General features: G+C 65.0%; 93 protein-coding genes and 1 riboswitch (2 of these 94 only partly in view). Of the genes, 36 read left to right on the plus strand and 57 right to left on the minus strand.

Going from position 1 to position 115,343, the window contains the following annotated elements; translation table 11 throughout:
* The 6 genes from MRBLMU1_RS01345 to cyoA all read right to left on the minus strand — a co-directional run.
* On the minus strand, window positions 1-924 hold the 5' portion of the coding sequence (locus tag MRBLMU1_RS01345) for an ATP-binding protein (protein WP_363496443.1). 333 nt of this gene lie to the left of the window's left edge; only the first 924 of its 1,257 coding nucleotides appear in the window; it begins with the start codon at window positions 922-924; the stop codon falls past the left edge of the window.
* Window positions 925-1,082: 158 nt separating this feature from the next.
* Window positions 1,083-1,871, minus strand: a complete 789-nt coding sequence (locus tag MRBLMU1_RS01350) for an SURF1 family protein (protein WP_363495867.1) — start codon at window positions 1,869-1,871, stop codon at window positions 1,083-1,085.
* Window positions 1,868-2,284 carry a cytochrome o ubiquinol oxidase subunit IV gene (gene cyoD / locus MRBLMU1_RS01355; protein ID WP_363495870.1) on the minus strand — a complete coding sequence of 139 codons (417 nt, stop codon included), beginning with the start codon at window positions 2,282-2,284 and terminating at the stop codon, window positions 1,868-1,870. The genes MRBLMU1_RS01350 and cyoD overlap by 4 nt, the downstream gene beginning before the upstream one ends.
* Window positions 2,281-2,910: a cytochrome o ubiquinol oxidase subunit III gene (gene cyoC, locus MRBLMU1_RS01360; protein ID WP_363495873.1), complete on the minus strand. Its 630-nt coding sequence runs from the start codon at window positions 2,908-2,910 to the stop codon at window positions 2,281-2,283. The genes cyoD and cyoC overlap by 4 nt, the downstream gene beginning before the upstream one ends.
* Window positions 2,903-4,915: a cytochrome o ubiquinol oxidase subunit I gene (gene cyoB, locus MRBLMU1_RS01365; protein WP_414646016.1), complete on the minus strand. Its 2,013-nt coding sequence runs from the start codon at window positions 4,913-4,915 to the stop codon at window positions 2,903-2,905. The genes cyoC and cyoB overlap by 8 nt, the downstream gene beginning before the upstream one ends.
* On the minus strand, window positions 4,912-5,904 hold the full coding sequence (gene cyoA, locus MRBLMU1_RS01370) for a ubiquinol oxidase subunit II (RefSeq protein WP_363495879.1): 993 nt from the start codon (window positions 5,902-5,904) through the stop codon (window positions 4,912-4,914). Before cyoA ends, cyoB begins: the two co-directional genes overlap by 4 nt.
* 148 nt (window positions 5,905-6,052) lie before the next feature.
* On the opposite strand from cyoA, the gene MRBLMU1_RS01375 reads away from it, so the two are divergent.
* Complete coding sequence (locus MRBLMU1_RS01375) at window positions 6,053-7,390, plus strand: MFS transporter (protein ID WP_363495882.1); 1,338 nt, start codon at window positions 6,053-6,055, stop codon at window positions 7,388-7,390.
* Window positions 7,391-7,488: 98 nt separating this feature from the next.
* Window positions 7,489-8,469, plus strand: a complete 981-nt coding sequence (locus MRBLMU1_RS01380; protein WP_363495885.1) for a 2-dehydropantoate 2-reductase — start codon at window positions 7,489-7,491, stop codon at window positions 8,467-8,469.
* Window positions 8,470-8,575: 106 nt separating this feature from the next.
* Here the strand turns inward: MRBLMU1_RS01380 and MRBLMU1_RS01385 are convergent, their stop codons facing one another.
* A complete protein-coding gene (locus MRBLMU1_RS01385; RefSeq protein WP_363495888.1) occupies window positions 8,576-8,995 on the minus strand; it encodes a hypothetical protein in 420 nt (139 codons plus the stop codon).
* A 256-nt stretch (window positions 8,996-9,251) separates the two neighbouring features.
* Here MRBLMU1_RS01385 and ppk2 point away from each other — a divergent pair, with 256 nt between their 5' ends.
* Window positions 9,252-10,097 (plus strand): polyphosphate kinase 2, encoded by an 846-nt coding sequence (ppk2, locus tag MRBLMU1_RS01390; protein WP_414646019.1) that lies wholly within the window; start codon window positions 9,252-9,254, stop codon window positions 10,095-10,097.
* An 84-nt stretch (window positions 10,098-10,181) separates the two neighbouring features.
* Here ppk2 and MRBLMU1_RS01395 read toward each other — a convergent pair whose 3' ends face one another.
* Together MRBLMU1_RS01395 and MRBLMU1_RS01400 are read right to left on the minus strand one after the other, a co-directional pair.
* On the minus strand, window positions 10,182-10,664 hold the full coding sequence (locus tag MRBLMU1_RS01395) for a hypothetical protein (protein WP_363495891.1): 483 nt from the start codon (window positions 10,662-10,664) through the stop codon (window positions 10,182-10,184).
* 55 nt (window positions 10,665-10,719) lie between these two features.
* On the minus strand, window positions 10,720-11,175 hold the full coding sequence (locus MRBLMU1_RS01400) for a hypothetical protein (RefSeq protein WP_363495894.1): 456 nt from the start codon (window positions 11,173-11,175) through the stop codon (window positions 10,720-10,722).
* 274 nt (window positions 11,176-11,449) lie between these two features.
* On the opposite strand from MRBLMU1_RS01400, the gene MRBLMU1_RS01405 reads away from it, so the two are divergent.
* Complete coding sequence (locus MRBLMU1_RS01405; RefSeq protein WP_363495897.1) at window positions 11,450-12,154, plus strand: PEP-CTERM sorting domain-containing protein; 705 nt, start codon at window positions 11,450-11,452, stop codon at window positions 12,152-12,154.
* Window positions 12,155-12,225: 71 nt separating this feature from the next.
* On the opposite strand, the gene MRBLMU1_RS01410 is transcribed toward MRBLMU1_RS01405, so the two are convergent.
* The 3 genes from MRBLMU1_RS01410 to MRBLMU1_RS01420 form a co-directional block, all read right to left on the minus strand.
* The gene (locus MRBLMU1_RS01410; protein WP_363495900.1) at window positions 12,226-12,648 is read right to left on the minus strand and encodes a hypothetical protein; all 423 of its coding nucleotides are present in this window, start codon (window positions 12,646-12,648) and stop codon (window positions 12,226-12,228) included.
* A 117-nt stretch (window positions 12,649-12,765) separates the two neighbouring features.
* Window positions 12,766-15,111: a GH92 family glycosyl hydrolase gene (locus MRBLMU1_RS01415; protein WP_363495903.1), complete on the minus strand. Its 2,346-nt coding sequence runs from the start codon at window positions 15,109-15,111 to the stop codon at window positions 12,766-12,768.
* A gap of 136 nt (window positions 15,112-15,247) precedes the next feature.
* On the minus strand, window positions 15,248-16,480 hold the full coding sequence (locus MRBLMU1_RS01420; RefSeq protein ID WP_363495906.1) for a cyanophycinase: 1,233 nt from the start codon (window positions 16,478-16,480) through the stop codon (window positions 15,248-15,250).
* A 171-nt stretch (window positions 16,481-16,651) separates the two neighbouring features.
* Here MRBLMU1_RS01420 and MRBLMU1_RS01425 point away from each other — a divergent pair, with 171 nt between their 5' ends.
* Window positions 16,652-18,007 (plus strand): amino acid permease, encoded by a 1,356-nt coding sequence (locus MRBLMU1_RS01425; protein ID WP_363495909.1) that lies wholly within the window; start codon window positions 16,652-16,654, stop codon window positions 18,005-18,007.
* A gap of 45 nt (window positions 18,008-18,052) precedes the next feature.
* Here MRBLMU1_RS01425 and MRBLMU1_RS01430 read toward each other — a convergent pair whose 3' ends face one another.
* On the minus strand, window positions 18,053-18,949 hold the full coding sequence (locus MRBLMU1_RS01430; protein WP_363495911.1) for an AraC family transcriptional regulator: 897 nt from the start codon (window positions 18,947-18,949) through the stop codon (window positions 18,053-18,055).
* Between the two features lie 98 nt (window positions 18,950-19,047).
* Here MRBLMU1_RS01430 and MRBLMU1_RS01435 point away from each other — a divergent pair, with 98 nt between their 5' ends.
* On the plus strand, window positions 19,048-19,791 hold the full coding sequence (locus tag MRBLMU1_RS01435; RefSeq protein WP_363495914.1) for an SDR family oxidoreductase: 744 nt from the start codon (window positions 19,048-19,050) through the stop codon (window positions 19,789-19,791).
* Between the two features lie 40 nt (window positions 19,792-19,831).
* Here the strand turns inward: MRBLMU1_RS01435 and MRBLMU1_RS01440 are convergent, their stop codons facing one another.
* From MRBLMU1_RS01440 to MRBLMU1_RS01450, 3 genes are all read right to left on the minus strand, one after another.
* Window positions 19,832-20,101 (minus strand): GlsB/YeaQ/YmgE family stress response membrane protein, encoded by a 270-nt coding sequence (locus MRBLMU1_RS01440; protein WP_090318113.1) that lies wholly within the window; start codon window positions 20,099-20,101, stop codon window positions 19,832-19,834.
* A gap of 109 nt (window positions 20,102-20,210) precedes the next feature.
* Window positions 20,211-21,410 carry a sensor histidine kinase gene (locus tag MRBLMU1_RS01445; protein ID WP_363495918.1) on the minus strand — a complete coding sequence of 400 codons (1,200 nt, stop codon included), beginning with the start codon at window positions 21,408-21,410 and terminating at the stop codon, window positions 20,211-20,213.
* Window positions 21,411-23,204, minus strand: a complete 1,794-nt coding sequence (locus MRBLMU1_RS01450) for a glycoside hydrolase family 2 protein (RefSeq protein ID WP_363495921.1) — start codon at window positions 23,202-23,204, stop codon at window positions 21,411-21,413. It abuts the gene before it with no gap.
* Between the two features lie 285 nt (window positions 23,205-23,489).
* Between MRBLMU1_RS01450 and MRBLMU1_RS01455 the strand changes: the two genes are divergently transcribed.
* The 4 genes from MRBLMU1_RS01455 (at window position 23,490) to MRBLMU1_RS01470 (ending at window position 27,298) form a co-directional block, all read left to right on the plus strand.
* On the plus strand, window positions 23,490-25,169 hold the full coding sequence (locus tag MRBLMU1_RS01455; protein WP_363495924.1) for a hypothetical protein: 1,680 nt from the start codon (window positions 23,490-23,492) through the stop codon (window positions 25,167-25,169).
* 47 nt (window positions 25,170-25,216) lie between these two features.
* The gene (locus tag MRBLMU1_RS01460) at window positions 25,217-25,726 is read left to right on the plus strand and encodes a TspO/MBR family protein (protein WP_363495927.1); all 510 of its coding nucleotides are present in this window, start codon (window positions 25,217-25,219) and stop codon (window positions 25,724-25,726) included.
* Between the two features lie 183 nt (window positions 25,727-25,909).
* Window positions 25,910-26,404 carry an REP-associated tyrosine transposase gene (locus MRBLMU1_RS01465; RefSeq protein ID WP_363495930.1) on the plus strand — a complete coding sequence of 165 codons (495 nt, stop codon included), beginning with the start codon at window positions 25,910-25,912 and terminating at the stop codon, window positions 26,402-26,404.
* Between the two features lie 84 nt (window positions 26,405-26,488).
* On the plus strand, window positions 26,489-27,298 hold the full coding sequence (locus tag MRBLMU1_RS01470) for a hypothetical protein (protein WP_363495933.1): 810 nt from the start codon (window positions 26,489-26,491) through the stop codon (window positions 27,296-27,298).
* Window positions 27,299-27,302: 4 nt separating this feature from the next.
* Here the strand turns inward: MRBLMU1_RS01470 and MRBLMU1_RS01475 are convergent, their stop codons facing one another.
* The 7 genes from MRBLMU1_RS01475 to MRBLMU1_RS01505 all read right to left on the minus strand — a co-directional run bounded on the left by MRBLMU1_RS01475 (window position 27,303) and on the right by MRBLMU1_RS01505 (window position 40,097).
* Entirely contained in the window at window positions 27,303-30,680 is a 3,378-nt protein-coding gene (locus tag MRBLMU1_RS01475) for a DUF6250 domain-containing protein (RefSeq protein WP_363495936.1), read from the minus strand.
* Between the two features lie 17 nt (window positions 30,681-30,697).
* Complete coding sequence (locus MRBLMU1_RS01480) at window positions 30,698-33,286, minus strand: TonB-dependent receptor (protein ID WP_363495938.1); 2,589 nt, start codon at window positions 33,284-33,286, stop codon at window positions 30,698-30,700.
* A gap of 115 nt (window positions 33,287-33,401) precedes the next feature.
* Window positions 33,402-34,295: a DUF4880 domain-containing protein gene (locus MRBLMU1_RS01485; protein WP_363496446.1), complete on the minus strand. Its 894-nt coding sequence runs from the start codon at window positions 34,293-34,295 to the stop codon at window positions 33,402-33,404.
* A 35-nt stretch (window positions 34,296-34,330) separates the two neighbouring features.
* Window positions 34,331-34,843: a sigma-70 family RNA polymerase sigma factor gene (locus MRBLMU1_RS01490; protein WP_363495941.1), complete on the minus strand. Its 513-nt coding sequence runs from the start codon at window positions 34,841-34,843 to the stop codon at window positions 34,331-34,333.
* 55 nt (window positions 34,844-34,898) lie between these two features.
* Window positions 34,899-37,574 carry a hybrid sensor histidine kinase/response regulator gene (locus tag MRBLMU1_RS01495; protein ID WP_363495944.1) on the minus strand — a complete coding sequence of 892 codons (2,676 nt, stop codon included), beginning with the start codon at window positions 37,572-37,574 and terminating at the stop codon, window positions 34,899-34,901.
* A gap of 43 nt (window positions 37,575-37,617) precedes the next feature.
* Complete coding sequence (locus tag MRBLMU1_RS01500; RefSeq protein ID WP_363495947.1) at window positions 37,618-38,763, minus strand: glycerate kinase; 1,146 nt, start codon at window positions 38,761-38,763, stop codon at window positions 37,618-37,620.
* 11 nt (window positions 38,764-38,774) lie between these two features.
* Window positions 38,775-40,097, minus strand: coding sequence for an MFS transporter (locus tag MRBLMU1_RS01505; protein ID WP_363495949.1), 1,323 nt, complete (start codon window positions 40,095-40,097; stop codon window positions 38,775-38,777).
* Window positions 40,098-40,280: 183 nt separating this feature from the next.
* Here MRBLMU1_RS01505 and MRBLMU1_RS01510 point away from each other — a divergent pair, with 183 nt between their 5' ends.
* Both MRBLMU1_RS01510 and MRBLMU1_RS01515 read left to right on the plus strand, forming a co-directional pair.
* Window positions 40,281-41,456 carry a sugar diacid recognition domain-containing protein gene (locus MRBLMU1_RS01510; protein WP_363495952.1) on the plus strand — a complete coding sequence of 392 codons (1,176 nt, stop codon included), beginning with the start codon at window positions 40,281-40,283 and terminating at the stop codon, window positions 41,454-41,456.
* Window positions 41,457-41,688: 232 nt separating this feature from the next.
* On the plus strand, window positions 41,689-43,077 hold the full coding sequence (locus MRBLMU1_RS01515; protein WP_363495955.1) for an amino acid permease: 1,389 nt from the start codon (window positions 41,689-41,691) through the stop codon (window positions 43,075-43,077).
* A 152-nt stretch (window positions 43,078-43,229) separates the two neighbouring features.
* Here MRBLMU1_RS01515 and MRBLMU1_RS01520 read toward each other — a convergent pair whose 3' ends face one another.
* The 3 genes from MRBLMU1_RS01520 to MRBLMU1_RS01530 form a co-directional block, all read right to left on the minus strand.
* Window positions 43,230-44,699 carry a pectate lyase family protein gene (locus MRBLMU1_RS01520; protein WP_363495958.1) on the minus strand — a complete coding sequence of 490 codons (1,470 nt, stop codon included), beginning with the start codon at window positions 44,697-44,699 and terminating at the stop codon, window positions 43,230-43,232.
* Between the two features lie 168 nt (window positions 44,700-44,867).
* Complete coding sequence (locus MRBLMU1_RS01525; RefSeq protein WP_363495961.1) at window positions 44,868-46,034, minus strand: pectate lyase family protein; 1,167 nt, start codon at window positions 46,032-46,034, stop codon at window positions 44,868-44,870.
* 463 nt (window positions 46,035-46,497) lie between these two features.
* Window positions 46,498-47,181 (minus strand): pentapeptide repeat-containing protein, encoded by a 684-nt coding sequence (locus MRBLMU1_RS01530; RefSeq protein ID WP_363496449.1) that lies wholly within the window; start codon window positions 47,179-47,181, stop codon window positions 46,498-46,500.
* A gap of 28 nt (window positions 47,182-47,209) precedes the next feature.
* Here MRBLMU1_RS01530 and MRBLMU1_RS01535 point away from each other — a divergent pair, with 28 nt between their 5' ends.
* The 10 genes from MRBLMU1_RS01535 (at window position 47,210) to MRBLMU1_RS01580 (ending at window position 56,364) form a co-directional block, all read left to right on the plus strand.
* Entirely contained in the window at window positions 47,210-48,490 is a 1,281-nt protein-coding gene (locus MRBLMU1_RS01535) for a DUF445 domain-containing protein (protein WP_363495964.1), read from the plus strand.
* 64 nt (window positions 48,491-48,554) lie between these two features.
* On the plus strand, window positions 48,555-49,478 hold the full coding sequence (locus MRBLMU1_RS01540; RefSeq protein ID WP_363495967.1) for an ROK family protein: 924 nt from the start codon (window positions 48,555-48,557) through the stop codon (window positions 49,476-49,478).
* Entirely contained in the window at window positions 49,471-50,211 is a 741-nt protein-coding gene (locus tag MRBLMU1_RS01545; RefSeq protein WP_363495970.1) for a copper homeostasis protein CutC, read from the plus strand. The genes MRBLMU1_RS01540 and MRBLMU1_RS01545 overlap by 8 nt, the downstream gene beginning before the upstream one ends.
* Before the next feature lie 106 nt (window positions 50,212-50,317).
* Window positions 50,318-50,989 carry an amino acid ABC transporter permease gene (locus MRBLMU1_RS01550; RefSeq protein WP_363495973.1) on the plus strand — a complete coding sequence of 224 codons (672 nt, stop codon included), beginning with the start codon at window positions 50,318-50,320 and terminating at the stop codon, window positions 50,987-50,989.
* Window positions 50,989-51,660 (plus strand): amino acid ABC transporter permease, encoded by a 672-nt coding sequence (locus MRBLMU1_RS01555; RefSeq protein WP_363495976.1) that lies wholly within the window; start codon window positions 50,989-50,991, stop codon window positions 51,658-51,660. Before MRBLMU1_RS01550 ends, MRBLMU1_RS01555 begins: the two co-directional genes overlap by 1 nt.
* 1 nt (window position 51,661) lies before the next feature.
* A complete protein-coding gene (locus MRBLMU1_RS01560) occupies window positions 51,662-52,399 on the plus strand; it encodes an amino acid ABC transporter ATP-binding protein (RefSeq protein ID WP_363495979.1) in 738 nt (245 codons plus the stop codon).
* Window positions 52,399-53,319 (plus strand): isoaspartyl peptidase/L-asparaginase, encoded by a 921-nt coding sequence (locus MRBLMU1_RS01565; RefSeq protein ID WP_363495982.1) that lies wholly within the window; start codon window positions 52,399-52,401, stop codon window positions 53,317-53,319. Before MRBLMU1_RS01560 ends, MRBLMU1_RS01565 begins: the two co-directional genes overlap by 1 nt.
* Window positions 53,320-53,346: 27 nt before the next feature.
* Window positions 53,347-54,123: a transporter substrate-binding domain-containing protein gene (locus MRBLMU1_RS01570; RefSeq protein ID WP_363495985.1), complete on the plus strand. Its 777-nt coding sequence runs from the start codon at window positions 53,347-53,349 to the stop codon at window positions 54,121-54,123.
* Window positions 54,124-54,464: 341 nt separating this feature from the next.
* Window positions 54,465-55,022: a flavin reductase family protein gene (locus MRBLMU1_RS01575; RefSeq protein WP_363495988.1), complete on the plus strand. Its 558-nt coding sequence runs from the start codon at window positions 54,465-54,467 to the stop codon at window positions 55,020-55,022.
* A 37-nt stretch (window positions 55,023-55,059) separates the two neighbouring features.
* Window positions 55,060-56,364: a cation:proton antiporter gene (locus MRBLMU1_RS01580; RefSeq protein WP_363495991.1), complete on the plus strand. Its 1,305-nt coding sequence runs from the start codon at window positions 55,060-55,062 to the stop codon at window positions 56,362-56,364.
* 9 nt (window positions 56,365-56,373) lie between these two features.
* Here MRBLMU1_RS01580 and MRBLMU1_RS01585 read toward each other — a convergent pair whose 3' ends face one another.
* Window positions 56,374-56,829, minus strand: a complete 456-nt coding sequence (locus tag MRBLMU1_RS01585; protein ID WP_315216468.1) for a MarR family winged helix-turn-helix transcriptional regulator — start codon at window positions 56,827-56,829, stop codon at window positions 56,374-56,376.
* A 116-nt stretch (window positions 56,830-56,945) separates the two neighbouring features.
* Here MRBLMU1_RS01585 and MRBLMU1_RS01590 point away from each other — a divergent pair, with 116 nt between their 5' ends.
* The 6 genes from MRBLMU1_RS01590 to MRBLMU1_RS01615 all read left to right on the plus strand — a co-directional run bounded on the left by MRBLMU1_RS01590 (window position 56,946) and on the right by MRBLMU1_RS01615 (window position 65,600).
* On the plus strand, window positions 56,946-57,779 hold the full coding sequence (locus MRBLMU1_RS01590; RefSeq protein ID WP_315216465.1) for a p-hydroxycinnamoyl CoA hydratase/lyase: 834 nt from the start codon (window positions 56,946-56,948) through the stop codon (window positions 57,777-57,779).
* A 30-nt stretch (window positions 57,780-57,809) separates the two neighbouring features.
* Entirely contained in the window at window positions 57,810-59,255 is a 1,446-nt protein-coding gene (locus MRBLMU1_RS01595) for an aldehyde dehydrogenase (protein ID WP_363495996.1), read from the plus strand.
* 12 nt (window positions 59,256-59,267) lie between these two features.
* Entirely contained in the window at window positions 59,268-61,139 is a 1,872-nt protein-coding gene (locus MRBLMU1_RS01600) for a feruloyl-CoA synthase (RefSeq protein WP_414646017.1), read from the plus strand.
* A gap of 23 nt (window positions 61,140-61,162) precedes the next feature.
* A complete protein-coding gene (locus MRBLMU1_RS01605) occupies window positions 61,163-62,335 on the plus strand; it encodes an ABC transporter substrate-binding protein (RefSeq protein ID WP_363495999.1) in 1,173 nt (390 codons plus the stop codon).
* Between the two features lie 154 nt (window positions 62,336-62,489).
* On the plus strand, window positions 62,490-64,178 hold the full coding sequence (locus MRBLMU1_RS01610; protein ID WP_363496455.1) for a tannase/feruloyl esterase family alpha/beta hydrolase: 1,689 nt from the start codon (window positions 62,490-62,492) through the stop codon (window positions 64,176-64,178).
* 195 nt (window positions 64,179-64,373) lie between these two features.
* Window positions 64,374-65,600, plus strand: a complete 1,227-nt coding sequence (locus MRBLMU1_RS01615; RefSeq protein WP_363496002.1) for a hypothetical protein — start codon at window positions 64,374-64,376, stop codon at window positions 65,598-65,600.
* Here the strand turns inward: MRBLMU1_RS01615 and MRBLMU1_RS01620 are convergent.
* Window positions 65,566-68,181, minus strand: coding sequence for an excinuclease ABC subunit UvrA (locus MRBLMU1_RS01620; protein ID WP_363496005.1), 2,616 nt, complete (start codon window positions 68,179-68,181; stop codon window positions 65,566-65,568). The two genes, MRBLMU1_RS01615 and MRBLMU1_RS01620, sit on opposite strands and share 35 nt — an antisense overlap.
* 198 nt (window positions 68,182-68,379) lie before the next feature.
* Between MRBLMU1_RS01620 and MRBLMU1_RS01625 the strand changes: the two genes are divergently transcribed.
* A complete protein-coding gene (locus MRBLMU1_RS01625; RefSeq protein WP_363496008.1) occupies window positions 68,380-70,095 on the plus strand; it encodes a thiamine pyrophosphate-dependent enzyme in 1,716 nt (571 codons plus the stop codon).
* Between the two features lie 283 nt (window positions 70,096-70,378).
* Entirely contained in the window at window positions 70,379-72,025 is a 1,647-nt protein-coding gene (locus MRBLMU1_RS01630) for a DUF5597 domain-containing protein (protein WP_363496011.1), read from the plus strand.
* Window positions 72,026-72,148: 123 nt separating this feature from the next.
* Here the strand turns inward: MRBLMU1_RS01630 and MRBLMU1_RS01635 are convergent, their stop codons facing one another.
* From MRBLMU1_RS01635 to MRBLMU1_RS01655, 5 genes are all read right to left on the minus strand, one after another.
* Window positions 72,149-74,533, minus strand: a complete 2,385-nt coding sequence (locus MRBLMU1_RS01635) for a glycoside hydrolase family 3 N-terminal domain-containing protein (RefSeq protein ID WP_363496014.1) — start codon at window positions 74,531-74,533, stop codon at window positions 72,149-72,151.
* A gap of 91 nt (window positions 74,534-74,624) precedes the next feature.
* Window positions 74,625-75,497 carry an SMP-30/gluconolactonase/LRE family protein gene (locus MRBLMU1_RS01640; protein WP_363496017.1) on the minus strand — a complete coding sequence of 291 codons (873 nt, stop codon included), beginning with the start codon at window positions 75,495-75,497 and terminating at the stop codon, window positions 74,625-74,627.
* Window positions 75,494-76,261 carry an SDR family NAD(P)-dependent oxidoreductase gene (locus tag MRBLMU1_RS01645; protein WP_363496458.1) on the minus strand — a complete coding sequence of 256 codons (768 nt, stop codon included), beginning with the start codon at window positions 76,259-76,261 and terminating at the stop codon, window positions 75,494-75,496. The genes MRBLMU1_RS01640 and MRBLMU1_RS01645 overlap by 4 nt, the downstream gene beginning before the upstream one ends.
* Window positions 76,262-76,343: 82 nt before the next feature.
* A complete protein-coding gene (locus MRBLMU1_RS01650; RefSeq protein ID WP_363496019.1) occupies window positions 76,344-77,543 on the minus strand; it encodes a fumarylacetoacetate hydrolase family protein in 1,200 nt (399 codons plus the stop codon).
* Window positions 77,540-78,937: an enolase C-terminal domain-like protein gene (locus tag MRBLMU1_RS01655; protein WP_363496022.1), complete on the minus strand. Its 1,398-nt coding sequence runs from the start codon at window positions 78,935-78,937 to the stop codon at window positions 77,540-77,542. Before MRBLMU1_RS01655 ends, MRBLMU1_RS01650 begins: the two co-directional genes overlap by 4 nt.
* 51 nt (window positions 78,938-78,988) lie before the next feature.
* Between MRBLMU1_RS01655 and MRBLMU1_RS01660 the strand changes: the two genes are divergently transcribed.
* From MRBLMU1_RS01660 to MRBLMU1_RS01680, 5 genes are all read left to right on the plus strand, one after another.
* A complete protein-coding gene (locus MRBLMU1_RS01660) occupies window positions 78,989-80,308 on the plus strand; it encodes an SGNH/GDSL hydrolase family protein (RefSeq protein ID WP_363496025.1) in 1,320 nt (439 codons plus the stop codon).
* Window positions 80,309-80,424: 116 nt separating this feature from the next.
* The gene (locus MRBLMU1_RS01665) at window positions 80,425-83,295 is read left to right on the plus strand and encodes a glycosyl hydrolase 115 family protein (RefSeq protein ID WP_363496027.1); all 2,871 of its coding nucleotides are present in this window, start codon (window positions 80,425-80,427) and stop codon (window positions 83,293-83,295) included.
* 26 nt (window positions 83,296-83,321) lie between these two features.
* Window positions 83,322-85,514 (plus strand): alpha-glucuronidase family glycosyl hydrolase, encoded by a 2,193-nt coding sequence (locus MRBLMU1_RS01670; protein WP_363496030.1) that lies wholly within the window; start codon window positions 83,322-83,324, stop codon window positions 85,512-85,514.
* A 75-nt stretch (window positions 85,515-85,589) separates the two neighbouring features.
* The gene (locus MRBLMU1_RS01675) at window positions 85,590-86,684 is read left to right on the plus strand and encodes a LacI family DNA-binding transcriptional regulator (protein WP_363496032.1); all 1,095 of its coding nucleotides are present in this window, start codon (window positions 85,590-85,592) and stop codon (window positions 86,682-86,684) included.
* A gap of 642 nt (window positions 86,685-87,326) precedes the next feature.
* A complete protein-coding gene (locus MRBLMU1_RS01680) occupies window positions 87,327-88,064 on the plus strand; it encodes a hypothetical protein (protein ID WP_363496035.1) in 738 nt (245 codons plus the stop codon).
* Window positions 88,065-88,066: 2 nt separating this feature from the next.
* On the opposite strand, the gene MRBLMU1_RS01685 is transcribed toward MRBLMU1_RS01680, so the two are convergent.
* The 16 genes from MRBLMU1_RS01685 to MRBLMU1_RS01760 form a co-directional block, all read right to left on the minus strand.
* Window positions 88,067-89,692 (minus strand): DUF4394 domain-containing protein, encoded by a 1,626-nt coding sequence (locus MRBLMU1_RS01685; protein ID WP_363496038.1) that lies wholly within the window; start codon window positions 89,690-89,692, stop codon window positions 88,067-88,069.
* A gap of 169 nt (window positions 89,693-89,861) precedes the next feature.
* Window positions 89,862-90,428 (minus strand): HupE/UreJ family protein, encoded by a 567-nt coding sequence (locus MRBLMU1_RS01690; protein WP_363496041.1) that lies wholly within the window; start codon window positions 90,426-90,428, stop codon window positions 89,862-89,864.
* 33 nt (window positions 90,429-90,461) lie between these two features.
* A complete protein-coding gene (locus MRBLMU1_RS01695; protein ID WP_363496044.1) occupies window positions 90,462-91,571 on the minus strand; it encodes a CobW family GTP-binding protein in 1,110 nt (369 codons plus the stop codon).
* Window positions 91,568-93,112, minus strand: coding sequence for a precorrin-3B C(17)-methyltransferase (gene cobJ, locus MRBLMU1_RS01700; protein ID WP_363496047.1), 1,545 nt, complete (start codon window positions 93,110-93,112; stop codon window positions 91,568-91,570). Before cobJ ends, MRBLMU1_RS01695 begins: the two co-directional genes overlap by 4 nt.
* Window positions 93,112-93,876 carry a cobalamin biosynthesis protein gene (locus tag MRBLMU1_RS01705; protein WP_363496050.1) on the minus strand — a complete coding sequence of 255 codons (765 nt, stop codon included), beginning with the start codon at window positions 93,874-93,876 and terminating at the stop codon, window positions 93,112-93,114. The genes cobJ and MRBLMU1_RS01705 overlap by 1 nt, the downstream gene beginning before the upstream one ends.
* Window positions 93,873-94,646 carry a precorrin-4 C(11)-methyltransferase gene (gene cobM, locus MRBLMU1_RS01710; protein ID WP_363496053.1) on the minus strand — a complete coding sequence of 258 codons (774 nt, stop codon included), beginning with the start codon at window positions 94,644-94,646 and terminating at the stop codon, window positions 93,873-93,875. Before cobM ends, MRBLMU1_RS01705 begins: the two co-directional genes overlap by 4 nt.
* A 1-nt stretch (window position 94,647) precedes the next feature.
* Window positions 94,648-95,382 (minus strand): precorrin-2 C(20)-methyltransferase, encoded by a 735-nt coding sequence (cobI, locus tag MRBLMU1_RS01715; protein WP_363496056.1) that lies wholly within the window; start codon window positions 95,380-95,382, stop codon window positions 94,648-94,650.
* Window positions 95,379-96,527 (minus strand): cobalt-precorrin-5B (C(1))-methyltransferase CbiD, encoded by a 1,149-nt coding sequence (gene cbiD / locus MRBLMU1_RS01720; protein ID WP_363496059.1) that lies wholly within the window; start codon window positions 96,525-96,527, stop codon window positions 95,379-95,381. Before cbiD ends, cobI begins: the two co-directional genes overlap by 4 nt.
* Entirely contained in the window at window positions 96,514-98,091 is a 1,578-nt protein-coding gene (locus tag MRBLMU1_RS01725) for a precorrin-8X methylmutase (protein ID WP_363496062.1), read from the minus strand. The genes cbiD and MRBLMU1_RS01725 overlap by 14 nt, the downstream gene beginning before the upstream one ends.
* Window positions 98,088-98,792 (minus strand): cobalt-precorrin-7 (C(5))-methyltransferase, encoded by a 705-nt coding sequence (locus tag MRBLMU1_RS01730; RefSeq protein WP_363496065.1) that lies wholly within the window; start codon window positions 98,790-98,792, stop codon window positions 98,088-98,090. The genes MRBLMU1_RS01725 and MRBLMU1_RS01730 overlap by 4 nt, the downstream gene beginning before the upstream one ends.
* Before the next feature lie 23 nt (window positions 98,793-98,815).
* Window positions 98,816-100,729 carry a magnesium chelatase subunit D family protein gene (locus MRBLMU1_RS01735; protein WP_363496068.1) on the minus strand — a complete coding sequence of 638 codons (1,914 nt, stop codon included), beginning with the start codon at window positions 100,727-100,729 and terminating at the stop codon, window positions 98,816-98,818.
* Window position 100,730: 1 nt separating this feature from the next.
* Window positions 100,731-104,801, minus strand: coding sequence for a cobaltochelatase subunit CobN (locus MRBLMU1_RS01740; RefSeq protein ID WP_363496071.1), 4,071 nt, complete (start codon window positions 104,799-104,801; stop codon window positions 100,731-100,733).
* A complete protein-coding gene (locus tag MRBLMU1_RS01745) occupies window positions 104,794-105,132 on the minus strand; it encodes a (2Fe-2S) ferredoxin domain-containing protein (RefSeq protein ID WP_363496074.1) in 339 nt (112 codons plus the stop codon). Before MRBLMU1_RS01745 ends, MRBLMU1_RS01740 begins: the two co-directional genes overlap by 8 nt.
* On the minus strand, window positions 105,129-105,845 hold the full coding sequence (locus MRBLMU1_RS01750; RefSeq protein WP_363496077.1) for a CbtA family protein: 717 nt from the start codon (window positions 105,843-105,845) through the stop codon (window positions 105,129-105,131). The genes MRBLMU1_RS01745 and MRBLMU1_RS01750 overlap by 4 nt, the downstream gene beginning before the upstream one ends.
* 29 nt (window positions 105,846-105,874) lie before the next feature.
* On the minus strand, window positions 105,875-106,072 hold the full coding sequence (locus MRBLMU1_RS01755) for a CbtB domain-containing protein (protein ID WP_363496080.1): 198 nt from the start codon (window positions 106,070-106,072) through the stop codon (window positions 105,875-105,877).
* Between the two features lie 160 nt (window positions 106,073-106,232).
* Window positions 106,233-106,462: riboswitch (cobalamin riboswitch) on the minus strand.
* A 77-nt stretch (window positions 106,463-106,539) separates the two neighbouring features.
* The gene (locus tag MRBLMU1_RS01760; RefSeq protein ID WP_363496083.1) at window positions 106,540-107,061 is read right to left on the minus strand and encodes a GNAT family N-acetyltransferase; all 522 of its coding nucleotides are present in this window, start codon (window positions 107,059-107,061) and stop codon (window positions 106,540-106,542) included.
* A gap of 218 nt (window positions 107,062-107,279) precedes the next feature.
* Between MRBLMU1_RS01760 and MRBLMU1_RS01765 the strand changes: the two genes are divergently transcribed.
* Complete coding sequence (locus MRBLMU1_RS01765) at window positions 107,280-108,830, plus strand: sensor domain-containing diguanylate cyclase (RefSeq protein WP_363496086.1); 1,551 nt, start codon at window positions 107,280-107,282, stop codon at window positions 108,828-108,830.
* Window positions 108,831-108,848: 18 nt separating this feature from the next.
* Here the strand turns inward: MRBLMU1_RS01765 and MRBLMU1_RS01770 are convergent, their stop codons facing one another.
* From MRBLMU1_RS01770 to MRBLMU1_RS01805, 8 genes are all read right to left on the minus strand, one after another.
* Window positions 108,849-109,844 carry a ribonuclease T2 family protein gene (locus tag MRBLMU1_RS01770; RefSeq protein WP_363496089.1) on the minus strand — a complete coding sequence of 332 codons (996 nt, stop codon included), beginning with the start codon at window positions 109,842-109,844 and terminating at the stop codon, window positions 108,849-108,851.
* Window positions 109,845-109,933: 89 nt separating this feature from the next.
* A complete protein-coding gene (locus MRBLMU1_RS01775; protein ID WP_363496091.1) occupies window positions 109,934-110,905 on the minus strand; it encodes an NAD-dependent epimerase/dehydratase family protein in 972 nt (323 codons plus the stop codon).
* A complete protein-coding gene (locus tag MRBLMU1_RS01780; protein WP_363496094.1) occupies window positions 110,902-111,624 on the minus strand; it encodes an EthD domain-containing protein in 723 nt (240 codons plus the stop codon). The genes MRBLMU1_RS01775 and MRBLMU1_RS01780 overlap by 4 nt, the downstream gene beginning before the upstream one ends.
* 21 nt (window positions 111,625-111,645) lie before the next feature.
* On the minus strand, window positions 111,646-112,638 hold the full coding sequence (locus MRBLMU1_RS01785; protein WP_363496096.1) for a fumarylacetoacetate hydrolase family protein: 993 nt from the start codon (window positions 112,636-112,638) through the stop codon (window positions 111,646-111,648).
* Window positions 112,639-112,645: 7 nt separating this feature from the next.
* Window positions 112,646-113,236, minus strand: a complete 591-nt coding sequence (locus MRBLMU1_RS01790) for a cupin domain-containing protein (protein WP_363496461.1) — start codon at window positions 113,234-113,236, stop codon at window positions 112,646-112,648.
* Window positions 113,237-113,244: 8 nt separating this feature from the next.
* Window positions 113,245-114,060 carry a cyclase family protein gene (locus tag MRBLMU1_RS01795; protein WP_363496099.1) on the minus strand — a complete coding sequence of 272 codons (816 nt, stop codon included), beginning with the start codon at window positions 114,058-114,060 and terminating at the stop codon, window positions 113,245-113,247.
* 8 nt (window positions 114,061-114,068) lie between these two features.
* On the minus strand, window positions 114,069-115,217 hold the full coding sequence (locus MRBLMU1_RS01800; RefSeq protein ID WP_363496102.1) for an MFS transporter: 1,149 nt from the start codon (window positions 115,215-115,217) through the stop codon (window positions 114,069-114,071).
* Between the two features lie 32 nt (window positions 115,218-115,249).
* A protein-coding gene (locus MRBLMU1_RS01805; RefSeq protein ID WP_363496105.1) for an FAD-dependent oxidoreductase crosses the window boundary here: on the minus strand, window positions 115,250-115,343 show its 3' end. Its footprint extends 1,034 nt past the window's final position; the window shows 94 of its 1,128 coding nt (coding positions 1,035-1,128); its start codon lies beyond the right edge, outside the window; the stop codon is at window positions 115,250-115,252.

Consider the following 115,343-nt stretch of genomic DNA (forward strand, 5'->3'; position numbering starts at 1 on the left):
TTGCTTCAGCGTTGAATCGGACACCACCGGCAGGTCCGGAGCGATGCGGTTTTCGAACTCGAACGCCACCACCGGACGGCCGATGCGCCACTCCGCCACCACTTCGGCGAGGAAGGTGTTGATGGTGGTCGCCGCCGACGATTCGCCGCGCGTCTCGCCGGCCGACAGCAGGATGCCGCTGACGATGGACTTGCAACGCTTGAGTTGTGTCTGCATCTCGGCGATTTCCTCCAGCAGCACCGGATTGCCCTTGAACTCGGGCATGTGTTTCCAGTCGCCGAGGATCACGGCCAGGGTGGCCAGCGGCGTGCCCAGTTCGTGCGCCGCGCCCGAGGCCAGCAGGCCCATGCGGATAATGTGCTCCTCCTCGGCCGCGCGCTGGTGCAAGGCCGCCAGCCTGGCGGCGGTGGTGCGCATGTTGCGCGTGATGCGGCTGATGAAGACCACCAGCAGCGCCGCGTCGAGGATGAAGCACACCAGCATGCCCTGCACGTACAGGCTGAGGATGCCGCGCTCGTGGTCCTGCGGCAGGCGCAGCGGTTCGGAGAATAGCGCCAGCCAGGCGATGCAGGCGCCGGTGACGGCGACGATGGTCCAGGTCGACCATGCCTCCAGCAGCACCGCGCCCAGGATCACGTGCAGCAGGTAGAGGAACACGAAGGGGTTGGTGGCGCCGCCGCTCAGGTACAGCTGCGCCGTCAGGCTGGCGACGTCCACCGTCAGCGCCAGCAGCAGCTCGTTGTTGGAAACGAACTGGTTTTCCTGCCAGCGCAGGGTGCTGGCGATGTTGAAGGCGATCAGGCAGGCCAGCACGTTGAGCATGGCCGGCATCGGCAGTTGCACGTCGAGCAACTGCGAGGCGGCGGCGATGGTGGTGATCTGGCCGATCACGGCGATCCAGCGCAGCTGGATCAGCTGTTGCATGTTCTTGTGCCCAGCCGCGTGCGTGATGGTGTTGGCCGACGCTTTCACGGCGGCCAAGGGTTCGATTACTGGAGCGTTGGGACGGCCACGGTCGAAGGGGTTGGGGTATTTTGTCGCCAATTTCTGTGTTTCCCGTATTGTATTCCCCGTTATTTACGTTATTTACGTGATTTTCGGGCGTCGCGTGCGACCCACCAGGTCGCGGCCGCCACCATCAGCGCCAGCGCGAACCAGGTGATAGCATAAACCAAGTGGTTGTTGACGAAGGAGATCACCGTCAGGCCGCCAACCGGACGCACGCTTTCGCCCGCCAGCTCGACCTGCGCGGAGGCTGCGTCGGCGTCGACGAAGTATGGCGCCACCGCCGGCAAACCGCGCGCCTTGGCGATCGCCTGCAGGTCGCGCGTGTACCAGTAGTTGCGCGCCGGTTCGTTGCTGCGCAGCGAGCTGGTCTTTTCGCTGAGGCGCAGCAGGCCGGTGACCGTCACCGCCGGGCCGCCAGCCACCGCCGCGCAGGCGTTGGCCGTGGCGGGGGCCGGCGCCGGGCGCGGGCTCCAGCCGCCGGTCCCGGCCGGCACGAAGCCCCGGTTGACCATGACGATGCCGCCGTCCGGCGTGCACAGCGGCGTCAGCACCCAGTAGCCGATGCCGCGCTCGAGCGACGCCAAGGTCCACGTGGTCGATGCCGGCAGGTAGGCGCCGCTGACGCGCACGCGGCGGTATTCGTCGTCCTCGGCGTTCAACTTCGGCCAGTCGCCGATGCCGGGCGCCGGCGCCGCCGCGGCGTGCACGCGTTGCTCCACGCGCTCGATCAGCGCCAGCTTCCATTGCAACCTGAATATTTGCCACGTTCCCAAAGCAAAAAACCCTGCGAACATCACCCCGGCCACCAGGGCCAGGATGACGCGCAGGGCGCGGGAACGTTGGCGCGATGCGCCAGTCGTCATTTCATGTCGTGCATGCTGTGCACATCCGAGCCCATCGAAGGCATCATGTTCAGGTTCATGTGGTACATGACCCAGATCGAGCCCGCCAATACGATCAGCAGCAGCACCGCCGTGAACAACAGCGCCAGCAGCGACCAGCCGCCTTCGTTCTTACCGTTCATGTGCAGGAAGTAGACCATGTGGACGACCACCTGGACGGCGGCGAAGGCCAGGACCACGGCGGCCGTGGTGCTGGACTTGTCGAACACCTTGGCCATCACCAGCCAGAATGGGATCGCCGTCAGGATGACCGACAGCACGAAGCCGATGGCGTAATCCTTCAGGCTGCCGTGGGCGCCTTCCGCGCCGTGGCCGTGATCGTCATGACCGTGACCGTGTCCGTCGCCGTGGCTATGATTGTGTGGCGCGCTCATGGCAGAACTCCCATCAGGTAAACAAAGGTAAAGACACCGATCCAGATCACGTCCAGGAAGTGCCAGAACATCGACAGGCACATCATGCGGCGATTGTTCTCGACCGTCAGACCGTGCTTTTTCAGCTGGAACATCAAGGTGACCAGCCAGATCGTGCCGAAGGTCACGTGCAGACCGTGGGTGCCGACCAGCGCGAAGAACGAGGTCAGGAACGCGCTGCGCTGCGGACCGGCACCGATGTGTATCAGGTGCATGAACTCTTCGATCTCCAGGAACAGGAACGCCAGGCCGAACAGGCCCGTGATGCCTAGCCAGATCAGGGCGAACTTCAGGTTCTTGCGCTGGGCGGCGATCATGGCGAAGCCATAGGTGATCGACGACAGCAGCAGGAACGCCGTGTTCAGGGCGATCGTGCCCAGCTCGAACAGCTCGGCGCCCGACGGGCCGCCCGCGTAATTGCGGCCGAGCACGGCGTAGGCGGCGAACAGGCCGGCGAACAGCAGGCAGTCGCTCATCAGGTAGAGCCAGAAGCCCAGCAAGGTGCCGTTCTCCGGGTGGTGGTCGGCTACGTAGTAGCGCGCGCTTGGGTCGTCGCTCAGGGCGGCGTTAGCGGTTATATCAGACATGGCTTTCCAGCAAACGAGTGTGCGCTTCTTCGGTACGGATGACTTCTTCCGCCTTGATGTAGAAATCGCGCTTGTAGTTAAAGGTGTGCGTGATGATGGCGGCCATCATGGCGACGAAGCCGACGATCGCGAGCGCCCACATCTGCCAGACCAGGGCGAAGCCCATCACGAACGACAGCGCCGAGATGATGAAGCCAGCGGCCGTGTTCTTCGGCATGTGGATGTCGACGAAGCCCTTGGTCGGACGCTTGTAGTTGTGCGCCTTCATGTCGGCCCAGCTGTCGCTGTCGTGCACCACCGGGGTGAACGCGAAGTTGTAGTCCGGCGGTGGCGACGAGGTCGCCCACTCCAGCGTACGGCCGCCCCATGGGTCGCCGGTGACGTCGCGCAGCTTCTCGCGGTCGCGCCAGCTGACATAGATCTGCATCAGGAACGCGCCGATACCGCCGGCGATGATCAGCGCGCCGATGGCGGCGATGACGAACCAGATTTGCAGCGACGGATCTTCGAAGTGGTTCATGCGGCGGGTGACGCCCATGAAGCCCATCACGTACAGCGGCGTGAACGCGACCCAGAAGCCGACCAGCCAGCACCAGAAGCAGACCTTGCCCCAGAATTCGTCCAGCTTGAAGCCGAACGCTTTCGGGAACCAGTAGTTCATGCCGGCGAACAGGCCGAACACCACGCCGCCGATGATGACGTTGTGGAAGTGGGCGATCAGGAACAGCGAGTTGTGCAGCACGAAGTCGGCCGGTGGCACGGCCAGCATCACGCCGGTCATGCCGCCGATGACGAAGGTCAGCATGAAGCCCACGGTCCACAGCATCGGCACGTCGAAGGTGATGCGGCCCTTGTACATCGTGAACAGCCAGTTGAAGATCTTGGCGCCGGTCGGGATCGAGATGATCATCGTCGTGATGCCGAAGAACGAGTTGACGCTGGCGCCGGAACCCATGGTGAAGAAGTGGTGCAGCCATACCAGGTACGACAGGATGGTGATCACGACGGTGGCGTACACCATCGAGGTGTAGCCGAACAGGCGCTTGGCGCTGAAGGTCGAGACGATTTCCGAGAACACGCCGAACACCGGCAGGATCAGGATGTACACCTCGGGGTGGCCCCAGATCCAGATCAGGTTGACGTACAACATCGGGTTGCCGCCGAGGTCGTTGGTGAAGAAGTTGGTGCCGACCATGCGGTCCAGCGACAGCATCGCCAGCGTGACGGTCAGGATCGGGAACGTTGCCACGATCAGGGCGTTGGTGCAAAGCGCGGTCCAGGTGAAGACAGGCATCTTCATCAGGTCCATGCCCGGCGCGCGCATCTTGACGATGGTGGCGATCAGGTTGACGCCGGACAGGGTCGTCCCCACCCCGGCAATCTGCAATGACCAGATATAGTAGTCAACCCCCACGTCCGGACTGGCCATGATGCCCGACAGCGGCGGGAACGCCAGCCAGCCGGTCTTGGCGAATTCGCCGACGAACAGCGACACCATCGTCAGCATCGCGCCGAAGGTGGTCATCCAGAACGAGAAGTTGTTCAGGAACGGGAACGAGACGTCGCGCGCGCCGATCTGCAGCGGCACCACGTAGTTCATCAGGCCGGTCACCAGCGGCATGGCCACGAAGAAAATCATGATCGTGCCGTGGGCCGTGAAGACCTGGTCGTAGTGGTGCGGCGGCAGGAAGCCGGCGTTGTCGCCGAAGGCCATCGCTTGCTGGGCGCGCATCATCAGCGCGTCGGCGAAGCCGCGCAGCAGCATGATGATGCCCAGGATCATGTACATGATACCGATCTTCTTGTGGTCGATACTGGTGATCCAGTTCTTCCACAGCGGGCCCCACAGGCGGAATTTGAACATGACGGCGAGGAAGGCCAGGCCTCCCAGCGCCACCATGGCGAAGGTGCCGATCAGGATGGGCTCATGCAGCGGGATCGATTCCCACGACAGGCGACCCAGGATCGGGTGGTTGGGTGTCAAGGTATGTTCGGACATGGTCATTCTTTACGGATAGGTTGGGCGGTGGCGGCAACGTCGGTCTCACAGACGTCTTTGTCCAGCGCTTTGACTGCGGCCGCCGCCTTGATGCGTGTGGCGTCCTGGTGCATCAGGGTGTTCATGCAGACCGAACCTTCAACGACGCAACGGTTCAGCACGAGGTCGTACAGACCCTTGTCGACGGTACCGAAGTGCATGATCGGGTGCTTGATGGTCGGCTTGTCGAGCGTCACGAACTCGGCACGGGTCAGCGCGCCGCCGGCCTTGGTCTTGGCGACCCAGGCGTCGAAGTCGCCCTGGCTCACGCCGTGGTACTTGAAGCGCATCTGCGAGAAACCGGCGCCGCTGTAGTTCGACGAGAAGCCGTCGTACACGCCCACCTTGTTCATCACCGCGTTCAGCTGTGTTTCCATGCCTGGCATCGTATAGACCATGCCGGCCAGCGCAGGGATGTAGAACGCGTTCATCACCGTCGAGGACGTCATCTTGAAGCGCACCGGCACGTCGATCGGGGTCACCAGCTCGTTGACGGTGGCGATGCCCTGCTCCGGATAGATGAACATCCATTTCCAGTCCATCGACACGACCTGGATCTCCAGCGGCTTGACGCCGGCGGCGATCGGACGGTGCTGGTCGATGCGGCTCAGTGGACGGTACGGGTCCAGCAAGTGGGTGTAGATCCAGGTGATCGCGCCCAAGACGATGATGATCAAGAGCGGCGCGCCCCAGATCAGCAATTCGAGCTTGGTCGAGTGATCCCAGTTCGGTTCGTACTTGGCGGAAGTATTTGCCTTCCTATAGCGCCAAGCGAACAGACAGATCAAAATCATAACGGGTACGATAATCAACAGCATCAGCAATGTGGAAACAATGACAAGGTTTCCTTGCTGAGCGGCGATATCTCCGGACGGGTTCAACACGACCGTATTGCAGCCGGCAAGCCACAACAACGGTGCGAGGAATAGCCCACGACGAGCGATAGGAGGAATCATGCGGTAATTTACATCACAGGATATGGATAACATGCTACTGTACCTATTACGGAATGTTCTTGCCATTGGACACTTTGTCCTAGTGGCCCAGGGACATGATCGTAATAAAAATTAACGTATTAATTTACATACGAGACGAGACGAGACCATGGCCAACACGACTACATTAACGGGCGTCGTCCCAGAGCATCAAACCAGCCAAGGCGCACGGAACATCAATGCCCGGGATGGGGATATTTCACCAGGCGAGATCGCCATCGGCGTGGTCATCGGCCGCGCCTCCGAATATTTCGACTTCTTCGTCTACGCCATCGCCTCGGCCCTGGTGTTCCCGTCGGTGTTCTTCCCGTACGAGAGCCGCCTAGACGGGACACTATACGCTTTCGCGATTTTCTCGCTAGCATTTATCGCCCGGCCGCTCGGCACTGTGGCGTTTATGGCAGTACAACACCGGTTCACCAGGGAAGCCAAGCTGATGCTCGCGCTGATGGTGATGGGCGTATCCACCGCCGGCATCGCCTTCCTGCCCGACTACGCGTCGCTGGGCACGACCTCGATCGTCATCCTGTCGCTGCTGCGCATCGGCCAGGGCATCGCCCAAGGCGGTTCGTGGGACGGCCTGCCGTCGCTGCTGGCGCTGAACGCGCCGGAACACAAGCGCGGCTGGTACGCGATGCTGGGCCAGCTGGGCGCGCCGATCGGTTTCCTCATCGCCGCCGGCCTGTTCGCCTACATGATGGCCACCTTGAGCTCGCTGGACTTCCTCGACTGGGGCTGGCGCTATCCGTTCTATGTGGCCTTCGCCATCAACGTGGTGGCGCTGTTCGCCCGCCTGCGCCTGGTGACCACCCATGAATACTCGCACCTGCTCGACGAGCGCCAGCTGGAGCCGGTCAGCGTGGTCGAGCTGCTGAGCAAACAGGGCCGCAACGTCCTGATCGGCGCGCTCGCCGCGCTGGCCAGCTACGCGCTGTTCCACCTGGTGACGGTGTTCCCGCTGTCCTGGATCAGCCTGTATTCGCCGCGTTCGGTGTCCGGCTTCCTGCAAGTGCAGATGGTTGGCGTGGTATTGATGACGATCGGCATCATTATTTCCGGCCTGGTGGCCGACCGTTACGGCCGCCGCCGCACCCTGGGCACCCTGGCCATGCTGATCGCGGTCTTCAGCGCCGCCGTGCCGTCGCTGATCGACGGCGGCGAAATGGGCCAGGACATCTTCATCCTGGTGGGCTTCGCGCTGCTGGGGCTGTCCTACGGCCAGGCCGCCGGCGCCGTCACCGCCAACTTCGAACAGCGCTTCCGCTACACGGGCGCGGCGTTGACGTCGGATATCGCCTGGCTGGTCGGCGCCGGTTTCGCGCCGCTGGTGGCGCTCGGCGTGTCGGCGCACTTCGGCCTGGCCTACGTCGGCCTGTACCTGCTGTCGGGCGCGGTGGCCTCGCTAGCCGCGCTGAGCCTGAACCGCAGGCTTGATATACGCAATTGATATAGAGTGATATATACTTAAAGAATAATAAGATGCAATAAACCTGCTTCAGGAGGCGGGGCCGCAACAGCGGCCCCTTTTCTTTCAGAGGAGACAACATGAAAGTATGTATCGTCGGCGCCGGGGCCATTGGCGGCTTCATCGGCACCCGTCTGGCGGCCGCGGCCGCGTGTGATTTAAGCGTGCTGGCGCGCCGCGCGGCACTGGTTTCGCTACAAGAGCATGGCTGGCGGCTGCGCCAGGGCGACGTGCTGACCACGGCGCCGGCCCGCGCCAGCGACGACGCGGCGCAACTGGGACGCCAGGACGTGGTCATCGTCGCCGTCAAGGGCCAGGGTTTGACGGCCGTGGCGCGCGAGATCGGTCCGCTGATCGGGCCGGACACGGTGATCCTGCCGGCCATGAACGGCGTGCCGTGGTGGTTCGGCCAGGGCGTGGCGGCCATCGGCGACCAGCCGCTGGCCAGCGTCGATCCGGAGGGCACGATCACGGCCGCCCTGCCCTACGCCCAGGTGCTCGGCTGCGTGGTGCACGCCAGCACCTCGTCGCCGGAGCCGGGCCTGGTGGCCCACAAGATGGGCAACGGCCTGATCATCGGCGAACCGGGCGGCGGCGACTCGCCGCGCGCGCGCCAGCTCGGCGCGCTGCTGGGCGGCGCCGGCTTTGACGTCACCGTCTCCGACAACATCCGCTACGACATTTGGTACAAACTGTGGGGCAACATGACGTTGAACCCGGTCTCGGCCATCACCGGCGCCACGGCCGACCGCATCCTCGACGATCCGCTGGTGGCCGAGTTCTGCCGCGCGGCGATGCGCGAGGCGGCGCTGATCGGCGACCGCATCGGCTGCCACATCGACGAGACGCCGGAACAGCGCCACCAGGTCACGCGCAAGCTGGGCGCCTTCAAGAGTTCGATGCTGCAGGACGCCGACGCCGGCCGCGTGCTGGAACTGGACGCGCTGGTGGGCGCGGTGCGCGAAATCGGCCAGCGGCTGCAGCTGCCGACGCCCCACATCGACGCCCTGCTCGGCCTGACCCGGCTGTTCGGCCGCGTGCACGGCCTGTATCCAAATTAATTCCCGAAACCCGCCAATCCGTCAGCGCGACGCTTGCCGCGGCGCTTAGGGATCGGACCCAACCGGGTCCGATCCCGCCCGGCTGTGCGGGTTGGGCGGGCGCGCCTCACATGCCCAGCGCCACGCGCGTGCCCAGAATGCTGAACACTTGCTGGCGCAGTTCGCCCGGACGCCACAGCAGGCCGCCGGCGATGTTGCTGTTGCTGATGTAGTTGAACTGCATCTCGAGGCGGCGTTGCGGATCGGTGCTGCTCAGCAAATTGGTCAGCGTCGGCCCCAACAGGCTGACGAACGAGAGCCCCTCGAGGGGCACCGGCGTGAAGCCGGTCAGCAACGGCACCGACAAGGTGCCGCCCAGCTTGAAGAGCGTCAACTCGACGGTATCCACCTGTTGCGCCTGCTCCATGAGCGCCGACAGCTCCCCGGCCTTGAGCGCGTCCAGATCGGTATAGCGAAAGCGCAAGGTGCCCAGCAGCGTCAAACCATGCGGACTCTTCAATAACAAGTTATAGACAAGCTCATCCATCACAACCTCCATAGGTTAAAGTCACCGCAAACATGCCTGCCTCACGAGCGAGCCAGGATTTCAGCTTACCGAGGCGGGCGGACGGCACCATGATCAGATCGACATCGGGGCGATATTGATTCGTCATCGCCAGGTCACATTCCACGCGTAAGCTGTACCAGTCCACACTGAGGAGCATTGCGTGAAATTGAACGAGCAAGAATTGCTGGAGCGCGTGCACCGCGAGCTCACCGACAGCTATGACGAGGAACTGGAGATGGAGCTGGAAGACCGCGAGATCGATCCGGTCACCAAGCTGGTCATCGAAACCGAGCGCAGCGAAGCGGCCAAGGCGGCCCGCCGCCACTACTTCCGCGAACTGTTCCGCCTGCAGGCCGAGCTGGTCAAGCTGCAAGACTGGGTGGTCCACACCGGCCACAAGGTGGTGATCCTGTTCGAGGGCCGCGACGCCGCCGGCAAGGGCGGCGTCATCAAACGCATCGTGCAGCGGCTCAATCCGCGCGTGTGCCGGGTCGCCGCGCTGCCCGCGCCCAACAACCGCGAGCGCACGCAGTGGTACTTCCAGCGCTACGTCTCGCACCTGCCGGCCGCCGGCGAGATCGTGCTGTTCGACCGCAGCTGGTACAACCGCGCCGGCGTCGAGCGCGTGATGGGTTTCTGCAGCGACGAGCAGTACGAGGAATTCTTCCAGACCGTGCCGGAGTTCGAGCGCATGCTGGCCCGCTCGGGCATCCAGCTGATCAAATACTGGTTCTCGATCTCGGACGAGGAGCAGAACGCGCGCTTCCTGGGCCGCATCCATGATCCGCTCAAGCAATGGAAACTGAGCCCGATGGACCTGGAATCGCGCCGCCGCTGGGAGGAGTACACCAAGGCCAAGGAGATCATGCTCGAGCGCACCCACATTCCGGAGGCGCCATGGTGGGTGGTGCAAGGCGTGGACAAGAAGAAGGCGCGGCTCAACTGCATCCACCACCTGCTGGGCCAGATGCCCTACGTCGAGGTCGAACATCCGGCGATCCAGCTGCCGGAGCGCGAGTACCACGACGACTACGTGCGCCGCCCGGTGCCGTCGGAAATCATCGTGCCGGAGATCTACTAAGGGTCCGCAGGGTACGCCCGCGGGCAAATACGCCCGCCCGGGCATCCAGGGCGGCCTCATGGGGCGGGCGTCAATCACCGGGCATCAGGCGGTTGCTTCCAACGGAGCCGCCGCCTCCTGCCCGGCCGCATCCCGCTGCAAGCCGAAGGCGAGCTGGGTGCCCAGCAGGCTCAGCACCAGCTCACCGAACTGCCCGCGCCGCCAGACCATGCCACCGGCGATGGTCTGGAAATCGAGCAGGTTGAAGAGCATATCCAGCCGGCGCGCCGGATCCGTGCTGCTGAGCACGTAGCCAACGGACCCGGCGGCGGTGCCGAGCCCGACGCCGGCCAGCGGCACCGGGCGCGCGCCGGTCAGCAAGGGCACCGACAACGTTCCCTCCAGCTGGAAAACCGCCACTTCGACGCCGACCGGTTGCGCCGCCTTGGCCAGCAAGGCGGCGACGTCGGCTGCCGGCGCGAGCGCGTCCAGATCGGTGAAGCGGAAACGCAGCGTACCCGGCAGGCTTAAACCCGACCGTCCCGTCAACAACAGATTGTAGATAATCTCGTCCATCATAGCCTCCATCCAGAGTGAGCCGCCACCATCCGCGAGCAATGGCGACGACGAGAGTTTGCCGAACTTACATGCCGAAGCCGCGCTGCGTGCCCAATAAACTGAACGTGAGTTGGCGCGGCGTGCCGGGCTGCCAGACGATGCCGCCGCCGATGTGGGTGGCGTCGAGGAAGCTGAGTTGCATGGTGATGGGGGGTGCCTCGGCGCTGTTGAGCACTCCGAACAACGGCAGCGGGTACATGCCAAAACCCAGGATGATGCCCTCGACGGGCACCGGACGGCTGCCCGTGAGGAACTGCACGGCGATCGACCCCTCCACCCGCTGGAGGTCCATCTGGACGCTGGGGCGGTCCAGCGCCCCGCCCAGCGACTCGACCAGCGACGCGGGCACCGGCGCGGAGGCGGCGCCGGCGCGTTTGGCGGCCGCTTCCTCGATGAAGAGGATGCGGGCCCGTAACGTGCCCAGCAACATAAAACCAAGCGGACTCTTTAACAATAGATCGTAAACAATCTCATCCATCATAACCTCCATGCGGGTTGAGCGGCCACCATGCGCCAACGATGGTGACAACGAGAACTTCCCTGCCCGATGGGGCAGTAGTTCAGCTTACCCGGCCAATGTGGACGCATTCTGATCAGATCGATATTGCAGTCGCGGCCCGGACGGTGACGTACATATTGCAATTAAATGACATTTCAGCCGCTATCGGCCCACACGCTTGAGATTTTAGATTTACAATTCCCAAATGCAATTATTATAATAAGTTCCCTACTTCACAACCGAGATTGGAATGGCTATGACCTGGACAACCAAGATGAATGCAGGCGTCGGCGCGGTGGCGCTGGCCTTGCTGTCGGCCGCCAGCCCGACGCATGCCGAGACCGTGACCTATGCTTTCACCGCCAGGGTCGACCAGGTGCTCGCTCTGTCGAAAGGCCAGGGCGGCTATGTCGACAGCGCCGACCTCGCCGGCCATCACATGGCGGTCAACGACCAGTTGACCGGTCGCATCAGCTTTGACATGGCCAATCCGTCCTTCTTCTTCGACTACGGCACCTACAGCATGAGCACGCTGCCCACGTTCAAACTGGAATACAGCTTCAAGTCCGGCCTGAACGATTACGCCAGCGCCAACATGGGCGCGGTGACCGTGGTGAACGGCGCGACCGGCGACTCGATCGCCATGGACAACACCAGTGACGACGGCGGGTCGCAGCTGGATGTCAGCGGCGGCGCGGGGCTGGGTTTCAACGACGCCAGTGGCGGCTACCTCAATTCGACCGCGCTGCCCTCGACGCTCGACATCGCCTACAAGGGGCTGGTGTCGACGATCGCCGGCGGCTGGTACCGTCAAAGCGACGAGTACGGCATTTCCTTCTGGGGCACGCTCACCTCCATCCAGCGGATCCAGGTCTCAACCGTCCCGGAGCCGGAATCGGGCTTGCTGATGCTTGCCGGCCTGGGCGCGATCGGCGCGGCCCTGCGCAAACGCCGCGTATAGGGATCACCCGGATACGACAAGGGCGCCACTCCCGTGGCGCCCTTCCCCGCCGCCCGCATCCGGCGCGGGCCTCACATGGCGAATGCAAGCTGCGTGCCCAGCACGCTGAACAGCAACGTACCCGGTTGGCCTGGCTTCCAGACCAAGCCCCCGCCAATGTGCGTGGCGTCGATCGGATTGATTTGCAGGCTGAGGCTGCGCGTATCATCCGTGCTGGAGAACAGCACCGTCAGCAGGCCGGCCGGGCTGCCGAAGCCGATGCCGCTGATCGGCACCGGCGTCGCGCCGGTCAGCAGCGGCACCGAGATCGTCCCCTCCACCGGCAGGATGAACAGCTCGATGGTGGGCCGGTCGATCGCCGCGCCCATCAACGCTTGCATGTCGCGGGCGCGGGCGTCGGCGGTCAGATCCGTGAAGCGGTAGCGCAACGTACCGAGCAGGGTCAACCCCTGCGTACCCTTCAACAGCAGACTGTAGACAATTTCATCCATCATAACCTCCATCTAGGTTGAGTAAGAGAACTTCCCGCCCGATATGGCAGAAGTCCAGCTTACCCAGCCCGACAATGAGCATTATGATCAGATCGACATTGGCTGCTGTTCGTCGGACGATCAGTACGCCGTCTGCGTGTACGGCCGCGCCGCCGCGCCCTTGCCCCACTCCTTGTTCGGTTCCTTCGCCATCGTAAACACCAGCTCGCCACCGGCCATGATTTGCTCGTGGCGAAGGAAAGTTTGCGCCAGCGGCTTGCCGTTCAGGGTCACGCCGGCGACATAGGCGTTGTCGGCGCTCATGCCCACGGCGCGGATGGTGAAGGTCTTGCCGTTGGGCAGATTCATCACCGCCTTGTCCAGGAAAGGACGGCCGATCACGTACTCGTTGCTGCCCGGCGCCACCGGATAAAACCCCAGCGCCGTGAAGGCCAGCCACGCCGACATCTGCCCCAGGTCGTCGTTGCCGGACAAGCCCTGCGGCGTGGCGTTGTATTGCGACGCCACCACCTGCGTCAGGCGCTGCTGGGTCTTCCAGGGCGCGCCGGCGAAGTTATACAGATAGGCCACGTGGTGCGACGGTTCGTTGCCGTGCGCGTAGTGCCCGATCAGGCCGGAGATGTCCTCCATGTGGGCGTAGACGTTGTCGTCGACCTTGGCGTCGAACATCATGTCGATCTTGCTTTGCAAACCGGCATCGCCGCCCAGCATCTTGATCAAGCCGGCGTTATCGTGCGGCGAATACCAGGAATATTGCCAGGCGCTGCCCTCGGTGTAGTCGCTGCCGAAGTTCGAGCGCACCGGGTCGAACGGCTCGCGGAACTTGCCGTCCGACTTCTTGGCGCGCAGGAAGCCGGTCTTGGTATCGAAGGAGTTGCGGTAGTTCAGCGCCCGCTTGTAGTAGCGCGCGGCGACATCCTTCTTGCCCATTTTCTCGGCCATGCGCGCGATGGTCCAGTCGTCGAACGCGTATTCGACCGTCTTCGACGCCGCCTCCGGCTCCAGGTCGATCGGCACGTAGCCAAGCTTCATGTAGTGCCGCAGCCCGCCGTAGGGGCCGTATTCGGCGCTGCTGGTCATCGCCTTGAGCGCCTCCTCGGCGTCGAAGCCCTTCATGCCCTTCATGTAGGCGTCGGCGATGACCGGCACCGCGTGGTAGCCGATCATGCACCACGTCTCCAGCCCGTGGTACTGCCACACCGGCAGGATGCCGTAGGGGCTGGCCTTCTGCGACGCCACCAGCGAGCGCACGAAATCGACGTTGCGCTGCTCCGGCTGGATCAACGTCAGCAGCGGATGCAGCGCGCGGTAGGTGTCCCACAGCGAGAAGGTCGAATGGAAGCGGAAGCCGTCGGCCTGGTGGACCTCGTTGTCCGGCCCGCGATAGCGGCCGTCGCGGTCCATGAACAGCCCCGGCGCCAGCATGCTGTGGTACAGCGCCGTGTAGACCATGGTTTTCATCGGCGCTGCCGCCTCGATCGCCACCGCGCCCAGCGCCTGGTTCCACGCCGCCGAGGCGCTGGCGCGCTCGGCGTCGAAGTCCCAGCCCGGCATCTCGGCCAGGTTGGCGATCGCGCCCTCCTCGCTGACGGCGGAAATGGCGACCTTCACCAGCAACTGGCCGCCGGCCGGCACGCCGAATTCGAGCGCGCCGACCAGCGCCTTGCCCTCGACGAAAGGCTTGAGGTTCGGGTCGTCACCGGGGCCGCTGCCCGGACTGGCGAAGCCCTTGTATTCGATATCGGTCTCCATATTGCGCAGCGCGCGCGCCGTCAGCGGCCGCGAGAACGCGATGGCGAAGTACAGCTGGCGGCCGGCCGCCCAGCCGCGCGTCTCGCGCATGCCGGTGATCAGTTTGTCGTCGCGCACGCGCAGGCGCGACCACAGGTTCTTGGCCTTGTAATCGTAGATGCTGCTGCGCAGGTCCAGTATCACCTTGGCCGGCGCGCCGGCCGCGTAGCGGTAGCGGTGCAGGCCGACACGCTCGCTGGCGGTCAGCTCGACGTCGACCTCGTTGTCGAGCAGCTTGACGGCGTAGTAGCCCGGCTCCGCGCGTTCGTCCTTGTGGCTGAAGCGCGAGCGGTAGCCGCTGAAGGGGCGCTCGGGATAGCCCGGTTCCAGCTTGGTCTCGCCGCTGTAGGGCATCAGCAGCACGTCGCCCAGGTCGGAATGGCCGCTGCCGGAAAAGTGCGTGTGCGAGAAGCCGAGGATGCTGTCGTCCTCGTAGCGGTAGCCGGCGGCCCACGGATAGCTCTGGCGGAACGGCCGCACCTGCGTGTCCGGGCTCAGTTGAATCATGCCGAACGGGCGCGCCGCGCCGGGGAAGGTGTGGCCGTCACCGCCGGTGCCGATGAAGACGTTCACCGCCGCGGCGGGTGTGCCGGGCGCCGTTTGCGCCACCGACATCGAGGGGATCAACAAGGACAGCGCCAGCGCGCCGGCCGGCAGTAAGGTAGTCACGTTCATCGGGTTCCTGGCATCGTGGGAGGGAGACGAACCGACTTTATAGCGCCAAGTGTGACCGCCGGTCAACAAAATCGGCGCGTGGACGCCGCTGTTTAGTAAATGCGCTAAACAAGCGGCATCGGACAAAACGACCGCGCTATTTGTACCAGGGCCGGGTGATCTGCAAGGGCCTGACGTCGAGCCTCATATTCAGCACGGTATAGGCGTCCATCGTGGCGGAGCTGTAGCCGGTGGTGCCGGCGTCGCGCGTCAGCTTGAACTCGAAGCCCAGGTCCTGGCGCGGGTCCAGCGGACCGGCGATGGCGATGCCGATCGCCTGCGTCTCGCTATTGTCGACCAGCTTGGACATCAGGATCAGGATCGTGTTGTGGCCCAGGACCTCGGTCGAATACACCGGCTCCCTCAAATACGGTTTCTCCGGATCGACCTTGCCCTCGACCTTGTCGGCGGACGGCGTGTAGATGCGCGTGGCCAGGTCGTAGCGGTCGTCGCGGTCCAGGTAGCTGAGCCGCGCATTCGACAGGTTGAAGTCCTTGACCTTCTTGTCGACCTTGGCCTGCGTCAGATCGACCAGCAGCGCGCCCTGGTAGCCGACCACCTCCACCTGGCGCCGGCCGGTGATGATGACGGCGGAGTTTTCATCGATGCCGATGCCCAGCTTGTAGCCTTTCTTCAGCATCGCCGGCAGCATGCGCGCGAAGCGTCCGCGCGCCAGCAGGTGCTGGTCGACGAAGATCTCGTCGCCGATAAAACCCAGTCCGGCGGTCAGTTCGCGGCCGTTGACGCCCTCGCTCAAGGTGCCAAAGACGGTCTTGGCGTCGTAGAACATGGTGCTGCTCATGATGGCCGCGCCGGCGCTGGTGCCGGCGATGACGCCGCCGCGCTCATAGACATCCCAGATCGCCTGCAGCACCGCCGTGCGGGTGCCGTCCGGACGCACCAGCGCCTGCGTGATCAGCGCCTGGTCGCCCCCGGAGAAGTAGACACCGCCCGCCTCGCGGATCGAGCGGGCCAGGGTTTCGTCCTCGGCGTCGCGTTTGTAATCGCGGTCTTTCATCCGCACCGACAGCGGCACGACAAAGCCCTCGGCGCCATACTGCTTCAGTCCCGCCACCAGGTAGGCGCCGGCCCGCGCCGGATTGGCCGAGGCGCTGGGCAGCACTGCGATGCGGGCGCCGGGACCGCCGGCCAGTTGCACCACGCGCTGCCAGATCGCGGCGTTATCCCCGCGCACCGCGCCGCCGGCGATGACCAGTGACCCCTTGGGCAAAGTTTGCGCCGCCGGCGCCGCTGCGCCCGAAGGCCCCACCGCCAGCGCGATCAATACCCCCAGGCCGACGCGGCGCGCCGCGCGAACGAAAATCGACATACGTATTCCTTGAATTTGTAGCGCTAAAATTATCAATCTTGTCTGAACAACCAGCCATAGACTACCATAGCGGCAAGCCGAAGCCGGCATCCGCCACCTGCACGGGCGGGCAAAGTTGTGCCAAAATGAAACTCTTTCATCAATATCTTTCATCAAGCGACCGGGGATCAAGTGGCCGATAATAAGAATGAACTCAAACGTGGCCTCAAAAGCCGGCATATCCAGTTGATCGCGCTGGGCGGCGCCATCGGCACCGGGCTTTTCCTCGGCATCGCGCAGACGATCCAGATGGCCGGACCGTCGGTGCTGCTGGGCTACGGCGTGGCCGGCATCATCGCCTTCTTCATCATGCGCCAGCTGGGCGAGATGGTGGTCGACGAGCCGGTGGCCGGCTCGTTCAGCCACTTCGCCGACAAATACTGCGGCAACCTGGCCGGCTTCCTGTCGGGCTGGAACTACTGGGTGCTGTATGTGCTGGTCAGCATGGCCGAACTATCGGCGGTCGGCATCTACGTCCAATACTGGTGGCCGGGGATACCGACCTGGGTCTCGGCGCTGGCCTTCTTCGTCATCATCAACGGCATCAGCCTGGCCAACGTCAAGGCCTTCGGCGAGATGGAATTCTGGTTCGCCATCATCAAGGTGGTGGCCATCGTCGGCATGATCGGGTTCGGCGGCTACCTGCTGGTGTCGGGCGAGGCCGGCCCGCAGGCGACCATCGCCAACCTGTGGCAGCACGGCGGCTTCTTCCCCAACGGCTTCGGCGGCCTGGTGATGGCCATGGCCGTCATCATGTTCTCGTTCGGCGGCCTCGAACTGATCGGCATCACCGCCGCCGAGGCGGACGACCCGACCCGCACCATTCCCAAGGCCACCAACCAGGCCATCTACCGCATCCTGATCTTCTACATCGGCGCGCTGGGCATCCTGCTGTCGCTGTACCCGTGGCAGAAAGTCGTCACCGGCGGCAGCCCGTTCGTGCTGATCTTCCAGGCGCTCAACAGCAGTATGGTGGCGCACGTGCTCAACGCGGTGGTGCTGACGGCCGCGCTGTCGGTGTACAACAGCTGCGTCTACGCCAACACCCGCATGCTGTACGGCCTGGCGAAACAGGGCAACGCGCCGCGCCTGCTGCTGACCGTGAACCGGCGAGGCGTGCCGCTGGCGGCGCTGGGCGTGTCGGCGCTGGCGACCGGCGTCTGCGTGGCCGTCAACTACTTCATGCCGGGCAAAGCCTTCGGCTTCCTGATGGGGCTCGTGGTCTCGGCGCTGATCATCAACTGGGCCATGATCAGCTGGATACACCTGCGTTTCCGCGCGCAAAAGAAACTCGAAGGCAAGACCACGCTGTTCCGCAGCCTGGGCTACCCGCTGACCAACTACCTGTGCCTGGCCTTCCTGGGTGCCATCCTGGTGGTCATGTACCTGACGCCGGACCTGCGCCTGTCGGTATATCTGATCCCGGTGTGGCTGATCGCGCTCAGCGCCGGCTACTGGTTGCGCCAGCGCCGGGACGCCGCCGGCTGAGCGGAAACCGGTTGCGGCGATTTTCATCGTCGTCAACCGGGACGGCTAACCCTCGCGCGCATAGCGGCTCGGAGGCCGGCCCACATGCCGGCTGAACGCGATGCTGAACGTGCTTGCCGAGCTGTAGCCAACCCGTTCGGCGACCTGGGCCAGCCCCAGGCCGTGGCGGCGCAGCAGATCCTTGGCCAGCGCCATGCGCCAAGCGAGCAGGTATTCCATCGGTGGCATGCCCACGGCGCGCAGGAAGCGCTCAAAGAACGCCGAGCGCGAAAGCGCCGCGTTCTTGGCGAGCTGCGCCATCGTCCACGGACGTCCGGGATCGTCATGCATCTGCCGCATCGCCAGCGCCAGCCGCGCGTCGGCCAAGCCGCGCAGCAACCCCGGTGGCGCATCTTCGCCCGGTGTCGACCGCAGCGCCTCGATCAGCAACACTTCAACCAGGCGAGTGAGCACAAGGTCGCGTCCCGTCCGTTGTCCGGCCGCCTCCTCGCCGACCAGCCGCACCAGCAGGGCAAAACGTTCGACGCCCCGCACATGGATCTGCGCCGGCAACAGCGATACCAGCAGCGCCGCGTCGGGCGAATCGAAGATGAAGTACCCCCCTAGCAAACGCACATCGGGCGCTCCGCCTTGCGTGCCATGGCGGATTTCATCCATTGGCGCCGGCGCCGCCTTCGGGTCGACGTCGACGGGCGTCACCGGCTCGAAGCCGGACAAGGTGAAGCCCGGCGTAGCGGGCAGCAGCACGAAGTCGCCGCTCCGCAGCGTGATGGGCTCCTGCCCCTCGACCGCGAGCAGGCAGGAACCCTCGAGCACGGCGCAAAAGCTCGGCTGTCCGAAGTCGGCGTAGCGTACGCCCCAGCGGCCGGCGCCGCTGATGCACTTCGAGTACACGGTACGCGGCTGGAGCATCGCGATGACCTCCGAGAGCGGATCGTTCATGTCTGGACTCTTATAAGTGGATTCTGGACTTTTGATTGTAGTTCGTCCGGCCTGTTTTCGCTATCGTTAGGCCTTGCTCAACAACAAGGACCACCATCATGAAAACAGTACTGATCACCGGCTGCTCTTCCGGCTACGGCCGCGCCACCGCCCTGCACTTCCACGCACAGGGATGGAAGGTGCTGGCCACCATGCGCACGCCCCGCGACGACGGGCTGCCCCGCTCGGATCGGCTGCGCACCTTCGCGCTCGACGTCACCAAGCCGGAGAGCATCGCGTCCGTGCTGGACGCCTGCGGCCCGATCGACGTGCTGGTGAACAATGCGGGCATCGGCGTGGTCGGCGCCTTCGAGGCCACACCGATGAGCACCGTGCGCGAGGTGTTCGAAACCAACACCTTCGGCGTGATGGCGATGACGCAGGCGGTGCTGCCCCAGTTTCGCGGGCGCAGGTCCGGCGTGGTTATCAATGTGACCTCGAGCGCGACGCTGGCGCGGATGCCGTTGGCGGCCGCGTACACCGCGAGCAAGGCCGCCATCGAAGGCTTCACCGGCTCGCTCGCGTTCGAGCTGGCATACTTCAACGTGCAGGCAAAACTGGTGGAGCCCGGCTACGGCCCAACGACGAACTTCACCAGCAACGGCGGGGCGCGCATGGCGGGGTTGATTCCCGAAGCCTACGTACCGTTCGCGGAGCCCGTGTTCGCCGCGTTCGCGCACCCGGCGGCGGTGACGACCGAGTCGGACGTGGCCGAGATGGTATGGCGCGCGGCCAACGATGCGACCGGGCAGCTTCGATTCCCGGCGGGCGCCGACGCGATTGCGCTGGCACAGTCGAGATAAACGGCGCGATCGGCCAGCGCTCCTACATGCCGCTCGCGTTTCAGCGCACCCGGCCTCGCCGCACCAGGTTGACGATCGCCAGCAGGATCAGCGCGCCAATAAACGACACCCCCAGCGACGCCAGGCTGAAGTCGTCCGAATTGATGGTTCCGGTCCCCAGCATCGGCGCCAGCAGCCAGCCGCTGAGCAAGGCGCCGACGATGCCGACCACGACATTCAATATCAACCCCTGCTGCGCGTCCGTCTTCATGACCAGGCTGGCAAGCCAGCCCAGAATGCCGCCTATGACTATCCAAAGTATCAGATTCATCGCATCCCCCTTCCTGGAAAAAGCCGGCCGGGCGGCCGGTCGAGTGATTATCCGAAGCCTGGGACGGCGCTGCTATCGGCTCGCACGCCGCCCCCGCGTGGGACTGATCCTAGCTCGCTTGCCATCCAGCTTCCCGCGCGTGTTGCGGGGCTTGTTCCTGGGTCGAGAACGGCCGCGCATCGGCCGGCAGATCGATGGTCACGGTCGTGCCGCGCTCGGCCGAGCTATCGATCAGCACGCTGCCGCCGTGCGACTCGGCCACATGCCGCACGAACGGCAATCCCAGTCCCCAGCCCTGCACGCCGTCGCGCGCATGGCGGTGAAACATCAGGAACACGTCGGCGATCCGGTCCTCGGGGATCGGCTCGCCGCTGTTGCTGACGGCGATGCCGGCGCGGCCGGGCGCGGTGGAAATGGCGATCCGCACGGGCCGCTCCGGATCGCCGTACTTCCAGGCGTTGCGCAGCAGGTTCTCCAACGCGCGCTTGAGCAGGCGCCGGCTCCAGTGGCCGGGCGGCGCGTCGCCTTCCAGCTCGTACGGGCCGGGCCGCTGAGGCGCGTCGCGCAGCACCTCCCCGGCCAGCTCGCGCAGGCCGAAGCAGTCGATATCGAGCGGCAGTTTCTGGGCGCTGTTCAGGGCCGCCGTGTCGAGCAGCTCGCGCACCATGGCGTCGATGTGCTCGACATTGGATTGGACGCGGGCGGCCAGATCGGCCGCCTGGCGCGGCTCCGGACACCTCGCCAACAGTGTCGCCGCCATGCCTATCGTGCTGAGCGGCGTGCGCAGATCGTGCGCCAGCGTGGCCACGTAGTCCTGGCGCAGCCGCTCCTGCGTCGCCGTGTAGGCGGCGATCGCCTCGAGCACGGCGGCGTCGACCGAGTCGTGGACCTGCACCAGTTGCTCCGGCGTCAGCGGCACCCGCTCGCGTTCGACCATCCGCAGGAACACGCGCTTGAAGATCTGGTACTCGGCGATCAGCTCGTGCGGCTGGTAGGTGGTCATGCGGGCCCGTTCGTCGCCGTGGGCCGAGGCGATCGACGTGCCCTCGACGGCGTCGCGGCGCGGATAACCGGGGGCCAGCGCCTGCACCAGGTTGTCGTAAAACGTCGGCAAGGTGTTGATCAGTATCGGCGGCAGCAATTGATTGGCGCGCTGGATGTCGGCCAGGATGGCGGCGGTCCAATCGTCCATCAGTTGCTCGCGCAGGCCGATCAGTTGCCGCGCCACGGGCGGCAAGTCCTCCGGACGGTCGTCGTGGTCGGTGCCGATGATGGCCGGCGTGTGCTTTGCTGTCGATGGATCGGTCATTCAAACCCCTGGTAGTGGAAACAGGTTGGCGCCGTGGCAGGTGGCCTTGCGGATCTCCTCGAGCGCCACTTTCGGGCTGCGGTCGGCGTTGAGCAGGCCATTCGTCTCCTGGAAGGTGTCGCTGAACTGCGTGTAGCAAAAGCCACTGAACATCGTCGTCTCCGACACCGCCTTCAGCAACTCGGTGTATTGGGCCAGGAACGACCCGGCGTCGGCCGCGCGCGAATACCCCCAGGTGCGGCGGCCGGTGGCCCGGGTGTCGTAGGCGATGCCGCCGAACTCGGTCAGCACGATGGGCTGGCCCCGGTGCGGGAAGCCGTCCAGCGTCAGGATGCGCCCGCCAGGACGGCGCTGGTCGAACAGGGTGCGCACCGGATCGCTCACCTCGTAGCGCTGGCGCAACCGCACCGGGTCGGCGTCGTAGTCGTGGATGCCGAGGATGTCGGTGGCCGACGCCTCCCAGCCGTCGTTGCCGATCACCGGCCGGGTCGAATCGAGCATGCGCGTCAAGTGGTACAAGGCCTCGACGGCGTTGCGGTGCGCCTGCATCGACGTCAGGTTCGGCACGCCCCACGACTCGTTGAACGGCACCCAGACGATCAGGCACGGATGGCTGTAGTCGCGCTCGATGGCCTCGGTCCACTCCTTGAGCAGCCGGGTGATCGCGCGCGCGCTGAAGGCGTAGCCGGACGGCATCTCGCCCCACACCAGCAGGCCGAGCCGGTCGGCCCAGTACAGATAGCGCGGGTCCTCGATCTTCTGGTGCTTGCGCACGCCGTTGAAGCCCATCTCCTTGGCCAGTTCGACATCGCGGCGCAGCGCCGCGTCCGACGGCGCCGTCATCAAGGTGTCGGGCCAGTAGCCCTGGTCGAGCACTAGCCGCAGCGGGTACGGCCGGCCGTTGAGCATGAAGCGGTCGCGGTTGATCGCCACCGAGCGCATCGCCGTGTACGAGCGGACCCGGTCGATGACCTGGTCGCCGTGGTACAAGGTCAGCTCGGCATCGAGCAGGGTCGGGCTCTCCGGACTCCACAGCAGGTCGTTGCGTGAATCGTCGATGCCCGGGTCCGACAGCACAATCTTGCGGGTGGCCTCCATGCCGACCATCAGATAGCGGTCCGCCGCCAGCAGCGTGCCGTCGTGGGTGACGCGCACCTCGACCGACATGTCGGCGCGCGGATCGCCACCGGCCAGCACCTCGCAGCCGATCTCGAACCCGTCGAACACCGGCGTCCAGCGCAGCGCCCGGATGTAGGTCGCCGGCAGCGGTTCGAGCCACACGCTTTGCCAGATGCCGGTGGTGCGCGGATACCAGATCGAGTGCGGCTCGAGCTGCCAGTCCTGCTTGCCGCGCGGCTTGGCCAGGTCGGCCGGGTCGTCCTCGGCCCGCACCACCAACGTCTGCACCGGCCCCTCGACCAGCACATCGGTGATGTCCGCGCAAAACGGCGTGTGGCCGCCCTCGTGGTCGGCCACCAGCATGCCGTTGACCCAGACGCGGGCGTGGTAGTCCACCGCGCCGAAATGCAGCATCGTGCGCGGCGCGCGCCGGGCCAGCTCGAAACGGCGCCGGTACCAGCAAGCGCTATGAAAGGATTGGTCGCCCAGTCCGCTGGCGGCGGATTCGGGCGCGAATGGCACGTTGACGCGGTGGACCCAGGCGACGTCGTCGCCGGCCATGCCGTGCCGACGGTCGCCGTCGAAGGCGAACTCCCATTCGCCGTTCAGCGATTGCCATTCGTCTCGCACCAGTTGCGGGCGCGGATACCCAAACAGACGCTCAGTCAAACTCATGCGACTCCCCGCGTGTGAAAGCGACGGCGCCACCGCCGGATCGACTCCATCCTACCAATCCTGCCGCCGGGCCGACGTTCAATTCCGAGCGGAATTGAACGGCAAAATCACCCGCCCGGCATGTCCGGCTTCCACGCCCCACATCTGTCAAAACATGGCATCATGGTCCGGACTTGACTGTTGATGGATGTTAAGAATGCCCTCTGGCAACTCCCGTACAGTGGTGATTCGCGATGCCGGCCGACCAACGGCGGCTACCACGCGTCCACCGACACGGAGCGCCACATGCCGCAATCCCGCCTTCCGCCACATCCCGCACGCCTGGCCGTGACCATGGGCGCCGCCGCTTTCTACCTGATCTCCACGGCGACGGCCGCGCAGGCCGAACCCGCGGCCAACCAGCCCCGCGACGCATTGGCCGCAAGCTTTATCGGTCTCTATCCCGGAACCGACTTCCGCATCACCAGGGCCGACTGCAAGGACTGTCCCGCTTCCCGGCAAGCCCTGTGGTACTTCGGCGACGACACCGTCGCCGTCGCCAGTAAAAACGCAGTCGGTTCGACACCCCAACTGCGCGCGCAGGACGACGTCCGCGCGTGGCTGGCCGCCACCTCCGGCAAAGCAGAAGGCAAGCCGCCGCAATTGCTATGGATCGGTTCTCCGCAGGTCGCCGAAGGACGCCTGGCCGCCGATGCCGCATCGCTGATCGGCGTCGATTCCGCGCTGCCGGTGGCGCTGACCGCCAGGCTTGCCAGCAACCGCTCGTACTTCGACGCCAGCAGCCAGGCCTATTTCGCCGGACGCGAGATGAAGGCGCGCGGTGTGCACAAGGATGGCGCCTTCCACGCGCGCACCCTGTGGCCGAGGGACTACGACATGCCCGCCCTGCCCGTCCCGTCCCCGCTGAAGAACGGCGAATCCATCGAAAGCCTGGTGCGTATCAACGGCGGCGGCGCGCGCGAGCCGTTCGCCGCGCGCACCTTATGGCGCCGCGACGGCGCAGGCGATTCATCACTGGCCGGAAAACCGGCGCTCGCCTTCATCCTCAATGGCGCGCAAGGCGACGACGACGAAGCCTATGGCGGCCACTTCGCGGTGGCCACCGGGCGCTTCGACCGGCAAGGCGGCTGGGACAACTGGTTGGTCAACAACTTCTACAACCTCGGATCGGTCAGCGAAAAAGGCATCATCGCCTCGACGCTGCCGATGGACGCCTACATGGCGGACCTGAATAGCGGCCAATCGTGGTATCGGCCCTCGTACATGCTGGTCGCCGTCATGAAAGACCAGCGGGTGCCCGCGCTCTATCAGGAGGCGATCAGCCGCGTCTTCAACCACTTCTATAGCCAGGACTTCCACTACCGCCATGCCGGCACGAACTGCGCCGGCATCAACGTCGAAACGCTGCGCACTTTGGGCTGGGGCATTCCGCGCCTGGGTGGCGAAAGTCCGTTGAAGGCCGCCGTGGCGCTGCCGTACATGGCGCTCAAGGAAGTCAGTCTCGCCAGCGGTCAAAGCGCCTACGACTACCTCAAGACCGAGCGGACGGAATTGATGCCCTTCGTCGCCTTCAAGACGATAAGCGAGGATCTGTTGAACCGGCTGACGAACAAAGGCGGCGCGCTCAGCGCGATGGAAGCGCAGTTGGCGGAAGATCTGGAGGCGATCGTCTTCGTGCGCATCCCGCAGTTCCCCTCCTCCCGCGCGTTCGGCTACGATCCGGTACTGTCGCTCAGCGAATATCAACGACGCGCTCCGGCCGACCGCGCCGACTGGAAAATCATCCCGGTGGGGCCGCGCGACTTTCCTGCCTCGATGAAAAATCCCCTCGCGCCGAAGGAAAAGAGGCCGCAATCGGTCACCGCGACCTACGTCCTGGCGGCCGGCGTGCTTTGCCTGTCGGGCGGCGCCGCCCTGGCCTGGCGCCGAAGGCGGCAAAAAGTACGATCGCGTACAGATAGCTGAGCGGCGGCGGGCTACACTCGGGCCACCGCGATTAAACCGACCGAGTCATGACGCCAGACACCCCAACCCATGCCAGACCACTCCGGCTGCCGGCGCTTGCCGGCTGGCTGCTGCTGACTTTCGCCTTCGCCGCCATCGGCGCGTTTGCTTCCGCGCAGGCTGGGGCGTTCTACATGCGGCTGGACAGGCCCTCGTGGGCGCCGCCGGCGTGGCTGTTCGGCCCCGCGTGGAGCGTGCTGTATCTTTTGATGGGCATGGCGGCATGGCGTGTGCAGCGCACCGACGACCAAGGCGGCGTGCGGACGGAGATGACGCTATACGTGGTTCAACTGGCGTTGAACGCCTTGTGGACATGGCTATTCTTCGCCTGGCGCCAAGGCATGTGGGCATTCGTGGAGATACTGGTGCTATGGCTCCTGATCGCCGCCACGATCCGCGCATTCAGGCGGCGCGACAGGATCGCCGGCCTGTTCCTGGTGCCCTACATCCTGTGGGTAAGCTACGCCACAGCGTTATGCTACAGCATCTGGCAACGCAACCCACAGGTCTTAGGCTAACGCAAGCTTGCTAAGTTCGTGCGGACAAGCCACAGAGACACGTAGGGCGGATTAGCCGAAGGCGTAATCGGCCAGGAGTCGCCAAGAACAGAGCAACAAGCGCGAACAATCTCCCCGTTTGCGGTACCACAATCGCTTCTTTCAGCACCAGACTAGGCTAAGTGACTCTCCAAGGAGAATCACATGTCAGAGTACAAACGTCTATACGTTGACGGAGGCACATATTTCTTCACCCTCGTGACGGCGCGTCGCGCACCGATATTCTCCGCTCCCGAGGCCAGGCTGATACTTCGCACCGCCATACAAAAGGTACGCCAACGGCATCCGTTCGAAATCGTCGGCATGGTCGTGCTCCCCGATCACTTGCACGCGCTCTGGCGCCTACCTGTCAACGACAGCAACTTCTCATTGCGTTGGCGCCTGATCAAAACCCACATGACCCGCTACGCCGGACACGGGAAGCGGCTCTGGCAACAGAGCTATTGGGAACATGCGGTGCGGGATGAGCGTGATCTATCCCACCACCTGGATTATTTACATTGGAATCCGGTCAAGCATGGATTGGTTGAGCGGGTACAGGATTGGCCCTGGTCGAGTTTTCATCGTTATGTCGCGGCCGGGGTTTATCCGGTGGATTGGTGTGGGTCGCGTGAGTTGGCCGATTACGCCTTCGGCTAATCCGCCCTACGTGTCTCCGATGGTACGGTGGCGTCAGTCCGCCCCGCCATGATACGATCTGCAAAAAAGCCATGAAGGAGACGAATGAAGCACCAATTTCTGGCCATTGACGAAGGCCACCAGAAGCTGTCGCTGATCGACACCACCAATCCCCGCTACGGCTGGACGCGCAGCCTGGCCGATTTCCCCGCCGCCCGCGATATGCAGCGCATCGGCCCGAACCGCGCCCTGATCGGCTTCGAACGCGGCTTCTTCGAACTCTCCATCTCCTCCGGCGAAATACTCTCCGCCTGCGACCGCTGGACCGGCGTCACCTCCGCGCTCCGCCTGGTCAACGGCGCCATCCTGGTCACCGGCCGTAACCTCGACGGCACCGGCGGCGTCAACGTGCTCACCCTCGACCGCGAGTACCGCCAGGTCTCCAGCGTGCGCCGCGATGGCGACTACGTGCGCCTGATGCGCACCACCGATATAGGCACCTATCTGTTCTGCATGAACGACCACATTCTGGAAACCGACGCCTCGCTGATCGCGCTGAACGCGATGCGCGCGCCTGGCTTCGAGCACGCATGGAAGGCCGAGCGCATGGTCGACGGCTCCACGCTGGTCTCGGCCGGCTACGGCGCCTTCATGGCGCGCTTCGACCGGCGCGGCAACCTGATTTCGACCTTTGGCGGCGCCAACGCCATGCCCGAAGAGGTGTCGCCGTTTTTCTACGCGACGTTCCAGTTGCTTGACGACGGCCGCGTCATGGTCGCCAACTGGCAGGGACACGGCGCCGAAAACGGCCACAAAGGCCGCCAACTGCTGGAGTTCGGCGCGGGCGGAAAGCTGCTCGCCAGCTGGTCGGACCCGCACAAGATCTCCTCGCTCCAGGGCGTCCTGATACTCTGACCGGTCACCCCACGCGCCGCACCTCGAAGTGCTCGATCTTCTGGCGCGACTGCGTGGTGCGGAATCCGAAGTAACCGCCGCCCGCCAGCGGCCCGGGCGCCGAGAAGAACTCGCGGTCGTCGACATACAAGCGCGTCCCCTTGGCATCGACCACGATGCGAATACGGTATGGATGGTTCGACTTGAGCAGATACTCCGGCGCGAGGTATTCCTGCAGCAGCTTGCGTTCGCCGCTGCCGTCGTAGTAGCGGAAACGCGACGTCGTATTCGTGTTGCCGCCGATGCCGGCGTAGAACATCGGCACCTTGTCGTATTCTTCCAGCTTGCCCGAACGGCTGAACAGCTGCGCAGCCTCGCCACCGGCCAGCTGCGCCTCCCAGAAGAAGTTCAGGTCCGACAAGCGCTCGTGCGGTTTCCCGTCCGCCAGCACGGTCCGCGTGAAGCTGATCTCGTAGTGGCCGATCAACTGCCTGCGCAGCCAGACCGTGAGGCCACGGCTGGCCTCCAGCACCAAGGCACGCGATACCGCCTGTGCCGCCTTGCCGGCGTCGCCGGCCTCCGCTTCCACCGCCCATGCCTGTGGATCGAAGCGCTGGAAGTCGTCCTTGTAGACGGTGGCGCTGGCCGCATCGAGCGCCATCATGCCCAGCGCGCCCAGCCCCCATTGGGCCATCGAATTGGTCGAGATCCTCGGCGCCTCTTCCACTTCCGTCAGCACCAAGGGCGGTTTCACGCGGCGCGACACCAGATCCTTCTCGACCAGCCCCGCCCGCCCCTCGTAGAACTGCGCCCAGGCGCGCTTGAGCATCGCGCGGTCCTGCCACTGGAACGCCGCGTACGCCAGCAAACGCGCATGCCCCTGCCCCAGATTGAGCTTGCCGAGGTCCTGGCCGAGTTCCGCCTTCTGCTCCTTTTCGCTGGCGTTATATAGACGGCAGTAGCGCAGCCACGCGTCGCGGAATGCCGGCTGCGGCACGGTGCGTATCAATTCGCTGCAGATCTCCGGCAGCCCGAAGACCGCGCTCAGATGCGACACGCTGATTTTCTTCTCGCGGTCAACGACATAAGCGCCGGTGCGCAAGTCCATCACGCCGCCGCCGGCGAGGAAGCCGAGCGGCTGCGCGGCGATGCTCGCCATGCTTGCCAACAGCTTGTCGCGGTACTTAGGCTTGCCGCTTCGCTCCCATTCGGTGAACCAGGCCGCCGCCACCGCGCCCCAGTCGGTGCCAAAGGCGACGCTCGCATAATTTTTCGGATCGTCCGTCGGCGCGACCTGACCGATCTTGCGGCCCGGGATGACCGTGCGCAGCCGCTCCACCGCGTCGACCTGCTCGGTCAGCAAATCGCCGATGCGCTCGTCGGCCGTCAGGTAGTACATGAAACGGCGGTTGACGGCGGTCGAAATGCGCAGCTGCTTGGCGCTGTCGCCCCAGTGCTGAACGCTATGGCGCGAACCGAGCGGCGCGAACGGGCCGATATGGTGGACATCGACCTCTCCGGTATGGCGCGTCATCGCCTCGGCCATGCGGAACACATCCGCGCGGCCGCTGTGCAGGAAGTAGTGCCACAGCCAGATATCGGTGCTCAGCTCCGAGTTATCCCACGCATAGCCGCCGACGTCGTAGCGCCAGACGTGACGCTGTTCATCATACGTATGCATCACATCGCCGTAGTCCCAGAAGCCGTACCATTTGCGGTACTCGACCTGGTTGCGATAGAAATCAAAACTCCATGCGAGCTGCTTTTCCAGCTTGGCCGCCTCCGGCGACGGACGTTCCTGGGCGGGACTCCAGTATTCGCTGAACACGCCAGCCTGATACAGGCGCGCGGGAGACGCCAGCAACTGGGGCGGAGACTGGATGCGGCGGCTGATACCCACCAATTCATCGGCCGCCGGCGTCGCGGCCAGCAGTTGCCATTCCAGTTCGCTGGTGCGGGCCACGCCATATGGCGTGCCGAATTCGGGCTCGTAGTCTTCGTAGGTGATGTCGAGCGCCGCGCGCTGTTTCTCGAACGTGTCCTCGCCCATGCCGTCATGGTAGAAACGCAGGTCCATCGCCGAAGCCTTCGGCGCCCACAGCCACATGGTGACCGTGGCGAGCGAGGTTTCCGCGCCGCTGATGTCGATCTGACCGGGGTAGCTTTGCCAGAAATTGCGCACGCCGAAAGCGACGCCGCCGTCCGGGGTGCCGACGTAGCCCGTGCCCGTGGCGCGCGCGCCGCTGGCGGCGTGTATCCAGCCCTGGCCAGCCTTGGTGCGCTTGCTGATCGAGAAACCATCCGGATGCGATTGCAGCAGCGTGTAGTGGCCGAAGGCCGGGATGTAAGACAGCCCCTTGGTGACCGCGGCCGACATCTCCTTCAGCGAAACCGCGCGGCCGGACAATTGGGCGTCGTAGACCGATTGGCCGGCATCGCGGCGCAAACCGGTCAGGCCGCGCACGGCCTCCCCGAACACGCCGCCGTTGTCGCCGACGAAGCGGATGTGGCGGTCGTGCAGCGGGCTGTCCAGCGGAACGCCGAAACGCAGGCCTACGCCGCGAATATAGGCCTTGGCCGGGTCGGCGTCGTACACTAGCGTATGGACCAGGCGAACCGTGTCCGAATTCTTGTAGAAGTAGAGTCGGACCACGAACGGCAGCAGCCTGGCGCCATCCGCGTGCCGGTGGCTGCCCTCGACGCGGACCACCGCACGCAGCGGCCCGTTCTGCTCCAGCGTCATCTTGTCGATGACGCCATCGTACGAGCGGCGCGCGGCGCCCGCCGATTCGTCGTCGATGGCATCGTCCACCAGCAGCACCAGCCGGCCGTCGCGCAGCAGCGGTTTTCCCGATCGCTTCATCGCGGTCACCAGTACGGTTCCCGAACGCGGAAGCACGCATTGCAGCACGCCGGTATCGATGTCGATGCCGCCGGAACCCTCCTTCGCCAGCGCCGTGCCGGCCTGACCGGCGGTGGCGGCTTCGGCGCCGATCAGCGGATGCAGCGTATAGCCGGCTTCGGGCTTGCCGCCGCCGGCGTCGGGCGGCAGCGCATGCGCCGACCATTTGAGCGTACCGTCCGGCCAATAGGCCAGCGGCCAGGATTGCACGGCCTTCACGCGGCCGTTGCCTGCGCCGGCGCCACGCAACTCGAACGCCGCGTGCTTCGGCACCCGCCCCTGTGGCCATGGCACGCCCCAGGTAGCGCCGCTAAAGCTGGCGGGCGCGCCTTCGAGCCAGTGCAACGCCGTCTCGTCGGCTGGTGTTTTCGCAGCGTGCACGGAACCCGCGCCCTGCGCCGCAAACGCCTGCCCTGGCAGCAAATCGCCCAGCACGGCGACGCCGCCCGTCAGCAAGGACGCCAGTTTAAGAAACTGACGCCGTTCCAGTGAATCGCTCATTTGCCGCCGCTCCGTACTCAGTATTTGTAAGTCAGAGTCGCACCGATCGTGCGCGACTCGCCCAGCCAGCCCCAGACCGTTCCGTAATCGCCGCTGGAGAGACGGCGGTAGTACGTCTTGTCGAAGGCGTTGTTGACCCAGAGCGAGGCGCTCCAGTCGCCGCGTTGGAGCTTACCACCGGTGCCGGCGGAAAACGAGGCCAGGCCATAACTACTCACGCGGGTGAGCGATGAGTTGTCCACCGTGCCGTACATCCAGCCGCGATAGGAATAGCGCGCGCCGACAAAGTTGTTCAGGCCATTTTCGCTGCGCCAGCTATAGCGCGCGCTGGCGTTCCACGTGACCTTCGGTGCGTTGAAAACACGCTGGCCGGTCAGGTTGCAGGACGGCGGCGGCTTTGGCGACAACGTCACCTCCGGCGCGCAGCGGGCGTTGTCGTAGTCCGTGTAGGTGGCGTCGTTATACACGCCGGCGAAATCGACCTGCAAATTGCGCGTGAGCTCCGCCCGGATGCTGGTCTCGGCGCCGCGCGAGCGGAAGCTGCCGGCGTTCATCAGGTAGGTCTGCTGGTCATCCGGATTGTAACCTTGGGTCTGGAAGTCGCTGATCTCGGTGAGGAAAACGTCGGCCTTCACCGTCACCTTGTCATCCCACAGCGAGCCTTTGACGCCCAATTCGGCGGTCCTGGTCTTCTCAGGCTTGATGTACAGCGAATCGTTGCCTGCCTGCCGGGCCGCTCCCGCCGAGACGTTGAGGCCACCGGACTTCTCGCCGTAGGAGCCGGCCAGATAGGTGTTCCATTCCGGCGCCAGTTGATACTTCAGCACCAGCGTCCCCGATGGCAGCTGGTGATATTCCTTCAGGTTGCCCGAATTGAAGGGAACGCGGTTAAGGCGCACGAACTGCCCGCTTTTCTCCTCGTAATTGAAGCGCAAGCCGCCATTCAAATCCCAGCCCGGCGCAATGTGCCAGGTGCCCTGCGCATAAGGAGACAGCATATGATCGCGCAGCTTTCCGAACCGGATGACGTCCAGGTTGTTGTAGGAGGCCGATGCGTAGTACACACCGGCCAGAGTGCCGGCCGCGTAACGCGTATGCGCCACCGTGTCCAGATTCTGGCCCAGATAATTCAGGCCGACCGCGTAGTCGAAATCCTCGCCGATCGGCGATTCCAGGCGAAACTCCTGCGACCACGTATGGTCGCGCACCTGCGTGCCGGTGTTGTTATAAATATTGACGCTAAAGCCGTCGGCCATCGTCGGATTGGTACGGAAGTAGCGCACCGACGTCACGGACCGCAGCTTGTAGCCGCTGTCGAGCTGCCAATCGGCGACGGCGGACGCGCCGCCCTGCACCACGTGGACCCGGTTTTCATCGTCCAGATCGACCTGCGGGCCGAACACGATGTTGTTCCCGATCGTCTTGGACTTGGCCACGTAGCCATCGGTGCCGCTGAAGACATTGGTGGCCAGCAGCACCGGCGTCGGCTCGCTATTGGTGTTGCTGTAGTCCGCGCTCAAACGCAGACGGAACGCGTCGCCTTGCTTGTACAGCAGTTGTCCGCGAACTCCGGTGCTGGAGCCGCCATTCAGGCGGTTGCCGTTGCGGACATTGGTGACCGCGCCGTCGTTATTGCTATAGACCAGATTCAGGCGCCCCGCCAAAGAATCCGACAATGGACCTGACACCATCGCCCGTCCCCGCGTGTAGCCGTTCTCGCCGATCGACACCGTGGCCGACGCCTCCGGCGTAAACGACGGCTCCCGTGTATGGATATTCAACACGCCGCCGGTGGCGTTTGCGCCGAAGGCCGCGCCCTGCGCCCCGCTCAGCACCTCGGCGTAGGCGATGTCGCCCAGGCCATTCCCCAGCATGCCGGCGCGCGCAAGGTAGACGTTGTCGACGTAAATCGCCACGCTGCTCGGCATGCCGATATTGGCGTCGCCGCTGGCCTGGCCGCCGCCGTCACCGACGCCACGGATGGTGATCTGCGTGTCGGACGGATCGGTGCTCTGTATCACCAGGCCCGGAATCAACTGCTGCAAATCCTCGAGCGTCGTCAGGTTCTGCTGCTCGGCTTCATCGCCGGTCACGCGGTACGACGATGTCGGCGCACGCTGGATATTGTCGGTCTCCTGATCGGCGCTGTTGCGGCGGGCGCCTTTGACCGTCACGCGCGCCAGCACCTCGGTTGCCGGCGTCGCGGCGGCGGCGGCAACCGGCTGCCGCAACGACGTCTGCACGATCGGCGCCGGGATCGGCGATGCCGGGCGAACCGGCGCCACGGGAGCCGGCGCGCGGCGTATCGTCAGCGTGCGCCCGCCGCCGCTGGTGGCGAGCTCGAAGCCTGTGCCTTCCAAAGCGCGCGTGATCGCCTCGGTGGCGCTGAAATTGCCGCTGACGGGCGCCGAGCGCGCCGTCTCCACCAACTTCGGATCGTACGCCAGCGCCACGCCGCTTTCGGCGGCGATACGCAATAGCGTCTTGTCCAGCGGCGCCCCGGCCAGCTGATACGGATGGCGCGTGGCGTCCTGCGCCAGCGCCGCCGGCAATGCGAGTAACTGGGTGGCGGCCAGGATGGCCAGCATGTGGTGTGTTTTTTTCAAGACGTGCCTCACAAGAGTGGTTATGCACCTCAACCGAGGCGCTTCACAACACATGTGCGGCGAGAATCCAAAAGCGTCAGCACGTTGCGAAAATATTTTTATTGGACGCGAACGATCAGCTGAAAACAGCCACATAGCGGCCATACCGCGTCAGCTTCACGGGCAGCGCGGCGGCCACCTGCAGCAGCGCGCTATCGATGTCGTCGAGACGGAATACGCCGCTGATCTGCTGCGTCGCGGCTTTGCCGCTGGCGCGCAGCAACCCGGTGCGATAGCGGCCGAAGACCTCCAGCAGTTCCGCCAGCGAAAGGCGGTCGGCGACGAAAACGCCGCGCGTCCAGGCGCTGGCGGCAGCGAAGGACAGCTCGCTGGCCCTGGCGCCGTGGCGATCGAAATAGAAAGTCTGGCCGGCCTCGATCGGCACGGCGGCCCGTCCCGCAGGCCGCAGCAGCACGCTGCCCGCCCCCACCGACACCACGCTACGCTCGCGCAGCCGGCCGACATTGAGTACCGAGCCACTGGAGACAACGGTTCCGTGCGTGGTGGAGACGGTTAGGATGCCGGCCGATTGGGGAGAAGACTTCAACAGTAGTTGCCCCTGCCGCAAATCCAGCACAGGGGCGGCAGCGCTGCCCGCAAGGTAGATACGGCTGTCCGCATCGTAGGTCAATGGCGTGCCGTCGGCCAAAGCCCCGACGCCACGCTCGCCCACGGCGCTGCGCCAGTCGGCGTCCAGCCCCAGTCCATGGGCGCCCTCGCGCGCGCCCCACGCGCCGACACCCAGCGCCAGCAAGCCGAAGGCGGCACGCAATGCACGCCGTCGTTCCGTCGACGGCGCCCGCAACGCACGCGCCATCGCCACGCCGCGCGATCCGCCGCCCATTTGCGCCAGCCGCTCCTGCAACGCGTCCCAGGCATCCGCGTTGTCCGCCGTGGCGCCGCGCCAGCGCTCGAACGCGCGCAGCTCCGCGTCATCTGCGTCGCCTTCGCGCAACCGCACCTCCCACATCACCGCCTGTCGTTGCGGAGACGCCGCCGCAGCCATCACGCGCAGTCGCAACAGGCCATCAGGGCCTGCGCGACGTATTTGCGAACCATGCTCACGGACACACCCAGGCGCTGCGCGATCTCGGCATACCCCAGCTCCTCGAACTGGCTGAGTATGAACGCCTCGCGCGCCTTGGCGCTGACGCGCTCCAACGCCGCGTCGATGCGCAGCAGTTCGTCGACCGCCAGGCACACTTCCTCCGGCGAGGCGTCGAACTGTTCGGGCACCAGCGCAAGCTCGGCCAGATAATCGCGCTCCAGATCGCGCCGGCGCCAGAACTCGTAGGTCAGGCGCCGCGCGATGGTCGTCAGCAGCGCGCGCGGCTGGCGGATATGGCCCACGTCATCGAGTCCGGCCAGTTCGGTGAAGGCCGACGCGGCCAGGTCCTCGGCATCGTTGCGCGAGCCGACTAGCCGCTGCATGCTGGCGGTCAGCCAACCGTAGCTGCGGCGGAATTCACTGCCCAGGAAAGTGTCGCGCGTGGCGGAAGCGAAGGAAACGGTACTCATGGCCGCCAATATAAACGGGCGGCTTGCGTAATAAAACGAACAATTCCGATCTAGCTTATTCGGAAATCAGCCAACGCTTGATCGTCGAGAACATCTGCTCGACGTCGATGGGCTTGGCGATGAAGTCGTCCATGCCGGCGGCGATGCACTGCTCGCGCTCGGACTCCATCACCCCGGCCGTCATGGCGATCACCGGCATTTGCAGGTGCAGCTCCTCGCGTATCAGGCGCGTGGCGGTAAAACCGTCCATCACCGGCATCTGCACGTCCATCAGCACCAGATCAAAGCGCTCGCCGCGCAGCAGCTCCACCGCCAGCGCGCCGTTTTCAGCCAAGGCCACCACCGCCCCGGCCTGTTCAAGGATGCCTTTGGCGACGTTCTGATTGATGGGATTGTCCTCGACCAGCAGCAGCCGAACACCCGCCAGCTCCGGCGAAGGCGACGCCTCCGCCGTGCCGGCGGCGCCCGACTCCCGTTGCGAGAGCGCCGTCTGTACCGCGTCGAACAGGTTGGAGGACGTCACCGGCTTGGTCAGATAGGCCGAGGTGGAGACCTCCGCCATTTCCTCAATCACCTTGCCGCGGCCATAAGCGCTGACCATGCAAATCACCGGCACGCTGGAATCGGCCATCTGCGACTGGATCGCCTTGATCGTCTCGACCCCGTCCATGCCGGGCATATGCCAATCGACCAGCACCACGTCGTAGACGGCGCCACCGCGCAAACGCTCCAGCGCCTCCGGTCCGGACGCCACACTGTCGCAACCCCAGTTCCTGGCTTCGATGGTCTTGCAGATGAACGAGCGGCTGGTGTGGTTGTCGTCCACCACCAACAGGCGCAGACCGGCGGCCGCCGCGCGCAGGGCCGACGCCGGGGTCTCGTCGCCGGCCATCATCGGCAGCGTGAAGCGGAACTCGCTGCCGACGCCGGGCGTGCTGCGCGCCTCGATATCGCCACCCAGCAGTTCGACCAGCCCTTTGGAGATGGTCAGTCCCAGGCCGGTGCCGCCGAAGCGCCGCGTGGTCGACAGGTCGCCTTGCGTAAAGGGCGAGAACAAGCGCGCCAGCTGCTCCTCGTTCATACCGATGCCGGTGTCGCGCACGATGAAACCCAGGGTGGGCGGCAGCGGCGCCACCAGTTCGACCAGCACCGACACCTCACCCCTCTCGGTGAACTTGATCGCGTTGCCAGCCAGGTTGACCAGCACCTGCTGCAAGCGCAACGCGTCGCCCACCAGCGCGCGCGGCACATCGGGTTCGACGCCGATGCACAATTCCAGATCCTTGTCGCCGGCGCTGACGCTCATGATGGCCGCCAGCGCGTGCAGCACCTCGTCCAGATTGAAGCGCACCGGATGCATTTCCACCTTCCCCGCCTGCATCTTGGAGAAATCGAGGATGTCGTTCAGGATGCCCAGCAGCGACTGGCCGGACGCCCGTATCATTTCCAGATAGCGGGCCTGCTCCGGCGACAGCCCGGTGGTGCCCAGCAGATGGGCCATGCCCAGCACCGCGTTCATCGGCGTGCGCAGCTCATGGCTCATATTGGCGACGAAAACGTCCTTGGCCGCGTTGGCGGTCTGCGCCTGCTTCACCGCCGATTGCAGCTGGAGCGTGCGCTGCTCGATCAGGTTTTCCAGGTGATGGCGGTAGCGCAGCAATTCCGCTTCGACCGCGCGCAGTGTCACGATGGCGTCTTCGGCTTCGCGGAAACTCAGGCGCTGGGGCGGCGTCGGCATGCCGCCTTTGCCGGCCAGCCTGACCACGGCGGACGACAAGGCGCTGACGGAACCGGCGATATTGCGCGCGAAGTACCACGCCACGCCGAAGCCGGTGGCCAACAGCACCAGCAGGAAAACGGTGATCCATTTGATCGACGCCAGCATCTCCGAGAGCACCACGCTTCGCGGCACGCCGATGACGACGGCCCAATTGCTGGTCACCGAGCGGCTGAACATCGAATACACTGGAATACCTTCGAGCGTGACCGCCTCGATCGCGTCCTCCAGCTTGAGAGGCAGCTTCGCCAGCAGCGACGGCGAGCCCTTATGGCCGACGAACCTGGCCGCTTCGTGCGTGCGTGCGACCACCACGCCGGTCGAATCGAGGATGGCGATGACCCGGTCCGGCGGCAGCCGCTGCTCCTTGAGCACCTGTCCCAGACGCTCCGGAACGTAGGCGGTCGAGATAACGTAGAGGACCTTGTCTCCGCGCAGCACCGGCACGTGGATCGCCACCAGCGGCCGTTTGAGCGCGCCGCCGATGAACAAGTCGGAGATCACCGGTTTGCCGGTATCGAACACCTTGGTGATCCGCTCGGCGCTGCCGGGATCGGGCAGCAACGGTCCGTAGGGCCGCACGGTATTCATCAACTGCACCGAATCGCGGTCGCTCAGGACGAAATTAAAACCCGGGAATTCGGGACGCAGCGCGCCGGCAGCCTGCTTGTAGAAGGCGGCGATGTCGCCGCTATCGAGACTGGGCGAGTTGGCCATTGCCAGCGCCACGGTGATGCCGGTGTTCAGATCCCGGTCCACCGCCTGGATCAGCGCGCGCGCGGTGATCAGGGTGTCCTGCTGGATCTGGGTGCGCTCCCGCTCGTAAAAATTATCGGTCAGCAGCGCGAACCCGATGATGGCAGGTAATGCACAGGCCCAAACCAGACTATAAATCTGCGATCGGATGGTCGGCAACGTGGCCACATACCCCTGGTTCCCACGTTCCTGCGCCATAAAAGTCCTTCCTGACCGGTGTCTTACTCAGGAAGAAACTTTATCACAACCCCAGCGTGCTCCCCAAGCGCAATACGGCGGCGATGTTGCGCGCCGACACGCGCACATTGCGCGCCGCGTCGGCCAGCGCCTGCTCGACCGAGCACGGACGGCTGACCGCGCCGAAGACGGCGTCTATCCCGTGCTCGTGCACCGCCGCCGCGCCGGGCGCCAGACAGCCGGCGATGGCGATCACCGGCACACCGTGGCGCCGCGCCACCCGCGCCACGCCGACCGGCGTTTTGCCGTGGATGGTCTGGCTGTCGATGCGGCCTTCGCCGGTGAGCACCAGATCGGCGTCCGCCACGGCGGCGTCCAGGCCCACGGCGGCGGTGACGATCTCGCTGCCGGGACGCAACCGGCCGCCGAGGAACACCAGCATCGCCGCGCCGATGCCGCCGCCCGCGCCGGCGCCGGGCACCTCGGCCACCGGCCGCTCCAGATCGCGGGCGATGATGTCGGCGTAGTGGCGCAAGCCGGCGTCCAGCAGTTCGACCATCTCCGGCGTCGCGCCTTTTTGCGGCCCGAAGATGTGCGAAGCACCCTGCGGCCCGACCAACGGATTACTGACGTCGCAGGCGACATCGAACACGCTATCGGCGATGCGGGCGTCGAGTCCCGACAGGTCGATCCTGGCCAGCGTCGCCAGCGCGCCGCCGCCCGGCGCCAGGTCCTCGCCCGCGCCGTCCAGCAGGCGTCCGCCCAAGGCTTGCAGCATGCCGGCGCCGCCGTCGTTGGTGGCGCTGCCGCCGATCCCCAGCACGAAGCGCCGGGCGCCCGCGTCGAGCGCGTCGCGTATCAATTCGCCGGTGCCGTAACTGGTGGTGCGCATCGGATCGCGCAGCGCCGCCGGCACCAGTTCCAGGCCGCTGGCGGCGGCCATCTCGATCACCGCCGTCTGGCCGTCGCCCATCATGCCGTAGAACGCCGATACCGGCTCGCCCAGCGGACCGCGCACGCGCAGTTCGACCAGGCGCCCGCCGCTGGCGTCGATCATGGCCTGCACGGTGCCCTCGCCGCCGTCGGCCACCGGCACCTTCAGGTACTCGGCGTCGGGAAAGATCTCGCGGAAGCCGGCCTCGATCTCGGTGGCGACGGCCATCGCCGACAGGCTCTCTTTGTACGAGTCAGGCGCTATGACGATTTTCATCGGTACTCCCATCATCGGTTGACCAGCTTGGCCGGCACACGCAGCACCAGTATCGCACCAAGCAGCATCACGCTCGACAGAATATACAACGCCACATCGGTGCTCTGGGTCGCGTCCTTGATCCAGCCGACCAGGAACGGACTGACGAAACCGGCGATCTGGCCCAGCGAATTGATCAGCGCCAGACCACCCGCCGCCGCCGCGCTGCCCAGGAAGGCCGCCGGCAGCGCCCAGAACATCGACAACGCCGCCAGCGCGCCCATGGTCGCCATGCTCAGGCCGGCGATGACGATCACCGGATTGCTGGAGAAGTTGGCCGCCAAGGTCAGGCCGACCAGCCCCATCAGCATCGGCGCGGTGACATGCCAGCGGCGCTCGCCGTGGCGGTCGGCCGAACGCCCGGCCCAAATCATGAAGACGGCGGCGAACAGATACGGCACCGCGCTCAGCCAGCCGACCGTCACCGCGCTCTGGTAGCCGAGCGACTTGATGATCGACGGCAGCCAGAAATTGATCGCATACACGCCCATCTGGATACAGAAGTAAATCACGCCCAGCATCCACACGTTACCGTTGCGCAGCACGTCGCCGAACGACTGGCCGACCGTGCTGGTGGACTGGCGCTGCTTTTCATCGGCCGCCAGCGCGTCCAGCATCGCGCGCTTCTCGTCGGCGTTGAGCCATTTGGCCTGCGAAATGCCATCGTTCAGATAGAAATACACGCCTATGCCGAGCAGCACGGTCGGCACGCCCTGCAGCAGGAACAGCCACTGCCAGCCCATCATGCCCCCCTGGCCGGCCGAAAAGTGCGCCAGCATCCAGCCCGACAGCGGACCGCCGATCAGGCCGGAGATCGGAATCGCCGACATGAACAGCGCCATCACCTGGCCGCGTTTCTGCGACGGGAACCAATGGGTAAAGTACAGCACCATGCCCGGGAAGAAGCCTGCCTCGGCCACACCGGTGAAGAAGCGCAGCACATAGAACGACAACGGCGTCGTCACGAACAGCATGCAGGCGGACAAAGCGCCCCACGCCACCATCATCACCGCGATCCAGCGCCGCGCGCCCAGCTTATGAAGGATGAGGTTGCTCGGCACGCCGCTCAGCACGTAACCGATGAAGAAAATGCCGGCGCCGAGGCCGTAGACGGTGTTGCTCAGCTTGAGCGCGTCGAGCATTTCCAGCTTGGCGAAGCCGACGTTGACGCGGTCGAGGTAGTTAAAGAAGTAGCAGACGAAGATAAACGGTATCAGATGCCACGTCGCCTTTTTGTACGCCCGCTCGAGGACGGATACCGCAGGCTGTCGCGCGGCGATGGACGGATTGCTCATTCCAGGTCTCCAAAGTTTTTATAGTGGAGCTGATTATCTGGAATAGCCCACAAAAAAACATCGGCCAAACGCACGAGAATCGGTCGCTTGCGGCGGAGATTATTGGGCACTTGCACAAATATTACCGCAATAAAAGGTTAAAATCGCCCTCATCCTTGGGAAATTACTACAATAGAAACGACCATGAGCATATTAAGCACCCAGCTGGCGCAGGACATCGTCACGCGCACGATGAAAATCATCCCCTACAACGTCAACGTGATGGATGTCAGCGGCAGCATCATCGCCAGCGGCAATCCGGCGCGTATCGGCGAGCTGCACACGGGGGCGATGCTGGCATTGGCCAAGAAACTCGCCGTCGAGATCGACAGCGCCAGCGCGCGCAACATGCACGGCGCCCAGCCCGGCATCAACCTGCCGCTGACGGTCAACGGCCAGCTGTGCGGCGCGGTCGGCCTGAGCGGCGCGCCGGACGAGGTCCGACAATTCGGCGAGCTGGTGCGCCTGACGGCCGAGATGATCCTGGAACAGGCGCAGCTGGCCGGTGAACTGCAGCGCGACAGCCGCTACCGCGAAGCCTTCGTCCTCAAACTGATCAACGATGACAACGCCGACCATGCGGGGCTGGAAGCGTGGGCGCGACGGCTGGGCGTGGATTTCGGCCGTCCGCACCTGGTCTTCGTGCTCGAGGTGGACGACAAGGCAAGCGTCGAAGCGCTGACCGAAATCCAGCGCCTGCAAATGCGCATGATGACGCGCCAGCCGGCGGCGCTGACGGCGGCGGCCAGTTCGCATGAAATGGTCATCCTCGACTTTTACGATGCGCCGGGAGCCGCCAAAACCGAGGCGCCCGGCCAGCCCCAGGATGCCCAGGCGTGGGCGCAAAAGCGCCTGCAATCGCTCTCCGCCATGCTAAAAGAGGAAGGCGGCGACGCCCATACCCTGACGATGGGCATCGCCCTGACCGGTATTGAAGGGGTCGCCATCTCCTACCAAAGCGCGCGCACGGCATCCCGGATCGGCCGCGCGCGCCAGCCGCGCGGCACCCGCTTCAGCTACTACGAGCAGGCGCTGCCGGTGCTACTCTCCGGGCTCGGCTCGGGCTGGCAAGCGGCGCAACTGAAGCTGCCGATCGCCCGGCTGCGCGCGCAGGACAAAAACAAGGAACTACTACAGCGCACGCTCGACGCCTGGTTCACGCACGACGGCCACCCGGCCGCCACGGCCGAAGCGCTGCACATCCACCGCAACACGCTCGACTACCGGCTGCGCCGCATCGGCGAGATCACCGGCCTCGACCTGGGGCGGCTGGAAGACCGTTTCCTGCTGTACGTCTCCGCGCTGCTCACCGACAGATAAAACCCGGGGGTCAAGTCTGACATTCGGACACGGCCTGATCAGTCACAGATAAACCGCGGGGTCAAGTCTGGCATTCGGACACGGACTGGTCAGTCATGCGGGTTATTGCAACAAAGCAAATCATTAATTCATATCAAGTTCCTGTATCATTTGGCGGCGCCGCGATCCGGCGCGAGGGGCAGCCCCCCACACCACAGACACAGACAAACACAAAAATAAATGGAGCCCAATTTTGAGCCTTTTTAGAACGAAGAATCTGGATGACATGATCGCCAACTCCCGCAAACCGGGCGGCTTGGCCAAGGTGCTTGGTCCCTTCGACCTGATATTGATGGGCATCGGCGCCATCGTCGGCACCGGCATCTTCGTGCTGACCGGCACCGGCGCCGTCACCGCCGGTCCCGCCCTGACCTTGTCGTTCATCGTCGCCGCCGTCGCCTGCGGCTTCGCCGCGCTGTGTTATGCCGAATTCGCCTCCACCGTGCCGGTCGCCGGCTCGATCTACACCTACACCTACGCCACCCTGGGCGAACTGGCCGCCTGGATGATAGGCTGGGACTTGCTGCTCGAATACGGACTGGCGACGTCGGCCGTGTCGGTCGGCTGGTCGGGCTACTTCCAGTCGCTGATCGCCGGCTTCGGCTGGAAGCTGCCGACGGTGCTGACGGCCGCGCCCGGCGCCGTGCCCGGCGTCACCACCTGGATCAACCTGCCGGCGCTGTGCATCATGCTGATCCTGACGGCCATGCTAAGCTGGGGCGTGCGCGAATCGGCCCGCCTGAACAACATCATGGTCGCCATCAAAGTCGGCGTGGTGCTGCTGTTCATCGCGGTCGGCTCGCGCCACGTGCAACCGTCCAACTGGCAGCCTTTCATGCCTTACGGCTATAACGGCATGCTGAGCGCGGCCGCGCTGGTGTTCTTCGCCTTCATCGGCTTCGACGCGGTGACGTCGGCCGCCGAGGAAGTCAAGCGTCCCGAGCGCGACCTGCCGATCGGCATCATCGGCTCGCTGGCGGCGTGCACGATCCTGTATGTGGTGGTGTCGGCGATCATGACCGGCATCGTGCCTTACCAGCAATTCCTCGGCATCGACCATCCGGTCTCGCTAGCGCTCAAGTATGCGGGTGAAAACTGGGTCGCCGGATTCGTCGACCTCGGCGCCATCCTCGGCATGACCACGGTGATCCTGGTGATGGCTTACGGCCAAACCCGCGTGATCTACGCCATGTCGCGCGACGGCCTGCTGCCGAAGCGCCTGTCGACGGTGCATCCGCGTTTCCATACGCCGTACTTCGCGACCTGGCTGGTGGGTATTGTGTTCGGCCTGATAGCCGCCGTCGTGCCGCTGAATATCCTGACTGAGTTGATCAATATCGGTACCTTGGCCGCGTTCAGCCTGGTGGCGATCGCCGTGGTTATCCTGCGCAAGAAGCGTCCCGATCTGAAGCGCGCATTCCGTTGCCCTGGCGTGCCGGTGATTCCCGCGCTGGCGGTGATCTTCTGCGTCATGCTGATGACTTACCTGAGCTGGCATACCTGGGTCGCGTTCGTCATCTGGATGGCGATCGGGTTGCTGATTTACTTTGGTTACGCGCGTAAGCATTCGGTGATGAATTAGAGGCGCAGTTACCCAGATGCACGTCGGAAACACGTAGGGCGGATTAGCGAAGCGTCACTGGCCTGATGTAGATTTCAGATACCGCTGATCGGACGCAAAAAATCCGGCGCGACCACTTGGCCGCGCCGGATTTTTTTCCATCTACCCCTCCATTAATTCACGGTCAATTTCCCCGTCCCCGCATTACTCAACACCGAAGCCTTCACCGCCGATGCCCCCAGCGGAGAATACGAATAAGGCACGGTCCAACCGACAGCATTGCTGAAGCTGCACGCACCGGCCACATTCAACGCGCTACCGTTTAACAACGACCCCGTATCGACAATCGCGCCGGTCTTGCTCGACGAACCGGGATTCTTGACGATGTCCGGGCAGCTGCTCGCACCGGCGATCTCGAACGCGTTATTGGTCGAAATCACCTTGGCCAGGTAAGCCACGCCAATGCTGTACTGATGCTTGTACACCGGATGGCTACGCGAACCCTCGAAGTAGTTGTTGTAGACGTGAACCTTACCGAAACGCACACGCGGCGCGCGGTCGCTGATGTTCAGGTAGTGGTTGTTGTTGAAGGTAACGGTCAAATGGCCATCGTCCGTGGTCCGGCTATCGGAAGAACCCACCAGGTTGTTCTTCGCGTGCAGCTCGAAACGGTTGTTCGACACCGTCACGTAGTCCGAGGCGTTCTTGACATCCAACGCGCCGTCGTGGCATTGCTTAAGCATGCCGTTCTCGGTCGGCAACTGGTCATCGGTCTTGGGCGCGTCGGTGAAGACATTGTGATCGACCCAGACATTGGTCGACGCCAGGATGGTAATGCCGTCATACTCCGAGTTCCAGTTGCCGTTGGCGCCATCTTCCGGATCCCACAATGGATATTTATCGCACGGCAGGCTGATGTTCAAGTTGCGAACGATAACGTTCTTTTTGCCGTTGATCACCAGGTTGGCATTGACCAGCTTGGCATCGCTGCCCACGCCGATCAAGGTGGTGTTGCTGCCCAACTTGATCTGCAGACGCGCGGCCTGGTCGTCCTTGCTGGTGTACGGGCCGCCGTTGTCCGACGAGGTCGGGTCGATCGTGCCATACAGTTTGATGATCTTGGGATTGTCGCCCTGTGCCTTGATCGCCTGCATCAGCTGCGAGGCCGAGCTGACCTTGTAGATCGCGGTCGATGGCGCGGCCGCGCCGCCGGTGGTGCCGCCGTTGGTGCCGGCCCAGCCCGATGCCGGCGCCGATTGATACGTGGCGTCGCCCGGAGTCGGCGTTGGCGTTGGTGTCGGCGTCGGCGTTGGAGTCGGGGTAGGCGTCGGAGTCGGAGTCGGAGTCGGCGTGGGTGTCGGGGTTGGCGTCGACGACAGCGGACCAACCGCGCACTTCTCGTTGACGCCAGGATTCGGATCGGAGCCGAAGGTCGCCGTGGTGCAAGCCACGTCGCCCGACAAGGTTTTGATCACCCACTTGTCCTTCAGGCCGAAGGACACTTGCCGGCTGCTGGCGCCGGCCTTGCACATCCCGCCCTCATCGGCGCATTTCGAAAAGCCGCTCGGCCAATCGACGGCGTGGGCGCTGGTGGAAAACAGCGCTGCCAGCGCCGCACACATTACGGAATATTTTGGTGCCATGATTTGTCTCCTAACGGGTTAGTTACGGGCCCTCGAACAGGCCACTTGAAATGAACGACTGCAACAGACCGCGCCCGGGGAGAAGTCTTGGCGCCACCGTGGTAGCCTGGGGGACAGGCTAAAGGGAACGCCCCCTGTCATAGCGGGGCGTGGATTACTTCAATGGTGTTAGTCGACGGTCAGCTTGCCGGTGCCCGCGTTGCTCAGCACGGAGGCCTTCACCGCCGACGCCGCCATCGGCGACGCGGTGTAAGGAACCGTCCAGCCGACCGCGTTGCTCTGGCTGCACGCCCCGGCCACATTCAACGGATTGCCGTTCAACAGGGAACCGGTGTCGGTGATCGCGCCCGGTTTGCTGGACGAGCCGGGATTCTTGACGATGTCCGGGCAGCTGCTGGCGCCGGCGATCTCGAACGCGTTGTTGCTCGAGATGATCTTGGCTTTATAGGCGACGCCGATGCTGTACTGGTGCTTGTAGATCGCGTGCGTGCGCGAACCCTGGAAGTAGTTGTTATAAATGTGCACCTTGCCGAAGCGCACGCGCGGCGCCCGCTCGCCAACGTTCAGATAGTGGTTATTGTTGAACGTCACCGTCAGGTGGCCATCGTCGGCGGTCCTGTCATCGCTCGATCCGATCAGGTTGTTCTTCTCGTGCAGCTCGAAACGGTTGTTCGACACCGTCACATAATCCGACGCGTTCTTGACGTCGAGCGCACCGTCGTGGCACTGCTTGATCTTGCCGTTCTCGATCGGCAACTTGTCATCCGTCTTGGGCGCGTCGGTGAAAACGTTGTGATCGACCCAGACGTTGGTCGAGGCCAGGATGGTCACGCCGTCGTACTCCGAGTTCCAGTTGCCGGCGCTGCCATCGTTCGGGTCCCACACCGGGAACAGATCGCACGGCAGATTGATGTTCAGGTTGCGGATGATGACGTTCTTCTTGCCGTTGACGACCAAGTTGGCGTTGACCAGCTTGGCGTCGCTGCCCACGCCGATCAAGGTGGTGTTGCTGCCCAACTTGATTTCCAGCCGCGCCTTTTGATCGGCCACGCTTTTGTACGGGCCGCCGTTGTCGGTATCGGTCGGATCGATGGTGCCGTACAGTTTGATGATCTTCGGATTGTCGCCCTGCGCCTTGAGCGCGTCCACCAGTTGCCGGGCGGAGCTGACCTTGTAGATGGCGGTCGCCGGCGCGGCCGCGCCGCCGGTGGTGCCGCCGTTGGTGCCGGCAAAGCCGGTGGTCGGGGCCTTGTCGAACGTGGCGTCGGCGGCAAACGCGCCGGTGGAGCAAATTGCCGCTAGCGCGGCGCATAACAGTGAATATTTTGGTGCCATGGGTCTGTCCTTAATGGTCGGGTGTCGGACCTTTAAATAGGTCGCTTATATCATTCACTGAGCATTCAAAAAGATGCCAGAATGAAAACTAAGATTAGCAGCCTGTGCTGGCTGATACCTGAGCCATCGAAATAATCAAGCGCTTGATTATTTACAATGTCGTCCGATATCGTATGACTGGCCGTGGCTGTCTATCGGGAATAACTCGATTTGCTGTGCAGCAGTACTGCGCCCGGGAGGAGTGTGGCGCCGCCGTGATAAGCCCTTGATTATAAAAGGCTTAAAGTCACACCCCGGGGTGGCCGGGGCGCTTGGGGAAGCTCTTGAGGGCTTGGATAAGGCTGAAGATTTCCCTAGAGAAATCATATCTCAATCGCAAGGGGTATGACAAGTCAAGTTTTTCAGTAGTTGTTTTTTTGAGAACACCGCCTTGCAGAGTGCAATCCGCGAACGGGTTCGGAGGCTAGCTGACGACGAAACCCAGCTCGCGAAGGAAGTTGGCCGCCTGCGCGTGCGAGATCACGGCACCCTTGAACATGCCGGCGTCGGCCAGCTTTACGCCCTCGATGTCGGTTCCGCGCAAGTCCGCGCCCTGGAACTTGGCCAGCTTCAACACCGCATTGCGCAAACTGCCCCCTTCAAACACGGCGTCGCGGAAGTCGCAGCCGGCCAGATAGGCGTCGGACAAATCCAGTTCCTTCAAGGTCGCCTTGCGGAACGAAAAGCCGCGCATGTCTGCCCCTACCAGCAGGCTCTCCTCGAAATGTATGCCCAGATGGGACACCTCCTCGAACGACGCGCCGGTCAGCTTGCAACCGCGATACGATGCCGAGGCCAGTTTGGCACGCCGCCACTTGGTGTTGTTCAGGTCGCAACCTTCGAATCGCGCATCGACGGCGTCGACCGATTCGAAATCGGCGCCACCGGCCCGGCAACGCAGCCACGTGGTGCGGGCCAGCTTGCAAGCGAACAATATGGAGCCGAGAAAAGTGCAGCGCTCGAAGGTGCAGCCCTGCAAATCGAGCCGCGACAGATCGGCGTCGTCGAAAGTGCAGCCGTCGAAGGTGCTTACCGATTGCGACAAATGCTGTTCAAGTTCCGCCCTGTCGAGCGTCTCGCCGGAAACCGTGGAGTTGTTATGTATCATCAGCAAGAATTTTATCAGAAGCGAACGCATGAAACGTGATATCGACATCATCCGCCAACTCGACGACACCGAGGACGCCATCAAGCGCGCCCGGCTGCGCACCATGCAGGCGGTCGCGCTGGGGTTGCTGGTGCTCGCCGCCCTGCTGTTCGCGCTGGCGCGCTCGCAACACGGCGGCCATCCCGCCTGGGGCTATCTGGAGGCGTTCTCCGAGGCGGCCATGGTGGGCGCCATCGCCGACTGGTTCGCCGTCACGGCGCTGTTCCGCCATCCGCTGGGCATTCCGCTGTGGCACACGGCCATCATCCCCAACAGCAAGGACAGCATCGGCAAAAGCCTGGGCAATTTCGTCGAAAACCATTTCATCACCGAGGAAGGCATCGCCCAGCGCATCCGCCAGGTCGATATCGCCGGCCGGGCCGGCCGCTACATGCAGACCAACGCCGCGCAACTGAGCGCCTGGGTCGGGCCGGCGCTGGAAAAGCTGCTGCACATGGCCGACCACGACAAGATCCGCCGCATGCTGCGCGAGGTCGCCACGCGGGAACTGGCGCGCATCGACCTGTCCGGGCTGGCAGGCGATTGCGTCGAGGCGCTGGTCGCCGAAGACCAGCCGCAACAGCTGGTGGATGCCGCGCTCGACCAGTTCGTCGTCTACCTGTCCGATCCGGCCAACCACCCGGCCATCGAGGCGATGGTGCAAAGCGCCGTGAACACGGAAAGCTCGTTGCTCAAGTATGCGTTGCGCAAGGCCATGCCCAGGATTATCCGTTCGTCGACCGAAAAAGTGGCGGAGATGCGGCTCGACCGCTCGCACGAATTGCGCCAGCGACTGGGCGGGTGGATCGCCAACAGCGCACTGCGGCTCAAGGGCGATCCGGCCTGGCAGGAGGCCATCGGCCGCTACCAGCAACAGGCGCTGACCAGCGACACGGTGCAGCATATGTTCGACGGCATCTGGGATACCTTGCGCGCGCGCCTGCTGGACGACCTGCGCAGCAAGACGCCGAGCATTCCCGCCAGCGCCCAACGGCTGGTCGAGAACGCCGGCAAGATGCTGACCGACAATCCGGCGGTCGGCGACAGCCTGAATCGCGCGATCGAGGCCGGCAGCGCGCAGTTGGTTAAAAAATATCGTGGCGAGGTCGGCCTGTTCATCGAGGCGCAACTGGCCACGTGGACCAAGGAGGAAATGAGCAACCGGATCGAGCTGTCGATCGGGCGCGACTTGCAGTTTATTCGCATCAACGGCACCCTGGTCGGTGGGCTGGTGGGCGTGGCAATCCATTTCATCGTCACGTTGTTTTGATGGGTATTGCCAAACACCAACGGAACGTGCATCCTGATGCAATACAAACTGCTACGCCGGAACCATGATCACTTGCTTTGACATCGGTGGCAGCGCCATCAAATCCGCCGCCGCCAGCGCCGACGGTCAAATCGGCGAACTGCGCCGCGTTCCCACACCCGCGCACGACTTCGCCGCCTTCAGCGCCGCCATGAAGGATCTGATCGCCGCCGGCGGGCCTTCACGCGGCGTGGCCATCTCCATCGCCGGCGTCATCGATCCCGCCGACGGCCGCATCAAATGCGCCAACATCCCCTGCATCGACGGCCGCACGCTGGCCGCCGACCTCGCCGCCGAACTGGACCTGCCGGTCTGGATCGCCAACGACGCCGACTGCTTCGCGCTGGCCGAGGCGCAGGCCGGCGCGGGACGCGGCCACGCCAACGTCTTCGGCCTGATCCTCGGCACTGGCGTCGGCGGCGGCCTGGTCATCGACGGCCGCCTGATCGGCGGCCCGGGCGGCTTCGCCGGCGAATGGGGACACGGCCCGGTCTCCCCCCACTTCGCCGGCACGCCGCCGCAAGCGATTCCGCGCTTCGCCTGCGGCTGCGGCCAGACCGGCTGCCTGGACGCCATCGGCGGCGCGCGAGGACTCGAGCGCGTGCACGCCGCGCTCCATCCCGGCGCCTCGCCGCTCGACAGCCGGCAAATCATCGACGCCTGGCAGGACGGCGACGCCAACGCCGCCCGCACCATCGACTGCTTCGTCGACATTCTCTCCGGCCCGCTGGCGATGCTGGTCAACACCATCGGCGCGTCCGTGCTGCCGGTCGGCGGCGGCCTGTCCAACAGCGCGCCACTGATCGCCATGCTCGATCAGGCGGTGCGCGCGCGCATCCTGCGCAAGACCGACGCCGCCATCATCGTGCAAGGGTTGTCCGGCGCCGAGCCGGGATTGATCGGCGCCGCCTGGCTCGGACTCGCCGAATCGAAAAAGCACCATGACTGATCCCGCCGCCATCACGCTGGAAGTGTGCGTCGACAACGTCGAAGGCCTGTCGGCGGCGATAGCGGGCGGCGCCGACCGCATCGAGCTATGCGGCGCACTGGAGGTCGGCGGCCTGACGCCCACTTCCGGCCTGCTGCGCGTGGCGGCGGCCAGTCCGCTGCCGGTGGTGGCGATGATACGTCCGCGCGGCGGCGACTTCTGTTTCGACGACGTCGAAATCCAGCTGATGCTCAACGAGATCGACGCGGTGGCCGCCATCGGCCTGCAAGGCGTGGTGCTCGGCGCCTCGCTGCGCAACGGCGAGCTGGATCACCGGACGCTGGAACGGCTGGTGCGGCGCGCCCGAGACCACGGCTTGGAAGCCACCCTGCACCGGGCCATCGACCTGTGTCCCGACCTCGCGGCGGCGACCAGGCTGGCGATCGACCTGGGTTTCGCGCGCATTCTCACCTCCGGCGGCGCGCCCAGGGCGCTGGAGGGCCTGGGCGGCTTGCAGCGCTGCTTCGACGCCGCCGGCGACCGCATCACCATCATGCCCGGCGCCGGCATCAGCGCCGACAATGTATACAGGCTGCTCGACAAGCTGCCGGTGCGGGAAGTGCATGCCTCCTGTTCGGCGCCGGTCGCGGCCAGCACGCCGCCGGTGCTGGCGTTCGGCTTCGACACCGGCGGGCGGCGGCAGACCAGCGTGGCAAGGGTCGCGGCGCTGAAAGCCGCGCTGCACTCCAAATAATGTGCTTACGCGCCGAACCGCTCCGCTTGAAACGTGCCGCGCTTTGTGTGACACTCGTGACTATTGATGTGAAACCGGTTCCGCTTTTCAGGTTGGAGCACACTGTTTGACGTTCGACCCCACGCTCCTCGCGCCCTATCTCCCCGACCTCGCGGCCGGCGCACGCCTGACGGCGCTCGCCTGCGCGCTTGCCCTCGCCGGCGGACTGGCGCTGGGTGTGATCGTCGCCCTGCTGCGGGCCTCGGCCGCCCCGCTTACGCGCCGCCTGGCCGACATCTACGTCGATATCTTCCGCAACGTCCCCTTCATCGTCCAGCTGTTCTTCCTGTTCTACGGCCTGCCGGAACTCGGCATTGAGCTCAACGCCTTCAGCACCGGTGTGCTGGCGCTGTCGCTGGCCGGGAGCGCCTTCACGTCGGACGTTATCCGATCCGGCATCCTCGCCATCGATCCGGGCGTGATCGAAGCGGCGCAGGTCAGCGGCCTGTCGCGCCGCGTCATCTACCAAAAGATCGTGCTGCCGATCGCCTTGCGCACGTCGGTGCGGCCGCTCGGTTCCGTCTTCGTCAACCTGATCCTGACGTCGTCCATCCTGTCGGCGATCACCCTCAACGAATTGACCGGCGCCGCCAAGATCGTCGCCGCCGACACCTTCGCGCCGTTCGAAGTCTACGCCCTGCTGCTGGTGGCCTACGTCACGCTGACCTATCTGGTCTCGCTGACGGCCGGCGCGCTGCACCGCCGCCTGAACCGCGAACGCGCGCTGGGTGCCAATTGATGCGCTACACCGACTTCACCGTCCATGACATCCTGTTGCTGCTGCAAGGCGCGGGCGTCTCGGTCGCGCTGTTCGCCGCCACCACCGCCATCGGCCTGATGATCGGGCTAACCTGGGCGGTGCTGCGCTATTACCGCACGCCGGTGCTGGCGCCCTTCTTCGCCGCCATGGCGGAACTGCTAAAGAACTCGCCGGTGTTGGTGCAGCTGTTCCTCGTCTTCTTTGGCCTGCCGGTGCTGCTGGAAACCGACATCACGCCGGTGCAGGCGGCAGTCATCACCTTGTCCGGCAACACGGCGGCCTTCATCTACGTCATCGCCGTCTCCGCGATCGAATCGATAGGCCGCGAGCAGCTGGAGACCGCGCGCGTGTTCGGCTTGAGCCGCTGGCAGATTCTGCGCAAGGTCGTCGCCCCGCAGGCGGCGGCCTTCGGCCTCGGACCGCTGACCGGATTGCTGGTCAACCAGCTGCAGGTGACGTCGCTGATCTCGGTGATCGGCGTGCTCGATCTGACCAAGGTCGGCGCCATCCTGAACCTGCGCACGCTCAAACCGTTCATCGTCTGGACGGTGGTCGGCCTGCTGTACTACCTGATGGCCAAGTTGATCGCCACCACCTGCGCGCGTCTGGAAACCCGGCTGCGCGCCCACAGCCAATGGAAAGGCCTGTAGCATGATTGAGATCGAAGGCGTCGGCAAGAGCTTCGGCCAGACCAAGGTGCTGGACGGGGTAAACCTGCGCGTCGCGCCGGGGGAAGTGGTGTCCATACTGGGCGCCAGCGGTTCGGGCAAGTCCACGCTGATCCGCTGCATCAACGGCCTGGAAAAGCTGGACAAGGGCAGCATCTCCATCGACGGCTTCCGCGTCGACGATCCCAAACAACTGCAACAAGCACGCCGCTGCTCGGGCACCGTGTTCCAGCTGTTCCACCTGTACCCGCACATGACGGCGCTGCAAAACATCACGCTGGCGCCTGTCGAAGTGCTGAAGGTGCCACGGCGCGAAGCCGAAGACGCCGCGCGCGAGCTGCTGGCCTCCGTCGGCCTGTCCGAGCGCGCCAACGCCTATCCCGCGCAACTGTCCGGCGGCCAACGCCAACGCGTCGGCATCTGCCGCGCGCTCGCCATGAAGCCGCGCTACCTGCTGCTCGACGAGGTCACCAGCGCGCTCGATCCGGAGATGACCGCGGAGGTGCTGGACATACTCGCCAAGCTGGCGGCCGCCGGCACGACCATGCTGTTCGTCACCCACGAAATCGACTTCGCGCGCCAGATCTCCAGCCGCATCGTATTCCTTGAACAGGGCCGCCTGCTGGCCGACCTGCCGACGGCGGAATTCTTCGCCGCCGACGGCGGACTAGCGCATCCGCGCATCGCCCAATTCCTCTCCAAGATGAAGAAAGACCATTGATGAAAATGCTACTCGCCAATGCCGAGGCCTGGCCCGGATTCGACACCACCGTCGATCTGCTCAAACAAGACGGCGCAGGCATCGACGCCATGATCGCCGGCATCGCCAAGGTCGAACGCGAAGCCAAGGTGCGCAGCGTCGGCTACGGCGGCTGGCCCAATATGCTGGGCGAGATGGAGTTCGACGCCGGCGTCATGGACGGCACCACGCGCGACGTCGGCGCGGTCGGCGCCGTGCCGGCCACGTTGCCGGTGTCCGCGCTCGCGCGCGAGGTGATGAAGCACCTGCCGCACGTGATGCTGACCGGCGCCGGCGCGCGCCGCTTCGCCACCGAGCGTGGATTCGCCATCGACGACACGCTGCACCCCGACAGCAAGCGCGTCTGGTGGGAACGTCTTCAGAAGGAAATGACGCCGCAGCAGCTGGCCGCCTTCCCGGACATTCCCCTCGCCCCGCTCAGTAACACCATCACCGATCCGGAACGGGTTCGCGACACCACCGTTTTCCTGGCCCGGGACGCCTCCCGGGGTCTGGGCGTGGTGACGTCGACCTCCGGCTGGGCGTGGAAGTATCCGGGCCGGCTGGGCGACTCGCCCATCGTCGGCGCCGGGTTCTATGCCGACAGCCGATACGGCGCCGCCGCCTGCACCCACACCGGCGAGATGACGATGCGCTGCGGGACCTCGCGCAGCATCGTGCTGGCGCTGCGGCTCGGGCACTCGCTGGACGACGCCGTCAAGCTGGCGGTGGAGGAACTGGGCGAGTTGAAGACGGGCTTCCTGGCGGGAGTTGTCATCCACGCCATGGACGCCGTGGGCAATCACAAGGTCGTCAGCTTCCGCTGCGATGAAGAGATACGTTACTGGTATTGGGACGAACGCATGGCCGCGCCGGAACTGCGCGTCGCCAGCGCCGCTTGAGCCAAATAAGCTAAAAAGGGAATCAATATGCCGCAATTGAAACGCATCGCCGCAATCGCCGTCCTGGCCATGATCGCCGGTTCCGCCGTGGCCGGCCGCATCGAGGAGATCAAAGCGCGCGGCTACGTGCGGATCGGCGTCTCGCTCGGCGGCGAGCCGGTCGGATTCCGCAACGGGAAGAATGAGCCGGTCGGCTACGACGTCGATGTCGCCACGCAGCTCGCGGCCAAGCTGGGAGTGCCGGCGCGGTTCTCGGACGTCTCGGCGGACGCGCGCATCTCGATGCTGATGTCGAAGCAGCTCGACCTGGTCGTAGCCAATGTATCGATCACGCCGCAGCGCGCGCGCGTGGTCGACTTTTCGAAGCCCTACAACATGGCCGGGCTACGCGTGATCGTTCAGAAAAGCGCCGGTATCAAGACGCTGGCCGATTTAAAGGGCAAAAGCGTGGTGGTTGGTCGCGGCACCACGGCGGACGCCTTCCTGAAGCAGTCGGCGCCGCAAGCCGTGTTTGTGTACACCGACAATTTCGCGCCGGACGGCGTGCTGCTGCTCAAGCAAAAGCGCGTTGACGCCGGGATAGAGGATTCGTCGCTGCTCGACTACCTCGCCAGCAAGAACGACCAGTTGGAAGTCCTGCCGGGTATCCACGGCCAGACCCCGATCGGCATCGCCATGGCCAAGGGCGACCCGGAGCTGCTCAAGTTCGTCAACGGTTTTGTCGGGGATTACGTCAAGACGGGGGCCTACGCCCAGAACTACCGCAAGTGGTGGGGCGAGAAAAGCGTGCCGCCGGCGTTGTAGTCATCGACGGCACATACATGGCGGATTACGCTTCGCTAATCCGCCCTACGTGGAACCGCGGCGAAATCGCGTTCAACGAACATGCCACACACCCGGCAACGCGGCGGCCGCGCCGCGGATCAAACATCCAAACCACATTCAACGACCCTACCGCGCACCGGACGGACGCGGCGCCCACGCGACGCACCAACATCTAAAACACGTAGGGCGGATTAGCGAAGCGTAATCCGTCAAGCTCCGCCAATATCGCTTCCGCGCTGCCCCAATTCGCGCACATGTGGCCTAACCCACAGACAATCCCCCCGGATATTCCTACGATCACACCAGGAGTATCGCCCTCAATGAAAAAGTACCGCAAAGAACATTTCGATCCAGCCAACACCAGGCGTCTACTCGAGCCAGGGCCGGTCGTGCTCGTCACCTCCGCGTGGAAAGACCAAACCAATATCATGACCATGGGCTGGCACATGATGATCGGCTTTTCCCCCGCCCTGTTCGGCTGCTACATCGACGAAAGCAACCACAGCTACGACATGGTCGCCCACAGCAAGGAATGCGTGATCAATCTGCCAACCGCCGAACTGCTGGAACAGGTGATCGGCATCGGCAACTGCAGCGGCGCCGACACCGACAAATTCAGCCTCTTCGGCCTGACGAAGGAAGCCGCGACCGACGTCGCCGCCCCCATGATCGCCGAATGCTACGCCAGCTTCGAATGCCGCCTGGCCAACGCCCAGCCTAATCCCAACCACCCGCTGTTCGTCTGGGAAATCGTGCGCGCCCACGTCGCCAAATCCCCCAAACTGCCGAAAACCCTGCACTACCGGGGCGACGGCGAATTCATGATCTCCGGCCGCGAGGTGAATACCCTGCGCCAGTTCCCCAACCAGACCCGGTGAAGAAGTCTCGTCGTTCCACCGCCACCAAGGAGACCGCGTGAACACCAACCACTGGTTCCTGCTGGTCGGCCTGCTGATGCTGGCGCGCGGCCTGGCCGCGACCACCATCTCGCGCTCGCCGTTCACATCGGCGATGGTCTATCTCGGCTTCGGTATCGTGCTCGGACCGACCGTGTTCAACATCCTCGACTTCGACCCGATGCAGCAGTCGGATCTGCTGGAGGTGCTGACCGAAATCGCCATCCTGATCTCGCTGTTCTCGGCCGGGATCAAGATGCCCGTGCCGTTCAAGCTGCGCCACTGGGACGCGCCGCTGCGGCTGGCCTGGGTCTCGATGACCTTGACGGTGGCGCTGGTGGCGGCCTTTGGCTTCTTCGTCCTCGGCCTGCCGCTGGGCGCCGGCATCCTGTTGGGCGGCATCCTGGCGCCGACCGATCCGGTGCTGGCCACCGACGTCCAGGTCCGCCACGCGGGCGACAAGGACCAACTGCGTTTCACCCTCACCTGCGAAGCCGGCATGAACGACGGCAGCGCCTTCCCCTTCGTGTTCCTCGGCCTGGCCATGCTGGGCATGGGCGACGACACCGGCGCCTGGCACTGGCGCTGGTTCCTGGTCGACGTGGTTTGGGCCTCGGGCGCGGCGGTCGCCGTGGGCTACCTTGGCGGCGCGCTGACGGCGCGCCTCGGCTGGCGCCTGCGCATCATCAAGCCGCGGCACGAGATCATGGACGATCTGGTGGGATTGGGCTTGATCGCCGTGGTCTATGGCGTCTCGAGCCTGATCCACGCGTGGGGATTCCTGGCGGTGTTTTTCGCCGCCGTGGCGCTGCGCCAGACGGAGTTGGTGCTGGCCGGCGCGCCCAAGGACAGGCAAGGCATGCTGGAACAGGATGTGGCGAAATCGGCCGTTGCCAGGACCAGCGAGACGCACGAAGTGCCGATGACCGTGAGCACCGAGTCGCTGGTCTTCAAGGAGCACCTGGAGCGGCTGTCCGAGCTGACGCTGGTGCTGCTACTGGGCGGGATGATCTCGCTGCACAACATGGATTGGGACGCCGTCTGGATGGCCGGCTTCCTGTTCTTCATCGCGCGCCCGGCCAGCGTGTTCCTCGGCCTGGCCGGCAGCGACACCAGCATGCGACTGCGCTCGATGACCGCGTGGTTCGGCGTGCGCGGCATCGGTTCGATCTATTACCTGATGTACGCGATCGAACAGGGCTTGCCGCCGGACCTGGCACAGCGGCTGACCCACATTTCACTGTTCGTCATCATGCTGTCGATTGTGGTCCATGGTTTGAGCGTCAAACCGTTGATGGAAACCGTGTGGCCCCGACGCCAGTGAACAGCCGGCTCAAATCCCTTCCAGACTGAGGGCACGCACCGCGCTTCTCAGCAAGCCATGCAACCGCACCCGTTCCTCGTGATCCATGTCGGGGAACATCTGCATCTCCACTTCCCTCACCTTGCCGTCGCACTGCGCCAGAATCGCGTGCCCGGCATCGGTCAGCTGGATCTGGATGATGCGGCCATGCGACGGATCGGGCGTGCGTTCGATCCAGCCCTTGGCCTCGATCGACTTCACCATCTCGTTGGCGGACTGCGGCGACACCATCGTCCGCACCGCCAATTGCGCGTTCGACAGCGCCCCCTGCGCCCGGAACACCGACAACGCCGTGTACTGCGGCACCGTGACGCCGGCCGGCGCGCAGCAATCGCGCAGACGCTTGTTCAACACGTGATCCAGCCGCCCCACCAGGTAGGCCAGACCCAATGGTTTAGTGCTATCGGAAAAATCTGCTTTGACCATAAAATTTTCTTGTAAAACAAAAGAGGTGGGTATAGTATAAGTCACATATCAGGCAGCCTGATACTTAAATCTAAAGCTTAGCCCAAAGATCAGCCAACTAAAAGGAGACACATTGTATGTCCAAATATGAAGCCCGCTGGGAAACCGTCAAAGTCGATGTTGAAAAAGGTATCGGGTGGATCACCCTGAACCGCCCGGACAAGCGCAACGCCATGAGCCCGACCCTGAACCGCGAGATGATCGACGTTCTGGAAACGCTGGAACTGGACGAGGAAGCCCAAGTGGTCGTACTGACCGGCGCCGGCGACGCCTGGACCGCCGGCATGGACTTGAAAGAATACTTCCGCGAGAACGATGGCAAGCCCGAGATCTTCCAGGAGCGCCTGCGCCGCGACTGCTCGCAGTGGCAATGGAAGCTGCTGCGCATGTACAGCAAGCCGACCATCGCCATGGTCAACGGCTGGTGCTTCGGCGGCGCGTTCTCGCCGCTGGTCGCCTGCGACCTGGCCATCGCCGCCGACGAAGCGGTGTTCGGCCTGTCCGAGATCAACTGGGGCATCCCGCCCGGTAACCTGGTCAGCAAGGCCGTCGCCGACACCATGGGCCACCGCCAGGCGCTGCACTACATCATGACCGGCGACACCTTCACCGGCCAGGAAGCGGCCGCCATGGGCCTGATCAACAAGAGCGTGCCGCGCGCCCAACTGCGCGACGAAGTGGTCGCGCTGGCCGAAAAACTGCTGGCCAAGGCGCCGACGGTGCTGCGCATCGCCAAGAACGGCTTCAAGCGCTGCCGCGAACTGAATTGGGACCAGAACGAGGACTACCTGTACGCCAAGGTCGACCAGTCCAACTACCGCGATCCGGAAAAAGGTCGCGCCCAGGGCCTCAAGCAGTTCCTGGACGATAAGACGATCAAGCCAGGTCTGCAAACTTTCAAACGCGGCTAACCTCTACAATAAAAATAAAAGGAGACAACCATGTTTGACACCGATCTGCTGATCGGCGGCCAAGGCGCCGCCGCCCAAGACAAAACCACCTTCGAGCGGCGCAGTCCCGCCACCGGCGAGGTGGTCACCCGCGCCGCCGCCGCGCAACTGGCCGATGTCGACCGGGCCGTGAAGGCCGCCCAGGATGCCTTCCCGGCATGGTCGGCGATGGCGCCCGGCGCCCGCCGCGCCCTGCTGCTCAAAGCCGCCGACACGATGGAAAAATACCGCGCCGAATTCGTCGCGCGCGGCGTCGCCGAAGCGGGCGGCAGCCCGATGTGGTACCAATTCAACGTGACCCTCGCGGGGAACATGCTGCGCGAAGCGGCATCGATGACCACCCAGATCAGCGGCGAGGTCATTCCGTCCGACGTCCCCGGCTCGATGGCCATGGGCCTGCGCCAGGCGTGCGGCGTGGTGGTCGGCCTGGCGCCGTGGAACGCCCCGATCATCCTGGGCACCCGCGCCATCGCCATGCCCCTCGCCTGCGGCAACACCGTGATCCTGAAGGCTTCCGAATTGTGCCCGGCGCTGCACCGGCTGATCGGCACCGTGTTCGAGGAAGCCGGCTTCGCGCCCGGCGTCGTCAACGTCCTCACCAACGCGCCGCAGGACGCGCCGCAGGTGGTCGAGCGCCTGATCGCCGCGCCGGCCGTCCGCCGCGTCAACTTCACCGGTTCGACCAATGTGGGCCGCATCATCGCCCAGCACTGCGCCCGCCACCTGAAACCCGTGCTGCTCGAATTGGGCGGCAAGAACCCGCTGCTGGTGCTGGACGACGCGGACCTGGACGAAGCCGTCGAAGCGGCCGCGTTCAGCGCCTTCTTCAACCAGGGCCAGATCTGCATGTCGGCCGACCGCATTTTGGTCGACAACAAGGTGGCGCCGGCCTTCCTGGAGAAACTGGCCGCCAAAACCGCCACCCTGAAGGCGGCCCAAAGCGACGCCCCGCTGTCCGGCATGATCGATCCGTCGGCCACCACCCGCGTGGCCGCCATGCTGCAGGACGCCCGCGATCGCGGCGCCAAGATCACCCAAAGCTCGGCCGAAGTGGTCGGCAACATCATGCAGCCAGCCATCGTCGACGGCGTGACGCCGGAAATGAAGGTCTACCAGGAGGAATCGTTCGGTCCCATCGTCTCGATCCTGCGCTTCGACACCGACGAGGAAGCCATCGCGCTGGCCAACGACAGCGAGTACGGCCTGTCGTCGGCGGTCTTCAGCCGCGATATCGGCCGTGCGATGGCGGTCGCTCGCCGCATCGAATCGGGCATCTGCCACATCAACGGTCCGACCGTGCACGATGAGGCGCAGATGCCGTTCGGCGGCGTCAAGGGCAGTGGTTACGGGCGCTTCGGCGGCAAGGCGGCCATCGCCGAGTTCACGGAGCTGCGCTGGATCACGATCCAGACGACGTCGCGCCACTACCCGATCTGACAGGAGCTCCGCATGAATCAATCGATGATCGCGGAGCAGTCCAGCGGCACGGCAAAGCGACGCCCGGTCAAACTGGGCAATCCGCAGATCGCGGCCTATCAGGTCGACGGCCTGTGGCACGTGGACGCCGTCACGCCGCTGGAGGCGTTCCCGTCGCGCTTCACCGACCGTCTGGAGTCGGGCGCCGCCGCCCACCCGGAACGCACCCTGGTCGCGCGCCGCGCGGCGGACGGCGACGGCGAATGGATACGGCTGTCGTACGCCGAGGTGCTGCGCCGCGCGCGCAGCATCGGCCAGGCGCTGCTCGATCGCGGCCTGTCGGCCGAACGTCCGCTGGTGATCCTGTCCGGTAACGACCTTGAACACTTCCAGCTCGCGCTGGGCGCCATGTACGCCGGCATTCCGTATGCGCCGGTGTCGCCGTCGTACTCGCTGGTGGCGACCGATTTCACCAAGCTGTCCGAGATGCTGGCCAAGCTGACACCAGGCGCGCTGTTCGCTTGCGATGGCGCCGCCTACAGCCGCGCCATCGGCGCGGTGATGCCGGCGGACGCGGAACTGATACTGGCCCGGGGAGAGGTTCCCGGCCACCAGTCGACCAGCTTCCAGTCCCTGCTCGAGGTCACGCCGTCCACCGTCGAAGCGGCGCATGCCGCCGTCGGCGTCGACACGGTCGCCAAGTTCCTGTTCACCTCCGGCTCGATCAAAAAGCCGAAGGCCGTCACCACCACCCACGGTATGTTGTGCAGCAACCAGCAGATGCTGCTGCAAACCTTCCCGTTCATGGGCGACGAGCCGCCGGTGCTGCTGGACTGGCTGCCATGGAACCACACCTTCGGCGGCAGCCATAATGTTGGCATCGTGCTGTATAACGGCGGCACGCTGTATCTCGACGACGGCAAGCCGACACCGCGCGACTTCCCGACCACCTTGAGGAACCTGCGCGAGATCGCGCCGACGATGTATTTCAACATCCCGAAAGGGTTCGAGATGCTGACCGACGCGATGAAGACCGACGCCCGACTGAGCGCCAACTTCTTCTCGCGGGTCAAGCTGTTCCTGTGCGCCGGCGCCGGCCTGTCGCAGGCGGCCTGGGATAGGCTGGACAACGCCGCCATCGCCGAAACCGGTGAATCGGTCCGCATCATCACGGGGCTGGGCATGACGGAGACGTCGCCGTCGTGCACCTTCGGCACCGGCTCCATCATCAAGGCGGGCTACGTCGGCGTGCCCGCGCCGGGCTGCAAGGTCAAGCTGGTGCCGTTCGGCGACAAGCTCGAAGCGCGCTTCAGCGGCCCGCACGTGATGCCCGGTTACTGGCGCGCGCCGGACCTGAACGCCGCCGTCTTCGACGAGGATGGCTACTACTGCACCGGCGACGCGCTGCGCTTCGTCGACCCGGAAAAACCGGAACTGGGCTTCATGTTCGACGGCCGCATCGCGGAGGACTTCAAGCTCAGTACCGGCACCTTCGTCAGCGTCGGTCCGCTGCGCGCCAAAGTCATCAGCGCCGCCGCCCCGTATGTGCTCGACGCGGTGGTCACCGGCATCGACCGCAACGCCATCGGCCTGCTGCTGTTCCCGCGCATGGAACATTGCCAGGTCCTGTCGGAGCTGGGTCCCGATGCCAGCGCCGCCGAAGTGCTGGCCAGCGCGCCGGTGCGGGCCTGGTTCGAACGCCTGCTCAAGTCGTTGAACCAGGACGCCAGCGGCTCGTCGATGCGCATCGACCGGCTGCTGTTATTGGCGGAACCGCCGTCCGTCGATCATCGCGAGATGACCGACAAGGGTTCGATCAACCAGTCGGCGGTACTGACGCGCCGGGCGGCCGTCGTCGAGGCACTTTATGAAGGCACCGATCCACAAGTAATCATCGCGGCATAAACTAAAAAAGACGGAGACAAGCAATGAAACTTAAAAAACTGGCCAACATCGGCATGGTCGTCAGCGTGGCCCTGGTCGGCATGGGTATGGCGCAGGCGCAGGACACGATCAAAGTCGGCGTCATCGCCGCGCTGACCGGACCTTTCGCCAACACCGGCAAGCCGTTCGAGGATGGCATCAAGACCTACATGCAGCAATACGGCGCCACTGTCGCCGGCAAGAAGATCGAGATCATCTACCGCGACGACGGCGGCACTAACGCCGACATGTCCAAGCGCGCCGCCCAGGAGCTGATCTCGCGCGACAAGGTCAGCTTCCTGATCGGGTTCTCGCTGACGCCCAGCGCGCTGGCGGTGGCGCCGATCGCCACCCAGGCCAAGATCCCGATGATCGTCATGAACGCGGTCACCACCGGCATCACCGCCAAGTCGCCGTACATGCTGCGCACCAGCATGACGATGCAGCAGATGACCGAGCCTTTCGGCACCTGGACCGCCCAGAACAAGGTCGGCAAGGTGTACACGCTGGTGAGCGACTACAGCACCGGCATCGACGCCGAGGCGCGCTTCGGCAAGGGCTTCACCGCCGGCGGCGGCAAGCTGGTTGGCTCGTCGCGCGTGCCGCTGGCCAACCCGGACTACTCGCCGTTCATCCAGCGCATCAAGGACGAGAAACCGGACGCGCTGTTCTTCTTCGCCCCGGGCGCCGAAGATGGCACCGCCCTGCTCAAGGCCTTCAGCGACAAGGGCCTGGACAAGGCGGGCATCAAGTTCCTCGGCGTGGGCGACATGACCAGCGACCATCCGACACTGGAGGCGCTGGGCGACCGCGCGCTCGGCGCCATCACGGTGCTGAACTATTCGACGGCGCTCGACAACCCGGCCAACAAGTCCTTCCTGGCCGCCTACGCCGCCGCCCTGCCGAACGCCCGTCCGCCGACCTTCGTCACCGTGGCGGCCTACGATACGATGGCCATGCTGTACGAAACCATCCGCAAACTGAACGGCACGGTCACGGGCGATACCGCCATGAAGGTGCTGTCCAGCATGAAGCTCGACAGCCCGCGCGGCCCGATCAGCATCGATCCGGCCTCGCGCGATATCGTGCAGAACATGTACGTCCGCGAAGTCAAGAAGGTCAACGGCAAGCTGGTCAACCAGCCGATCAGCACGCTCAAGGACGTGATGCCGAACTAGGTTCAGTCTTACCCCGCAACACCCCGCAATACCCCCAAGCGGGCCCCGACGCAGCCATCAGAACGCCGCGCGGGGTCGGCACGTCCATCGCTTTGCAAGAACAGAGGAGACAACTCGCATGAAAAGCCGCGACACCAACCCATCCACGCCGCCGATGATTCCACTCGCCACCGCCATCGCGGCGGCATTGCTGCTGAGCGCCTGCGCCGGCGGCGGCGACAACGTCGACAGCGCAGGCCTGCCCCGCCTGGCGGCCGCCACCGGCGCAGCGCTGCCCTCCTGCACCGATCTGGTGACGAAGATCCAGCTCGCCAACACCACCATCACCGGCGCCAACAGCATCGCCGCCGGCACCCTGCGCATCGCCGGCAAGCCCGTCCCAGCCCATTGCCAGGTGACCGGCCGCATGTTCGACCGCGTCAGCACCGTCGACGGCGCGCGCTACGCGATCGGCTTCGAGATGCGCCTGCCGCTGAACTGGAACGGCCGCTTCTTCTATCAGGGCAACGGCGGCCTGGACGGCTCCGTCGTGCCCGCCACCGGCCAGGTCGGCGGCGGCGGGCCGCTGGACAGCGCGCTCAACATGGGCTTCGCCGTCATCAGTTCCGACGCCGGCCATGGCGCGCCCAATCCCGCCTTCGGCATCGATCCGCAAGCGCGGCTCGACTACGGCTACCAGGCGGCCGGCAAGCTGACGCCGATGGCCAAGAACCTGATCCAGATCGCCTACGGCAAGGCGCCGGAGCGGTCCTACTTCGGCGGCTGTTCCAACGGCGGCCGTCACACGATGGTGGCGGCGGCCCGCCTCGCCGACCAGTACGACGGTTTCCTGGTCGGCAATCCAGGCTTCCGCCTGCCGCTGGCGGCGATCGCCAACATCGCCGGCGGCCAGGCCTACAATGCGCTGGCCAGCACGCCAGGCGACCTGTCGACCGGCTTCACCAAGGCCGAACGCACCACCGTCGAGAACGCGGTGCTGGCGAAATGCGACGCGCTGGACGGCGCCACCGACGGCCTGATTCAAAACACGCAAGCCTGCCAGGCGGCCTTCGACCTGAATCGCGACGTGCCGACCTGCACCGGCGCGCGCGACGGCAGTTGCCTGAGCGCGGCGCAGAAAACCACCATCGGCGGCCTGTTCGCGGGTGCCACCACCAGTACCGGAACGAAGTTCTATTCCAGCTGGCCATACGACGCCGGCATCTCGACGGGCGGCTGGGCCGACTGGAAGTTCAGCAGTCCGCTGACCCGCGACTCGGGCGCGGTCGGCCTGATCTGGCAGGCGCCGCCGGAAAACCTGGCGACCTTCAACGGACCGCAATTCGCGCTGACCGGCAGTGTCGACAGCATGCTGGCCCGCGTCGGCGCCACCACCTCCGTCTACACCGAAAGCGCGCTATCGTTCATGCTGCCGCCCAACCCGACCAACCTGGCCACGATGAAGAACCGGGGCGGCAAGATGATGGTGTACCACGGCACCGCCGATCCGATCTTCTCCAGCAACGATACCACCGCCTGGTACGACGGCTTGCGCGCGGCCAACGGCGGCGACGCTTCGAACTTCGCGCGCTTCTTCCGCGTGCCCGGCATGAACCACTGCGCCGGCGGCCCGTCGGCCGAACAGTTCGACATGCTGACGCCGCTGGTCGACTGGGTCGAGCGCGGACGGGCGCCCGACCAAGTCATCGCCAGCGTGCGCGGCGCCGGCAATGCCGGTGGCGTGAACGCCGACGTGCCGGCCGGCTGGTCGGCCAACCGCACCCGTCCGTTGTGCCCGTATCCGAAGGCGGCCAAGTACAAGGCCGGCAACATCGAGGACGCCGCCAGCTTCAGCTGCGAGTGAGGTCGCTCCGGAGCCGGCCATCCGGCTCCGGGTCGTTGACGTCGGCGTCGGCGTCGGCGTCGGCAACATGATGAAGCTCTTATGTGACGGCCGAGCAACGACATGCTCTATCGCTCGTTTGATCTTCCGCAGACGCGTTCCGGCGTGAGCCATTAGGCTGGTATGGCTGGCTTGATCAATCCGACGGAGACTGTCATGAAACGCAGGAGAAATATTTACTTGCCGCCTCTGTTGCTGTCGCTATGCCTGTCACTGGCGGCCGGTGGCGCGCAGGCCGCCTTTCGTTACGACGTGGTCGAAATCGGCGGCCTGCGCACCGATGGCCATTCGATCAACAACAGCGGCGAGATCGCCGGCTCGGTCCACGACATTTTCGGCACACCTGAAGCGTTTCTCTACGCGGACGGTGCGTTCTCGCGGCTCGGGACGCTCGGCGGCGCCGAGAGCACGGGGATGGCCATCAACGACCACGGGCAGGTGGTCGGCATGTCGACCATCGACGACGGACGGCGGCGCGCCTATCTCTATTCCAATGGCGGCATGGCCGACCTTGGCACCCTGGGCGGCATCGAGGCGCTGGCCTCGGGCATCAACAACGCCGGGCAGATCGTTGGCAGTTCCGCCAACGGCAATGACGATTGGCATGCGTTCCGGTATTCCGCCGGCGCCATGGAGGACCTCGGCACGCTGGGCGGCAGTGTCAGCGGCGCCTCCGACATCAACCGCCACGGCCACGTCGTCGGCAGCGCCTCCGTCAGCGACGAATTCCGCTGGACACACGCCTTCATGTACGACAACGCCGGCATGCGCGACCTGGGCACCTTCGGCGGCAACTACAGCGCCGCGTGGGGCGTGAACGATGCCGGCCACGCGGTCGGCTATGCCGCCACCGCCGACAATGCCGCCGACCACGCTTTCCTCTACGCCGACGGCGTCATGCACGATTTGGGCACCCTCGGAGGAACTTACAGCTTTGCCAACAGCATCAACAATCGCAACCAGGTGGTCGGCGACTCCAATGTCCTGGGCGATACCGGCACCCACGCGTTTCTCTACGCCGACGGCGGCATGACGGACTTGAACGCGCTGATCGATCCGTCCTCCGGCTGGACCCTTCATTTCGCCTACGACATCAATGACCACGGCCAGATCGCCGCCACCGGCTGCCGCGACGGCGAATGCCTCGCGCTGCGGCTGGACCCCGCCGTCACCGCCGTGCCGGAACCGTCGGCCTGGGCCACGCTGGCATGCGGCCTCGCGGTTCTGATGATGTCGCTATGGATGCGACGCGCGCCGCCGGGGTTCCGGACACACGGCTACCCGCCTGGCCTACCGGCAGGCAGGCCGCCTCCTTCAGAGGGCTCCCGGGGCGGGTTGGCGGGCCCCGCTAATCTGCGCCACGCGTCACCGTGGAAGCCTTGAGTGCCCGGCCGAGGTATGGCGCCGTGCGGCTAGCCTTATCCTTGGCCAACTCCTCCGGAGGCCCGGCCGCGACGATGACACCGCCCTCCTCGCCCGCGCCCGGGCCGACGTCGATTACCCAATCGCTATCGGCCAACACCTGCATATTGTGCTCGACCACCACCACGGTGTTGCCGGCGTCCACCAGCCCATGCAGCTGCGTCATCAGCAACTCGATGTCGGACGGATGCAGCCCGGTGGTCGGCTCATCGAGCACGTACAAGGTGTCGCCACGGCTGGCGCGCTGCAACTCGGTCGCCAGCTTGATGCGCTGGGCTTCGCCTCCGGACAACTCCGTCGCCGGTTGCCCCAGCCGCAAATAGCCCAGTCCCACCGCCCGCAGCACATCGAGCGCATGCCGCAGCGGCGCCTCCTCGGCGAAGAACTCCCACGCCGCGTCCACCGTCATCCGCAGCACCTCGGCGATATTGCGGTCGCGGTAGCGCACCGCCAGCGTATCGGGGTTGTAGCGCGCGCCCTCGCATTCCGGGCAAGGCGCGTACACGCTCGGCAGAAACAGCAATTCGACCATGACAAATCCCTCGCCCGCGCAATTCGGGCAACGGCCCTTGGCGACATTGAACGAGAACCGGCCGGCGTCGTAATGCCGCGCGCGCGCCGACCTGGTGGCGGCGAACAGCTTGCGCACATGATCGAACAAACCGGTGTAAGTCGCCAGGTTGGAACGCGGCGTGCGTCCGATGGGCCGCTGGTCGACCTGCACCAGGCGCCGGACGCCCTTCATGCCGGCGACGATGCGGCCGCGCACATCGCCGCTGCCCGTATCGTCGAGCGCCGCCTCGACCGGATCGGTGTCGGCTTCGGTGACGGCCGCGCTCTGGCCCAGCTGCGCCAGCACCAGTTGAACCAGCGCCTGACTCACGAGGCTGGATTTTCCGGAGCCGGACACCCCGCTCACACTGGTCAACACGCCCAGGGGAAACTCGGCGTCCACGCCATGCAGGTTGTTACGCTCCACACCGCGCAAGCGCAACCAGTCGGCCGGCGCGCGCGCCGTGCGCGCCGATCGCTCCACGCGCTCGAACAAGTACTGCGCGGTGCGCGACTCGCCCACGTCGGCCAGTCCATCCGGCACGCCGCTATACAGTACGCGGCCGCCCTGTTGACCGGCCTTCGGCCCGACATCGACGATCCAATCGGCGTGGCGTATGACATCCAGCGCGTGCTCGACGACGAACAGCGAATTACCCGCCGCCTTGAGCCGGTCGAGGGCACGCAACAGCGCCTCGGTATCGACCGGATGCAAGCCCGCCGACGGTTCGTCCAATACATAGACCACGCCGAACAAGCTGGAACGGACCTGCGTCGCCAGCCGAAGGCGCTGCAGTTCGCCGGGCGACAACGTCGGCGTGCCGCGTTCAAGACTCAAGTATCCCAGGCCAAGGTCCAGCAGCACCGCCAGCCGCGCCACCAGATCCTGGGCAATGCGCTGCGTGACGATGGCTTTCTCCGGATGCCGCTCGGCGTCCTTCGCCCTGGCCTTGGTTTTGGCTGCCGGCGGCTTGCCCTCCGCGTACGGCTCGAGCAACTGCGCCAAGCGCTGCAAAGGCAGGCGTCCGATCTCGGTGATATCGTGACCGCCGAACGTCACCGACAGCGATTCCTTCCGCAAGCGCTTGCCCTCGCAGGTTGGACAATCCATGCCGACCAAATACTGCGACACGCGCTTCTTCATGATCGCGCTCTCGGTGCCGGCGAACGTCTGCAGCACATATTTGCGCGCGCCGGTGAAGGTGCCCTGGTAGCTCGGCGTCTCCTTGCGCTTGTGCGCGCGCCGCGCCTCGGCCGGAGTCAGGCCCGCGTACACCGGCACGGTGGGCTGTTCGTCGGTGAACAGTATCCAGTCGCGCTGCTTCTTGGGCAGCTCGCGCCACGGCGTGTCAACGTCGTAGCCGAGCGTCACCAGGATATCGCGCAGATTCTGACCGTGCCAGGCGGTGGGCCATGCCGCCACCGCGCGCTCGCGTATCGTCAGACTGTCGTCCGGCACCATCGAGCGCTCGGTGGCCTCGTACACCCTGCCCAGTCCATGACACTGCGGGCACGCGCCCTGCGGCGTATTGGGCGAGAAAGACTCCGCATACAGCAGCTCCTGGCCGGGCGGATAGTCGCCCGCGCGCGAGTACAGCATGCGCAGCGAATTGGACAAGGTGCTGACACTGCCCACCGAGGAACGGGTGGTCGGCGCGCCGCGCTGCTGCTGCAGCGCCACCGCCGGCGGCAGGCCGTCGATCGAATCGACCTCCGGCACCGCCATTTGGTGGAACAGGCGCCGCGCGTATGGCGACACCGACTCCAGGTAGCGCCGCTGCGCCTCCGCGTACAAGGTGCCGAAAGCCAGCGAAGATTTGCCGGAGCCGGAGACGCCGGTGAACACCACCAGCGCGTTGCGCGGGATGTCGACGTCGACGTTCTGCAGATTGTGCTCGCGGGCGCCGCGCACGCGAACGCAACCCGAGGAGCCGGTGTCGATGACGGAATGCTGTTGAGAAACTTCGGTTGCGGGGCGATGCTTGGCCATAGAACGATCCATTAGTAATTTGGTCCCAGCATTATCGATTACGCCGGATCGGTATGTACGGCAACGTACCCGCCCGTCCATGTCGGGCCGGGCCGTCATCACGCCCGCCCTGCCATCTGTGTGCGTCATCGAACATACGCATTGCCGGGCCCGTCACATCATATTAGCCAACCCACTCCAACCAACAGGAACATCGCCATGTCCAAAACAGTCGCCGAAGTCGTTATCGAAACCCTGCAGGACGCCGGGGCCAAACACTGCTGGGGCATACCCGGCGATTCGCTGAACTATATCACCGACGCGATCCGCCGCAGCGAGATCGAATGGGTGCACGTGCGCCATGAGGAGGCCGGCGGTTTCGCCGCCGGCGCCGAGGCCATCGTCGCCAACCGCCTGGCCCTGTGCGCCGGCTCCTGCGGGCCGGGCAGCCTGCACTTCATCAACGGCTTGTTCGAGGCGCACCGCAACCGCTCGCCGGTGGTGCTGATCGCCAGCCAGATCACCCGCGACGAGCTGGGGACGGACTTCCCGCAGGAGGTCGACTACAAGCCGATCTACGACCATTGCAGCGTGTTTTGCCAGGAGATCCGCACGCCGGCGCACGCCAAGCGCATCACCGCCATGGCGGCGCAAGCGGCGCTAACCAAGGGCGGCGTGGCCGTCATCATCCTACCGGTCGACCTGTCCAAGGAATCGGCGGTCGACGAGCCGCATTTCTCCGTCCACCTGCCGCAACCGCAAACCCGGCCCTCGGACACCGAAATGAACCGCATCGCCGAAATCATCAACGATGGCAAGAAGATCGCGATCTACGCCGGTTCCGGCTGCGAAGGCGCGCACGGGCCGCTGATGGCGCTGGCCGAGCGTATCAAGGCGCCGATCGCGCACACCTCGCGCGCCAAGGATTTTGTCGAGTATAACAACCCCTACAACGTCGGCATGACCGGCATCTTCGGCATCGACTCCGGCTACCACGCGGTGACCGAATGCGACACCCTGCTTTTGCTGGGCTGCGATTTCGCCTGGCGCCAGTACTATCCCGCGCATGCCCGCATCATCCAGATCGACATCGATCCGACCCATCTGGGACGGCGCCACCCGGTCGAAGTGGGCGCCGTCGGCGACATCGCCACCACCCTGGCGGCGCTGCTGCCGCGCGTGCAGATACGCGGCGACCGCGAATTCCTCGACCAGTGCGTCGAGCGCCACCAGAAGGCCGTCGAACACCTGAACGAGCGCGCCACGCCCGGCGACGGAACCACGATACGCCCGCAATACCTGACCGCGATGATCGACAAGCACGCCGACGACGACGCCATCTTCACCGCCGACGGCGGCTCGCCGATGGTGTGGGTGCTGCGCCACACCCGCGCCACCGGCAAACGCCGCACCCTGGTCAGCCTGACCCACGGCACCATGGCCAACGCCATGCCGCAGGCCCTGGGCGCCAAGAAGGCCTTCCCGCAGCGCCAGGTCATCTCGCTGTCCGGCGACGGCGGCCTGACAATGATGATGGGCGACTTGATCACGGCGGTACAGGAAAACATCGCCATCAAGGTCGCCGTCTACAACAACGGCTCGCTGGGCTTCGTCGAGCTGGAACAGAAGGTCGAAGGCCTGCTGGACGCCTACACCGAACTGAAAAATCCGAATTTCGCCGCTGTCGCCGAGGCTATCGGCATCTACGGCCGCCGCGTCGAATCGGCGGCGGAACTGGAATCGGAGGTGCAAGCGTGGCTGGCGCACCCGGGTCCCGCCTTGCTCGATGTAACCACTGACCGCTTCGAACTGGTCATGCCGCCGAACATACAGGCATCCCAGGTGCTGGGCACCGCGCTGTACTCGGTCAAGGCCGTGCTAAGCGGACGCGGCAGCGATGTGGTTGATATGATCAAGGACAATTTCGTCAAATAAGCGGCGCGCCGACGCCAGATGTTTGCGCCTAACATTTTTTGACAACTTTATGTTGACAACCCCCGGGGATCGAACCTACACTGAAATGGTCGCGCAATCATTGACATGAATTTTCATGATTTCGCACCCCGACTCAATTCCGGTTCAACGCGAACCGGGACCGGCTTGTGGCATTTTTTTCTGTAATGGGTTCTAGCTCTCCTGCCCCATCCCCCGGGGCAGTTTGTACACCGTCGCGTCACCGCGGCGGTGTCTTTTTTTTAATTGGATTTTTAGGAGCACCATGCGAGCACCGACACGACGCACCGCGCTCACCTGCGCCTTCGCGCTGTTTCTGCTGGAGGGTGGCGCCGCGCTGGCGGCCAATTCCGTCCCCTACCTGCGCAAGCAAGGCACGGCCACGCAATTAATGGTCAACGACCAGCCCTTCCTCATCCTTGGCGGCGAACTGCATAATTCGTCGGCATCGCACCTGCCGTATCTGAACAAGCTCTGGCCGGCGCTCAAGGGAGCGGAACTGAACACCGTGCTGGCTCCCGTGCAGTGGGACCAGATCGAGCCGGTCGAAGGCCGCTTCGATTTCGCCGTCCTCGATGGAATGCTGAAACAAGCGCGCGCCAACGACAAGAAACTGATCCTGTTGTGGTTTGGCGCCTGGAAGAATTCGATGTCGACCTATGTGCCGCCGTGGGTCAAGCGCGACGCCCAGCGCTTCCCGCGCTCCCTCGCCCGCAACGGCGTGCCGCAAGAGGTGCTGACGCCGTTCAGTCCCAAGACGCTGGCCGCCGACACCACCGCCTACCGCGCGCTGCTGGCGCACCTGAAACAGGTCGACACCGAGCGCACCGTCATCATGGTACAGGTGGAGAACGAGATCGGCATGCTGCCCGACGTGCGCGATTACAGCCCGCTGGCCAACGCCGCCATCGCCGGCCAGGTGCCGAAGGCCTTGACCGATTATCTGGGCGCCAACCGCGCCAGGCTGCATCCGTCGGTGCAGGCGCTGTGGGCCGCCAACGGCCATCGCACCAGCGGCACCTGGGCCGAGGTGTTCGGCACGTCGACCGCCGCCGAAGAGGTTTTCCAGGCCTGGGGCTACGCCACCTTTGTGGAGGCCATGACCGCTGCCGGCAAGGCGGCGTATCCGCTGCCGATGTACGTCAACGCGGCGCTGAACCGTCCCGGCAAGAAGCCGGGCGAGTATCCGAGCGCCGGACCGCTGCCGCACCTGTTCGATATCTGGAAGGCCGGCGCGCCGTCCATCGATGTGCTGGCGATCGACACCTACTTCCCCAACTTCACGGAATGGGCGCCGCAGTTCAAGCGGCCGGACAACCCGCTGTTCATCCCGGAAGCCGACAACGCCGGCCGGCATGACGCGGCCGCCAAGGCTTTTTACGCGATCGGCGAGTTCGACGCGTTCGGTTTCTCGCCCTTCGGCGTCGAGGACAGCGAGCCCACCGATCCGCTGCCGAAGGCGTATCGCCTGCTGCGCCAGTTGACGCCTTTGATCAACCAGGTGCAAGGCAGCGGCAATATGCGCGGCTTCAAGGCCAAGGTGTCGTATGACGGCGTGGTGGACGCGTCGCCGCAGCAGGTGACGATGGGCGACTACACTCTGCAGGTCAGCTTCAGCAACCCGTGGGCTAAGACGGACAGCAAGGATCTTGAGGGTTGCGGCGGCTTGATCATCAAACTGTCGGACGACGAGTTTCTGCTGGCGGGTAAAGGATTGACGGTGAAGTTCACCGATGCCACAGGCGCGGGGGATTTGATCGGGCTGGAGAAGGTAACCGAAGGGACCTACGAAAACGGCAAATGGAAAGACGGCCGCTGGCTTAATGGCGACGAGATCCACCAGGGCCGGCAGATCATGCTGGTGACGGGTGAATTCACGATGCAGAAGGTGAAATTGTACCGTTACCGATAGCATTGAAGGCGGTCGGTCGAGCGAACCGCCGCCCCTAAGCCGCAGGGTCGGACCCCGTACGGGGTCCGACCCTTGTTCGCCGCCGTGCGGGTTGAAACGGCGCCCGAACGCGGCCTGATTCGACTACCCCACCATCAACTTCACGGACTTCAACTTCACGCTATCCGGACCCGCGTGGATGGTAAAACTACCCGGCTCCACCACCCGCTTCATCTGCGCATTAAAGAACCACAGATCCGACGGCTTGATCTCGAACGTCAGCGTGCGCTTCTCACCCGGTTGCAAGGTCACGCGCTTAAACGCCTTCAACTCCAGAACCGGGCGCGTCGCCGAACTGACATCATCCCGAATGTAAATCTGGACCACTTCATCGCCCGCCAACTTGCCGGTATTGGTCACATCCACCTGCACCGAAGTCGAGCCACCCACGCTGATCGACTCCTTGGTCAAACGCGGCGCCGAAATATCGAAGGTCGTGTAACTCAACCCGAACCCGAACGGATACAAAGGCTTGGTGCTGCCGTCGATGTAGCCACGGCGCGCCGAAGGCTTATGGTTATAAAACACCGGCAACTGGCCGACATTGCGGGCAATCGACACCGGCAGCTTGCCCCCCGGGTTGGCGCGGCCGAACAACAGATCGGCGGCCGCGTGGCCGGTCTCCTGCCCCATGTACCAGCCCTCGATCAGCGCATCGGCCTTCTCCGCCAGCAGGTTGACCGACAGCGGACGCCCGTTCAGCAGGAACACCACGGTCGGCTTACCCAACGCGAAGATCGCCGCCGCCAGATCATTCTGCTGCCCCATCAGATCCAGGCTCGCACGATCGCCCAAATGCTCGTCGGCCCAGGCCTCGCGGCTGGTCTGCTCGTTATCGCCCAGCACCATGATGATAATGTCCGCCGATTTTGCGGCCTGCACCGCGTCGGCGATCAGCTTCGCATTGACCTCGGGCTTGACGAACTTGATCTCGTCCTTACCCCAGATGCGCTCCTCGGTGATGCGCACGCCTTCCGAATACGCCAGCTCGAAGCCCTGCGCCTTGCTCTCCGCCAGCAGGCCGTCATAGATCGACACCACATGGCGCGGTATGTCGGAGTAGCCGCCGATCGGCGTATCCTTGGCGTGGGTCCCGAGCAGCAGCACCTTGCCGACCTTCTTGGCGTTCAGCGGCAGCAGGCCCTTGTCGTTCTTCAGCAGCACAGGCGTGCGCGTCGCGGACAAGCGCGCCAGGGCAATCGCGTCCGGCGTGGCGGTCAGACTGTCGGCCACCTTGGCATCGACGTATGGCTGCTCGAACAGGCCCGCCTGGAACTTCAAGGTCAGCACGCGGCGCACCACGACATCAATTTCTTTTTCGCTGATGCGCTTTTCCTTCACCAGCGCCGCCAGCGCCAGGTAGCCCTCGCCGTCCGGGGTTTCGACATCGACGCCGGCTTTGAACGCCAGCAAGCCTGCCTCTTTCGAGTCGGCGGCCAGCTTGTGGCGCGTGACCAGTTCCTTGATGCCGAAATAATCGGAAACCGTCAGCCCCTTGAAGCCCCACTCCTCGCGCAGCACCTTGTGCAGCAGCCAGTGATTGGCGTGCGACGGGATGCCGCCGATCTCGTTATACGACGGCATGACGGCACCGACGTTGGTTTCCTTGATCAGTTTTTCGAACGGCGGGAAGAAGTCCTCGCGCAAGGTGCGCTCGCTGATTTCGGCAGGGCCGATGTTGGTGCCGCTCTCCGGCTGGCCGTGGCCCGTCATGTGCTTGAGCGTGACGAAGACCTTGTCCTTGGCAAGCATCTTGTCCTTGCCGGCGAAGCCGATCACCGCCGCCTTGCCCATCTCGCCGCACAGGTACGGGTCTTCGCCGTAGGTCTCCTCGATCCGTCCCCAGCGCGGTTCGCGCGCCACGTCGACCACCGGCGCCAGCGCCAGATTGGCCCCGCGCACGCGCATCTCGCGCGCCGCCACGCTGAAAATCTTCTCGACCAGCTCCGGGTCGAACGACGACGCCAGGCCTATCGCCTGCGGGAAGCTGGTCGCGTCGCGCGCCACGTAGCCGTGCAGCGCTTCCTCGTGCGTCAGCATCGGAATGCCAAGGCGGGTCTGTTCGACCGCCCATTTTTGCGCCGCATTGACGTAGTTCGCCGTCTCCAGCGCGTTGCGGTTGGCCTTTTCGCCGGTGTCGCCGGCGCCTGCCGCCTGGCCGAGCTGACGGTCGGAGGGACGTCCCAGCATGCCCATGCCGTTCGGGTAGTTCTTCTTCGCCTTCTCGGCGGAGAACTCGCCGGCGGCATCCTGCATCTCGGTCTTCTTTTGCCAGATGCACTGCAGCTGGGCGATCTTCTCGTCCAGCGTCATACGGCCCAGCAGATCGTCCACGCGCTTTTCCAGCGGCAGCGAAGGATTCTTGTAAGGCGCCTGCGCGGCCGCCGCCAGCGCCATCGGCGCCGACATCACGGACAGGCCGGCGACGCCGGTCATCGAGGACAGGAACTGCCTGCGGTTACTTTTCATGTGCTGCGTCTCCAATTGTTTTTAGTTGGTTTTCCGATGCTACCGTATTACTATAATATGAAAACGATTTCAGGGGTATGAAAACCCCACTTCAAAACTGATGCTGGATTTGACCTGGCGTCGGAACGCGGAAGCGGAACACGCCACCGGCCAAGGGCTGGCCAGCCAACTCCTCTTCCGACAACCCCTTGCGGGCAGTCGTAACAAACACCGTGCGCAGGTCATGACCGCCGAAAGCGATCTTGGTGATGTTCGAACAAGGCATGGCCACGGTATCGATCAACTCACCCTGGGCCGAATAGCGCTCGATGCGCGCGCCGGCGAACAGGGCGATCCACACGGCGCCATCGGAATCGACGGTCGTGCCATCCGGGTAGCCTTCCCCCGCGATCCGCACGAAAACACGCTTGTTCGTCAAATGGCCGGCATCGTCGATATCGAAGGCGTAGATGGTCTTCTCAAGCGTGTCGGTGTGGTAGAAGGTGCGGCCGTCCGGGCTGCAGGCCGGCCCATTGGTGATGACGTAGCCCTTGTCCTTGCGGCGCGGCTGTCCCTTGCGCTGCACGCGGTACAGCGAGCCGCTGGCCTTCACCTCGGCGTTGTCCATGGAGCCGAACCACAAGGCGCCGTGACGGTCGATATACCCGTCGTTCAAACGGTTGCCCGGCAAATCCGTCTCCACCTCGTGCAGCAGGTCCAAGGCGCCGCTGTCGAACGAAAACCGCATCAACTGCCCCGGCAGGCCGCAAACGAAGTCGCCGCCGCGCATCGGCAGCGCAAAGCCTACTTCATCGGGCAGGCTCCAGCTCTGGCGCAAGCCGCCGTCCTCGCCGCAGCGATGCACCTTGCGCTCCTTGATATCGACAAAATACAGGGCGTGGTTCTCGGCGTGCCACACGGGGCCTTCGCCCAGGGTCGCGCCCAAGGCCCAGATGCATTCGGGTTCGATCTGGAATGTACTCATGCGCCGTACCACCCAGCATCGACGAAGTAATCACGGCCGGAACAGCGGCCGGCGTTGTCCGACGCCAGGAACAGCGTCATCGCGGCGATATCCTCCGGTTCCACCCGTTCGTGCAGACATTGCGCGTCGAGGATTTCCTGCTCGCCCTCGGGCGTATGCCACAGCGCCATCTGGCGCGGCGTGCGCACCGACCCCGGGATAATGCAGTTGACGCGGATGCCGAACGGGCCGAGTTCGCGCGCAAGCCCGCGCGTCATTCCCTCGATCGCGGCTTTGGCGGTCACGTACAGCGTCAGTTTTGGCAAGGCCAGATGCCAGGAGATCGAGCCGAAATTCAGGATCACGCCGGTGCCGGCGGCCTTCATGCCTGGCGCCACCGCCTGCGCGCAGAAGAACTGGTGCCGCAGATTGACAGCCATGCTCTCGTCCCAATACTTTTGCGTGACTTCCTTGACTTCATGCCGGTGGTCGTTGGCGGCGTTGTTGACCATGATTTCCACGGCCCCGCACTCGCTCTCGATCGTGGCCATCACCTGCGCCAGCGCATCGAGGTCGGTCAGGTCGCAGTGAAAAAAGCGCGGCGGATGCTTGGCGGCGCCCAGGCTGGACGCCAGTTCACGCGACGCCTCGTCCACGATATCGATGAAGCACACCTGCGCGCCCTGCGCGGCGAATGCCTCCACCAACGCCGCCCCGATGCCTGTGCCGCCGCCGGTGATCAGTACGCGCTTGTCGGCCAGGTTCGGATACGTCGCATACACCATCTTCTTCCTCGCGGAAGTTGCTTGGACCATCTTGTTCATCTCCATTTTATTTTATTAGTTGATTCAGGTCCGCCTCCCGCTATTACGCTACATCCCCCAGCAAACCGCGTTGCGCCAGATTGCGGTACAACGAGCGCACGCCAAAAGTCCATGGCGCGATGGCGTCGCTGCGCTGCACGTGATTGACCAGCGTACCGAGCGAAGGGCTGGCGATGCTGACCCGGTCACCCAGCTTGTGGGTGAAGCCCGCACCCGGCGCGCCACGGTCTTTGATCGGCGAGAACATCGTACCGAGGAAGAGCATGAAGCCGTCCGGATACTGGTGATGCGCGCCGGCGGTTTGCGCCACCAGATCCAGCGGATCGCGGCTGATTTCGCGCATGCGGCTTTCGCCGTCGAGGCGGAAGCCGTCGTCGGCACCCTCGATCAGCAGGCGCAGTTCGGCATTGCGCACGGTGTCGATGGTGAAGGAACCGTCGAACAGGCGGATGAACGGTCCCACGCCGCACGAGCCGTTGTTATCCTTGGCTTTGCCCAGCAAGAGCGCGCTGCGGCCTTCGATGTCGCGCAGATTGACGTCGTTGCCCAGCGTGGCGCCCACCGCCTGCGCGCGGCTGTTCACGGCCAGCACGACCTCCGGCTCCGGATTGTTCCACTTCGAATCCGGATGCAAGCCGACATCGGCGCCGAAGCCGACCGCGGACATCGGCTGCGCCTTGGAGAACACCTCCGCATACGGCCCGATGCCCACTTCCATATACTGCGACCAGGCGCCGCGCTCGATGAACTGCTGCTTGAGTTTTTCCGCTTCCGGCGAGCCGGGTTTGATGGCCGACAGGTCGGCGCCGATATCCTTGAGCAGGGTGGCGCGCAACGCATCGGCGCGCGCCGCGTCGCCGCCGGCCTGTTCTTCGATCACGCGCTCGAGCAGGCTGACCGCGAAAGTCACCCCGCAAGCCTTTATCGCCTGCACATCGCAAGGCGCCAACAGGCGCGGACTGCGCGTATTGGCATCCGCGCCCAGCGCGGCCTCGATCAGCGCCTCCACGCGGCCCAGCGACTCGCCCTGCGCGGCGCGCGCGAAGCCGGCGGGATCGTCCTGGTCCAGCAGATCGGCGACGGTGGCGCTGCGGGCGGTGATATCGAATACTTCGCCGTCGCGCACGACCACCACGCATGGGCCATTGACGTCATCGCGCCACACACGGCCAACGAGCAGGGCCTGCGGCAGATCGGCCGGCAAATGCACCGCTGTCGGTGCGTGCTTCAGTTGATTTTTCATGTTCTCCCCAGACTCGGTTTGTTAGGGTAATACGTCCATTCGGGCACCAGATAGCGCATCGCCATCGCGTCGTCGCGCGCGGTGGACGCCACTTTCTTATACAGTTCGTGCGCCGCCTCGATGCGATCCATGTCCGGCTCGATGCCCAGACCCGGCGCCTTCGGCACCCGGACCTCGCCGCCGACGATTTGCAGCGGCTCGCGCGTCAAGCGCTCCTGGCCTTCCTGCCAGATCCAGTGCGTATCGATGGCGGTGATTTTACCCGGCGCCGCCGCCGCCGCGTGGGTGAACATCGCCAGCGACACGTCGAAATGGTTATTCGAGTGCGAGCCCCAGGTCAGTCCCCATTCGTGGCAAAGCTGCGCCAGCCGCACGGAGCCCTGCATGGTCCAGAAGTGCGGATCGGCCAGCGGAATATCGACCGCGCCGAGCAAATGCGAATGGGCCATCTGGCGCCAGTCGGTGGCTACCATGTTGGTAGCAGTCGGGATGCCGGTCGCGCGGCGGAATTCGGCCATGATCTCGCGGCCCGAATAGCCGTTCTCGGGGCCGCAGGGATCTTCGGCGTAGGCCAGAAGGTGGCCCTTGCCGCGACAAATATCTATCGCCTCGCGCAGGGACCAGGCGCCGTTCGGGTCCAGGGTCACACGGGAATCGGGGAAGCGCGCCTTGATCGCCGCCACCGCCTCCATCTCCTCGGCGCCATGCATCACGCCACCTTTGAGCTTGAAGTCGCGGAAGCCGTATTTATCGACCGTCGCCTCGGCCAGTTTGGCGATGGCGGCCGGTGTCATCGCCTCCTGGTGGCGCATGTGATACCAGTCGCTTGCGGCGCCCTGCCCGGCCAGGTAATCGAGGTCTGTGCGCTTGCGGTCGCCGATGTAGAACAGATACGCCAGCATCGGCACGCTGTCGCGCTGCTGGCCCGCCCCCAGCAGCTCGCAAACGGGCACGCCAAGATGCTGACCAAGCAGATCGAGCAGCGCCGCCTCGACGGCTGTGACCACGTTTTCCAGCCGCAGGTTGATCTCGTGCGGCTGCTTCAACACCTGCGCCTCGGCCTCGGACGTCACCTGGTACTGCTGGCCGCTGACATCCTTGTTGGCGATGGCGTCGCGGATGCCGTTGAGGGTGCGGTTATAACGGCCGATCTGCGTGCCGACCACCAGCGGAACGGCGTTTTCCAGCGCCCGCAGTATGCCCGCGCCGCCGGGCACTTCCCCCATTCCGGTATGCCCCGCGCTATCCTTCAACAGCACCAGATTGCGGGTGAAGTATGGCGCATGCGCGCCGCACAAATTGAGCAGCATGCTGTCGTGGCCCGCCACCGGGATGACGCGCATTTCCGTGATTACTGGGGCTGCCGATTTGTCTAAATTTGTTGCCTGTACCATGCCTTTACCCTAAAATGATAAGCGCTAACATTTAACCAGTGTGAAGGATTTATGCGACCAAGTCAACACGCGTCATACGTCCGCTTCGGCGGATTGTTAGTCACCGCCCTGGCGGCGATCGTACCCGCTCTGGCGCTGACCGCCTGCGCGTCGCTGAACGGCCCCGCCCCGGGCGGCGAAGTCCCGGCCCGGGATAGCCGCTGGGTCGCCTCCTGGGGCACGGCGCAGCAGATCCCCGACGCGCCCAACGAGCTGCCCGCCGCGAACTGGCGCGATGGCAGCTTGCGCCAGACGGTGCGCCTCTCACTGGGCGGCAGCCGCCTCCGGGTGCGGCTCAGCAATGTGCACGGCACCGCGCCGCTGATGGTGGAAGGCGCCAGTGTCGCCCTCGCGCTGGCCCCGGGCAAAGCGCGGATCGACGGCGCCACCTCGCGCGCGCTCACCTTCGACGGCAGTACATCGGTGATGATACCCGCCGGCGCCGAATATTATAGTGACGCGGTGGCGCTGGAGGTAAAACCGGCCAGCGACCTCGCCGTGTCGTTGTACTTCAAGGAGGCGCCACCGCGTCAAACCAGCCACTCCGGCTCGCGCGCCACCAGCTTCTTCACCAAGGGCAACCGCATCATGGACGCCGAATGGGCCGAAGCCGGGACCATCGGACGCTGGTTCCTGGTGAGCGATGTCGACGTACAGGCGCCGCGCGGCACCGGCGCCTTTGTCGCCGTCGGCGACTCGATCACCGACGGCTACGGCGTCACCACCGACGGCAATAACCGCTGGACGGACCTGCTGGCGGCGCGTCTGCGCCAGGATGGCCAGCAAGTGGGGGTGGTCAACGCCGGCATCGGCGGTGGCCGCATGCTGCGCGACGGCCTGGGACCGAATCTCGCGTCACGCTTCGACCGCGACGTGCTCTCGCGCGCCGGGGTCACGCACGCGCTGGTGTTCATCGGCGTCAACGACCTGGGCGGCCAGCACCGCAACACGCCGGACCTTCCCGCCGATCGCAAAAAACTGCTGGCCGATCTGCGCCTCGCGCATCGCCAGCTGGCAGAGCGCGCGAAGGCGCGCGGCATCTGTATGATTGGCGCAACCATCACCCCATACGTGGGCAGCGACTACTACCACCCCGAGCCGGAAAACGAAGCCGACCGCCAGGAACTCAACGACTGGATACGCAACTCCGGCGTGTTCGACGCGGTGGTCGACTTCGACGCAGCGCTACGCGACCCCGCCGACCCGAAAAGAATCAGCAAACCGCTGGACTCCGGCGACCACCTGCACCCGTCACTGGCAGGCTACCGCGCCCTGGCCGAAGCGGTCCCATTGGACCTACTCCGCCGCAACTGCAAAAAACCAGGAAACTGACACCAGAGACACCGAGGAAACACGTAGGGCGGATTAGCGAAGCGTAATCCGCCAAGCTCCGCCAGCAGCCAATGCAACAGGCCACAAACACAAAAAAATGGATAACCATTAAAAAAATGAGACAACTCCACCTCGCAGGCGCCGTCCTCCTGGCGCTGCTAACCTGCGCCCTCCCCGCCCAAGCGTTAGGCCAAAAACGCCTGGCGACCTTCGACACCCCGGCCCCCGACGCCGTCACGCTGGCGAACGCCGGCCGCGCCGCCACCATCTACGTCGACCAAACCGATCACCCCGGCGTCCTCCGCGCCGCGCGCGACCTCCAGGAGGACATTGCCCGCGTCAGCACCGCCCGTCCCGCGCTGGAGCAAACCGGCAAACCGGCGGGCGCCGACGTCATCATCATCGGCACCATCGGCAAAAGCCCCCTGATCGACCAACTGATAAGCGCCGGCAAACTGAACGTCTCCGCCATCGAAGGCAAATGGGAAGGCTGGCAGGTACAAACACTGCGCAATCCGCTGCCCGGCGTCGAACGCGCCCTGGTCATCGCCGGCAGCGACAAGCGCGGCGCCATCTACGGCATCTACGAAATCTCCGAGCAGATCGGCGTATCGCCATGGCAGTGGTGGGCCGACGTGCCGGCGCAAAGCCACGCCAGCATCTACGCCTCCGCGCCCGTCGCCGTCAGCGACGCCCCGGTGGTGCAATACCGCGGCATCTTCCTCAACGACGAACAACCGGCGCTGACCGGCTGGGTCAAGCAGCGCTACGGTGGCTACAACCACGAGTTCTACACCAAGGTATTCGAGCTGCTGCTACGCCTGCGCGCCAACTACCTGTGGCCGGCGATGTGGAACTCGGCCTTCTACGACGACGACAAATTGAACGGCAAGCTGGCCGACGAGTACGGCATCGTCATGGGCACCTCCCACCACGAACCGATGATGCGCGCGCAGCAGGAATGGAAACGCCAGGGCAAAGGCCCGTGGGACTACAACAAGAACGCACGCGTGCTGGATGACTTCTGGAGCAAAGGCCTGCGCAACACGCGCGACTATGAAAAAATGATCACCATCGGCATGCGCGGCGACGGAGACGAGCCGATGTCGGAGGAATCCAACGTCGCCCTGCTGGAACGCATCGTCAGCCGCCAGCGCGAAGCCATCGCCAAGGAGATCAACCCGGACGTTACCAAAGTGCCGCAAACCTGGGCGCTGTACAAGGAGGTCCAGGACTACTACGAGAAAGGCATGCGCGTTCCCGATGACGTCATGCTGCTCTGGTGCGACGACAACTGGGGCAATATCCGGCGCCTGCCGACGCAGGAGGAGCGCAAGCGCGCCGGCGGCGCTGGCGTCTACTACCATTTCGACTACGTCGGAGGTCCGCGTTCCTATAAGTGGATCAACGTCACCCCGCTGCCCAAAATTTGGGAGCAGATGCATCTGGCGTGGCAGTATCAGGCCAACCGCATGTGGATCGTCAACGTGGGCGACCTCAAACCGATGGAAGTGCCGATCGAATTCTTCCTGACCTACGCGTGGAACCCCGCCGCCTGGCCGGCGCAGCGCCTGCCGGACTACCTGAAACTATGGGCGACGCGTGAATTCGGCCCGGAACACGCCGACGACATCGCCGACATCGTCGCCAAGTACGCGAAGTACAACGGGCGCCGCAAACCTGAGCAGCTGGAACCGACCACCTACAGCCTGGTGAACTATGGCGAGGCGGAGCGCATCGTCGACGAGTACCGCGATATCGCCACGCGCGCGGAACGTATTTCGGCCGCGCTGCCGGCCGCCAAGCGCGATGCCTTCTTCCAGCTGGTGCTCTATCCGGTGCAGGCCAGCGCCGTGGTCAACGAGCTGTATGTCACCGCCGGCATGAACCGTCTTTACGGCCTGCAGGGACGCACCTCCACCAACGACCTTGCGGCGCGCACGCGCCAGCTGTTCCAGCAGGATGCGGAACTGGTGCGGCGCTATCATGAGGACATCGCCGGCGGCAAATGGAACCACATGATGTCGCAGACCCACCTGGGCTACACCTACTGGAACCAGCCGCCGCGCAATGTAATGCCGCCGGTGACCGAGGTGCAGGTTCCCAAAGAGGGCGACATGGGCGTGGCCGTCGAAGGCAACGCCAATGTCTGGCCCGGCCCAGCCGGCGACACCCTGGCGCTGCCAGCCCTCGACGCGTTCGAGGCACGCCCGCGCCACATCGAAATCTTTAATCGCGGCCAGCAATCATTCGACTACAAGATAACCGCCAGCGCGCCGTGGATCTTACTCGACAAGCCTGCGGGCCGTGTGGAACGCGAACAGCGCGTCGGCGTGGACGTGCGCTGGGCCGACGTCCCCGCCGGCGTGGATCGCGCGACCTTGACCGTATCGGGCCCGAACGGCGCCAAAACCACGGTCGCCGTTCCGCTGCGCCGGGCAACCAGTATGACAAAGGCGGCCAAGGGCGACTTTATCGAAACCGCCGGCGTGGTGTCGATGGAAGCGGAACACTACACCCGCGCGGTGGCGCCCGAAAAGCGCGAATGGCTGCGTATTCCCGACCATGGCCGCACGATATCGGGCATGACCACGCTGCCGGTCGACGCCCCGCCGGACGGCGTGCCGCAAATGCGGCTTGAGTATCAGATGCAGCTCACCACCAAAGGCCAGGTCACCGTGCACGCCACGCTGGCGCCGACCCAGAAAATCCAGCCGGGACCAGGCCTGCGCTATGCTATTTCATTCGACGACGAAGCGCCGCGGATCGTCAACCTGCATGCGGACAGCTCCGAAAAAGCATGGGAACGCACCGTCTCGCATGGCGCCACCGTGATGACCTCCCGGCACGTGATAGAAAGCGCAGGCAAACACACGTTGAAATTCTGGGTGATCGATCCCGCCCTGGTGCTGCAAAAACTGGTGGTCGACACCGGTGGCCAACGCGACAGCTATCTCGGGCCACCCGAAAGCCCGCGCGCACGCTGATTAAAAAAATACAAAACGGAGACAAGATGGCAAACATATTTATGAAGCTGATGGCGACTGTGCTGTTGTCGTTGGCCGCCGCCGCGCCGGCATACGCCGCCGACGAGGACGGCTACGACCTGTGGCTGCGATACCACCCGCTGGAGCGCGCGGCCCAGGCAAAACTCCAGCCGCTGGTCCGGACGCTGGTCCTGGCGGGCAAGCCCTCCCCCACTTCGCAGGCCGCACTCACCGAATTGCAAACGGGTCTGAAAGGCATGCTGGGAAGCGTCCCGGCGACATCGGCGGCGATACGCGACGGCTCGCTGGTGCTGGCGACGCCGGCGACGCTGCCGGAACTGGCCGCGCCCTCCTCCCCGCTGCGCGCCGAGCTGGCGACGCTGGGCCAGGAAGGCTACCTGCTTCGTAACACCCGTCTGCAAGGCCACAACGTGACGCTGATCGCCGCCAACAGCGACATCGGCCTGCTGTACGGCTCCTTCGCCTGGCTGCGCGCCGCCGCCACCGGCAAGACACCGGAAGCCAGTTCGGCGCCCAAGCTGCAACTGCGCCTGTTGAACCACTGGGATAACCTGGACCGCACGGTGGAACGGGGCTACTCCGGTTTCTCGATCTGGGACTGGTGGGCGCTGCCGGACATCGCCGACCGCCGCTACACCGATTACGCGCGCGCCAACGCCTCCCTGGGCATCAACGGCACGGTGCTAAACAACGTCAACTCCAAGCCGGAAGTACTGACCGCCGACTTTATCGCCAAGGCCGCAGCCGTCGCCGACATTTTGCGCCCCTACGGCATCAAGGTGTACCTGTCCGCGCGGTTCTCGACACCGCTGGAACTGAAGGAAACCGACACCGCCGATCCGCTCTCGCCGGCGGTGCAGGCCTGGTGGCGCAAGAAGGCCGAAGAGATCTATCGCGCGATCCCGGACTTCGGCGGCTTCCTGGTCAAAGCCAATTCGGAGGGCCAGCCAGGCCCGCAGGACTATAACCGGACACACGTCGACGGCGCCAACATGCTGGCCGCCGCCGTGGCGCCGCACCAGGGCATCGTCATGTGGCGCGCCTTCGTCTACGCGCACGGCGACGACAAGGCCACCGACCGCGCCAAGCAGGCCTACGACGAGTTCACGCCGCTCGACGGCAAGTTCGCACCCAACGTGCTGGTACAGGTGAAGAACGGCGCCATCGACTTCCAGCCGCGCGAGCCGTTCCATCCACTGTTCGGCGGCATGCCCAAGACGCCGCTGATGATGGAGTTCCAGATCACCAAGGAGTATCTCGGCTTCTCCACCGACCTGGCCTACCTGGGCACGATGTTCGAGGAGACGCTGCATGCCGACACCAAACGTGCCCCGCAAGGCCTGACGGTGGCCCAGGTCATTGAAGGCAAAGCCCTGCCTGCGGCGTCGGCCGGGCGCCCGGCACTGACGGGCATGGCCGGCGTGGCAAATATCGGCACGGATCGCAACTGGACCGGCCACCACTTCGACCAGGCCAACTGGTACGCCTTCGGCCGTCTGGCCTGGGACCCGCAGGCGTCGGCGCGCGACATCGCCGTCGAATGGGCCGCCCAGACCTTCAGTCCCGACGCCCGCGTAACCGCGCCGGTGGTCGACATCATGATGATGTCGCGCGAGACCGTGGTCGATTACATGACGCCACTAGGCCTGCATCACATGATGGGCACCTCGCATCACCACGGCCCGGCGCCATGGATCGACAATCTGGAGCGCGCCGACTGGAATCCGGTCTACTACCATCGCGCCGCCCGCGACGGCATCGGCTTCGACCGCACCGCCGGCGGCACCAACGCGCTGGCGCAATATGCGCCGGAGATCGCGCGCCAGTACGCCGATCCGCGCACCACGCCGGCGCAATTCCTGCTGTGGTTCCACCATCTGCCGTGGGACTACGCGATGCCGTCGGGCCGCACGCTGTGGGCCGAACTGATACACCGCTACGACACCGGCGTGCGCGGCGCGCGCGAGCTGCAATCACGCTGGATGGCGCTGCGGCCGCTGATCGACGCCCGCCGCCATGCCGAAGTAGCGCAGCGTCTGCAACGCCAGGTCGCCAACGCCGAATTGTGGCGCAACGCCTGCATCGCCTACTTCCAGTCGGTGAACGGCTTGCCGCTGCCGCCGGGGGTTACGCCGCCGCCAAAACCGCTGGACTACTACAAGGCCATTCACTTCCCGTATGCGCCGGGCCGGGGATAACACGGAAATCATTTGCTAAAATCACATCTACAGCCCAGCTCGTGTAGCATTGGTGGACCTGACCCTGGAGTGAAGATGACAAGTAAAGAGCAAGGCCCCAAAGATCCGCCGGCGCAGGCACCGACGATGACCGATGTCGCCAAGCTGGCCGGCGTGTCGCCGATGACGGTGTCGCGCGTGATGAACGGCGACCCCAAGGTGAGCGAGAAGACCCGCAACCGCGTGGCCGACGCCGTCGCGGCCCTGAGCTACGTGCCGAATCAGGCCGCGCGCCGCCTGGCCGGTTCGCGCTCGATCCGTATCGGTTTCTTGTATAGCAATCCAAGCGCCGGCTACCTGAGCGAATTCCTGGTCGGCCTGCTCAACCAGGCCGGCCCGAACAACGTCCAGCTGGTGGTGGAAAAATGCGAGGCCGATGAACACGGCGTCGAACAGGCGCGCCGCCTGATCGCCAATGGCGTCGACGGCATCATCCTGCCGCCGCCGCTGTGCGACTCCAAACAGCTGATCGACTTGATCACCGACGCCGGCACCCCGGCCGTCACGGTGGCCTGCGGCCAGCCGGACCTGCGCGTCAGCGGCGTGAGCATCGACGACTACGCGGCCGCCCATGCGATGGCCTGTCATCTGATCGCGCTGGGACACCAGCGCATCGGCTTCGTCGCCGGCCATCCGAACCAGAGCGCGAGCGCGCGCCGCCTGGCCGGCTTCAAGGCCGCCATCGCCGAACATCATGCGCAAGGCGCGCCGGAGTTGATCGTGCCGGGAATGTTCACCTATCGCTCGGGATTGGACGCGGCGGAGATCCTGCTCGCCCAGGAACCGCGTCCAACCGCCATCTTCGCCAGCAACGACGACATGGCCGCCGCCGTGGTGGCGATCGCCCACCGGCTAGGCCTGGACGTGCCGGGCGACCTGACCGTGGCCGGTTTCGACGATACCGCGCTGGCCACGACGATCTGGCCCGAGCTCACCACCGTGCGCCAGCCCATCACCGGCATGGCGGAAACGGCGTTGCGGTCGCTGGTGCAGCAGGTCCGCGCCCGCCACAGCGGCGCGCCGCAGGCGCCGGAGCACGCGCTGATGGACTACGCGCTGATACGACGCCAATCGGACGCCGCCCCGCGCATGCGTCCGCCGGCCAGGATCGTCAAGCGCAACGCCCGATAAGACACGGCAAATGCCCTTGATCGGTGGAAATCAGCGTGGGCGAGGTTGAAAAGTACTTTCCTTCAGCCCAGCATGGGATCTTGCGGTAACCGCGCATATCTGTGAACTGCGCCCCGGCGTCATGACACCATTTAAGACTAGTCCTACAAACACGCCGCGAGAACGCCTATACCGCCCGAACTCAGGTGTAGCTAAGATACATATCAACACTACACCAAGGAGGTCACCATGAAACAACTGAATGTACCCGCCAAGTTCGCCTTTGCGTTGATCCTGACTGCCGCGGCCGTTACCGGTTGCAAAAAGCAAGAAGCCGATCCAGTGACACCAGAAGCCACGACCGCCCCAACCCCAGCCCCTAGCGCAACGCCTTCGACGCCGACCCCGGCACCGGACGCGACCACGCCACCGGCAGCTGGCAGCCCACCGGACGCCACGACCCCACCGGCAACGACCACGCCTGAGTCGACACCTCCGGCCCGCTGACCGGTCCCGGCGCCGCGCATTGCGGCGTAGTATGCGTAGTTGCATGCTTGGTTGTATGATCTAGCACCGGCCTGAAGGCGGCATTGCCGTCCTCGGGCCGTTGCCGTGTGCACGTCCGTGAGCGCGAAATCATGCCGATAGATCTAAAGATAAGCGATGGCGCAGTCTCCCCGCAATACCATTTTTCCACCGCATCCTGTCACCGCGTTCGCATGCTCGCAACTTCTGTCCGGCCGCGCCAGGCCGGTCCGCTACGCCGCCGCCTCGATCGACGATCAGCACCGCACCATCCACATTGAAGTGGCGATGAATTACCGTATGCCGTCGCTGGCGGCACGGGTTCTCGGCCAGTCCAGACGCGTCGCGCAGGACCGCTTCGAACACTACACGCGGTTGGCGGACCTCGGCTTAAGCAAGTACTGGAGCCGAACCATCATCTTGAATGGCGCCGACTACGCGGTGACCGTCTCGGCACGGCAGGCGATGGACGGCATGCCGCTGATCCTGGCGCACACCGGCAGCCCGCTGCTTGGTCCATTGAGCAGCCGGTCCAGCAATCCCTACCCGCTACTACGCGGAAATCTCTACTACGAACCCCGTCACGAGAGCGATGCCGACGCCATGTTCGCGATGACGGCCGCGCACGAAATCGGCCACGCCTTCCTCACCAGCGCCTTCGGCATACATTGGTCCTGGGGGCATGGCGGAACCTCGTCCATCTTCGGACGCATGGCGGCCACCGCGCCCCCGTACCCCCGGTCTGGAGAAATCGAGCTGATGGCCTACTACCGCGAAGACCCGGTTGCGACGATCTATCGGCAGGATATCCTGCAAAGGACCGTCGCAAGCGAAAACGACGTCAAGACCTTGCTATACATCGCCGGCAGAAGCTAGCCTCACTTCAGCGAGATCGCCAGATCGATCAAACCCACCTGGCCATTGCCGATCGCCGAATTCGCGACCGTCCCGGTGCCATTGACCGGCACCGCAGCGCCGGTGGCCAGGTCCACCCGATACAGCAAACTCGCGCCGTTGGTGGAGCCGCGCAGCGCCGCCAGCGCCAGTCCATTGGCGCCGCCGGCGATGTCCATCGCCACGTCGCCCACGGCGTTGGCGCCCAACGATCCCACGTTGACCAGGATGCCGTCGTTCGGCGGATTCTGCGTCACCAGGTTGCCGCCGCTGGTGTTGATATCGTAAAGCACCGTCGTTGTGGCGCCAGCGTAGCTGTTGGTGTAGGCCGCCGCCGTCACGCCAGTGCTGTTGACCGGGCCGTCGGTGGTGGTGGCGCCGGTATCGACGTTGACGCGCAGGTTCTGACCCGCATCGCTGATCACGCGCAGGCGGTCGGCGACCGGGTTGAAGTCGACCGCGAAGCCGGTGCCGATCAGATTCGAGAACGGCGACGAGCTGTCGCCCGCATCGGCGGCCAGCGTCGCCTTGGCGGTGATGGCCCCCGTGGCGGGATCGATGGTCACGATGCGCCCGATCGAGGACAGGCCATACAGCAGCCCATCCTTGGGACGGATATCGAAGCCCAGCAGCCGCTCGCTGCCGGAAAGGCCGGTGATCGCCACGTTGCTGTCCAGGGTATTCGGCGTGGAGGTTTTGAACGAAACGATACGGCCGTCGGATGTCAGGCCGTAGACCACCGGCGCGGCGGGAGTGCGCACGGCGACGCCGCGCAAATCCTCGCTCGCGCCAACGGCGGCAACCAGCGTGGCCGCGTTCGCGGTCGCGCCCAGGTTGATGGTGTACAGATTGCGCGCCCCGCCGACGGTCATGACGGCATAGCCGGTGTTGGTGCGCGCATCGATGTCGAAACCGGCCACGCTGGTGGCGGCCACGCCCAGCGATACGGGGTTGGCCAGGGTGCCATTGTTGGGTGGGTTCTGGGTGTACAGCGTGCCGTTGACGGAATCGACGACGAACAACGTCGTGCCGGCGGTGCCTGCAAAGCTGTTGGTGTAAGCGGCGGCGTTGACGGCGGTATTGGCCGCGCCGCCGTTGATCGATCCGTCGGTGGTCGTGGCTCCGTTGTCGACATTCACGCGCAGGCTCTGACCCGTATTGCCAACGATGCGCAGCCGGTCGGCCGCCGGATTGAAATCGACGCCGAATTCGGTGCCCGCGAGCGCCGTGAACGGAGCGCTGGTATCCGCGCTGTCCGCCGCCAGCGTGGACTTGAGCGTGGCGGCGCCGGTCACGCCGTTCAGCGTGTAAATTCGTCCCGTGCTGCCGACGCCATACAGCTGGCCGTCGGCGGGACGATAGTCGATACCGAGCAGGTTCTCGCCGGCCTGCAAGCCGGTGACGGTCGCGGTGGTGCGGATGGTGGCCGGGGTGGCTCGGTCGAAGGACAACAACTTATTGCTGGCGGTCAAGACAAATACGTCACCCGTCTCGCCGGCTTGCGGCGGTTTGTCATCGTCATCCTTGTCGATATCCTCGGTGAACCCGCAGGCGGCCAGCGAGGCGGCGATCGCGGAAACCAATAGCAGTTTGCTGAATGGCAGTGGCATGGTTAGTCTCTTCTTTTAAAGTGAGTGGACGTGCCGCCCGGCCGTGATGACGAGGAGCGCACCCACACACTACCCTTGGCCACTGCGTTTGGATGCAGCGCACGTAAAAAATAATTTATAGCTAATATTTTACGCTACTTGGTCATAACCCAAACACCGTCGCAAACACTCAAGCGGCCATGCCGAGCCACATGCCGGCCAGCGCGATAAAGCCGCCACCGGTACGCAACCAGCCGCTGTGGCGACGTACCGCACGCCCGAGTCCCAGGCCCGCGACGTGCAATGCCGCGCTGGCCGCGACGAAGCCGACGCCGTACAGCCAGGCGTTACTCATCGCCGGCATCTCGGTGCCGTGCGCGTAACCGTGGAAGACGGCGAAGCCGCCGACGATCAGCGCCGCTGGCAGCGTCTTCAACTTGACGGCGAAGCCGATCAACAAGCCGAGTAGCAGCACCGAAGTGGCGATGCCCGCTTCCGCCATCGGCAACGCCGCGCCGCTCATGCCCAGCGCCCCACCGGCGGCCAGGAAGGCCACGAAACTGGCCGGCAGCACCCACTGCGCGCGCCCGCCCAGTTGCGCGCCCCACAGGCCGACGGCCAGCATCGCCAGGATATGGTCGATGCCCGTCAGCGGGTGCATCAGGCCAGCCATCGCGCCGTCCGAGTGGCCGGGATGGGCCAGCGCGGCGCCGCCATAGGTCAGCGCCAGCAACGTCAAGATCGGTTTGGATTTCATAGGTACTCCTTCAGGTAGATAGTAATTTAGAATTCAACGCCAGGCGGTTCCGGTGCGCTCGGTCAGCAGCGCGGCCACCTTGTCGCGGTTGATGTGATAGCCGATGAAGACCAGCTGCGAACGTCGCCCCGCAACCCTGGCGGCATCCGCCTGCAGCGTCAGGCGGGCGCGCACGCCCTGCACCAGCACCGCGTTGTCGGTGTCGCGCAGGCGTATATAGCCTTTGCTGCGCAGGATAGGCTCGGCACGCGCCGCTTCGAGCAGCGCGGATTTGAGCTGTTCCCCGTCCTGCGGCGCATCGCTGCGCAGCACGAACGACAACCAGCCCGGGTCCTGCTCGTGAAAATGCTTGTGGGTGGCCAGTCCGTGACTGTGCGCGCCCAGACCGGAATGGGCGTGGCCGTTCAGGCGGTTCTGGCCGGCCAGCGGCGCCGCTTGCGCACCGGGCATCGTCGCCAGCGGCGTGAAGACGTGGGTATGCTCGGTGCGGGTGGGCTGGTGCAGCCGCAGGCCCAGCGCCAGGCGGATATCGAGCTGCGCCCGGTACGCCAGCTCCAGAAAGCGCACCTTGGGCGCCCGCCGGCGCACGCGCGTCTCGGCCAGCAGCAGCGCCGCCTCGTCCAGCTCGTCGATCTTGTTCAGCACAACCACGTCGGCATATTCCAGCTGCTGGTCGAACATCGTGGCGGCGGCGCTTTCGCCCTCCCGCGGTCCGTGCTCGAAGCGGTCGGACAGCAGCAACGGCGTGTCCACCACCGCCAGCGTCGCATCGAGGATGAAATCGCCGGCCAGCTCCGCGCTTTGCAGCAGTTCCATCACCGCCGTCGGCAGCGCCAGGCCGGAGGTCTCGATCAGCACATGGTCGATCCGCGCGCGCCGCTCGGCGATCGCCCGCATGGCAGGCACGAACTGCGCATCGTCGCCGTACGCGATCAACCCATTGGCGAAATCCTGGATGCATACCTGCGGGTCGTCGCCGACGTCGTCGCGCACCAGCGCGCCGTCCACCGAAATCTCGCCGAACTCGTTGATCAGCAAGGCCAGGCGGCGCGTCTGACGCCGCTCGACCAGGCCGCGCAGCAAAGTCGTCTTGCCGGCGCCGAGAAAGCCGGTGACGATGGTCACAGGGATCAGCTGCTTCATAACGCCGCGCATGCCCTTATCGCGTCGGCGACATCCGCCACCAGCGCCGGATACTCCAGCTTCGGACGCGCCACCACCAGCAACGGAATCCCCAACGCCTTCGCGGCCCGCACCTTGGCCTGGTAACCGCCCGCGCCGCCGGAATCCTTGGTCACCACGCAGTCGATACCCCAGTCTCGCCACAGCGCCGTATTGAATTCAGCGGAGAACGGCCCCTGCATCGCGCAAATGCGTTCGCGCGGAATACCGAGTGCCAGGGCGCGTTCGATCAGTTCCGGTTCGGCGGTCTGGCGCACGAACCACTGCTTGCCGGCCGCGCCGGGCGTGCGCATGAAAGTCGCCAGATCCTTCGATCCGGTCGCCAGGAAAATACGCAGTCCCAGCGCAGCGGCACGCTCAGCCGCCTGTTCCATGGAGGAACACAGTTCCCCGTCCCGCGCCTGGTACTCGCTGGGGCGCTCATAGCGCAGGTAGGGAATGCCCAGTTCCTTCGACAAGCCAATCAGCTGTTCCGACATGCCGCTGGCGTAGGGATGGGTGGCATCGAGCAGCAGACGGGCGTTCTTTTGCGTCAGCACGCGGCGCCGCGCTTCCACGCCCTGCCGGCCCGCCCAGACGCTGACGCCGGGACAATCCTGGCGCGCCATGTCGCCGCCATGGTCGCTGGCCGCCGATACCACTACGTTCTTGTCCTGCCCCTCGGCCAGCTGCGCGGCCAGGGCGTTCCCGTCGCTGGTGCCGGAAAACACCCAGACCGCGTTATCGGGCAGTTCCTCTTCCTGCGATGCGTCCTTCGCCTCCGGCTGCGCCCAATCGTTGTAGCCGCGCGGCGTGAAAATGCTGCCACGTTTGCGCATCGTAAAGCGGTTGCCGACCACGATGGTGGTCAGCATGTCGAACTGCAGCGACGGCAGCTCGTCGAGCCGGTAAATCGCCACTTCCTGGCCTGGACGGTAGGCATTCTTGACCACCCCGCACAACGTGTGCGGGGCTTTCGATTCCAGCATCAGCTGCAGCACGCGGTAAACGCCTTGCTGCCGGCTGGCGCTTTGCACGTTGTACATCACGCAGGCCAGATCCGCCTGGGCGATATGTCGGGCGCGGTGCTCGATCCACTCCCACGGGCAAAGCAGGTCGGAGAGGCTGAGCGTGGCGAAATCGTGCGACAACGGAGAGCCCAGCAAGGACGCGCATGCATTGGCGGACGTAATGCCCGGCACCACATTCACCTCGTAGGTGTCGTCCTCGCGCATTTCCTCGAACGCCAGCGCGGCCATCGCGTAGATGCCGATGTCTCCGCTGGAGATCAGCGCGACCCTGGCGCCGGCACGCGCGTGCTCGATCGCCAGCATGGCGCGTTCACGCTCCTGCGTCAGCGGCGGCGTGTGGATATCCTTGCCCTCGATATGGGGCGCAATCCAGCGCAGATACAATTCATAGGCCACGATGACATCGCTGTCGCGCAAGGCCGCGATGGCGCGCGGCACGATCAAATCATCGAAGCCCGGCCCCACCGACACCAAATTCAAAACACCACTCATCAGATTTCCATCCATTTATCCAGTACCACTGCGACGGCGACGCCGTCCAGGGTTGTTTTCGGCACCAGCAGCGCGCCGCGCGCGCCGGCCACCAGGGCGCACGGCTCGCACACGCCGTCCAGTCCCACGTTCTGCCGCACCCAGTCGGACGGCTTGCCGACCCAGGGACGGGCCGCCAGATCCGCCCGTGCGAACACCCGCAGCGGCAGACCGTGCCGGCCACAAAATTCGAGCAGCCCCGGTTCCTCCGCCTTCAGGTCGACGGTCGCCATTTCGCGCACGTCGCCGATGCCGTAGTCGCCGCCGGCCTTCAACGCCTGCAGTACGGCGGCCTCGATGCGGTCCGCCGCGACGCCCTTGCGGCAGCCTATGCCCACCGTCAGCGGCTTGAGCGCCTCGGTGGCCGTCGTCACCACCGGCACCGCGCCGACCACCCCGGCTACGCGATAGGCCAGCACGTTGGCGCCGCCCTCGTGACCGGCCAGCAGCGCGATGGCGAATCGTCCCGCCTCGTCCAGCACGACGAGCGCCGGATCGGTGTGCTTGTCGGCCGGCAGACCGTCCAGAAAGCGCACGGCGATGCCGCTGGCCGCCACCATGACCCACTGCCCGTGGTTCCGGTAGCTGGCGGCGAATTGCGCCTTCTGGCTAGTGTCCGGCAGCAGCCACGGACGGTATATCTCGCCGCCCAGACGCGCTTGCAAGGCGGTAGCCAGCGCCTCGCCCTCCGCGCGCACCAGCCATATTCCGAGGCTCGCCGTCACGCCGCGTCCTTCTTCTTCACCACCCGGAACAGATGCGTGAAGTCCTTCGAATACAAGCTCGATTCGGCGGCGATGTTCTTGTCCAGCGCCGCGCCGATCAACATCATCGTCGTCAGGTTCCACGCGCCGCGCTTGGTGTCTTGCAGCACCGTTCCCAGCGTGCCCTGGTAGATCTTCTGCTGCGGCCAGCTGGCGCGGTAGACCAGGCTGACCGGCGTATCCTGCGGATAGTGCAGCGACAGGTCGGCCACGATCTTCTTCAGGTGCGGCCCGGAGAGGAAAATGCACATGGTGGCGCGATGCTCCGCCAATCGCGCGATCGATTCGAGTTCCGGCACCGCCGAGGCGCGGCCGGAGACGCGCGTCAATATCACGCTCTGCGACACTTCCGGCTTGGTCAGCTCCGACTGGATCGCGGCTGCCGCCGCCGTGAACGACGACACGCCGGGCACGATCTCGTACTCGATGCCCAACGCCTCCAGGCGGCGCATCTGCTCCGCCGTGGCGCCATAGATCGCCGGATCGCCGGAATGCAGCCGCACCACGTCGGTGCCCGCAGCCTGCGCACGCACGTAGCAGGCCTGCTGCTGTTCCAGATCCAGTTCGGCGGTGTCGATCAATTCGGTGCCGGGTACACAGTGGTTCAGCATCTCGGTCGGCACCAGCGAACCGGCGTATAGCACCATGTTGACGCTGCCCAGCAGGCGCGCGCCGCGCAGGGTGATCAGATCGGCCGCGCCGGGGCCGGCCCCTACAAAATAGACTTTCATCTCAACGTTCCTTTCGCGGCGAGCGGCGGACCAGCAAGGTGGCGAGATAGCCCATCGCCTCGTCGGCCACCAGATCGCCGACGCCGGAGGCCAGCAACTCGCCCGGCAGTCCGATACGGCGGGCGAACGCGCAATGCCGGGCGATGTCCATCTCGCGCAGCAGATCGAGCACCCAGCCCAGACGGGTGCCCACTTTCATCAGCACCACGATATCGTGGCTTTCGATGTCGCGCCGCAGTTCCTCCGGCGTCTCGGGACACGGCAGTATCAGCACGCGCTCCTTGCCCTCGCCCAGCGGCCATGCCAGCGCCGATGCCGCCGCCGCGTAGCTGGTCACGCCGGGGAAGGTGCGATGCGGCAGACCGGGAATGCGCTCGCGCAACGCCGCCAGCACATAGCCGTAGGTCGAATAGGTCAGGGTGTCGCCGATGGTCAGGTAGGCGACGTTGCGGCCGGAGCGCAATTCGGCGGCGATCATGTCGGCCAGCTGCGCGTAATGCTCGCTGAGCACCGCCCGGTCCGGGTCCATATTGAACTCGATTTCGCGCAGCCTGGCGGGATCAGGCTCGAAGCCGGTGCCGGCCAGGCATTGCAGCGCCACCGAATCGGCCGCGCCGCGCGCACGCGGGGCATACACCAGGTCCGCCTGGCGCAATGCCTCCAGCGCCGCCACCGGCAGATAGCCCGCCGGACCGGGGCCGACGCCGATGCCCCACAAGGTGCCGACGCCGCTCATGTCCGTTCCCCGAGCAGATTGCCGGCCAGGTCGAACAGTCGCACCTCCAGCCGTTCGACCGACGGCACACGCGCGTGCGCCAGTTCGCCGATGCGGCGCTCAATTTCACGCCAAAATGCCGGCGCACCGGGTTCCCGCTTTAATCTTTCCATTGCCGCTTCCACTGTATTTGCTGTTTCAATATCGTTCACTACTTCGGGGCCGTAGCCCCACTGCGCCGCCACCCGCGCCACGCCGCCCATGGCCATGTTGCTCTTGCTGGAATGGGTATCCCAGGCGCCGTCCAGGACCTTGGCCAGCTTGCCGGGATGGCCGGCCAGCCACAGGACATCCAGCGTGCGGCCATCCTCGGCCAACACCGTTTGCGTAAAATCGAGCGCATCACCCAGAAAATTCGCGATCTGCACGGTGCGCTGCTCCGGCAGCCGCAGCACGTCGCGCGCATACTCCCTGCCTATCTTGCCCGGCAGGTAGGCCACACATTGCTGGCCGCCCGCCAGCGCCACCCGCACATACACCTCGATCGAGGCTATCCAGGTCGACAGCGACATCGGTTCGACGATGCCGGACGTTCCGAGGATCGAGATGCCGCCCACGATGCCCAGCCTCGGGTTGAAGGTTTTTTTGGCGATCATCTCGCCGCCCTCGCAACCGATGGTCAGATCGAAGCCCGTGTCGGCAGGTTCGGCCATCGCGTCCGCCAGCACCTCGTCCACCGCCAGCCGCATCATCTGGCGCGGCACCGGGTTGATGGCCGGCTCGCCGACCGCCACCCGCAAACCCGGCGCGGTGGCGATGCCCACTCCACGCCCGGCGAAGAAGCGCACCTCGCCGGCGGCGTTGCGGCGCACCTCGGCGAAGATGGTGGCGCCATGCGTGTTGTCAGGATCGTCACCGCCGTCTTTCAGCACTTCCGACCTCACCGCCTGCTCGTCCAGCCAATCGACATGCTGTATCGGCACCGTCAAAAAATGCACGCCATCGGGCAGGCTGATATCGACCCGGGTGTCGCGTTCGCCGTGCAGCAACAGCCTCAGCGCCGATTTGACCGCCGCCGTGGCGCAGCTGCCCGTTGTGCGCCCGCGCCGCAGGCCATTCACGGCCGGCACGCTCAGATCGAAGGGCTGGCGTTCAACCAGGTTCATACTCCGCGAGCTGGTTCAGCCCATCGATCATCAAGCCATTCACGACACTGGCCGCCCACGGCGAACCGCCGCGCGTGCCGCTGTTGGTGATGCGCGGCACTTGCAGGCAACGCCGCAGTGCATCCTTGCTCTCGCGCGTGCCGACAAAACCGACCGGCAGCGCGATCACAAGCTGCGGACGCCAGCCATGGTCGCGGATCAGCCGCACCGCCTCGAAGATCGCCGTCGGCGCGTCGCCGATCGCCACCACCACGTCGTTGCCGAACTTCTCCCAGCCGCGCCGGATGCCGGCCGCCGAACGCGTGATACCGTATTGTTCGGCCATCAGATGCGTCTCGCGGTCATGCACGCCGCACCAGGTATCGATGCCCAGTTCCTCGAGCAGCGCCCTTTTCAGGCCCGTCTGGACCATGGTCACGTCGGTCAATACGCGCTTGCAGCGCAACAGCGCCTTGATGCCGCTATCGACGGCGCCCGGCGAGAAATAGATGTCGTTGACGGCGTCGAAATCGCCGCTCGTATGCACAAGGCGTTGCAAGACTGTCAGTTGATCGGGCGGGAAGGCCGACCAGTCACGCCCCGCCGCGATGATGCGGAAGCTCTCCGCCTCGATCGGATGGGGATCGTACGGTTTATAGACCAGTTCAGCGCTCGCCGGCTGCCCGCCACCCGCATCCGCCTGCGCCAGCAGTCCGCGTACCGCGAGATGATGCGCACGCTGCGGTTCGCCCACCTGCTGCTCGAAGCCGACGATTTGCACCCGGTATTTGCACAGCGAGCAATTCATCGCCGCCCGGCCCGCGACGGCCTCGCGCGCGCGGTCGATCATCACGTCGGCGACGGTGGGATGGACGCCGAAGTAACCGGCCTTCAGCACCTCCAGCCCCGGCTCGCGCTCGCGCAAGTCGTCCGCCGCCGCGTAGATGCGTTTCACCAGCACGCCGTCGAACAGAAAAAACGGCAGCACCACGATGCGCGCATAGCCCAGCCTCGCCGCGCTGCGAAGGCCGTCGGCAACCAATGGCTGCGCCGTGCCGGAATAGCACACGAAGGCGGCGCCGAAGCCCATGCCTTCCTCCAGCATGCGCGCCAGCTTGGCCACTTCGCCATTGGCGTCCGGGTCGGTCGTGCCGCGCCCCACCACCACCAGGCAGGTATCGGAACGCTTGATTGTTTGCGGCGACGTCGCCTCGGCGGCGACGATGCGCTCCTGCGCCAGCTGCAGCAGCTTGGGATCGAGGCTCATCGGCGCGCCGAAATGGAAATCGATCTCCGGATGCTCGCGCGCGACCGCCTGCATCTCGGCCGGCATGTCGTTCTTGGCATGGCGCGCGGCCAGCAGCACGCCGGGCACCACCGCCACCTGCCGTGCGCCGGCCGCCAAATTGTCCGCCACCGCCTCGGCGATGGTCGGGCTGGCGAACTCCAGGTAGCCGTGGCTGACCGCGTCCTGAGGTGCGCGCTGGCGCACCAGTTCCACCAGCGCCTCGAACTCGCGCACCGCGTCAGGATCGCGGCTGCCATGGCCGGCGATGACGATGCCAAATTTCTCGCTTGCCGTCATTTCAACGGCGCCGCTTCGATCTGGCTGTCCATCGGCGCCAGCGTCCGGATCAACATGATGCTCATGTCGGAACATTGATGCTCCGCGCATTCGGCCAGCGTGCCATGCCACTCTGCCTCGCCACGGGTCAGGTTCTCCCACACCTCGGTCGGATGCGACGGCGGAATGCCCTGCCCGATCAGATAGGCGGCGATATGCCACGGCATGAACGAGCGCGCCGCGTCCCACGGACATGGAATGACGATGGCGTTGCGCTGATCCTGCAGCACATGGACCAGGTGACGCTTGAACGGCTCCAGGTCGCCACGGCGGTGGAATGTGATGAAGGTGGTTTCATCGAAGCAGACCTTTGCGCGCGAGGCGAGTATCTGCGCCGACGAGATGCCGGGCAGCGATTCGACCGGATGCCCGCAGGCGCGTTCGACCCGCTCCAGGTACTGGAAGCCGCTGAAATGGATATCGCCCATGAAAACCACCACGCAGCGTTTACCGGCATGGTGTTCCTGCGCCACCTTGTCCAGCTGTTCGACCTGGTCGCGGTAGGCCATGCTAACCACTGTCGCGGTCTCGGGTATCAGGGTGCGCACGACATTGAGCACGGCCTCGAAACCGGCGACGACGTCCGCCTCGCGTATCAACTGCGCGCCGCGTTGCGTCAGGTAGCCGATGTCGCCCGGCCCCGCACCTATACAAATAATCATCCAGCCACTCCTAAGTTATCTCTTTATGCGCCGGCCAGCCGGGCGCGCACGGTCAGCGCCAGGTTGTCGGCGGACAGTTCTTCCAGCGTCAGGCACTCCGCTTTCAGCGCCTCGGCCAACCGCGCGGCTCGGCCGAACCGCGTGTAGCCGCTCTCGGTGTCGATCACCAGGGATGGAATGCGGCGTTCGGAAAGCAACTCCGCCAGCGCCAGCGACTCGCGCCACGGGTCGCCGGCATCCGCCAGCGGCACGTTCGCTTTACCATCGGTCATCAGCACCAGCAGCGGCGGGCCGCTTTGGGCACCTTTTTTCGCACGCTCCACCACATCCAGCGCCAGTTGGAGCGCATGTGGCAGCGGTGTACGCCCGCCGGTAGGCAGCTCCCGCAAATTTCGCTCAGCCAGATCGACGCTGCGGGTCGGCGCCAGCAGCAATTGGGCATCCTGTCCGCGAAAGGCGACGACCGCCACCTCGTCGCGTTGCTGATAGGCGTCGGTGAGCAGATTCAGCACCGCGCCCTTGAGTGCTTCCATGCGGCGCTGCGCCGCCATCGATCCGGAGGCGTCCACCACGAACACAATCAGGTTGCCGCTGGTGCCGGCCTTGACCTGCTGATGCAAATCGGCGCGGACCACGCGCATGTTCGCGGGGTCGCGCAACGCCGCGCTGCGCAAAGTCGCGCCAATGGCGATGCTGGTCGGCTGCTCGTTCGGCACCGCGCGCAGCATCTGCCCGCGCGCCGTATTGTTCGCCGCGCTGCGGTGCCCCTGAGTGTGCGCGGTGTCGGCCGGGGCTTCCACCGCTATGCGCGGCGCGGCGCCGCCCGCGGAGGCGGCAAACACCTGTTCATCGTTGCCCAGGCCCGGCTGCCCGTCCTCGGGCGCATCGTCGCCATGCTCGCCCGATGTTCGTTCCGGCGGTTGCGGCTCGTTGGCCGCCTGCGGCATCAAATCGTCGAGGCGCTGCTGGTCCAGCCCTGGTTGTTCGAAAGGCTTGCGCCGGCGCCGGTGCGGCAGCACCAGCTCGGCCGCGCCGCGTATGTCCCGCAAATCCACCTTATCGCGGCCGTCCAGCGCGGCGAGCGCGCGGGCGGTCTTGTGCATGACGATATCGGCGCGCAGGCTGGCGACCTCGAACTCGCAGCACAAGTGGCTGATCAAATCGAGCATGGCGTCGTCCAGAGCGACAGTGGGCAGCAATGTCTGCGCCTTCGCCAGCCTTGCTTGCAGCGCGTCCTGCTGGTCGCGCCATTGCTCGACATAGCCGGCAGGATCGGCCTCGAAGGCGATACGACGCCGCACCACTTCCGACCTTTCCGTCTTCTCGCGTGGCGCGATCACCTCGACCATCAGGCCGAAGCGGTCCAGCAGTTGCGGGCGCAAGTCGCCTTCCTCAAGATTCATCGTGCCCACAAGGGTAAAGCGCGCCGCGTGCCGGATCGACAGTCCATCCCGTTGCACGCTATTGACACCCATGGCCGCCACGTCCAGCAGCACGTCGACCAGATGGTCGGCCAGCAGATTGACCTCGTCGATATACAGCAGGCCGCGATGCGCGGACGCCAGCAAGCCAGGTTGAAACGCCCGTTGTCCGCCTTGCAGCGCGCGCGAGATATCGAGGCTGCCCAGCACCCTGTCCTCGGTCGCGCCCAACGGCAGCGTGACGAAAGGCACGGCGGACGGTTCCGGTGCCCGCCCACCGCACACGTCGCAATGCTCGCACTGCGCGCCGGCGGCACAATTGAACGCGCATCCGGGTACTCGCTCGATGCGAGGCAGGACATCGGCCAGCGCGCGCGCGGCGGTGCTCTTGGCGGTGCCTTTGTCGCCCCGTATCAGCACGCCGCCAATACTCGGGTCCACCGCGCACAACATCAGCGCCGTGCGCAACGTCGATTGACCGACGATGGCGGTGAAGGGGAAATTCATATGACGCATCCTATCCGTGGCGCGGGGTCTCGCCGCGCTCTTCAAGTAGTTCTTCGCTGCGCAGATACAGCTCGCGCAATCGGTCCAGCGTCTCCGGGCGCGGCTCCGCCCACATGCCCCGGCTGGCCGCCTCCAGCAAACGTTCCGTGATGGCGTTCTGCGCCCAGGGATTGGCGTCCCGCAGGAATTCCTGCATCGCCGGATCGAAGGCATAGGACTGCGCCACGTCCTCGTACATCCAGTCGTCCATGACCTGGGCGGTGGCGTCGTAGCCGAACAAATAGTCGACGGTGGCGGTCAGTTCCAGCCCTCCCTTGTAGCCGTGCCGCTGTATGCTGGCGAGCCACTTGGGATTGACCACGCGCGAACGGAATACGCGCAGGGTTTCCTCCTTCAGGTCGCGCACCTGTGCGCGCGACGGATCGTGGCTGTCGCCAAAATAGTGGCGTGGCTGCTGGCCGCTCAGCGCCCGGATGGTGGCGATCATCCCGCCGTGGAATTGCAGGTAATCGTCGCTGTCGAAAATATCGTGTTCGCGGTTGTCCTGGTTGTGCAGCGCAATCTGCACGCCGCTCAGACGCATGCGGAAGGCGTCGCGCTGATCGGCGCCCTGCATGCCGCGCGCATAGGCATAGCCGCCCCAGTTGACGTAGGCCTCGGCGAAATCGGCGTCCGCCTCCCAGTTGCGGTGCTGGATCAGCGGCAGCACGCCTGCGCCATAGGCGCCCGGCTTGGCACCGAAGATGCGATAACCGGCGCGGCGCGCGGCTTCATCCTGCTCCAGCCCCTGCCCCAGCCAGTCCGCCAGTTCGGCAAGATAGTGCTTGCGCACGAAGTTGTGGGTGAGCGGCTCGTCCAGCGCGATGACCTGATTGACGGCGTCGTCGATCAAATCGATCAGTTGCGGGAAGGCGTCGCGGAAAAAGCCGCTGATGCGGGTGGTGACGTCGATACGCGGGCGTTTCAGTTCGTCCAGCGGAATGATCTCCACCCCGCTAACCTGACGGCTCTCCGCCCGCCATACCGGCCGCACGCCCAGCAGCGCCAGGATTTGCGCGACATCGTCGCCGTGGGTGCGCATCGCGCTGGTGCCCCAGATGCTGATGGCGACGCTCTCCGGATAATCGCCGCTCTCGCGCTGATAGCGGTCCAACACCTCGCGCGCGAGCTGCTGGCCGACCCGCCACGCCGACTGCGACGGCACACTGCGCGGATCGACCGAATAGAAGTTGCGGCCGGTCGGCAGGATCTGCGCCATGCCGCGCGTCGGCGACCCGCTCGGGCCGGCCGGCACGTAGCGGCCCGACAAGCCGCTCAGCAGGTTGTCGATTTCGTCGCTCGCGCGGGCCAGGTTCGGGACAAGCTCACGGCACGCGAAACCGAGAATGCGGCGAATGGCATCGAAGCGCGCAGGACCGCTTGCGACGGTGCTTGCGGGCGACTGAGGACGCGGCTCGGCCGGTTTGGCGCGTGTTTTCCCCATCTGCGACAGGACATTGGTTTTCGCGCGCAAGGCTGGTTGCAGCAAAGGCGTCGCTGCTGCCGCCGTATCGAGGGCGCCGAAGACGCTGTCAATGACCGCATCGATACGCGCAGGATCGTATCCCCAGGCGCCGAGTTTTTCATACAGCCGCAGGCACAGGATATCCACCGCGTCCAGCGCGTTGGCGCGCGAGACGACGGCGCGATCGGCCAGCCGTGCCAGCGCCGGCACGACGTTGAGACGGCGCGTCTGCTGGTCCAGCAGCATTTCCATGGTCAGCCCGAACAGCCTCGCCACCTCCGATTGCAGACCGGGGATGTCGAGATTCGGCAAACGCGTGAGAGACACCAGCATGTCCGGCATCTGCCCGTCGTCCGGGCAGCGGCCCAGTATGTGCAATCCGTCGCGTATCTGGGCCGAACCCAGTTCGCACAGATAGCCGTCCAGATCTTCGATCAGGTGGGCGACATCGGAGCCGCCCATCGCCGCCAAGGCAGCCGGCAGACCTTCGCCATGATCATGATCGTGGTCATGGCCGTGATGGTGGTCATGGTCATGGTGCGCATGGCCATGATCGTGATCATGGTCGTGATCATGATGCAGCAACCGCATCTGCAAATCCGAATTGAGATTGGTCTGCTTGACCAGCTCCCAGATCTGCTGCTGCAACAACGGCAGCTTGGCAGGGTCCAGCACCTCGACCTGATAGTATTCATCGACCAGTTGCGTCAATTGGGCCAGCGCGCCATAGGTGTCGGCGGTGGTCATCGGCGGCGTCAGGTGATCGACGACGACGGCATGGCCGCGCCGCTTCGCCTGCGAGCCCTCGCCCGGATCGTTGATGATGAACGGGTAAAACAGCGGCAAGTCGCCCAGCAGCGCATCCGGGAAGCACTCCTCGGACAAGCCGACGCCCTTCCCCGGCAGCCACTCCATCGTGCCATGCTTGCCGACGTGGACGATGGCGTCGGCGCGCCACTCGTCGCGCAGCCAGCGATACAGCGCATAGTAGTGATGCGTCGGCGGCAGATCCGGCTGATGGTAGATCGCGTCCGGGTCCATGCCATAGCCGCGCGGCGGCTGCAGCGCCACGAACACCTTGCCCATCTCGATCCCGGCCAAGGACAGATGGCCGTCATGGACATAGGCCTCGCCCGGCGCCTCGCCCCACTGCGCGGTCATCTTGTCGCGCAACGGCGCAGGCAGCTCCGCGAACCATTGCGCATACCGCGCCGCCGGCACCCGGCCGGCGGCATGCTTCAACTGCTCGGCGGTCACGTAGATATTGTCGTAGGAGCAGCGCGCTATCAGCTCATGAATCAGCGCCGTTCCGTCACCGGACGGCTGGCCCGCATCGTAGCCGTCGGCCCGCAGCGCCTCCAGGATGCGCATCAGCGACGCCGGCGCATCCAGCCCGACCGCGTTGCCGATCTGGGAAGCCTTGCTGCTCGAATTGGTGAACATGAAGGCGACGCGCTTCTCGGCGTTCGGCAAGCGCTTCAGGCGCGCGAAGCGCGCGGCGATGCCGGCGATGCGCGCCACCCGGTCCGGCAACGGATCATATTCGACCGCCTCGTTCGGCAAGCCGGCGGCGCGGGCCTTGAACGACAGCGGCACGGTGACGATGCGGCCATCGAATTCCGGCAGCACCACGTTCATCGCCGTATCGAGCGGATTGAGCCCGCGCGCCGACTGGCTCCACTGTTCCATCGTCATGCCGCTGGTGATGGCCTGCAGCACCGGAACATCGAGCGTCTCCAGCACACCGACCGACCATCCGGCCGGCGTCGGGCCGCCCGGCGTGATCTCGCCCATCGCGAACGAGGTGGTATTGATCAGCACATCGATGTGCGCCCCCGATGCGTCTGCGAGATAGCGCAACGCGCTGGGCAAGCTGCCGCCATCGCCGGCCCCGGCGCGCAGCGACGAGGTGAACACCGGCAGCACGTTCATGCCGCGCGCTTCCAGCGCCGTCAGCATGACGTCGATGAAGCGCGTGTTCCCGCTCATCCAGTGGGCGCGGTAAAACACGATCCCCGCGCTTGGACGCGCCGGATCGCGCAACGCCAGCCAATCAGCCAGGCCGGCGCCGGGTGCCAGATCGGGGTGATAGATACCGTGTTCCGGCAGCGGGTGCGCCGGCTCGAAGCCGAAGCCGGTCAGCAGCAGGTGGTCGGACAGATAGCGTAGCAGCTGCGCCAGATTGGCGCTGCCACCGGCCTGGAAGTACTTCAATGTCATCTGCAGCACATCCGCCGATACCGCCGACACGGCGGCCAGCTCGGGGTCGGGCTCGCCGGTGCCGCTGACAACGATCAGATGCCGGCCATGGCGGCGTGCGTGGTCCACCAGCTCCGTAAATCCTGGAACGCTGCCAAGTCGGCCCAGTACGCGCACGATGATCACCCGCGCCGCGCGCAAATCCCCCGCCAACCACGCCGCCATCGAGGTATCGGCATCGAGCGACTGCAGGTTAACTCCCGCCACGCGAGCGAAGCCCGAAGGCAGCTGCGCCTGCGCCTGGTGCAACACCGTCAGATCGTTGGACGCATGCGTCAGCAGTGCTACGTCCGCCGGGCCGGCTGCTGTTTCAATCATCTTTGGGTTCCGGTGCGCAGGTATCGCCTTCACCAAGGCGATGGAATATCAGGTCGCCTACTTCGCGACCGCCGATCAAATGCTCGTTGACGATGCGTTCCGCATTGGCCTCATTCACCCGCTGGTACCACACGCCTTCGGGATAGACCACCATCACCGGCCCCTCGTAGCGGCACGCCACCATGCAATGGGTCCGCGTGCGCTTGACGGCAAGCTCCGGATGGGCGTCGATCATTTCGCCCATGCGCTCGAACACGGCCTGCGCGCGCCCCTCGACGGGAGCGCAACGCGGGCCGACGCACATGAATACGTGACGGTGGTGGGTTCTCATCGATCGGCGAAGCGCTTGTGGAAGAAGCCGGTCAGCGCGCCCAGCGCCAGCCAGAACCCGCCATTGGCGAGCGCGGTCGCATAGACAAAGGAACGCTGCAAATGGTCTGGCGCGACGCTGGCATGGACCGGCGGCTGCGGCGCGCCGACCAGATGCGGCAACACCAGCAGCGCGACGGCCGCCAGTTTCAGCGCCCAATGGCGGCCGAAGGCCAGCATCGCCAGCGCGGTGGCGGTCGACATCGCGGTCGCGATCCACCAGCCCTGGCGTGCGGCCACCGGCGCGGCGGCGGTACCGGGCAACTCCGGCGGCAAACCGATGGACGGCGCCAGGAAGAACACCGCGTAACCGGCGGCGCCCCACAGCAGGCCGGATCGCCAATCGACCGGCCGCCCGCGCAGCCCGATGGCGGCCGCCAGCAGCAAGCCATAACCGACGGCCATGCTGACGTCGGCCAGCGCGGTGTAAAGCGTGCGCTCTACGCCATCCTCAGGCTGCCAGCCTCCGTGTTCGTGGGGTGCTTCATGCGCTGCTTCGTGCATATGTTTAGCGCCATCGGCGTGCGTATGCGCCACCGGCTCCGCCTCGGCAGCCGATTCCAGCACCTCTACCTGCGCGATGATGCGCGTCACCTGCAAGTGCTGCACGCCGGTCAGCAGCAAGCCGGCCAGCAGGCCGGCCGCCGCCGCGGTGCGAACCATGCGATTGAACATACCGGCGCCCGCGCCGGCCCCGGTACGGCTCAATGACACGGGAAGCCCGCCGAGTGGCGGCTGTCGTGGGCCGCGTTATGCAGCGCTTCCATCGATGCGAAACCGGCGCCGAACAACAGCACCGCGCCCAGGCTCGCGGCCATCAAGGCCGCAATCAGCTTGTCTTTCAGTGCGACGGGACGGACATGCGCATCGGCTTGGCCGGCGTGGATAGTGTTGATGGACATATTGGTTTCTCCGAAAAGCAGCGACGACCACGGGGTCGGAAAGCTCGTATCGGAAGATGAACCAGGTGGGAGACGAATGCGGCGCCAAGGGAGAACCGGAACGAAGATGCGCGGATCAAACCATGACAGTTCTCCACCCGTATCGCCCTCCGCAATACAAACGTGTTTACCGCTACTGGCTGGTTTCCGGGCTGGCGAGTGGGCATCCGTGCGGACACGCCTGGATTTGCGCCTTCCCATGCAATCGCACAGTGGCATCGTACAAATCCTTAACCTCGCTTACCGTTGCGGGGGCAGCGCCGGCATTGCCGTTCCAGCGGAACGACGCACCGACTTCCCATTTAAATCTGCAAACGATCATTTGCAGATACCAGAAGCTGACTACCGGCGCAGTATAGGTCTGCGACTGCGGAATTGCAAGACGATCATGCCATCGTGCGCGGGCCGGTGACGATACGGTCCTGGTTTCAGCCGTCCACCGGATGCGCCGGTGTGCTCAGCATCAGCTGATAGAACGCCAGGTCCAGCCAGCGGTCGAACTTGAAGGCGGCATGACGAATGGTCCCTGAGTGCACGAATCCCAGCTGCTCGTGCAGGGCGATGCTGGCCGCGTTGGCGGCGTCGATGCCGCCGACCAGGATGTGCAGGTCGGCCTGCCGCGCGGCGTCGATGATAGCGCTTAGCAAAGTGCGTCCCAGTCCCTTGCCGCGCTGGTCGCCCCGCACATACACCGAGTGCTCGACCGAGTATTTATTGGCCGGAAAGCCGCGAAACGCGCCGTAGCTGGCGAATCCCAGCAACTCGCCCGCCCCGTCCTCCAGCCCGATGACCGGATAGCCGCCGGCGCGCTTGGCCGCAAACCAGTTCTTCATCGTTTCCATTGTGCGCGGATGGTACTCGTAGAGCGCGGTCGAGTTGGCGATCGCGTCATTGAATATGTCGAGAATGGCTCGCGCGTGGCGCTCTTCCGTACAGCTGATGAGTTGCATTGGGGCTCCGAAATAAGGATTTTGATTGAGACTCGTCAACATGATAGACGATAAATCTCAAGCCTTTCAACGGCCATCCCTGCCATCCAGACATTTTCGTACAGAAAATAAAAACAAACGGATAGACTGGGTTACGGATGCACTTTCCTTGTTGTAATATTACGAAAAAAGGGGTATCGCGCCTCATTAAGAATAAATATAACGAGGTAGCATTAATCATGAAACTAGCTCACGCGCCCTCCATTCGAACCAGGCTAATCTGGCTGGTGGTGGCGTGCATCGTCCCCGCGTCGCTGATGGTGGTGAGGATGATCGCCTCCGACTACGAGCTCGCGCGCGCCGCCTTCATTCGCAGCGCGATGACGACCGCCCACGCCAACGCGATGGCGGTCGACAAGGAATTCGCCGTCATCGAATCGACCCTCAAGGCGCTCGCCACCTCCCCCAGCCTGATCGGCGACGACCTCAAACCATTTTACGGGCAGGCGCGCGCCATCTGCGCCAGCCAGGACATCTTCAACATCCTGCTCGAAGACGGTACCGGACAACAGTTGATCAACACCTTCCAACCCTACGGCACCACGCTGCCCAGCACCGGCCTCGGTCCGTCGTTGACCTACATGCGGAGCAACGACGCCACCGCCATATCCCAGGTCTTCATGGGACCCGTCTCCAAACGCTACATCGTTTCGGTCGGCATCCCGGCCATCAGAAAGTCGGGCGGTTTCCACGCCTTGAGCGCGGTGGTGACGGTGGAGCGCTTCAGCACCATCCTCAAGCAGCAGCAATATCCCGAACACTGGATCACCACCATCCTCGATAACAAAGGCACGGTGGTCGCGCGCACCAGCGACATGCATCGCTACGTCGGGCAGCAAGCTATTCCCGAGGTGCTGGAAAGGCTGAGGGAACGGCCGGAGGGCGCTTTCGAAACCCAAACGCTCGACGGCAAGCCTATCCTGGCGGTCCTGGCCAAGGCCCCCAATTCGCAATGGACGGTGGCCATCGGCATTCCCATCGAGGTGTTGAACTCCCAGTTGCTTGCCAAACTGTGGACGCTGGTGCTGTCGACCATCCTCCTGCTGGGCGGCGGCCTGCTGTTCGCCTGGTACATCGGCAACCGCATCAGCCGCTCGATCCGCGACCTGGTGGCGCCGGCGCTCGCCCTCGGCGCCGGCGACAGCATCGAGCCGGCCACCTACGGCCTGCGCGAGGCGAACGAAGTGGGACAGGCCCTGGTCAAGGCGTCGAGAATGCACGCGCTGGCCAAGCACCAGGCCACGCACGATCCGCTGACCGGCCTGGCCAACCGCGCCATGTTCACCGAGTTCCTCGCCCGCCAGTTGAGCCTCTGCGAACGCAATCAGGAACCGATGGCGGTGCTGTATCTGGATCTGGACAACTTCAAATTCATCAACGACACCTACGGCCATGGCGCGGGCGACGAGCTTTTAAAAGATGCCGCCGACCGCCTGCGCTCCGAACTGCGGAAATCCGACATGGCCGCAAGGCTCGGTGGCGACGAGTTCGCGGTGGTGCTGGTCGCCAGCGGCGAGGAGGACGCGGCCGGCGTCGTCGAAAAGCTTTCCCACCGCATGGCGATGCCCTACGAAATAGACGGCCATGAATTGCTGGCCGCCGCCAGCATCGGCGTGGCCGTGTATCCGCAGTCGGCCAGCACCGCCGACGACCTGATCGCGTTCGCCGACGATTCCATGTACAAGTGCAAGGCGGAGCGCAAGCGGGCGCGCGCCGTCACGATCGACTAAGGTCGCCCAGGCGGCCGGTCAATCGCGGCCGGCGCCTTCCACATACACCTCGTCGCCGCAGCCCACCGCGCGCGTACGCGCAGGCGCGGCGTTGCCCACCATCTGCTTCAATTCACCGTCGGTGCTGAATTCGAGCGGCAGCGAAACACGGATCTCCTGAAGGTATTTACGCTGCGTGCAAATCAGCGTGATGCTGTCGGCGACCTGGGCGCCGTAGCTAGCCTTCACCCGCTCGAAGAAATCGTTGACCCGGAACGACTTGCCAACGCTGCCCAACACGATCTTGCCCACTTCCGAATCGTTCACCACCCGCACCGCCGACGCGGCCTTGATGAAATAGTCGTCCGGCGACAGCGATTGGCATTTGCCATGCTTGTTCCACTCGTAGGCGCCGAAGGTTCGCTCGTAGAAGAAGTTCGGCATCCACGGCGCCACCTTGTCGATGGTTTCCTGCTTCAGCGAGAACTGCTCGCCCTTGCAGCTGCCGTAATTGTTACCGCACTCCTTTTTGTTCGGCCACAGGCCATGCAGGTTCAGGTTCTTCGCCTGCAGCGTGCCGCCGTTCATGGCGTCGCATTCCGGCTTTTTGCCATTGTATTTAACGTGTTCGCAAAAACCCGGCTGCCAGGTGATCGCCAGCAGATAGCTATCCTGCTTGTTGGCGATGTTGCACGAGCCTCCGGCGGCGGCGATCTCGCGCCCGCGCTGCGCCTTGCTCGGCTTATCGCTCAACTCCGGCGTACCGCATTCCTTGCGCACCCAGCGCAATGCCGGCTGCGCGCCCGGTACCTCGACCCTGATCCAGTCGTAATCGACCTTGTTGATCTCGCGGACCGTGTATTCGGTTCCCGGCACGATTTTCTGCGCGCCCGGATTGCTTTGTTTGGCGAAGGAAGAGAAAGCCTCGCAGCTCTTAATGGCGGTGAAACTGCCATTGGCCGATTCGCTGGCGCTGCAACCGAACGCGGTAAACACTAGCAAGAAGGCGGCTGCGGGGACGGTGTGACGGGGCATATCGGCTCCTGAATAAACGAAATGCCGATATCTTAGCGGACTTTCTTAATAAAAGGCTACGGTGCGCCTGGTACGGCGAATATGTTGATTTAGACTGGTCCTCCCGGCGCCACGGCGTTGACGATCAAGCGCCGCAGATCGCCGTCGTGGTGGAAGCCGGCCCGCTCGGCGGCCGACGCATCGAGCGGCGGCTGGCGTCCGAAGCCCTGCTCCAGGCGTTCGTCCGGCCGATACTCGACCAGCGCGCGGCGATCGTCGCCGAATTCCAGCGCCAGGCCGTCCACCACTTCGGCGATGGTCAGCCGCAGCACCGGCAAGGTGTAGTCGCGGCGCCCGGCCGCATGCGCTGGCGCCAGGGCCGCCGCGTGCAGCAGGTTGTCCACGCAGCAGCCCACCGACATCCACCAGGCGACCGCCTGTGCCGACACCGGACACGTAAAGCGTTCGCCATCCCTGAGTCGCCAGAAGATGTCGCTCATGAAGGCCGACAGCAGGCCGGATGGCGCTGGCGGGCGCGCAACGATGCCCGGCAGGCGCAGGATGCGCCCATCCAGCCAGCCGCGCCGGCTGTAATCCTGGATCAGCACCTCGCAGGCGAGTTTGTGGGCGCCGTAACTCAGGTGCGGCCGCATCGGCGTGTCGTCGCCGATATGCTCCGGCAGCGGCGCGCCATACACGGCGATGCTGCTCGAATAGACCAGCACCGGCGGCCGGCTCCGCCCTTGGCCCTGGGCCTGAACACGGCAGCACTCCAGCAGCGCCATCGTCGCATGCAGGTTGACCGACAGTCCGAGCGCGAAATCCTGCTCCGCCGCCCCACCCGGCACGCTGGCCAGGTGGAAAAGTACATCGACCGGCTGCGCGAAGGCTTGCGCCAGCAGCGCGGTGTCGGCAACGCTCCCTTGCAACTGGCACACGCGCGGGTCTGTCGCGGCGCGGTCGAAACGCATGTCTATCGACGTCAAAGCGGTGACGTGGCGGCCGCCGACACCATCCTCCAGCAGACGCCGCACCAGCGCCCGGCCGACAAAGCCGCTGCCGCCGGTGACCACGACGTTCATGCGGCCGCCCCGGCGAACAGGACGTGCTGCCGCGCCGTCAACACGACGACCGACCCCGGCGCCAGCATGGCCGCCAGTTGCTCATTGGCCGCAATCGCCAGCCAACGCTCGCCCAGGCCGAGGGCGGCATCGTCGTTCGACAGCCAAACTTCATCCACCAGGTCGACCGAGGGCGCCGGCTCGCCGGGACGCGCCAACACCTGGTTGCGAACGACGCATTCGATGCCCAGGCTCTCTTCCTCCAGCAACCGACGCCACACCGGTGCGCTGGCCGCGGCAAGATCGTCCAGCGTGACACCGGGAGCCGCGCGCAGCATCACAAACACCTTGCTGGCGCCATCGCGGCCGCCGCGACCGAGAACTTCCCGTTCCGCCACCGGCAGCTTGACCACGCTGGCCTGGTCGACGAATCGATCCTCGTCCGGTTGCAAGGTCTCGCGGTAGAACGGCGCGGACATCGCGGCCGCCGCCTGCGCCGGATCGTCGAACCAGACCTGGGTGACGAAGTCCCGGGCGGCGGCAAAGGTGTCGGCGCCGCCATCGGGGACCCGGAAGCAGCCGTCGAACACGTGATTCTGAATATACCGGCGCGGTGCCAGATGCGGCTGCCCGCCGATGAAACGCACCACGGCGGCGCCGTGCACGTCGCGCATATAGCTATGGCATTGCCGCAAGGTCATGCCGCCACGGCGGCGGCCGACAATCATCAACTTAAGCATATGTTCTCCTGAATGAGTGGCTTAGCCGGCGTGCGCGGACCGCACCACGCGCTGGTCGATCACGCCGAACGGACCGTCGGCGCCATCGTCGCCGCGCGCCTGCATGCGCACGCGGTCGCCGAACTTCATGAACGGCGTGCTGGCGAAGCCGGCGTCGATGATCTCGATCACCCGGCGTTCGGCGATACACGCCGAGCCGGCAGCCCGGTCGACATTCGAGACCGTGCCCGAGCCGACAATGGTCCCCGCGCTCAGACGGCGCGAGCGCGCCGCATGGGCCACCAGTTGCCCGAAGCTGAACTGCATTTCGCGTCCGTGCGGTTCGCCGAAGCGTTTGCCGTTGTGCTGGACCTCCAGCGCCAGGTGCACGCGCCCCTCCCGCCACGCGCCGCCCAGTTCATCCGGCGTCACGGCCACCGGCGCGAAGCTGGTCGACGGCTTGGCCTGCAGGAAGCCGAAACCGGTGCGCATCTCGCGCGGTCCCAGCGCGCGCAGGCTCCAGTCGTTGATCTGCACCACCAGCCGCACGGCGTCGAGCGCCTCTTGCGGCGTCGCGCCCAGCGGCACCGCGCCGACCACGACGCCGAATTCGCCCTCGAAATCGATGCCGTCCGCTTCGCTGGGAAGGGCGATGTCCACATGGGGCCCAAGAAAATCGTCGCTGGCGCCCTGATACATCACCGGGATGGTGTCGAAGTCCGGTATCGGCGTGGTGTTGAAGGCCTGCTCCATCAGACGGCCGTGATTGAGGAAGGCCGAGGCGTCCAGCCATTGCGGTGCGCGCGGCAGCGGCGCCCCGCAGCGCTGCGGGACGAAGGCGAAGCTGGCCTGCGCGCGGCCGGCGTTGAGCGCTTCATACAGCTGTTCCAACGGCGCCTTGACGCGGTCCCATTGCTCCAGCGCCGCCAGCAACGTCGGAGCGATGGCACCGGCATCGACCGCCGTTTTCAGATCGCGCGACACCAGCAGCAGGCGGCCGTCCGGATGTCCGGTGGTAAGTGTGGCAAATTTCATGTTGATCCTATGTTGATGAGCGGTCGCCGGGGGCGCCGGCTTCGATTTCCGGCGCGTAGCGTCCTCCTACGAGGACGAACAGCATGCGGCAGACACGGTCCGATCGATTGGCCCAGGCGTGGTTGGTACCACGTTGCACCACGACGCTGCCGGGGCCGAGGCGCGCTTCGCCCCGGTCCAGCACCAACGTCAATTCGCCTTCGATCACCACGCCGTAGTCGATCGACTCGGTGCGGTGCATCAGCGGATGCGGCGAATCCTCCGCCACGGTGGACGCCCCGGCGTCGCCGGCCTGCGTGAACGCCTTGTGCATCTTGTCCGCGCCGTGCGCCAGGAACTCCTCGGTATCGGGAGGAATATCGACGAAGCGCACGCGCGTGCCGTTGCGCGGCGGCGGCAGCATCAGGGGCGCGAGGGTCGGATCGTCGCCGTTGTCCAATATCGCCGGGGTGTCGTCGGTGCTCCACACTTCATGGAAAACCGTTCCGGGAATGGCCGCGATCTCTATCACGGTGGGCAGCGGGCCGTCGGACGCGATCACCGCGCGCCCTTGCGCGTCGTGGCCGGTAACGACGCGATGGATGGCCGGAAGGCTCACGTGGCTACTCATGCGGCTACCTCGGCGTCATCGAAGATCGCCACGGCGCGGGTCCAGCCGGCCGACGCGCGGCGGATCTTGTGCGGGAAGCAGCTGATGGTGAAACCGTGCGACGGCAGCGCCTCCAGGTTGTGCAGCTTCTCCAGATGACAGTAGCCGATGTCGCGGCCCGCCTTGTGGCCCTCCCAGATCAGCGACACGTCGCCGGTCTCCGCGATCTTCCTGGCGGTGTACGAGAACGGCGCATCCCAGCTCCAGGCATCGGTGCCGGTCAGGCGCACGCCGCGCTCGAGCAGGTACATGGTAGCCTCGTAGCCCATGCCGCAGCCGGCGCCGAGGTAGTCGGCGTGGCCATAGCGCGAGCCGGCGCGGGTATTGACAACCACGATATCGAGCGGTTGCAGCTCATAGCCGATGCGTTTCAGTTCCGCCTCGACGTCGGCGGCGGTGGCCACATAACCGTCGGCGAAGTGGCGGAAATCGAGCTTGACGCCGGTCTGGAAGCACCACTCCAGCGGCACCTCGTCGATAGTAATCGACGGCTTGCGTTCGCCCAGGCTGGCGTCCATCGTCGAATGGAAGTGGTAAGGCGCGTCGAGGTGGGTGCCGTTATGGGTGGTCAGCGTGACCCATTCGGCGGCTGCGGCCTCCCCCTCCGGATAATCTTCCGCCTTGGTCCCGGGCAGCATGGCCATGAACTCCGGCAGCGTGTCGGCGTGGGTTTGATAGGTGATCTTCGGCGCCAGCGGCGGCGGATCGGACAGCACGTCGTTTTCCAGGTAAATCGACAAATCGACGAAGCGATACGAACGTTTGTTTTTCATGCGAAACCTCACAGGGATGGAACAAGAACGGGACGCGACTGCGCGCGGCGGAAGCTGAGCACCGCCAGCACCGCCAGCACGGCGGCGGCGATGCCTATGCTGCCGTAACCGGCGCTTTTAACCAGCGTGCCTCCCAGCAGCGGCCCGATGGCGGCGCCGGTCATCAAGGTCGCCGGCGTGGCCGCCGCCGCGCGGCCGCTCGGATCGAGCGCCGCGATGGCGCCGAAGGCGAAGGTATGGGTGAAAATCAGCACGCTGACCAGCACCGCGGTGGCCAACGCGTACGGCGGAAAGGTCGAGCTCTGGGTGATCGTCAACACGATCGCCGCCTGGATGATCGGACCGGCCAGCATCACCCGATGTCCCGGCAGGCGGCGTTGCAGCAGCACCGCCAGCGGGGCCGGCACCAGGTTCACCATGCCCAGCGCGATCAACACGCCCGAGACGGCGGCGAAACCAAAACCACGGTCGATGCCGATACGCTCGACGAAACTAAAGGTCATCGACTGCACCAGCGCCAGGCAGCCGACGCCGAACACCACGTACCACACGGCCGGATCGAGCCGTCCCGCCGTAGGCGCGATGCCGGGCGCCTTGTCGGACGGCGCCGGTTGCGGGAACCCGGCCGCCGTCGCCAGCGTGGCCACCGCCATGATGGCGGCGAACAGCTGGAACAGCGCGCCGCCGCCGAAAGCGGCCACCAGTTGCGGCGCGACGGCAAAAAACGCCAGCGCGAAGAAACCAATGGCGATGCCCACCAGCGCGAACAGCCGGTGCGGATCGGCGCTGCGGCCGATGGTGCCGTGGGTGAAGCTCAAGGCGCAGCCGGCCGACGCGCCGGCCAGCGCGTGCAGCGCCATCATAGTGGTGTAGTCGCGCGTCATCGACAGCGCCAGGAACGACAGCACCGCCAAGCCGAACCCGCAGGTCGCCGCCACGCGGCCGTTATAGCGCGGCAGGCGCGGGGCGAAAAACAGGCTGCTGAGGACAGCGCCCACCAGGAACAGCGTGGCCAGGCCGCCGGCCTGCTGCGGATCGAGCCCATACTTTGAAATCAGCGTGCCCACCCACACCGGCAGCGCCACCAGGTCCAGCATGCCGGCGCAATGCGCCACCATCAGGACGCAGCGGCCCGTGAAACTATCGGTCTTGATCATGATGCGGTCTCCATTTTTATTGTTCGGTGCTATCAGATCGGTTCGGCCAGCGCCATCATCGAGGCGCGCATGATGGCGGCGTGTTCCTGCTTGTCGCCGCCGCTGATCTCGATCACGCCAAGGCGG

Origin of the sequence: Burkholderia sp. LMU1-1-1.1 (assembly GCF_040675865.1) — a bacterium.
Lineage (GTDB): Bacteria > Pseudomonadota > Gammaproteobacteria > Burkholderiales > Burkholderiaceae_D > Rugamonas.

Coding starts and splice junctions, on each gene's coding strand:
- MRBLMU1_RS01540 (WP_363495967.1), top strand. CDS start 48,555: ATGATCACTTGCTTTGACATCGGTGGCAGCGCCATCAAATCCGCCGCC.
- MRBLMU1_RS01600 (WP_414646017.1), top strand. CDS start 59,268: ATGAATCAATCGATGATCGCGGAGCAGTCCAGCGGCACGGCAAAGCGA.
- MRBLMU1_RS01590 (WP_315216465.1), top strand. CDS start 56,946: ATGTCCAAATATGAAGCCCGCTGGGAAACCGTCAAAGTCGATGTTGAA.
- MRBLMU1_RS01730 (WP_363496065.1), bottom strand. CDS start 98,792: ATGATTATTTGTATAGGTGCGGGGCCGGGCGACATCGGCTACCTGACG.
- MRBLMU1_RS01640 (WP_363496017.1), bottom strand. CDS start 75,497: ATGAGTACATTCCAGATCGAACCCGAATGCATCTGGGCCTTGGGCGCG.
- MRBLMU1_RS01500 (WP_363495947.1), bottom strand. CDS start 38,763: ATGAAAATCGTCATAGCGCCTGACTCGTACAAAGAGAGCCTGTCGGCG.
- MRBLMU1_RS01735 (WP_363496068.1), bottom strand. CDS start 100,729: ATGCGTCATATGAATTTCCCCTTCACCGCCATCGTCGGTCAATCGACG.
- MRBLMU1_RS01795 (WP_363496099.1), bottom strand. CDS start 114,060: ATGAAAAACAAACGTTCGTATCGCTTCGTCGATTTGTCGATTTACCTG.
- cyoA (WP_363495879.1), bottom strand. CDS start 5,904: ATGATTCCTCCTATCGCTCGTCGTGGGCTATTCCTCGCACCGTTGTTG.
- MRBLMU1_RS01650 (WP_363496019.1), bottom strand. CDS start 77,543: ATGAAAAATCAACTGAAGCACGCACCGACAGCGGTGCATTTGCCGGCC.
- MRBLMU1_RS01555 (WP_363495976.1), top strand. CDS start 50,989: ATGCGCTACACCGACTTCACCGTCCATGACATCCTGTTGCTGCTGCAA.
- MRBLMU1_RS01670 (WP_363496030.1), top strand. CDS start 83,322: ATGGCAAACATATTTATGAAGCTGATGGCGACTGTGCTGTTGTCGTTG.
- MRBLMU1_RS01440 (WP_090318113.1), bottom strand. CDS start 20,101: ATGAATCTGATACTTTGGATAGTCATAGGCGGCATTCTGGGCTGGCTT.
- MRBLMU1_RS01505 (WP_363495949.1), bottom strand. CDS start 40,097: ATGAGCAATCCGTCCATCGCCGCGCGACAGCCTGCGGTATCCGTCCTC.
- cyoD (WP_363495870.1), bottom strand. CDS start 2,284: ATGAGCGCGCCACACAATCATAGCCACGGCGACGGACACGGTCACGGT.
- MRBLMU1_RS01765 (WP_363496086.1), top strand. CDS start 107,280: ATGAAACTAGCTCACGCGCCCTCCATTCGAACCAGGCTAATCTGGCTG.
- MRBLMU1_RS01755 (WP_363496080.1), bottom strand. CDS start 106,072: ATGTCCATCAACACTATCCACGCCGGCCAAGCCGATGCGCATGTCCGT.
- cobJ (WP_363496047.1), bottom strand. CDS start 93,112: ATGAGTGGTGTTTTGAATTTGGTGTCGGTGGGGCCGGGCTTCGATGAT.
- MRBLMU1_RS01605 (WP_363495999.1), top strand. CDS start 61,163: ATGAAACTTAAAAAACTGGCCAACATCGGCATGGTCGTCAGCGTGGCC.
- MRBLMU1_RS01680 (WP_363496035.1), top strand. CDS start 87,327: ATGGCGCAGTCTCCCCGCAATACCATTTTTCCACCGCATCCTGTCACC.
- MRBLMU1_RS01620 (WP_363496005.1), bottom strand. CDS start 68,181: ATGGCCAAGCATCGCCCCGCAACCGAAGTTTCTCAACAGCATTCCGTC.
- MRBLMU1_RS01380 (WP_363495885.1), top strand. CDS start 7,489: ATGAAAGTATGTATCGTCGGCGCCGGGGCCATTGGCGGCTTCATCGGC.
- MRBLMU1_RS01490 (WP_363495941.1), bottom strand. CDS start 34,843: ATGAGTACCGTTTCCTTCGCTTCCGCCACGCGCGACACTTTCCTGGGC.
- MRBLMU1_RS01770 (WP_363496089.1), bottom strand. CDS start 109,844: ATGCCCCGTCACACCGTCCCCGCAGCCGCCTTCTTGCTAGTGTTTACC.
- MRBLMU1_RS01415 (WP_363495903.1), bottom strand. CDS start 15,111: ATGAACGTGACTACCTTACTGCCGGCCGGCGCGCTGGCGCTGTCCTTG.
- MRBLMU1_RS01350 (WP_363495867.1), bottom strand. CDS start 1,871: ATGACGACTGGCGCATCGCGCCAACGTTCCCGCGCCCTGCGCGTCATC.
- MRBLMU1_RS01455 (WP_363495924.1), top strand. CDS start 23,490: ATGCCGCAATCCCGCCTTCCGCCACATCCCGCACGCCTGGCCGTGACC.
- MRBLMU1_RS01420 (WP_363495906.1), bottom strand. CDS start 16,480: ATGTCGATTTTCGTTCGCGCGGCGCGCCGCGTCGGCCTGGGGGTATTG.
- MRBLMU1_RS01785 (WP_363496096.1), bottom strand. CDS start 112,638: ATGAAATTTGCCACACTTACCACCGGACATCCGGACGGCCGCCTGCTG.
- cyoB (WP_414646016.1), bottom strand. CDS start 4,915: ATGACCATGTCCGAACATACCTTGACACCCAACCACCCGATCCTGGGT.
- MRBLMU1_RS01470 (WP_363495933.1), top strand. CDS start 26,489: ATGAAGCACCAATTTCTGGCCATTGACGAAGGCCACCAGAAGCTGTCG.
- MRBLMU1_RS01800 (WP_363496102.1), bottom strand. CDS start 115,217: ATGATCAAGACCGATAGTTTCACGGGCCGCTGCGTCCTGATGGTGGCG.
- MRBLMU1_RS01465 (WP_363495930.1), top strand. CDS start 25,910: ATGTCAGAGTACAAACGTCTATACGTTGACGGAGGCACATATTTCTTC.
- MRBLMU1_RS01595 (WP_363495996.1), top strand. CDS start 57,810: ATGTTTGACACCGATCTGCTGATCGGCGGCCAAGGCGCCGCCGCCCAA.
- MRBLMU1_RS01460 (WP_363495927.1), top strand. CDS start 25,217: ATGACGCCAGACACCCCAACCCATGCCAGACCACTCCGGCTGCCGGCG.
- MRBLMU1_RS01775 (WP_363496091.1), bottom strand. CDS start 110,905: ATGAACGTCGTGGTCACCGGCGGCAGCGGCTTTGTCGGCCGGGCGCTG.
- MRBLMU1_RS01430 (WP_363495911.1), bottom strand. CDS start 18,949: ATGAACGATCCGCTCTCGGAGGTCATCGCGATGCTCCAGCCGCGTACC.
- MRBLMU1_RS01780 (WP_363496094.1), bottom strand. CDS start 111,624: ATGCTTAAGTTGATGATTGTCGGCCGCCGCCGTGGCGGCATGACCTTG.
- MRBLMU1_RS01445 (WP_363495918.1), bottom strand. CDS start 21,410: ATGACCGATCCATCGACAGCAAAGCACACGCCGGCCATCATCGGCACC.
- MRBLMU1_RS01560 (WP_363495979.1), top strand. CDS start 51,662: ATGATTGAGATCGAAGGCGTCGGCAAGAGCTTCGGCCAGACCAAGGTG.
- cyoC (WP_363495873.1), bottom strand. CDS start 2,910: ATGTCTGATATAACCGCTAACGCCGCCCTGAGCGACGACCCAAGCGCG.
- MRBLMU1_RS01630 (WP_363496011.1), top strand. CDS start 70,379: ATGCGAGCACCGACACGACGCACCGCGCTCACCTGCGCCTTCGCGCTG.
- MRBLMU1_RS01535 (WP_363495964.1), top strand. CDS start 47,210: ATGAAACGTGATATCGACATCATCCGCCAACTCGACGACACCGAGGAC.
- MRBLMU1_RS01410 (WP_363495900.1), bottom strand. CDS start 12,648: ATGATGGATGAAATTGTCTACAGTCTGCTGTTGAAGGGTACGCAGGGG.
- MRBLMU1_RS01530 (WP_363496449.1), bottom strand. CDS start 47,181: ATGATACATAACAACTCCACGGTTTCCGGCGAGACGCTCGACAGGGCG.
- MRBLMU1_RS01690 (WP_363496041.1), bottom strand. CDS start 90,428: ATGAAATCCAAACCGATCTTGACGTTGCTGGCGCTGACCTATGGCGGC.
- MRBLMU1_RS01740 (WP_363496071.1), bottom strand. CDS start 104,801: ATGATTGAAACAGCAGCCGGCCCGGCGGACGTAGCACTGCTGACGCAT.
- MRBLMU1_RS01745 (WP_363496074.1), bottom strand. CDS start 105,132: ATGAGAACCCACCACCGTCACGTATTCATGTGCGTCGGCCCGCGTTGC.
- MRBLMU1_RS01635 (WP_363496014.1), bottom strand. CDS start 74,533: ATGAAAAGTAACCGCAGGCAGTTCCTGTCCTCGATGACCGGCGTCGCC.
- MRBLMU1_RS01655 (WP_363496022.1), bottom strand. CDS start 78,937: ATGGTACAGGCAACAAATTTAGACAAATCGGCAGCCCCAGTAATCACG.
- MRBLMU1_RS01475 (WP_363495936.1), bottom strand. CDS start 30,680: ATGAGCGATTCACTGGAACGGCGTCAGTTTCTTAAACTGGCGTCCTTG.
- MRBLMU1_RS01575 (WP_363495988.1), top strand. CDS start 54,465: ATGAAAAAGTACCGCAAAGAACATTTCGATCCAGCCAACACCAGGCGT.
- MRBLMU1_RS01645 (WP_363496458.1), bottom strand. CDS start 76,261: ATGGTGTATGCGACGTATCCGAACCTGGCCGACAAGCGCGTACTGATC.
- MRBLMU1_RS01570 (WP_363495985.1), top strand. CDS start 53,347: ATGCCGCAATTGAAACGCATCGCCGCAATCGCCGTCCTGGCCATGATC.
- MRBLMU1_RS01660 (WP_363496025.1), top strand. CDS start 78,989: ATGCGACCAAGTCAACACGCGTCATACGTCCGCTTCGGCGGATTGTTA.
- MRBLMU1_RS01450 (WP_363495921.1), bottom strand. CDS start 23,204: ATGAGTTTGACTGAGCGTCTGTTTGGGTATCCGCGCCCGCAACTGGTG.
- MRBLMU1_RS01585 (WP_315216468.1), bottom strand. CDS start 56,829: ATGGTCAAAGCAGATTTTTCCGATAGCACTAAACCATTGGGTCTGGCC.
- MRBLMU1_RS01385 (WP_363495888.1), bottom strand. CDS start 8,995: ATGGATGAGCTTGTCTATAACTTGTTATTGAAGAGTCCGCATGGTTTG.
- MRBLMU1_RS01615 (WP_363496002.1), top strand. CDS start 64,374: ATGAAACGCAGGAGAAATATTTACTTGCCGCCTCTGTTGCTGTCGCTA.
- MRBLMU1_RS01625 (WP_363496008.1), top strand. CDS start 68,380: ATGTCCAAAACAGTCGCCGAAGTCGTTATCGAAACCCTGCAGGACGCC.
- MRBLMU1_RS01675 (WP_363496032.1), top strand. CDS start 85,590: ATGACAAGTAAAGAGCAAGGCCCCAAAGATCCGCCGGCGCAGGCACCG.
- MRBLMU1_RS01665 (WP_363496027.1), top strand. CDS start 80,425: ATGAGACAACTCCACCTCGCAGGCGCCGTCCTCCTGGCGCTGCTAACC.
- MRBLMU1_RS01520 (WP_363495958.1), bottom strand. CDS start 44,699: ATGGCACCAAAATATTCCGTAATGTGTGCGGCGCTGGCAGCGCTGTTT.
- MRBLMU1_RS01695 (WP_363496044.1), bottom strand. CDS start 91,571: ATGAAGCAGCTGATCCCTGTGACCATCGTCACCGGCTTTCTCGGCGCC.
- MRBLMU1_RS01525 (WP_363495961.1), bottom strand. CDS start 46,034: ATGGCACCAAAATATTCACTGTTATGCGCCGCGCTAGCGGCAATTTGC.
- MRBLMU1_RS01495 (WP_363495944.1), bottom strand. CDS start 37,574: ATGGCGCAGGAACGTGGGAACCAGGGGTATGTGGCCACGTTGCCGACC.
- cobM (WP_363496053.1), bottom strand. CDS start 94,646: ATGAAAGTCTATTTTGTAGGGGCCGGCCCCGGCGCGGCCGATCTGATC.
- MRBLMU1_RS01485 (WP_363496446.1), bottom strand. CDS start 34,295: ATGTGGGAGGTGCGGTTGCGCGAAGGCGACGCAGATGACGCGGAGCTG.
- MRBLMU1_RS01435 (WP_363495914.1), top strand. CDS start 19,048: ATGAAAACAGTACTGATCACCGGCTGCTCTTCCGGCTACGGCCGCGCC.
- MRBLMU1_RS01565 (WP_363495982.1), top strand. CDS start 52,399: ATGAAAATGCTACTCGCCAATGCCGAGGCCTGGCCCGGATTCGACACC.
- MRBLMU1_RS01545 (WP_363495970.1), top strand. CDS start 49,471: ATGACTGATCCCGCCGCCATCACGCTGGAAGTGTGCGTCGACAACGTC.
- cbiD (WP_363496059.1), bottom strand. CDS start 96,527: ATGAACCTGGTTGAACGCCAGCCCTTCGATCTGAGCGTGCCGGCCGTG.
- ppk2 (WP_414646019.1), top strand. CDS start 9,252: ATGGAGCTGGAAGACCGCGAGATCGATCCGGTCACCAAGCTGGTCATC.
- MRBLMU1_RS01760 (WP_363496083.1), bottom strand. CDS start 107,061: ATGCAACTCATCAGCTGTACGGAAGAGCGCCACGCGCGAGCCATTCTC.
- MRBLMU1_RS01510 (WP_363495952.1), top strand. CDS start 40,281: ATGAGCATATTAAGCACCCAGCTGGCGCAGGACATCGTCACGCGCACG.
- MRBLMU1_RS01610 (WP_363496455.1), top strand. CDS start 62,490: ATGATTCCACTCGCCACCGCCATCGCGGCGGCATTGCTGCTGAGCGCC.
- cobI (WP_363496056.1), bottom strand. CDS start 95,382: ATGAGCGGCGTCGGCACCTTGTGGGGCATCGGCGTCGGCCCCGGTCCG.
- MRBLMU1_RS01750 (WP_363496077.1), bottom strand. CDS start 105,845: ATGTTCAATCGCATGGTTCGCACCGCGGCGGCGGCCGGCCTGCTGGCC.
- MRBLMU1_RS01725 (WP_363496062.1), bottom strand. CDS start 98,091: ATGACGGCAAGCGAGAAATTTGGCATCGTCATCGCCGGCCATGGCAGC.
- MRBLMU1_RS01375 (WP_363495882.1), top strand. CDS start 6,053: ATGGCCAACACGACTACATTAACGGGCGTCGTCCCAGAGCATCAAACC.
- MRBLMU1_RS01405 (WP_363495897.1), top strand. CDS start 11,450: ATGACCTGGACAACCAAGATGAATGCAGGCGTCGGCGCGGTGGCGCTG.
- MRBLMU1_RS01685 (WP_363496038.1), bottom strand. CDS start 89,692: ATGCCACTGCCATTCAGCAAACTGCTATTGGTTTCCGCGATCGCCGCC.
- MRBLMU1_RS01395 (WP_363495891.1), bottom strand. CDS start 10,664: ATGGAGGCTATGATGGACGAGATTATCTACAATCTGTTGTTGACGGGA.
- MRBLMU1_RS01400 (WP_363495894.1), bottom strand. CDS start 11,175: ATGATGGATGAGATTGTTTACGATCTATTGTTAAAGAGTCCGCTTGGT.